We start from the raw sequence: 115343 nt of genomic DNA, 5'->3' as shown, positions 1-115343 counted from the left end.
CGTGGGCGGCCGAGGGCGGGTACGACTTCGTCGCCGAGGCCCTCTTCAGCGAGCTGGCCGTCGACGGCTTCTTCCTGGAGTACGACGACGAGCGCTCGGGCGGCTTCGCCCCGCTGCGTTTCGTCCCGCCGGGGAAGATGGTGGTCCTGGGGCTGGTGACCACCAAGCGCGGCGAGCTGGAGTCGAAGGACACGCTGAAGCGGCGCGTCGAGGAGGCGTCGAAGTACGTACCCCTCGACCAGCTGTGCCTGTCACCCCAGTGCGGCTTCTCCTCGACGGTCGAGGGCAACGTCCTCACGTATGACGAGGAGGTGGCGAAGCTCGCCCTGATCGTCGAGACGGCCGAGGAGATCTGGGGCTGACGGTGAGCCGTGCGTCAGCGCCCTGATTCCGCTCCCGAAGGGGTCTGGCACGCGGCTGTCCCGGTCATTCGGCCATGACCAGGGCGAGGCGGCCGGTGCGGGCCTTCTTGGCGGTGTACATGGCGGCGTCGGCGCGGGCTATCAGGGCATCCGGGTCGGAGAGGCCGCGGGACCAGGCGGCGCCGATGCTGGCGGCGGGCTGGACCCACTCGCCGGCCAGTTCGAGGCCGCCGTTGGCGAGGGCCTCGACCATCGTCTCGCCGATCCGGCGGGCGTGGCCGGCGTCCGGGACGTCGCGGCAGATGACCACGAACTCGTCGCCGCCGAGGCGGCCCACCACGTCGTCGTGGCGTACCGCGGTGCGCAGGCGGCCGGCCACGTGGATCAGCAGCTGGTCGCCGGCGAAGTGGCCGAGGCGGTCGTTGACCTGCTTGAACTCGTTGAGGTCCAGGAAGATGACGGCGACGCCACGGCCGGCGGCGGCGCGGTCCTCCAGCGCCTCAAGAGTGGCCGCGCGGTTGTGGCAGCCGGTCAGCGTGTCGTACGTGGCCTGCTGCCGCAGCTGCTCGCGGAGCCGGACGTCCTCGGTCACGTCGGTGAAGCAGATGATCGCCCCGGTCACCGCGCCGGCGTCGTCGGTGAGCGCGCGCAGGCTCGCGCTGATCCGGCGCAGACCGCGCACCTCGTGGCGGTACCCGTACTCGATGTCGGTGTCGTCGCCGGTGCCGAGCACGGCCGCGAGGGCCTCCTCGACCATCGGGCGGTCGGCGGGCACCACGAGGCGGAGCACGTCGGTGATGCTGTCGCCGCCGGTCTGGCCGGCGGCGTGCGCGTACCGGGTGTTGCGGTAGACCACGTGGCCCGTGGTGTCGATCTGCACCACGCCCAGCGGAAGCGTCTCGGCGAGCCGTCGCAGCAGCTGCTCGCTCGCGCGCAGAGCCTCCTGGGCGGCCATCTCGTCGGTGATGTCGAGCATCTCGGCGAGCACGTGCGGGTCGTCGCCCTCGAGGCGGTTGTGGTTGGTGATCTCGAACCAGATCACCTCGCCGTCGCGGTGCAGATGGCGCAGGCGTACCCGCCGGGCCTCTCCCGCCGGTGCGCCCATCAGGTCCATCCAGCTCTTCACCGCACGGCCGCGGTCGTCGGGGTGGACCAGATCGAGGGTGCTGTTGCCGATGAGGTCCGCCGCCTCCCAGCCCAGCACCAGCCCGATCGCCGGGTCGGCGTCGATGACCTTCGCGACCTGGTCCTTGCGCATGGTGACCATCCGCGGCCGGGGCCGCTCGTAGTCCAGCCCGCCGCCGCTCAGGTGGGCCAGCCCGCTGATCAGGACGGTGACCACGCCGAACCGGTGGGTGGTGTCGACGAAGTGCAGGCCGATCTCCTGGTCCGGCATGGTCAGCGGCCGCACCGTGGTGCTCGCCCAGCCCCGCGTGCTGTGGCCGATCCACGCCTCCGCCACCTTCGTGTGATCGTCCGGGACGATCAGCGAGAGCGCGGACGAGCCGCCCTGGATCGAGCGCAGGCCGAGGCTCAGCATCTCGTCGGGCAGGGGCACGAACAGGCCCAGGGACGTCGTCGCGCCGACGATCGCGCCGGGATGTTCGGCCAGGAGAGCCTCGAGTGCCGCGTCGCGGTCCGCCGGTGTCGCAGAAGTCTGATCAACCACGGATCCCTCATCGGCGGGCCGGCCGGGATCCCCAGGAAAACCATCACCCCGGCGAGAGGCACCGCCTGGGATGTATCGACAAACGTCACTTTCTCGCTACGGTCGGGCGCACCACCCGCCCGTCTCCCCAAGGCAGAAGGGACGTCACGCGTATGCGTACCCCAGCCCGGATCCTCCTGGCCGCCGCCGTCGCGGTCGCCGGCCTGTTCGCGCCGGCCGCCGCCCTGGCCGCGCCGCCCGAGCCGACCCCCGGCACCCTGGTCGTCGGCGGCGAGCAGGCCACCGAGAACTACTCGTTCATGGTCTACGTCTCCGGCTGCACCGGCTCGCTCATCAAGGCGAACTGGGCCGTCACCGCCAAGCACTGCCCGACGCCGTCCTCGGTGCGGGTCGGCAGCATCGACCGCGCCAGCGGCGGCACCGTGGTGTCGGTTCGCCGCGCCGTCAACCACCCGCGGATCGACGTGAAGCTCCTCGAACTGACCTCGTCGGTCTCCCACGCGCCCGCGTCGATCCCCACGGCGTCCGGCGCCGTCGGCACGGCCACCCGGATCATCGGCTGGGGCCAGACCTGCCCCACCCGCGGCTGCGGCTCCACCCCGCGGATCGCCAACCAGCTCGACACCTCGATCGTCGCGGACAGCCGCTGCTCCAGCATCGACGCCGCGTACGAGATCTGCACGAACAACACGAACGGCAACGCGGGCGCCTGCTACGGCGATTCCGGCGGCCCGCAGGTCCGTCAGATCAGCGGCCGCTGGGCCCTGATCGGCGTCACCAGCCGGGCAGGCAACAACAGCTCGGTCTGCGCCACCGCACCGTCCATCTACGGCGACCTGCCGTCGATCCGCAGCTGGGTCAACACCCAGGTCGGCGGCCTGCCCGCCTGACACTCCGGACACCCGGGCGGGCGGAGAGCAGGGATCGCGCCGCCCGCCCGGGGCCGCGGAGAACATCGCTGAGCGCCTATGGTGGCGCGATGCGATTGTTTACCGGTCTGGCGGTTCTGGCCGTGCTTCTCACCGGGTGCAGCGCACCCGCGGAGCCGGTCGCCGCGCCGGTGCCGCAGGTCGCCGCGGAGGAGCCGGTGCTCGAGCCGGTTGCCGCGGCGGCGGCAGCGCCGAAAGCGAAATACGTCTTTCCGGTACGGGGGAAGAACGTCTCGTACCACAAGACACACTCCGGATACCCGGCCACGGACATCTTCGCCGCGTGTGGGAAGTCGTTCGTCGCGACCACCAGTGGTGTGGTGCTCGAGGTCAGCCGGGTCGACAAGTACAAGAAGAACAAGTCCGGTCCGTACAACGGCGGCAAGTTCGTGTCCATCCAGGGCGACGACGGTGTCCGTTACTACGGCTCGCATCTGAGCACGGTGCAGACCGGCATCAAGAAGGGTGTTCGCGTCAAGGCCGGCCAGTTGCTCGGCAAGGTCGGCAAGACGGGCAACTCCAGCGGCGTCTGTCACCTGCATTACGGCATCTCGCCGCCGTGCAAGAAGGCCGGCGACTGGAAGGTCCGGCGGGGTGTCGTGTGGCCCGCCAAGTTCCTCACCTCGTGGCGCAAGGACGGGCAGAAGAGCCCGGCCTCCGCGGTGCGAACCTGGAACAAGAAGCACAACTGCAAGGCCTAACCACCGACAGGGTACGGCGCCGGCCGCTCGAAAAGTCCGATGAGGCGTTCGGCGGCGGCGTCGTCACCGCGTACCTCTGCTGTCTGTGCGTCGAGTGACTCGCCCGCGAAGATCGCCCCCCGCCAGGCCGCGCTCGTCGTCTCGACCGTGACGTCCGCGCCCGGCGCAACCCCGCGCCGGACCGTGATCTCCCCGTCGGCGACCTCGACGATCAGACTGTCCCCGTCGAGCACCAGCTGACAGCGGATCCGCTGGTCCGCGTCGCCGGTGAACGTGGTGCGCATCGCCAGCGCGAGCGCGTCCACGCTGAGCTCCGCCGCCGACGTCACCGGCGTCCGGCTGCCCCAGCGCGCCAGCTGCACCAGCACCGGCTCCAGATCGCGGCCCTGCTCGGTCAGCTCGTAGGCCCACGCGCCCGTCGGCGGGCCCATGAAGCGGCGCCGGATCATGCCGGTCTCCTCCATCTCGCCGAGCCGGCTGGTCAGCATGCTCTGGCTCGCCCCGGGCAGCCCGCGCCGCAGCTGCGCGAAGCGTTTCGGCCCGAGGAGCAGCTCGCGGACCACCAGAAGAGCCCACCGGTCACCGACCACGTCGAGCGCCCGGGCCAGGCCGCACGGGTCGTCATAGGTTCTCGCCACGCTTGAAAGAGTACTAGGTAGTGCTAAATTAGCACCATGACGATTCCGCAGGGAGATCCGGAGCTGCTCCAGCACGAGACCGCACAGCGCCTCCTCGGTTCGACCGAGCTGGCCCGCCTCGCCTACGTGGCCCACGACGGCACGCCGCGCGTCATCCCGATGATGTTCCACTGGAGCGGCGAGGAGTTCGTGATGGCGACGTTCGCCGGCGCCCACAAGATCGCCGCACTGCGCGCCCGCCCGGCCGTTGCCGTCACCGTCGACACCGCCGGGCCGCCGCCGCACATCCTGCTCTTGCGCGGCGATGCTTCGCTCACCGACGTGGACGGAGTGGTGCCGGAGTATGCGTTGTTCCACCGGCGGTACTACGGGGAGGAGCAGGGCGCGGCGAACATCGCGCAGATCGACCACCCGGGGACCCGGATGGTGCGGATCGCGCTACGCCCGTCGTGGGTCGGCTTGCTGGACTTCGAGACGCGGGTTCCGGCGGTCCTGGGAGGCTAGGTCCACCAGTCGCCGACTTTGATCAGCGCGGAGATGACGGCGGCGGTGGTTTCGGCGGGGGAGTGGTCGGCCGGGGTGCCGAGGCGGGCCAGGGTGACGAGTTCTCCGGCCAGGACCGGGCGGGGATGCGCCGCCAGGACTCGGATCGCCCCCGACCAGGCGGAGTGTGCGTCGTCGCCGGCCGGCCAGCCGGGGGCGGCCGCGGCGATCGCTTCGAGCGCCCTGCGGCGGCGATCGGTGGAGTCGATCTGGACGGCCGCCCGCAGGAGGTCGGGAACGCAGCCGGGTGACAGGCCGGCGGACCGTGCGATGGTGAGCACGGCCTCGTCCCGTTCCCGGGGGTCGAGGGCCCACGCGGCGCGCAGTGCCGTGGCGATCACCTCGGGGCGATTCTCCGGCGGTACGATCCGGGAGAACGTCGCGAGCAGACCGACGTCGTTCTCATCGAGCAGGCTGCGAACGCGGTCTATCAGCGGTGGGCCGGGGATGGTGAGCTTCCGGTCGAGTATGCCGAGCAGCCGCGCGCGGCGCTCCTCGGCGGACAGGCTGCCGAGCAGTTCGACGAGCCGCGCCCACAGGCGGGCGTCGGTCGTGCGGTCCGGCCACCGGAGTAGGTCACACAACGCCTCGATCTGCAGCGACGGATCGGGAACCGCAGGGCGAGTTCCTCGAGCCGGCGGCGATGCTTCGGGCCGAGGACCGAGATGATGGAGAGCAGTGCCCCGCTCGGTGCGGCCGGCGATCTCCGAAGCGAGTCGATGATCCGGTCGGCGACCGCAGGCCGCCATGCCCGAGGGCCGTTGTTGTAGATCAGGTGGAGCGCGCCCCACTCGCTGAGGCTCGCGTGGATGAAGTACTGGTAGGGGCTCGCCGTGATGGCCTCGGCGACCCTGTCGATGGCTTCCTCGATCGTCATGCCCGCCCGGAGTGCCAGCGCGTCGGCCAGTGAGTGCAGCGCGAACGCGGTGAGCGGGTGCGCCTGGAGAGCTTCGCGCAACGGTTGCAGAAGCTCGGGCGGATGAATGCCGGCCAATGCACGATAGACGACGAGTTGGCCCTCGGCGTCCGATTTCAGAGCCTGCTCGACGATGATTTGCCGCTGATCCACCGGAACCGCGCGGCCGAGTTCGGCGAGGCGACGCGCATCCGCGGACATGGCGGCCAGTGTGAGCAGGCGACGTTTCGTGTCCGCTCCGAGCGTGCCGAAAACCGCGGCGACGGCGTCGGACAGTTGTACTCTGACGGCCCGTTTCGCGCGGGCGGAGACCCTGCCGGCCGCGTATTCGATCCGGTCCGGCGGGAGCACCCGGATGAGACCGACCCAGTCCCGGGGCGACGAGGGCCGCCGTTCGAACAGGGCCGTGAGATCGAGGGCCGACTGCTCCGGAACGGACCGTGGGAGACGTTCGAGGAAGTCACGCGTCGTCGCACCCGGTTCGTATCTCTCGATGAACATGGCGATCGCTCGGCTCAGTCCCTCGTCGCTGCGAAGGTCGCCGAGAATCATGACGAGACAACGCTGTTGCGCGGCGTCCGGCAGGTCCTCCACCGCCGCGAGCAGGATGCGGTCGAGGTTTGTAGTGAAACGGCGCCGCTCGGTGTGCAGGTAGGCCAGTCGGCGTTCCGGGTCGTCGATCGAGCTGATCAGGGCCAGAGCCTCGTCCTCGCCTTCCCGCCGGCGCGGCCCCGGCAACCTTTCCATGATCGTCAGCAGGGCCTTCAGGCGATTCTCGGGCTCGTCCTCCGAGCGGCACAGCTCGAGCAGGTCATCGACCGCGTCATCGGCCGGCGCGGCCGGCATCTCCCGCAGGATCTTGGCGGCGCCGGTGCCGGGGAACGATTCGCGATACAGCGCCACGTAACGCCGCTGGGCGATGCCGATCTCCTGAGCGCCCAGCAGCCGGATTCGCTCCTCGACGTCGCCGATGGTCTGTGAACTCGCCAGCGCCTCGTCCAGCAGGTCGCGGCGCGGGCGCCCGGTGTGACACGCGGCCAGCACCGTCAGCGCCAGCGCACGGTCGTACGCCACCAGCGACCTGGCCTCCTCGGCCAGCGCCGCGACCTCGCCGGCGGGTGCGCCGGGGCCGTCGACCGCGAGCAGATGCGCGGCGACGTGAAGCCCGGTCACGCGGTTCGGCAGCTGCGCGGCTGCCCTTCGTGCCCGGGTCCGTGCGGCGGCACCGAGCGCACCGGCCCAGCTCGGCAGCAGCCCGTCCGCTCCGGAAACGGCCCGGGTGGCGTCCACCAGGAGTTCCTCGACCGTCTCCCGGTCCGCTGTCCGCCACCACTGTGCTCGGAGCAGGTGAGCGGTCGCCTCCCGTTTCTCCGGCGCCTGCCGCACGGCGTCCAGCGCGCGCGAGCGCACCTCCGGCAGAAGCTCCGCCAGGGGGACCAGGATGCGAGGTGAGCCGGACAGCGCTTCGACCTCACGGACAATCCCGGGCTCGTACCGCGCCAGCGCGACCAGCGCGCGGGCTCGTACCTCGGTGCCGGGCAGTTCGCGGGCGGCCTGTACCGCGGCGGGAACGACGTCCGGCGGCAGGAACTCGGCGATGTAGGCCAGCGCCCGCCCGCGCTCCCGCTCCGCGCGGCCCGCGTTCGCGGCCGTGAGCGCCTCCCCGGCGGCGGCGGTCCGCTCCGGGTCCGGCAGGCGGGAGCCGGTCGCGGCCACCGCCCAGGCGCGCCAGGACGGCGACGATGTCGAGCGGGCGGCCGCCAGCGCGCGCCGCAACGAGGCCCCGTTCAGCAGCGGAGCGAGGTTGGCCAGGGCGAACGCGCGGTGCCGTGGGTCCTTGATCGTGGACGCGATGCCGAGGCACTCGTCCAGCCAGGAGGGTTCCAGCGCGGGCGCCAGGGCTACGACGGCGGCCGAGCGGCGGGACTCCTCCGACATGCGGCGGCAGATCGCCAGGGCCTGCGGCGCGGTGAGCACGTGCTCGCGGGCGGCGTCGGCGAGCAGGCGGGGCGGGACGTTGTCGCTGCGGGCGGCGACACTTCCGCGGGCCAGGGCGCACAGGAAGATCACCTCGGCGGGACCCGCCTCCTGTTCCGCCCGGCGCCAGGCGTGGTCGCAGTCGTTCAGGAAGCCGGCGTCCGTGCCGTCCACGGCGTGCCACGCCGCCAGCCAGCTCCCGTCGAGCAGGGCGTAGAGGTCCGCGCTCGGGGCGTGCGCGTTCTCCAGGTGCGTGCCGTAGTAGTTCAGGACGTAGCGGGAGACGTCGCCGGGTCCCAGCGAACCCGCGGTCAGCCCGGCGATCGTGCGCCGGCCGTACTCGAGGAAGCGGGAAATCCACCGCTGCTGCTCGCGCCGGCCCATCTTCTCGTGGAAGAACATCGCGAAGCGCGGGTGCGACAGGACGAACCCCTGGCGTACGCCGTCGCCGATGACGAACCGCTCGACCTCCTTGAGCAGCCAGGTCAGTTCGAAGCCCGCCGGGGCGTCCGGGTTGACCTCCAGCACGTCGTCGATCGTGAGCGGGCCGAGTGCCGACGCCAGGACGTGCAGGAAGTCCCAGAGCTCGCGGGGGCGGCCGGCGGGTTGTACCCGGGCCAGCTCGCGGCCCCACCGGTCGAAGTAGCCCCGCATGCCCTTCTCGATCGAGGGCAGGTCCTCCGGGGTGAGGCTCGCCGCGTCGCCGCCGGAGTTCAGCGCGTCGACGTAGAGGTGGACGAGCAGCGGGTCGCCCTCGCTGAGACGGTGCAGTTCGTCCACGATGTCGACGCGGGTCACCAGGCTGTCGAGGGGGTTGCCCATGGCCTGCAGGACGTCGCTGACACCGGCGCGGTCCAGCGGCGGCAGCGCGATGCTCTCGGCGCGATCCGGGCTTGTCCAGTTGAGCCGGGTACGCCACCCCGACTCGTCGGTGTCGCCGGCGACGAACCGCGCCGACACGACGACCCGGACACCGGGCGGGGGACCGGCCGGGAACAGGTGCGCGCCCGGCTCCCAGTCGGTCGCCTCGTCCAGCCCGTCGATGATCACCAGTAGCGGCCGGCCGGCGAGGGGGCGGCGGCGCAGGTAGGCGGTGATCTCCGCCTGCCACTGCTCGGCGGAGCGTTCGGCTCCGCTGACGGCCTCGCCGTGCTGGGCGGCGAGACGTCCGGCGAGGGCCGGGAGTGCGACACCGGCCTGCGCGGTGCGGAACCGGAGGCTGATCGGGACGAAGACGACGTGCGCGAGCCCGGCGGCCGCGACCTGTGCGGCCCAGCGGCAGAGCAGCGCCGACTTGCCCCGGCCCGCCTCGGCGGTGAGCAGCGCGTACGGCGGGCCGCCGGTGTCGGCGAGCCAGGCGTCGAGCTGCGCGAGCTGGGCGGTGCGACCGCCGAACGGCACCCGGCGGCCCAGGTACTCGTCGAGGAAGTTCTCGATCCACTCGGCGTAGACGGTGCCGGTGCCGGCCAGGTCGGGCGACGCGGATCGCAGGCCGAACCGGCTGAGGACCTGATCGATCGGCACGGCGTAGAGGACGTTGCTCGCGGTTTCCGACGGGCGGTTCCGGTGGTACGGCACCTGCTCGACGAGGACACCGATGACCCGGCCGCCGGAGAGGACCGCGCTGCCCGAGTAGCCGTCGAAGTCCCCGAAGCGGTCGTCGACGCGGAGTTGGAGCAGGTCCAGTCGCACCCCCTCGGCGTTGACCACGCTGCGGGAGACGTCGGTGACCGTGCCGCTCAGGCCGGGGTCGTTGTCGAACGGCTGCGCGTCGACCCGCCACTGCCCGCCGCGCGCCGGCCGCGCGGGAAGAAGGAAGTCGGTGACATCCGACGCGAGGAAGAGGACGGCCACGTCGTGCTGTTCGTCGCGCGCGACACGGGAGACGGGACGGCCGGCGAACCGGAGATCGTCCGCGTCGCGGTCGCGCACGACGTGGTTCGCGGTGACGACGGCGTTCGCGGTGATCGCGAATCCACAGCCGACGAACCGCCCACCAGCCAGGACCCGGCCATCTGCCACCGACTCAGGCTACTCATCCACGGCGGTGATCAGGGTGATGAGTTGTTCCCGGAAGTGGTGGTAGTCGTCGACCACGCCGAGGAGCTGTTCGGATTTCTGCTCCTCGGCGCGGGCGGTGGACAGTGCGGTGACGCCGGCCGCGGTGATGGTGACGGCGGTGCGGCGCCGGTCGGTGGTGTCCGGTACGCGCCCGACATGCCCCGTCCGGGCGAGGCGCTCGATGGTCCGGCTCATCGTCTGGTCGGTGACGCGGCACAGGTGTGCGAGTTCGCGCTGTGACCGTGGGCCGCTCTCCAGGTGGTGCAGCGCGATCAGGCCGGCGTGGGTGAGGTCCAGTCCGGCCAGGTAGCGGTCGAAACGGCCCTCCACCATCCGGGCGGCCACGGAGAGCAGCCGCCCGGTCGGCCAGGAGTCCACGTCGGAGCGGATCCGTTCGGCATCACCGGTCATCCGGCCATTTTCGCAATCAGGCCTCTTCGATGTCGGTGACCTTCGCCGTGAGCTTCTGCCCGGACGACGAGGTGGACAGGTCGCCCTCCAGGTCGTACCCGACGTAGGAGCCGTCGCCGGAGAGCGTGAACGTGCCGGTCCTCGGGCCGTCCTCGTCGCCGAAGACGTCGAACGTGATGTCGTAGTTCTTGTCCGGGTCGAACGTGACGTCGCTCTTCATCGCCACCTTGATCCGGTAGTCGACGAGGCAGCCGGCCGAGCCGAAGCACTCCTTCGACATCGTCTTCACGGTCAGCGCGAAATGGCTCGGCTTCGGCGTCTTGTAAGAGGGAGCCGGGGTCGTGGGCTCCGGCTCCGGCGTGGGCTCCTCAGTCGTCGGCTCAGGCGACGGAGCCTCAGTGGTCGGGTCCACCACGGGCATTGCGGGCACCGTGGGCACTGTGGAAACCGGGGCGACCGCGGCGGTCCGCGACTCCGCGTTGCTCACCGCGTCGGCGGCGAACGCCACCGCGGCCAGCACGAGCACGTTGATGAGCAGCGCGACCCCGCCCAGCGCCGTACCCAGGATCGACATCCACCGGGTGGACCGCATGATGCCGAGCACGCCGAACACACCGGCGACCACGCCGAGGACCAGCCCGACGCCCGGGATCCACGACAGCAGCAGCGCGGTGCCGCCGACGGCCAGCGCGGTGATCGCCAGACCCCTGCTCGGCTGGGGTGTGAACGGTGGCGTCATCGGGGGCATCGGCGCGTAGTACGGCGGCGGCTGTGCGGTCATTGCTCTGCGGGCCTCTCGGGACGGAGCGGAGGGGGTCCTGAGCTCTATCGGTCGAGGCACGCCAGGGATAAGTGATCAGCCGACCGGCACCGCGTACGGCATGCCGGTCACCGGTTCGCCGCCGGCGGACAGGGCCGCGGCGATCGCGGCGGCGGCCGGCGGGTAGGCCAGCTCGCCGAGGCCGCCGATCGGGGCGTCCGAGTCCACGATGACGACGTCGACGGCCGGGCAGTCGGTGATCCGGGCCCAGGCGTAGTCACGGAACGACGACTGGACCACGGCGCCGTCACGGACGGTGATCTGGGCGCCGAGCACCGTGGACAGCGCGTCCATCACCCCGCCCTCGACCTGGGCGACGACACCGGACGGGTGCACCGGGACGCCGACGTCCACGGCCGCGGTCACCCGCAGCACCCGGCGGGCGGCGGGGTCGGCGCTGACCAGCACCGCGATGGCCGAGCCGTAGTCGAGGTGACAGGCCACGCCCAGCGCCGGGCCGTGGCGGCCGGCCGCGACGTCGAGGACCCGGCGCAGGCGCGAATCCGCGGGCAGCAGCCGCCGCCGGAACTCCACCGGGTCGTGGCCGCCGCGCCGGGCGAGCTCGCTGAGGAAGCACTCCTCGGCGTAGCCGAACTGACCGGCGTAGACGGCCCGCCAGAACCCGGTGCGCAGCGGCGCGGGACGGAGGGTCACGGTCACCTCGCCGGGTACGGCGTACGGAAAGTGATCACCGCTGGCCCGCACCACGGCCGGGTTGCTGAACACCGGCACCACGGTCAGCGGCCACGTCGCCACCTGATGGACGCGCCCGACCGGCATCCCGGACGCGTCGAGACCTGCGGTGAGGCGGTGCACGGACATCGGCCGATACGAGTCGTGCCGGGTGTCGTCGGCGCGCGTCCAGCGTACGGTGACCGGCTCTTCCACCACCCGCGCACATGCCACCGCTTCGAAAACCGCATCCGGCTCGATGCGGCGCCCGAAGCCGCCGCCGGCGAGCGTCGCCTCGATGAGCACCTGAGCCTCCGGCAGCGCCAGCTGCCGGGCCAGCAGCGTACGCAGGCCGCCGGGGTCCTGCACCGGCGCCCAGACCCGGACCCCCGACGCGGTGACGTGCGCGGTCGCGTTCATCGGCTCCATCGCGGCGTGCGCCAGCAGCGGCAGCCGGTAGACCCGCTGATGACCGAATTCGCCCAGCGGCGGCGGTGGTGGCAGCGCGGCCCCGAGATCGTCCAGCCAGGCGCGGCTGTCGGCGGCCGGCGTCCCACCGGTCCAGGTCACCGTGAGCCGGTCCCGTCCGCGCAGCGCCGCAGCGGTGTTCCGCGCTATCACGGCCACGCCGCCCTGCCCTGCGCCCGGCGGCACGAGCGTGACCACGGCGACCACATCCGGCACGGCCCTGGCCGCGGCGTCGTCGACCGTGCCGACCTGCGCTCCGATCCAGGGCGGCCGGGCGACCACGGCGACCAGCGCGCCGGCCGGTGCCGACTCGGCGCCGTAGCGGGCCCGGCCGGTCACGATGTCGCGCGCGTCGGAGCGGCCCGCGCTGGTTCGCCCGATGAGTCGCCACTTCTCCGGTGGCGTGAGTGTCACCGGGACCGACGCGGGGTCGATGGCCGAAGCCGCGCCGACCAGCGCGCGGTAGGGGAGCCGCCGGTGCCGTGGATGCTCGACGTGACCGCTTCGGGCCACACACTCGGATACCGGCACCTGCCACTTCGCGGCCGCGGCGGCGATCAGGAGGCACCGGGCGGCCGCCGCGGCCTGACGCAGCGGCGCCGCGAGCTGACGACTCGACGTCGAGTTCTGCACACCCTGCGGCCCGAACGTCGCCGGATCGCCCGGCGCCTGCTCCAGGGTCACATCCTCGACCTCGACGGCCAGTTCCTCGGCGATCAGGACCGCGGCCATCGTCCGTACCCCCTGGCCGGTGTCCGGTTTCGGGACAGTCGCGATCACCCGGCCACGCGGGTCGACGCGGACGAACACCGTGGGAGCCAGCGGTGACGCGGCCGGGACCGGGACCGGGACGACCAGCGACCCCGCTGCCGCGCCCAGCAGGGTCCGCCGCGTGATCACCGCTCACCTCGCGCGATCTCCGCGGCCCGGTTCACGGCCGCCCGGATCCGCGGGTAGGTCCCGCACCGGCAGATGTTGTCCCGCAGCGCCGCGTCGATCTGCGCGTCGTCCGGGTCGGGATGCTCGGCCAGCAGCGCCACCGTCGCCATGATCTGCCCCGCCTGGCAGTAGCCGCACTGGGCCACGTCCAGCTCCAGCCACGCGCGCTGCACCGGATGATCGCGCAGGCCCTCGATCGTCGTGATCCGCACGCCGGTGGACGCGTCCACACTCCGCACGCAGGGCCGCTCGGCCGCGCCGTCGATCAGTGAGACGCAGGCACCGCACGCTCCGACGCCGCATCCGTAGCGGGGCCCGGTCAGCCCGAGCTCCTCACGCAGCGCCCAGAGCAGCGGCGTGTCACCGGGGACGTCCACCACCCGCCGCCTGCCGTTCACGTGCAACCGGTATCCGCCCACCCGCTGCCCCCATCGATGGTCGCTAATCGCTCAGCATGCTGAATATACTGCTGCCGTGGTCCGAAGCGAGCGTGCTCTACTCCTCGGCGTGCCCGCAGTCGCCTTGCTGACCGGCCTGGTCTGGCTGCTCGGTCAGAGCCTGCACGGCGTCACGCTGCTGCCCGATCAGGGCGCGAGCTGGTACTACTGGAAGCTCCCCGAGCCGACGGCCTGGACCAGGCTTTCTGCATGGCTGGGCTATGCGGCCCACCAGATCCTGTCGTGGGGTTTCATCTGGTACGCGCAAACGCGCGTCAAGCGCTACTCGAGCGGCCTCAAACCGATCAACCTCCTGGCGATCGCGATGAACCTGGCCTTCATCGCCCTGCACGCCGCGCAGACGCGGGTCTTCTACGACGGCCTCGCCCAGGACGTCTCGATCTTCAGCTCGCAGGGCTCCGTGGTCCTGCTGCTCGTGGTCGTCCTGCTGATGGAGAACCGGCGCCGCGGCCTGGCCGCCGGCAAACGAGCACCCATCCCCGCCACGGTGACCGATTTCGCCCGCCGCTATCACGGTTACCTGTTCAGCTGGGCCGCCATCTACACGTTCTGGTACCACCCGATGGAGGCCACCAGCGGGCACCTCATCGGCTTCTTCTACATGTTCCTGCTGCTGTTGCAGAGCAGCCTCTTCCTCACCACCGCCCACACGAACCGCTGGTGGACCGTCACCCTGGAACTGCTCGTCGTCGTCCACGGCACTCTCGTCGCCTGGATGAACTCCGGCCCGCACGGCGCCTGGCCCAAGTTCCTGTTCGGCTTCCTGGCCGTCTTCGTCATCACGCAGATGCACGGGCTGGGCCTGGGCACCCGTACCCGGTGGCTGCTTTTCGGGGTCTATCTGACGGCCCTGATCGCCGTCTTCTCGTGGCACGGCCTCGACCGCGTCCACGAGGTCCTGCGCATCCCGATGGCCGAGTACCTGCTCCTGGCCGTCCTGACCCTGCTGATCTGGCCGTTCACCCTGCTCGCCCGCCGTCGCCACCCGGCCGGCCGGGAACGGAGCCGGAGGCGCTGAAACCGCGCTGAATCCGCGCTGATCCGCCGGGCCGGCAGCCCGCGGGCATGACCTCGGCGATCGAACGGGCGAGCGCTGCGCCACGCCCTGCTCCCCGAGCGTAGGGATCCGTTGACGTGTTACCGCTGGATGGTTACGTTAACATCCCCGAAACGCATCGACTTCTGTCTTTGCGTCACATCCCCGCCAGAAAGGCCGCGCGATGAGAGTTGGACGGATTGGGGCCGGCGCCTTGCTGGTCGCAGCCCCGTTGGTGGTCCCGGGAACCGCGCCCGCGCAAGCGGCGACGAGCAGCTTCCGTGGCGTCAACTGGGCCGACGAACGTGACAACTTTGTGAACGACATCCTGGTGCTGGGCGGGCTCAGCACGTCCGGCAGCTACGCCACCTCCCGCACCAACCAGCAATGGAGTCGGGTGACGTCATGAGAAAAGCGATCTCAGCACTGATCTTGCTTGCGGCCCTCCTGGTGGCGCCGGCGAAAGCGGAAGCCGCCGCCGTGACGATCACCAACGGGACTCAGTTCAGCGACACGAGCGGGAACCCCGTACACGCTCATGGCGGTGGTGTTCTGAAGGTCGGCACGTATTACTACTGGTTCGGCGAGAACCGCAACGCCGACAACACCTTCCGCGCGGTCTCCGTCTATCGCTCGACGGACCTGCGCAACTGGGAGTTCCGCAACAACGTGCTGACCCCGGCGGCCGCGAGCGAGCTGCAGGGCGCCAACATCGAACGGCCCAAGGTCATCTACAACGCCTCCACCGGCCGCTACGTCATGTGGATGCACAAGGAGAACGGCGTCAACTACAGCGAGGCCCGTGCCGCCGTGGCGTCCTCCGCGACCGTTGACGGGACGTACACGTATCACGGCAGTTTCCGGCCGCTCGGCACGCACATGTCGCGGGACATCACGCTCTACAACGACGGTGGCACGGCGTACATGATCTCCGCCGCCGACGAGAACTACGACCTGCACATCTATCGGCTCACCGCCGACTACCTGAACGTGGCCTCGCTGGTCGGCAACTTCTGGAACGACGCGCACCGCGAGGCGCCCGCGATGTTCAAGCGCGGCAGCACGTACTTCCTGCTCACCTCGGGCGCCACCGGCTGGAGCCCGAACCAGGCGAAGTACGCCACCGCGTCGTCGATCTCCGGGCCGTGGACCGGCTGGACGAACGTCGGCGACGGGACCACGTTCCGGTCCCAGCCGACGTACGTGCTGCAGGTCGGCAACAGCTACCTGTACATGGGTGACCGCTGGGCCGGCGCCTGGAGCGGGCCGGTCAACGACTCCCAGTACGTGTGGCTGCCGATCGGCTTCCCGTCGGCCACCAGCATGAGCCTGAGCTGGTACCCGACGATCACGATCGACGCGGCGGCCGGAACGGTCACGGGCAACCCGGTCACGTACTACCGGGTGACGAACCGCAACAGCGGCAAGGTCCTCGACGTGATCAGCTCGTCGGTCGCCGACAACGCCGAGATCAAGCAGTGGACCTGGAACAGCGGCGCCAACCAGCGCTGGGAGTTCCGCGACGTGGGCGGCGGTTACTTCAACATCGTCAACCAGAACAGCGGCAAGTGCCTGGACGTGGCAAGCGCCTCGACCGCTGACGGCGCGAACGTCATCCAGTACAGCTGCTGCTCCGGCACCAACCAGCAGTGGCAGTGGCAGTCCTATAACGGATATTTCCGGATTGTCGCGCGGCACAGCGGTAGGTGCCTCGATGTCGCCGGCTCCGGCACGGCGGACGGCACCGACGTCCAGCAGTACACCTGCTCGTCGGGGAACAATCAGCAGTTCTCCCGTACGTCCTAGAAAGTGACCGTAACCACGGACGGCCCGGCGGCGAACCGCCGGGTCGTTTGCTCATGTCGGCGGAACCGGGGTCGAAGGTAAGGCGGTTAACAAATCGGCGACCGGGGAGACGGATGAGCAGCGAAGTGTCGGCGCGGCCGCGCCCGGTCCGCGGCCCGGTCGGAGTGTGTGGCCTGCTGGCCCTGCTGTCGGCGGTGGTGTTCGTCGTCAACCTGGGCGAACTGCGCACGCCGGTCCTGGCCCTCTGGCTCGCCGCGCCGCTCGCCTCACTCGTCGGCCTGGGCTCGCTGCTGGCCGTCGCCCGGCGCGACGACCTGCCGCGCGCGACCCGCCGCTTCTACCGCCACCTGGCGATCGGCTGCGGCATGGCGTTCGTGGGCACCCTGATCAACACGTTCGACAGCGTGGTCCGGGGCATGCCCGCGTTCTACGTCTCGCCTGCGGCCGGCATCGCCTTCGCCGGCGCCATCGGCATCAACGTGTGGGCCATGGCCCGCCTGCCGCTGCGCCTCTCCGGCCCCGGCGAGGTGCTGCGCGCCGCGCTCGACGGCCTGGTCGTGCTGCTCGCCGCCGGCGCCTTCTCCTGGCACTACGTCACCCGCCCGATGGTCGAGGCGGCCGACTTCAGCGCGATGATGCTCGCCTCCGCCGCTCTGATCATGTGCCTCAACCTGCTGGCGCTGTTCGCCTTCGGCAAGGTCGCCCTGGCCGGCCGCGGTCACCTCGCCCGGGGCGTGCTCCCGACCCTCGCGTCCGCCATGCTGGTGGGCACCGTGCTCTCGTCGGGCCAGCGCCTCGTCATGGACAAGCCGTGGCTGGCCGCCGTCCAGCTCGCCATCCCGGTCGCCATGCTCTGCGCGGTGATCGCCGCCCGCACCCAGGTCCGCGCCGCCGTGTCGAGCCGCCCCGTCCGAGGCAACAGCCGCCGCCTGCCGGTGTGGCTGCCCTACCTGGCCATCGCCGCGGTGGACGCCCTGCTGGTCGGCCTGATCGCGACCGGCGACGCCGACGCGCTGCCGATGGCCGGCGTGGCCGTTGTCCTGACCGCCATCGTGGTGGCCCGCCAGCAGTCCGTGTTCCGGGAGAACGCCGGCCTGGTCGCCCGCCTCGACCACGGTGCCACCCACGACACGCTGACCGGCCTGCCGAACCGGGCCCTGTTCACCGAGCGCCTCGACGAGGCCCTCGCCGCCGACGACGCGGACCGCCCGGTCAGCGTCGCCCTGATCGACCTCGACGACTTCAAGACCGTCAACGACACGCTCGGGCACGGCATCGGCGACGCGCTGCTGGTCGCCGTCGCGGAACGCCTCACCGTCACGATCCGCAAGGAGGACACGGTGGCCCGGCTGGGCGGCGACGAGTTCGTGGTCGTGCTCGACGGCATCGACCCGGAGGCCGCCGAGGCCGCCGCCCACCGCATGATCGCCGCGCTGGCCGAGCCGGTCGTCGCCCAGGGCCACGAACTGCTGGTCCGCGCGAGCATCGGCCTGGCCGACGGCCACGCCGGCGAGGACGCCGCCGACCTGCTGCGCCGCGCCGACATCGCCATGTACGCCGCGAAGCACGGCGGCGGCAGCAACGTCGAGCGCTACACCGAGGGCATGGCCGTCTCGATCGCCGACACCGCCGCCCTGGGCGCTCAACTCCAGCACGCCATCACCGACGGCCAGCTGTTCCTGATGTACCAGCCGATCGTCGCCCTCGACGGCGGACGCCTGCGCGGCGTCGAAGCCCTGGTCCGCTGGGCCCACCCGCTGCAGGGCATCGTCCCGCCCGTCCAGTTCATCCCGGTTGCCGAACGCACCGGCCTCATCGTCCCCCTCGGCGACTGGGTCCTCCGCGAGGCCTGCCATCAGCTCGCCGCCTGGCGCGACGAACTCGGCGAACGCGCACCCGGCGTCCTCAACGTCAACGTCAGCGCCCGCCAGCTGCGCGACCCCGGCTTCGTCGACCGCGTAGCCGCCATCCTCGCCGAGACCGGCCTGCCCCCGCACCGCCTCACCCTGGAGATCACCGAGAGCACGGCGGTAGCCCTCGGCGAAGCGGTCACCCGCCTGGACGACCTGCGCCGCATGGGCATCCGCATCGCTCTCGACGACTTCGGCACCGGCCAGTCGACCCTCACGCTCCTCCACGAACTCCCCGTCGACCAGCTGAAGCTCGACCGCTCCTTCACCCAGGGCACGGACACGAGCCGCCGCGACACGATGCCGGCCGCGGTCATCGCGCTGGCGGACGCGGTGGGCCTCGACCTGGTCGCGGAAGGGGTGGAGAACGAGGACCAGGCGGCCCGCTTGGCGGATCTGGGATATCAGCACGCGCAGGGTTATCACTTCGCGCGGCCGCTGCCGGCGGCGGCGATCGGGGAGATGGTGGTCACGCAGGGCGTTTCGGTCCCGGCCGTTTCCTGATTTTTCCGGTACGCGCTACGCGAACCGCCCTTCCTGGACCGCGACCAGCCTGCCACTCAAGGCCGATGCGCCCCTGCTGGGCTTTCCCGGCGGGTCACCCACCACGCCGCCCACCACCTATCCCAGCGCCCGCCTCGCTTCTCCTCGCGTCCGCCTCGCATTTCCCTGCGTCCGCCTGGCTTCTCCTGGTGTCCGCCTGCTTTCCGGGCGCCCGCGCCGCTTCCTTCCGGCGGTCGCGCAGCCTGCTCCGGGCGGCGGCCGGCGCGGCTCGTCGCGGCGGTGGCCCTGCCGCCCTGTGTCTTGCAGCAGCCACCCACGCCCCAATAGCGATAGTCGCCGCGCCTTCAGTCCCCGCCACATCGTCCCCGGCTTCTGAGGAGGGTGAGGCGCGCGCTGAAGAGTCCCCGGCTGGCGCTGGCTCAGGTTTCGTGGCCGTGGAGACCTGCGTCGTTGCCAGCTGGGGTAGTTCAGCTGGCGGTGCGGCAGGTTCTGCCGGCCGGACTCCACGCGAACCGGATGGCCGCAGATGACTGCCCGGTGTGTGGTGACCGCTCAGCGGGCGGTTGCGAGAGGGCGCAGGCTGAGTGGTCGGTGTTTCCGGAAGCGTCAAGCAGCTAGCGCGAGCTTTTCTGCCGGTTTGTGCTGGTAGGGGGTGCCGGTGCGGAGCATGGCGTGCAGGACGTCGACGCGGCGGCGTGCAAGGCAAATGAGGGCAGCGTTGTGTTTCTTGCCCTCAGCGCGTTTGCGGTCGTAGTAGGCCCGGCTGAGCGGGTCGGACAGGGCCGCGAACGCCGACAGGAAGAACGCGCGTTTGAGCTGCTTGTTGCCGCCCTTGGGTGGATGCTCACCGCGATGCTGGTGCCCGATCGCCGGGTCACGGGGGCCAGGCCGGCATAGGCGGCCAGATGGCCGGAGGTCGGGAACGCAGTGACGTCACCGACTTCGAGCAGGATCCGGGCTGCGGTCCTGACCCCGACGCCAGGCATCGAGATCAGGACCGAGGAGAGAGGGTGCGCATCAAGCATCTCCTCGACCTGGACGGCGACTTGGTCACGTTGTTTGAGCAGCTCCCGCAGGCTGTCGGCCATCCTCGGAGGATGGTCTCGGCCGCGGTGCTGCCAGGAACGACGACGGTCTGAGCGTGGAGGGCGGTGAAGATCTGCTCGACCAGGCGGGCACCCATCCGTGGAGCTCTGCTCTTGACGATCTCGACCAGTTTCGACCGGCCGGCCTTGCGCAACCCGGCCGGGCCGCCGCACCGCGACAGCAGTTCCAACACGGCGGGATGCTGCACTTTTGGGCCCAGCATCTTCTCCAGCGGTGGGTGGATCTGGGTCAGCGGGCCACGGATGCGGTTGGCGATGCGAGTTACCTTGCCGGCGAGGTCGTCGTCGTAGCCGACCAGCATCTCCAACTCGGCGAGAGTGTCGTCACCGGCATCGACCCGGCGCAGCGTGTGCGGCAACGTGCGGGCGGCATCCGCGATCACGTAGGCGTCGCGGGCGTCGGTCTTCGCCGTGCCGTGGTGCAGGTCGGCCAGGCGGCGCATGACCAGGCCGGGCAGGTAAGCGATCTGGTGCCCGCAGGCCCGGGCGACCGCGACAGGCAGGGCACCGATCGAGGCGGGCTGGTCGACCACGGCCAGGATCCGGCCGTGCCGGCCGAGCTTGTCGAACAGTTTCCTCAGCCCAGCCTCGGTATTCGGCAGCGCCGCGTCATGCAGCCGCTTGCCCGCCGGATCGAGCGCGACGGCACGGTGGTCGATCTTGCCGACGTCCAGGCCCAGGAACACGCCGTACTCGTCGGTCACGCTTTCGCCTCCCACGATGTCCATCATGGGCTCGGCCGCCTGTCAGAGCGTCGGACTGCCGGCAGCCACGTTACGGAGAGACCTACCCGAGGGGTGGCCGGGTCCCTATCAGCGGTCCGCCGACGCCACCCGGCCCGGCGACAACACCCCCCGGATCATGCGTACGACAGGGGCGGTAAGTCATACCGGACCGAGCGAACGAGCAATCCCCGGCTGGGGACGATCAAAAAGATAACGGTCGTCGGGTGACGAGGTGGCCGTCGGGAGGGGGGTCGTTGCGGCTCGGGTGAGCCCCTCGCGAGCCGTCACTCAGACCGCTGTCCGGGCCCCGAACGGCTGGCGGGTTCATGGCTGGGGAGCGGTGTGGAAGACCGGTCGGGGCGGGTGGGTGCGGAGCGGCCTGGTGGGGATTTGTGTGGCCGGGTAGCGATGTGGTGAGTGGCCGCGCCCGCCGAGACGAAGAGCGCCCCGAGCACCACCCACCCCGGCGTCCCGTGGGTGATGGCAGTCGCGGTTGTCAGGGCCGGGGCGAGGGCGGTGCCGGCGGCGAAGCCGGTCTGGCTGATGCCCTGGTAGGCGCCGGCTCGGCGGTGGTCGGCGAGTTCGAAGGCGAGTTCCCAGGCGCCGGCTTCGGAGAGGATCTCGCCGGCGGTGTGGGCGACCACGGCCAGGACCAGGAGAGTGACGGCGAGGAGCGCGGCGCCGTGGGCCGCGGCGGCGTAGAGGAGGCAGGACGCCAGCAGGAGGAGGGCGGCGAGCAGGACGGTGCGGCCGGCGGCGGGCACGTCGGGGACCAGGCGGGACGCGGGGATCTGGAAGAGGGTGACCAGGACGGTGTTCAGGACCAGGAGCAGGGCCACGGTGGCGGCGGGTGCGGTGGTGTGTGTGGTGACCCAGAGCGGCATCCCCACGGTGAGCAGGCCGAACTGCACGGTCATGACGCCGTTGAGAGCGGCGACGGTGACATAACGGCGGTCCCGTAGCGGTGAGCGCGGGGACACGGGCGGGGCCGGGTGCGGCGGCGTGGGTGGGATGGCTCGCAGCGGGAGCAGGGAGACGAGGACCAGGGCGGACGCGGCCAGCATCGCGATCGTGTAGGCGCGTGCGGTGCCCACGGTCAGCGCGATCGCGGCCAGGGCCGAGCCGAGGCCGACGAAGATGTTGGTGGCCACGCGGAGGCGGGCTCGGGTGGCCACGCGGTCCGGGCCGGTGAAGTGCTGTGCCAGCAGGGTTGCCTGGGCGGTGCGCTGGGCTGCCTGGGTCATCGCTGCCAGGCACGCTACAAGGCAAAACGCGATCAGCGTACGCGAAAAGCAGTAAACCGCGAGTGAAACGCCCTGGCCGGCCGTCGCCGCGATGAGCACGCCGCGCGCACCGAGAAGGTCACAGAGGCGGCCGGCGCCGAAGGCGGTGGCGATGCCCGCGCCGCCGGCGAGAGTGAGGACCGCGCCGACCGTGGCCGGGCTGAGGCCGATGACGGTGGTGAAGTAGAGCGCGCTGACCGCGAACAACACGCCCTTCGCGGTCGACGCGGCAGCCGTGGACAGGAGCAGGGCCCGGAGGAGAGGTGTCACGCGTCCGTTCTGCCAGGGCGGACCGGATCGCACGATCGATGTAGCGTAACGCTTCATGGTCGTGCGCTACGAGCTCGCCGGACGGGACCTTGCCGGGGTGCGGTTCGCCGTCTCGCCGCTCAACGAGCTCGTCCTGTCCCTGCACGCCTGGCGTGACCCCGGCCGCTACCCCGTGCACCTGCCCTGGATCCGGCGCCTGCGCGAGCAGCAGCACCGCCTCGACACGACCGCGCTGAACGCCCTGGTCAACGACGACCTCTGGACACCCGACTTCCTCACACCCCGGCCGAGGTCCCCGCTGACCCGCCTCGAGGACGAGCTGGCGATCGTGGCCTCCACACCGCCGGGCATCGTGCACCGCGATCTGGAGGTCCTGGGCGGAAGGCGGCAGAAGCCGAAGCTGGGCCGCGTCCTGGAAGCCCTGACCGGTTACTGGGACCTCTGCTTCGCACCGCACTGGCCGCGGATGCGAGCGATCCTCGAGGCCGACGTCACCTTCCGCGGCCGGGAGATCGCCCAGCGCGGCCTGGCCGCCATGTTCACCGGCCTGGCCGGCCGCGTCCGGCTCGACGGCGACGTCGTGGAGGTGCATGTGCGCTCGGACGTGCACTACACCCGGCCGGCGCGGGATGCGCTGACCCTGGTCCCGTCGCTCTGGACCAGCAGCGCCTCCGCGCCGATCCTGCCCGACGAGCCGCCGATGATCATCTACTTGGCGCGGGGGTGCGGAACACTCTGGGAGTCCCCGCCACTGCCCGCGCCGCGGGCGCTGGCCGGGATCCTCGGCTCGCACCGGGCCGGCCTGCTCCACGTTCTGGCCGAACCCGCCTCCTCCACCGAACTCGCCGTACGCCTCGACGTCACCACGACCGCGGTCAACCAGCACCTGCGGGCGCTCCGGGCAGCCGGCCTGCTGGTCAGCGCCCGCCACGGCCGCTCGGTCCTGTACCGGCGGACCGACCTGGGCGACCGCCTATGCGGTGCTGCCCCGGACGACCAGTGACGTGGCCAGCTCGATCCGGGTCGACTCCAGGCGCTCGCCGTTGACCAGGCGCAACAGGGTCCGCGTCGCCGCCACGCCCATCTCGTGCAGCGGCTGGCGAACCGTGGTCAGCGGTGGTGCCATCCACTCCGCGAAGTTCAGCCCGTCGAAGCCGACCACGCTCACGTCGCCCGGGATGCCGAGGCCGGCGCGGCGTACCGCCTCGTAGACCCCGGTCGCCTGCGCGTCGCTGCACGCGAAGATCGCGGTCGGGCGTTCCGGCAGGGCCAGCAGCGCCTGTGCCGAGGCGAGCCCGCCGTCGTGCTGGAAGCTGCTGTAGCGCACCAGGTGGCGGTCGGCGCCCAGGCCGGCCGACTCCAGCGCCGCGCGGTAGCCGGCGATCCGGGCCCGGGTGCACTGGAGCTGCTCGGGGCCGCCGATCACCGCGATCCGCCGGTGTCCCAGCTGGATCAGGTGCTCGGTGGCCGTGTATCCGCCGGCGAAGTTGGTGGCGCCGATCGACGGGATGTCCGGCGGCGGCTGGCTGACCCCGTCGACCACGACGAACGGCAGGTTGCGGCGGTCCAACTCGGCGCGCTGCTGCTCGGTCAGCTCGCTGAGCACCAGGATCGCGCCCTGGGAGCCGCGCGCCAGCAGCGACTCCAGCCATCGGCGGGTCAGTGACTGCCGGTTGTGGACCGAGGAGACGACCAGGCTCAGCCCGGCCTCCTCGACCACCTCCTCGACACCGGCCAGGATCGACAGGCCCCAGACGCTGTCCAGTTCGTTGATCACCAGGTCGATCAGGTCGGTGCGGCGCCCGGTCCGGCGGGCGGTGCGGGGCCGCTGATAACCGCGCTCGGCGAGCAGCCGCTCGATGGCCCGCCGCGTCGACGGTGACACGTCGGTGTGCCCGTTGAGCACCTTGGAGACGGTCGAGACGGCGACGTTGGCCTCCCGGGCGATCGCCGTGAGCGTCGGCTTCATGTTTCTCCCGAGTTTCGAAAAGTATTGCTGCCTGCCGATGCCGTGACGTGTGATCTGGCACGTTACACCGCTCCGAAACCCAGCGAAAGGTTTCGCAAACTCATGCGCATACGAGCTCTGTTCGCCGTCCTTGCCCTCTCCGTAACGGCAGCCTGCGGCACCGGCGGGCCCGGAACCGCCGACGACCCGGCCAAGGTGCAGGTCTGGGCCATCCAGGACGCGGCGGTCAACCCGATCGCCACCGCGAGCATCAAGGACTACAACACCGCCAGCGGCAACGCGGTCGCCCTGACCACCTACGTGAACGACGCCTACAAGCAGAAGCTGCAGGTGGCGATGGGTTCGCCGCAGGCACCGGACGTCTTCTTCAACTGGGGCGGCGGCAACCTCGCCCAGTTCGTCGAGGCCGGTCAGGTCGAGCCGCTCGACGACCTGCTCGCGAAGAACCCCGGCCTGGCCGACAGGTTCCTGCCCAGCGTCCTGGACGTCGGCAAGGTGGACGGCAAGCAGTACGGCCTTCCGATGATCGGTGTGCTGCCGGTCGTGCTGTTCATCAACAAGGACGTCTTCGCCAAGGCCGGTGTCCAACCGCCGAAGACGTACGCCGAGCTGCTCACCCTGATCGACACGTTCAAGGCCGAGGGCGTCACGCCGATCGCCCTCGCCGGTTCGCAGGGCTGGACCGAGCTGATGTGGCTGGAGTACCTGCTCGACCGGATCGGCGGTGCCGCCAAGTTCTCGGCGATCGCGTCCGGTCAGCCGGGCGCCTGGCAGGACCCGGCGGTGCTGAAATCCCTGGAGGAGATCCAGAACCTGGTGAAGCGGGGCGCGTTCGGGTCCAACTTCGCGTCGGTCAACTACGACAACCAGGGCGCGTCGAAGCTGTTCGCCACCGGCAAGGCGGCCATGCACCTGATGGGCACGTGGGACTACTCGGTGCAGAAGGACGCCAACCCCAAGTTCCTCAGCGACGGCAAGCTCGGGTACGTCGCCTTCCCGGCGTACGAGGGTGGAGCCGGTGACCCGAAGTCGGTCGTGGGCAATCCGAGCAACTACTACTCGATCAACGCGGCGTCCGGGAACAAGGGCGTGGCGGCGGACTTCCTCGCGAAGTCGCTGGCGTCGGAGGCGTACATCAACGGGCTGATCGACGCCGGGCAGGTGCCGGCGGTCAAGGGCATCGAGGCAGCGCTCACGAGGAAGCCGAACGCCGAGTTCACCACGTTCACCTACGACCTGGTGGCGCAGGCGCCCAGCTTCACCCAGTCCTGGGACCAGGCGCTCAGCCCGTCGGTCAGCGAGAAGATGCTGACCAACCTGCAGAAGCTGTTCCTCAACAAGATCACGCCGGCCGGCTTCGCCGCCGACATGGCCACCGCCAAGTGATCGCAGCGGCATCAAGGGAGCGGCCCGGGTTCGCCTGGGCCGCGCCCGCGGTGGTGTTCTTCTCCGCGTTCGGCATCCTTCCGGTGCTCGCCGTGGTCGCGCTCAGCTTCACCGAGTGGAACGGCCTCGGCGACCCCGTCTGGATCGGCGGCGCCAACTGGTCCGCGATGGCCGGGGACGCGGAACTGGTCAACGGCGTCACCACCACACTCACCCTGACCGTCGTCTCGTGGCTGGTGCAGACGCCGCTCGCGCTGCTGATCGGCGTGTGGGCGGCCGGGCCGCAGCGCAACCGCGCGGTGCTGTCGACGCTGTTCTTCCTGCCGCTGCTGTTCTCCACCGCGGCCATCTCGGTGACGTTCGTGTCGCTGCTCGACCCGAACTTCGGCCTGGCCGCGTCCGTCGGCGACGGCAACTTCCTCGGCGACCCGGACCGCGCGCTGTACGTGATCGCGTTCGTCATCGCCTGGCAGTTCGTGCCGTTCCACAGCCTGCTCTACCAGTCCGCGACCCGGCAGATCCCGCAGTCGCTGTACGAGGCGGCCTCGATCGACGGCGCGACGGGGGTGCGGCAGTTCTTCGACATCACACTGCCGCAGCTGCGCAACACGATCATCGCCTCGTCGGTGCTGATGCTGGTCGGGTCGCTCACCTACTTCGAGATGATCCTGCTGATGACGAACGGCGGGCCGGGCACCGCCACCCGGGTCCTGCCCCTGCACATGTACGCCAAGGGCTTCGTCGCCTTCGACATGGGTTACGCCAGCGCGCTGGCCGTCCTGCTCGTGGTCGCCGGCACCGCCCTGTCGATCGTCGTCGTCCGGTCCACCGGTTACCACCGGATGGCCAGCGACCGGGAAGGAGCCTGATGCGGCGGCCCTGGAATGTTCCGGCGGGAGTGGCGGCCACGATCTGGCTCGTGATCGTCGCCGTGCCGATCTACTTCGTGGTGATCACCGGGTTCCGGACCCAGGACGCCTATCTCGGACAGGGCCCGCTCGACCTGCCGACCGACCCGACTCTCGAGAACTACACCTCGCTGTTCGGGTTGGGCTTTCCCACGTACCTCATGAACAGCCTGCTCGTGACGGCCGGGACGATCGCACTCGTGCTCGCGGTCGCGCTGCCGGCGGCGTACGCAATCGTCCGCAACCCCGGCCCCGCGCTCAGGGTGAGTTTCGCCGTCTTCCTCCTGGGCCTGGCCGTCCCGGCGCAGGCTGTGATCGTGCCGATCTACCTGATCATCACAAGGCTTCAGATGTACGACAGCCTGGCCGCGATCGTGCTGCCCAGCGCCGCGTTCTCCCTCCCGATCGCGATCGTCGTGCTCACCAGCACGCTGCGCGACATCCCCGGCGAGCTGTACGAGGCGATGACCGTCGACGGCGCCACCACCCGGCGGGTCTTCACGCGTCTCGTCCTGCCGCTCGCCCGGCCCGGCCTGGTCAGCGTCGGCATCTTCGTCGGCCTGGGCGCCTGGAACGGTTTCCTCTTCCCGCTCGTGCTCACCCAGAGCGAGAACCAGCGCGTCCTGCCGCTCGGCCTGTGGAACTTCCAGAGCCAGTACGGCACCAACGTTCCCGGTCTGATGGCCGCCGTCGTGCTCTCCGCGCTGCCGGTCCTCGCCCTCTACCTGTTCGGCCGCCGTCACCTGCTCAGCGGCCTGGCCGCCGGCTTCGGCAAGTGAGGAACACTCAGTGATCATCTCGAACCCGGTGCTCCCCGGCTTCCACCCGGACCCGTCGATCCTGCGGGTCGGCACCGACTACTACCTCGCCACGTCGACGTTCGAGTGGTACCCGGGCGTCCGCCTGCACCACTCGTTGGACCTGGTCCACTGGCGCCCGCTCGGCGGTGTACTCACCGACCAGCTCGACATGACCGGCAACCCGGACTCGGGCGGCGTGTGGGCGCCCTGCCTGTCCTGGGCCGACGGTGTCTTCTACCTGGTCTACACGGATGTGAAGAGCTACTCCGGGTTCTGGGACACCCCGAACTACGTGGTCACCGCCACCTCGATCGACGGGCCGTGGTCGGAGCCGGTGCCGCTGCACGCCCGCGGTTTCGACCCGTCGCTGTTCCACGACGACGACGGCCGCAGCTGGCTGCTGTCCAACCGCACCGACTGGCGCCCCGGCCACCCGTGGGCCAACGGCATCATCGTCCAGGAGTTCTCCCGCGCCACCGGGCGCCTTGTCGGCCCCGTTTTCGACCTCTATTCCGGCACGGCTGCCGGGATGACCGAGGGACCACATCTGTACGCGAAGGACGGCTGGTACTACCTGATCACGGCCGAGGGCGGCACGGAGTGGTTCCATCAGGCGACTGTCGCCCGCTCCCGGTCGCTGCTCGGCCCTTACGAAACGGATCCCGGGACTCCGCTGCTCACGTCGGTGCACCGCCCGGACCTGACCCTGCAGAAGGCCGGACACGGCAGTCTCGTGTCGACCCCGGACGGCGAGTGGTACTTCGCCCACCTCGCCGGCCGGCCGCTCACCCCGCGCGGCCGATGCGTTCTCGGCAGGGAGACCGCCCTCCAACGCGTCGCCTGGACCGCCGACGGGTGGCCGCGCATCGACGGCGGCATCCCGCACGACGAGGTTCCCGGTCCTGACCTGCCGGCCCACCCCTGGCCGGACGAGCCGGAGACCGACGACTTCTCGTCACTCGGCCCGCATTGGAGCACCCTTCGCCGGGCTGCTCACTCCGACTGGATCGCTGTCGGCGGCGGCTCACTGCGGCTGGTCGGGGGACGGTCCGCCGGGGCCCTCTCCGGGGAGAGCCTGGTGGCCCGGCGTATCCAGCACCGCCGCGCGACCTTCGAGGCGACGGTGCTGTTCGAACCGGCCGGCTACCAGCAGATGGCCGGGATCACCGCGTATTACAACAGCCGCAACTGGTACTTCCTCCGTATCGGCTGGAATGAGGAAGCCGGCGCGATCGTCGACGTCCTGGCCTCCGACCGCGGTCGCGTCACGTTGATCGCACCGGCGGTTCCGGTCTCCGGCCCCACCCGCCTCCGCTTCGACCTCGACGGGGACGCGCTGCTCGCCTCCTGCGGCGACGTGGAGTGGGGGCCGTTCGACGCGGGCGTCCTCTCCGACGAACACGCCCGCGAATTCGACGGGAATGGTCCCCGCACGTGGGGGTTCACGGGGGCGTTCTTCGGCCTGTGGTCCCAGGACCTGACGGGTGGGGGCTTGCCGGCCACCTTCAGCGCCGCCACCTACAAACCCCAACCCTGACGCGGCCATGTGTCACCGCCGGGCCCCGGTCGCCGCCCGCCGCACGTCTCGGCACGCGACCGGACAGCCCGGCGGGGCGCATCGGCCTCATGTGGCAGGAACCCGAGCCGCCATTTCGCATAGCTGAACGTCGAATTGATCGGAATGGGTTGCGTTGTCGTTCAATCGACACCCATGGTGCCCCGCCCCCGGATTTAGCATGCGAAAAACACAACTCGGCCGGGACGGTACGCGATGGACACAGGAACTGTCGCCAATCAGTTCACGAAGGATCCAGGAACCGCCTTTCTTGAGATCATCCGAACCTCGCCCGAGCCGGTCTCGGCACGAGAGATCAAAAAGCGGCTGATCGACGCGGGCGCGAAGAAGGCCGACGTGGACCGGCGGTGGCCGGCCTTTCAGCGTGTGGTCAAACTGCACCCGCAGATCACCGCGGCCAACACCAGATACGGCTGGTCCGCCGACCCGCGATCGGCGCAGAGTTCCCTGACTGTGCTGGCCGGCAACCTGCTCGCGAAGCTGCCGCCGTGGCTCGCCCAGCCGCTGGTCCGAAACGTCGCATCCGCCGTCGACGGGGCCGAGTCCACCCATCGGGCCGGCAACGAGTTCGAACAGGCCCGCATGGTCGCCGCTCTCGCTGTCGCTGTCGACGTGCTGCATACACGCGGCGACACGATCGCCGAAGTGAGCAAGCTCTTCGCGGAGGAGACCAGGCGCAAGCGGCTGTGGCCGCTCGGCCGCCGGGGCGAGACCGTCGCGTTCGACCCGGTGTCACACGAGGCCGAAATGGACACGCCGGCACCTGGCGCCACCGTCCGGGTGGCCCGCCCCGGCTACGTCTGGCGCGGCGGCGGCGAGCCGGTCGTGGCCGCCAAAGCGATCGTCACCGTTTAGCGGCTGTCATGGCCCGGAAGAGCAAGAGGTTGGTCACCGCGAAGGATCAGTCGGTCGCCGCGCTGTTCGACAAGAGGTCGTTCATCCTCGACTACTACCAACGCGACTATGTCTGGGAGGAACCGCAGATCACGCGGCTGATGAACGATCTGTCGCGGAAGTTCCTGGCTCAGTGGAGCGATCGTCACTCGCTGCGGGACGTGAGCTCGTACGATCCTTATTTCCTGGGTCCCTACATCGTCTGCACAGCGGATGGCAGGACCTCACTGGTCGACGGCCAGCAACGGATCATCACGCTGTTGCTCCTGCTGATCTTCCTGAAACGGAAGGCGGAGACGACACCGCAAGCGCACAGCAAGGCCGCCCAGCTCTCCACCTTGATCAGGACGGACCGGTTCGGCCTGCAGACGTTCCGCGTGGACGTCGGCGAATACGCGGAATGCTTCAAAGCTCTGCTCGACGGGCGCGGGTACAACGTCGATGACGCGCCGCAGAACATCAAGCGCATTTGGCAGGCCTATGACCTGATCGAGGTGCACTTTCCCGTGGAGCTGGGCGGCGACGTGCTCGTCATGTTCATCGACTGGCTACTCTTCCGCGTGTCGCTAGTGGTGATGGACGCGGGCGACCGTGAGCGCGCGGAGGAGATGTTTCAATCGATCAACGACTGCGGTGTCCGGCTCTCGCCCATGGACCATCTCAAGCGGTTCCTCCTCAGCGACGCCGACCCGGATCCACGTGAGCTGGAGGGCACGTGGACCGCCATGGTGTCGGCTCTGGAGAACGTCGAGAAGGGTGCCGCGTTCGCCTATCTCAGGACGGTCTTCCGAGCCAGATTTCCCGAGGCCGCGCAACGGCCGGGCCCGAGTCTGAACGATGCCACCCACGTGTGGGTGCGGGTGCGTGCGGACGAAATCTGGCCCGATCCGAAGACCGACGGCCCGGCCCGCTTTCTGACGGAGGTGCTCTATCGGTTCCACAGCCTCTACATCACCCTGTTGCGAGCGCGGTCCGAGACGAATCCGTACGTGCCAGCCGTTCGGTACAACGCGTTCCACGGCATCACCGAACAGTTCGACCTGACGTTCGCGGCGCTGCGGCCGGATGACTCGAAGGAGGTGCGGGAGCAGAAGGCGGGCAAGGTCGCCGCCTTCCTCGACCTCTTCTACGTGACGCAGACACTCTATGACGAACGAGTGGACCAGAAGCACGTCGATGAGCTAGTGGCAGAGGTCATGCCGGCGGTGCGGCTCACAGAATCGGTCGAGGAGCTGGGTCGCGCGCTTGGAAAGCACGCCGCCGACTGGCCCGCCCGGCTGGAGCGCATTCCGGAACTCAGCTACGGCGCCAACCGGCGGTTCGTGCACTACGTGCTGACACGCCTCACGGCCTGGGTGGAGCGGGGAGCGACGGGCGGCGAGTACGACCCCACCGATCGATTCCTCCGGCATCGGCCGGGCGAGCGCGACTTCGAGATCGAACATCTCTTCACGAGCACAGCTTCGAGGTATGCGCACAAGGAGCCGAATGCCCGCTACTACGGCCATCTGCGCAATCGAATCGGTGCTCTTCTTCTGCTCGATGGGCTGGACAACGGAAGTTACGGCGGGATGCTTCTCGAAGACAAGCTGATGATGTATCGAAAGGACACCCGGCTGGCCGGGATGATCAATCCGGACTTCTTCTACAGGGGAAACGTCAAGCTTCGCGAGTTTCTCCGTTTCCGGGGACTGCTTCAGATGGTCCCCACCTACGACAGCGGCACCGCGCTCGAACCGTTCATCGACGCGCGCGGGCGCTTCTACCGTGAGATGGCGAAGAGGATCTGGAGCTTGGAGACCCTCGGCCTCGCGCCGGATTCCGTACCCGGACCGGCAGCGACTGCAACGGGGAAACGGACTCACTACGGGGTCCGGTTCCAGGACCTGGTGCAGGCGAGATTCGTCGCGCCGGGCGACCGGCTGGTCGGCCACCGGCGCAACGAGTCGTTTCACGCACGTGTCCGCCCGGACGGCAACCTCGAGACCGCATCCGCCCCCGGCGCTGTCTCGCCCGCTGTCGCTCCCTCGCTCAGCAAGGCGATGGAGAACGCGGGTGCCGGGGGCGGCAACGGCTGGTCCTTCTGGCAGGTCGAGCGCACCGGCGAGCGGCTAGACAGCGTACGGCAGCGTTACCTCAATCAGTCCGGGCAGTAGCGCGGCCGCTTCAGGGGAGAAGCTGGACCATAGTGCGGCCCGCGCGCCGGGCCGGGGTCGTGAAAGCGTCGGGGGCCCCGTCGAGGGTGACGGTCCGGCCGATGAGGCTTCGGAGGCGGCCGGTGCGGACCCGGGTGGCGATTTCGGCCAGCTGGGGCCGGCTCGGCTCGACGACGAAGAAGGCCGTGCGGCCCTGGTCAGGGGATACCGGGACCGGCTCGGCCACGGAGACCAGGATGCCGCCGGGGCGCAGTAGTGCGGCGGAGCGACGGGCGATGTCGCCGCCGAAGACGTCGAACACGACGTCGAACGGGCCGGCCTCCTCGAGGTCGCCGTTGCCGAGGTCGGCGAAGGAGTGCGCGCCGAGTTCGAGGGCGATGTCGCGGTGCGCGGCCCGGCCGGTGCCGATCACGTGGGCGCCGTGTTCGCGGGCGAGCTGGGTGACGAACGAGCCGACACCGCCCGCGGCACCGTGGACGAGGATCGTCTGCCCGGTGCGCAGGCCGGCGTGTTCGAACAGGCCCTGCCAGGCGGTGAGCCCGGAGATCGGCAGGCTCGCCGCGGTGACGTGGTCGATGTCCGCGGGCAGCGGTGCCAGGTTGCGGGCCTCGACGGCGACCAGTTCGGCGAGGGAGCCGTCGCGGGTCCAGTCCGCGAACCCGAAGACCCGCTGGCCGACGGTGAGCCCGGTCGTGCCGTACCCGAGCTCGGTGACGATCCCCGAGAGTTCGTGCCCGGGGATACTGGGGGTACGGTCGCGCCCGGCCCGATCGGTCCACGTCGACGGCCAGGACAACTCGCCCGTGGTGAAGCCGGACGCGTGCACGCGGACGACGACGTCGTTCTCGGCGGCGTGCGGGTCGGGCTGCTCGCTGACGGTCATTCCGGCGGTGCCCGCGTTCCGGTCGGTGACGACGACGGCTCTCACGATCGGTTCCCTTCGGTTGGTGTTGACGGTCGACTGACGACGCCGGGCGGCCGTGTGTGAGGCTGCATGTCGTGCGTCACAACCAGGAGGTCTCCGATGCGCGCCGTCATCTGATGGCGGTCGCCTTCCGGATGCTCGGAACGGTCACGGAGGCGGAGGACGCCGTCCAGGAGGCGTACGCCCGGTGGTATCGGCTCGAACCCGGCGAGCGCGCGGCGATCGAGGTCCCGGCCGCGTGGCTGACACGCGTGACGAGCCGTGTCTGTCTCGACATGCTGGGCTCCGCGCGGGCGCGGCGGGAGACCTATGTCGGCCCGTGGCTGCCCGAGCCGGTGCCCGCCTCGGCGTTTCCGGTGAGCGCGCCGGCGGACCCGCTCGACCGGGTCACTCTCGACGAGACGGTGAGTTCGGCCCTGCTCGTGGTGCTGGAGTCGATGACCCCCGCCGAGCGGGTGGTGTTCGTGTTGCACGACGTCTTCGCGGTCCCGTTCGCGGAGATCGCGGAGACGGTGAGCCGGTCACCGGCGGCGTGCCGGCAGCTGGCCGGTTCGGCCCGTAAGCGGGCGCGCGAGACGGCCGGCCGTTTCGTGACTCCGGGTGAGCACGTGAGGGTCGTCCGTGCCTTCGGTGTGGCCGCCCGTTCCGGGGACCTGGCCGCCCTGATCCGGACCCTGGACCCGGGTGTCGTGCTGCGCTCCGACGGTGGCGGCAACGCGCGGGCCGCGCTGAACCCGGTGTACGGCGCGGACCGGGTGGCCCGGTTCTTCGCGGGGGTCCTCGCCCGGCGGCCCGAACTGCGGCTGGAGGATCATCCGACCAGCGACGGTCCGGGCCTGGCCATGCGGGAGGACGGTCAGGTCGTCGGCATGGCGACGTTCGAGGTCGCGGGCGGCATCACCGCGGTTCGGCTGATGCTGAACCCGCGCAAGCTGACCCTCTGGAACTAGATCTTGCGGGTCCTCTCGTACAGTTCGGCGGCCTTGTCGATCAGTTCGGTGATGTCGCGGGTGGCCGCCGGGAGGGTCACGTAGACGTGGTCGACGCCGAGTTCGGCGAGGGCGGCCACGTCCCCGGCCAGCTGGGCGATGTTGCCGGTGTAGGGGCGGCGCGGGTTCTCGGTGGACTCGGTGAGGTCGCCGGTGCCGATCTGGACGGTGCAGGTCAGTGCGGCGGGATCGCGGCCGTTGTCCTCGGCCGCGCGGCGCAGACCGGCCAGGATGGTGGCCACCTGAGCGGGCGGGATGCCGGTGGCCACCCAGCCGTCGGCGCGGCGGGCCACGCGGGCCAGGGCTCGTTCGCCGCTGCCGCCCAGCAGGACCGGGATGCGGCGGGCCGGCTTGGGGCCGATGGACGACGGCGCGGCGGTGTAGCGCTTCGTCTGGAAGCTCACCGGGTCCGGGCCCCAGACCTCGGCGGCGATGTCGAGGAAGTCGTCCAGGGCCCGGCCGCGTTCGGTGAGCGGGACCGGGCCGACGGCGGCGAACTCGTCGGGGGACCAGCCGGAACCCAGACCGGCGACGACCCGGCCGCCGCTGGCCGCGTCCAGGGTGGCGAGTTCGCGGGCCAGGCGCAGCGGCACGTGCAGCGGGACGACCAGGACGCCGGTGGCCAGTTCGATCCGCGAGGTGACGGCCGCCGCCATGGAGAGCGTGACCAGCGCGTCCGCCACACCCTGATAGACGCCGGGCCAGGGCAGTCCGGGAACGCCGTAGAGACCGTGCGGGCCACTCTGGTCCTCGGGCACCAGGACCCGCTCGAACGCCCACACGCTGTCGAAGCCGATCTCCTCGAACGCCCGGGCGGCCGCGATCACGTCCGCGCCGGGCGTGTAGTGCTGGAACTGGGGCAGGCTCACTCCGAGTTTGACCATGGGGTCACGATTCCACAGAAGACCCCCGGAGCCGGTCAGACGAAGCGGAACCAGTCGAGGTCGAGGACGTCGGCGGTGTCGTTGGCGCGGGGGACCACCGTGATGGAGGTGGTGCCGGCCGGCAGGTTGGAGACGTTGAAGGTGATCTCCTTCCAAGTGGAGGCGGTACCCAGCAGGCCCGGGGCGGCGATCACCGGGCCGGTCGCGGAACCGGCGTGGAACTCGAGGGTGAACGCCTGGTTGGTGGGCCGCGCCGAGGAGTAGCGGAAGGTGACCTGGTTGGGGGTGCGGCTGAAGGCGATCCGGTCAAAACGTGCCCAGTCGCCGTTGTTGAGACTGGTCAGCCGGGTGCCGCTGATCTGTGTGCCGGACTGGGAGTCGCGGGACTCGGCCTCGACGGTCGCGAAGGCGTCCCTGGTATTTCCCGACGGAGGAGGCGTTGTCGGATTTGTTCCGCCGCCCCAGTTCGTGCCGCGGCCGGAGAGCGTGCCGTTCACGAAGATCGAGTTCTGCAGTTCCCGTTTGAAGCCGGCGAGGATGTTTGGATTGTCCTGGATCCGGCTGTTGCCCCAGTAGCCGTCGGTGCAGTTCGGGGCGCCCGCGGAGGCTCCGGGCGGGCAGCTGAACTGGGCGATCGCCTCCCAGTCGCTGTTGATGTAGGAGACGCCGCGCAGGACGTCGGTGTTGCGGTTGACGTACGTGAAGAACTGGTCGTACCAGCTGCCGACCCGGGTCCAGTCGCCGTTCAGGGAGACGCGGTTGTTGCGGTTGACGCAGGAGGCGTCGAGGTTCGCGGTGCGGTACGCCTGCGGTGTCGACTCGGAGATCGTCGCCGGTTTGCCGTGGGCGCGGGCGAAGTTGAGCACCCGGTCGTAGAGAACGGTCGGTGTGCTGGTGGGGGTGTCACAGGCCCATTGGTACTGGCGGTAGGTCGCGTCCCAGTAGAAGGTGCTCAACCCGACGTAATCGACCACGTCATCACCGGGATACCAGTCGGCCAGGTGATTATTATGTGAAAAGTCGTACTTGTACTCGGCGGGGCCGTCCTTCGCGTAGCTGGCGGTCTGCCAGACGGTCTTGACGTTGGCGGCGCCGAGTGCGGAGATCCGCTGCTTCACGACGCGGAACGCCTGCTTGTAGAAGTCGATGTTGTAGCAGTTCCACGGCCCGTCGAACTCGTAGCCGACCCGCAGGTGGACCTGGCGCCCGGTGTTCTTGAAGTACGTGATCAGGTTGTCCAGGTTCTGGCGGTACTGCTGGCCCAGCGAGCCGGCGATGTCGGCGTCCTGACGGCCGATGATCGCGCGAAGCGGCTGGTTGGCGCAGCCCGGGTTGTCGGCCAGGTAGAGGCCGACCGCGACGGCGGCACCGGGGTACTCGGCGAGCGTCTGGTTGAAGTTGAAGACGTTGCCGTTCAGGTTGCAGGTGACGGTGAGGCCGTTGCAGGCGTTCGGGGAGATGTTGGTGTAGAGCGTGACGCCGCCGGGCCGGGGGAAGGACGCGTCGCGGTCGAGCACCTGCTGTTTGAACGCGGTCAGGTCCGGTGTGGTCTGACCGGCGAAGAAGGTGATCCGCCCGGCGGGGATGGCGGCGTCGGCGCGAGTGGCGTGTACTGCGCCGGCCGCGATCAAGGGGATGGCGAGAGCGGCGAGGACTTTTCGGAACACGTGGTTCTCCAGTTTCAGCAGGGGGTGGTGAAACCTCGGGCGAGAAGGCCCTGGCAGAACGAGGTGCGGGCGGTCGAGTACTGGGAGAGGCGGCCGTCGACGAACCATGTCGAGTTCACCGGGAAGTCGAAACTTCCGTCCTGAACGCCGTCCCAGCCGTACCGGAAGTCGAGGTCGATGTAGACGGCGGCCTTGATGACGGTGCTCAGGTCATGGGTGCCGGCCGTGTTCGGCAGCGGGCCGCGGTAGTCCATCAGCCCGAACAGCCGTTTCACCCAGAGGTCGCCGCGGGCCGGCTCCAGGCCCCGGGTGTCCGATCCGCCGGTGAAGTTCATCATCCCGGCCTCCGACAGGATCATCGGTTTGCCGTGGTCCTTGGCGAACTTCATCATCTTCAGGACGTTGCCGTCGTAGTCCCAGTCCTTCCAGACGGCAGCCGGGTTGCCCCAGCTGTCGGTGCCGATGTACGCGTCCCGGCACTGCAGCGTGGTGGTCTGCCCGTTGTAGTGGTAACCGTTGTCGTAGATCGGCAGGCACAGCTCGTGCGCGAAGATCGAGACACCGATCCAGTCGGTCACCGCGTCACCCGGATACATCTGCTGGTACTCACCGCGCACCGGGTGGAAGACGTACACCACGTTGTTCTGCCGCTTCCGCCCGTCGATCAGTGACCGGAGACGAGAAAAAGCGCTTTTGTACGAGGAACACGACGCGTCCGTGCAGTGGTAGAAGCTCGACACCTCGTAGTCGAGCCGCAGGTGGAACCGCGCGTTCGGGTACGCGTTGACGAAGTTGATCAGGTTGTCGAACTGGGCGGCGTACTGCCCGGCCCCGATCTCGGCGGTGACCGCGCGGGACCGTGCCGCCTTCACCTGCTCGTCGCCGCCGTTGAAGCCGGGCGGGTTGTCCTTCCAGGAGATGCCGATCTGGATCGCCCTGCCCTGCCGGGCGAGGAAGGTGGCGTAGTCGCGGTGCCCGGTGCTGACCCAGGTTCCCGACTTCACCTCGTAGTAGACGGAGCCACCGGCGGGCGCGGCGGCGAAGGACGTGTAGTCGTCCCAGGACGTTCTCGTGGACTGCCCGATGAACAGCAACCGGTCCGGGGCGGCCCCGGCCGGTGCCTGTCCGCCGAGCACAGCGGCCACGAGGACGGTGGCGGCCACGGTGAGGATTCTGCGGAACATGCCGGTACGGTAGGGACCGCGTAGATGAACTTCGAAGTGTTTTCGAAACCTCCCGGCCATTTTTCGGCCGCGCGACCTGCGCCCCTTAGTTGCGATTCGATCACGCTGCGGTGTCACATCATGTTGATGTGAACGAAATCGAACATCGACCCTGAAAGCCACGGCCGGATCCGATGTGAGCGTTCCCAATTGCCGCTACTTGCACCGGCTGACGCCACCCGTGCCGTGCGAGTCAAGGAGTTCCGAAACCTGCTCGCAACCTTGACAAACAAACTTTACCGATGCCTAGATGTGTTTGAACATGCGTGAAGACGTTCGTTCTTGAGGAGCCATGTTGATGCCTGCCCAATTTCGCCGCACTGCGGCCATTGCTCTCGGCCTGATGATCACGGTGGCCGGTTGCGCGAAGAGCGAGGAGGACCCGTCCTCCGGCACCGCCGCCGCGCCCGAGGCCACCCAGGTGGTGCAGTCGGCCGCTCCCGGCGCCGCCACCTGCACCATCGACCAGTACGGCGGCACGAAGATCGACCTGAAGACGGCCACCGTCGGCTTCTCCCAGTCGGAGAAGGAGGCCAACCCGTTCCGGATCGCCGAGACTCAGTCGATCGAGGACGAGGCGGCCAAGCTCGGCATCACGAACCTGAAGACCACGAACGCGAACTCACAGTTCAACAAGCAGATCAGCGACGTCGAGCAGCTGCTCGACCAGGGCGCCCAGCTGCTGATCATCGCGCCGCTGAACTCGGACGGCTGGGACTCGGTGTTCGCCAAGGCGGCCGAGAAGAAGGTTCCGATCATCACGATCGACCGGAAGATCAACGCCGCCGCCTGCAAGGACTACCTGACCTTCATCGGCTCCGACTTCGCCGAGCAGGGCAAGCGCGCCGCCGACGAGATGGCCAAGGCGCTCGGCAACAAAGGCGAGGTCGCCATCCTGCTCGGCGCGCCGGGCAACAACGTGACCACGCTGCGGACCAGCGGCTTCAAGGACCAGATCGCGAAGATCGCGCCGGACATCAAGATCACGTTCGAGCAGACCGGCAACTTCTCCCGCGAGGAGGGCCAGAAGGTCACCGAGCAGCTGCTGCAGTCCAACCCGAACATCAACGGCGTCTACGGCGAGAACGACGAGATGGCGCTCGGCGCGATCACGGCGCTCAAGGGTGCGGGCAAGAAGGCCGGCGACGTCAAGATCGTCTCGATCGACGGCACCAAGGGCGCGGTACAGGGCATCGTGGACGGCTGGGTCTCCGCGGTGATCGAGTCCAACCCGCGCTTCGGGCCGCTCGCCTTCCAGACCGCCACGGACTTCTTCGGCGGCCAGGCGGTCGGGCAGGACATCGTCATCCAGGACCGCGCGTACGACGAGAGCAACGCGAAGACCGACATCGCGAGCGCGTACTGAGATGACGTTGCTGGAAGTCGCCGGTGTGTCCAAGGTGTTCCCGGGTGTACGCGCCCTGGACGACGTGAGCTTCACCCTCCGTCCGGGTGAGGTGCACGCGCTGGTCGGGGAGAACGGCGCCGGGAAGTCCACCCTGATCAAGGTGCTCACCGGCGTCTACCAGCCGGACGGCGGGGAAGTGCGGTTCGGCGGCGAACCGGTCCGGTTCGCCACCCCGCTCGACGCGCAGCGCTCCGGGATCTCGACCATCTACCAGGAGGTCAACCTCGTCCCGCTGATGAGCGTGGCGCAGAACCTCTTCCTGGGCCGCGAGCCGCGCAACCGGTTCGGGATGGTCGACAGGTCCAGGATGGAGCGCGAGGCGCGGGCGGTCCTGGCGAACTACGCGGTCACCGCTGACGTCCGCCGCCCGCTCGGCACGCTCCCGCTGGGCGCGCAGCAGATGGTGGCGCTGGCCCGGGCGGTCATGGTGGACGCCCAGGTCGTGATCATGGACGAGCCGACGTCCTCGCTGGAACCTCGGGAGGTGGAGACGCTCTTCGGTGTGATCCGCGACCTGCACGCCCGGGGGATCGGCATCGTCTACGTCTCGCACCGGATGGACGAGCTCTACCGGATCTGCGACGCGGTCACGATCCTGCGCGACGGCCACGTGGTGCACACCGGCCGGCTGGCCGACCTGGAACGCATCCGTCTCGTGTCGCTGATGCTGGGCCGCCAGATGGCCGGGTTCACGGCCTTCGCCGGCGAGCACGACACCGACGACCGGGCCGGCTCCGTCCTCAAGGTCAGCGGCCTGACCAGCCGGAACCGGCTGCGCGGCATCGACTTCGAAGTCCGCCCCGGTGAGGTGGTCGGCCTGGGCGGGCTGCTCGGCGCCGGCCGCAGCGAGACGATCAAGGCGATCGCCGGGGCGTACCCGATCGACGGCGGCGAGATCGAGGTCGACGGCAGGCCGCTACGCAGGCCGACCACGGTCAAGGCGGTCCGGGCGGGCATCGCGGTGCAGCCGGAGGACCGCAAGGCCGAGGGCATCGTGCCGGGCCTTTCGGTACGCGACAACATCGCGCTGGCCGTCCTGCCGCGCATGTCCCGGCTCGGCCTGGTCTCCGACGCGCGGATCGACAGGGTGGTCGACACGTACATGAAGCGGCTGCGGATCAAGGCGTCCGGCCCGGACCAGCGGGTCGGCGACCTCTCCGGCGGCAACCAGCAGAAGGTGCTGCTCGCCCGGCTGCTCGCCACCGGCCCCAAGGTGCTGCTCCTCGACGAGCCGACCCGTGGCATCGACGTCGGCGCCAAGGCCGAGGTGCAGTCGCTCATCGACGAGCTGGCCGCCGAGGGCCTGGGTGTCGTGCTGGTCTCCTCGGACGCCGAGGAGCTTGTCGAGGGCTCCGACCGGGTCGTCGTGCTGCGCGACGGTGCCGTCGTCGGCGTCCTCAGCGGTGACCGGGTGACCACCGAGGAACTTCTCGCCACGATCGCGGCGGCCGCGCCGGAAGAGGACGCATGACGACCGCCAGGAGAAACACCGGCTGGCTTCCCCGATACGGGGTCTATGGCGCCATCGCCCTGCTGCTGGCGTTCAACATCGTGTTCACGCCGAACTTCCTGACCGGCAGCAACCTGCGCATCCAGCTGATCCAGGTCGCGCCGGTCGTCATCGTCGCGCTCGGCATGGCCCTGGTGATCGGCACCGAGGGCATCGACCTCTCCGTCGGTGCCGTCATGGCCCTCGCCGCAGCATTGATACCCCTTTATCTAGGGTACGGAGTAACCGGCGCGATTCTCGTCTCGTTGCTCGCCGGGGTGGTCGTCGGCCTGATCAACGGCACTCTGGTGGCCAAGGTCGGCCTGCAACCGATCGTCGCCACCCTCGCCCTGTTCGTCGGCGGTCGTGGCCTGGCCGTGGTGATCTCCGAGGGCAAGCTGAAGGACGTCCGCAACGAACAGCTGATCCACCTCGGTTCCGGTGACCTGTTCGGCATCCCGGTTCTGGTCTGGATCGCCGCGCTGCTCGTCCTCGTCGTGGCCTTCGTGATCCGCCGCACCGTCTTCGGCCGCCGCCTGCTCGCGGTCGGCGGCAACCGGCCCGCCGCGGAACTGGCCGGCCTCCCGGTGCAGCGGGTCCTGATCACCGTCTACGTCCTGTGTGCCGTGCTCGCCTCGATCGCGGGTCTGCTCTCGGTCGCCCGCATCCAGTCCAGCGACGCCTCCTCGGTGGGCCTGCTCATCGAACTCTCCGCGATCACCGCGGTGGTCGTCGGCGGCACCCCACTCACCGGCGGCAGGGTCCGCGTCCTCGGCACGGTGGCCGGCGCCCTGCTCATGCAACTCGTCCTGGCCACCATGATCAAACACAATCTGCCGCCGTCGACCGCCGAGATGGTGCAGGCCATCATCATCCTCGTCGCCGTCTACGCGGCCCGGGAGAGGAAGACCCGATGACCCCGACGGCGCTTCCCGGCGCGTTTCTCAACCGGCGCGCGGAACGCACCGACCGCCTCGTCGGCGCCGTCCAGCGCCAGGGCGCGCTCGCGGTCCTCGCCCTGGTGGTGTTGATCTCCCTGTTCGCGTTCCCCGACTTCCGCAGCTGGGACAACGCGGCCACGATCCTGGTGGCGGCCGCCCCGCCGATGCTCATCGCCCTCGGCATGACCTTCGTGATCATCACTGGCGGCATCGATCTGTCGGTGGGCTCGCTCTACGTCCTCGGTGGAGTGCTGGCCGCCTGGGCCTCCCAGTACGGCTTCGTCGCGGCGTTCGCCGTCCCGCTGCTCGTCTGTGCCGTGATCGGCCTGGTCAACGGCGTCCTGATCGCGTACACGGCAATGGCGCCCTTCATCGTCACCCTCGCCACACTGCTCGGCGCCCGGGGCTTGATGCGGGCCCTGAGCAACGAGGGCTCGACGACGTATCTCGTGCAGAACGACGCCTTCCGCTCCCTCGGCACCGGCTCCCTGTTCGGCATCGGCTGTCAGGTCTGGCTCGTGGCGGTCGTGGTGCTGATCGGCATGGTGCTGCTGGGGCGCACCCGATTCGGGAACTCGGTCTACGCGGTGGGCGGCAGCGAGGACGCGGCGGGGCTGATGGGCATTCGGGTCCCCCGTACGAAAATCGCTGTTTATCTTTTGTCGGGGTTGCTCGCCGGCCTGGCGGGATCCGTCAACGCGGCAAAGCTGGGCTCGGGGGTCACGGTTCTCGGCGCCGGAATGGAACTGGACGCGATCGCGGCGGTGGTGATCGGCGGGACGCTGCTGACCGGGGGAGCGGGAACGATCGGCGGGACGGTGGCCGGCGTGCTGCTGCTCGGCGTCATCCAGAACCTGATCAACCAGGTCGGAAACGTGAACAGCAACTGGCAGCAGGTGATCAGCGGAACTTTCCTGGCCCTGGTCGTCGTCGCCCAGATCTACCTGGTCCGCATGCGCCGCGGCCCCTCCTAGCTCGGCGTCAGCTCACGTGCCGGGCGATCGTGCGGGCGCAGTCGAGCGACTCGGTGTGCGTGGTGTCGACCTCGACGTCGTAGACGACGCCCCGGTGCACCGCCTCGGCCTGGAGGGCCGCCATGCCCGGCGGCCGGTCGCCCCGGGCGACCTCCCTGGCCGCGGCGGCCCCGGGCGCGCACCGCACACCGACCCACAGCACCTCGAGTCCGTCGAGGTGGCCGCGGAGGCGTTCCTGCGACGGCCGGCCGGCGAGGAAGACGTCGTCGACGATGATCCGTGCGCCCGCCCTGGCCATGGCGGCGATCCCTTTCGTCCAGGCGGTCTCGATGGTTCGCCATTCCTCGCCGAGGACCACCTCGCCGTCCGGACCGTAGGAGATGCCTTCACCGGAATCGAGGAGTCCGGGTGGCAGCCGGGCGATCAGGTCGTCCACACCCATGCTGATCCACGGTTGCGGAAGGATCCTCTGGAGACAGCGGACGATCCCGGACTTGCCGGAGCTGGATCCGCCGTTCACCACGATGACGTCAGTGGTCACTTTCTCGAACCCCTCATGTGAGGCACCTCGTTGCGGGCCAGCCAGGTGGCGAACAGGGCGACCACACAGAGCGCGGCCAGGCTCAGGAATCCGATGCGGAAGGAGCCGGTGGCGTCCTTGGTCGCGCCCAGTGCGTACACGAAGGCGAAACTGCCGAGATTCGCGCAGAAATTGCCGAAACCGCTGATCAGACCGGCGCGCTCAGAGCCAAGGACCTGCAAGGGTACGGCGAACAGCGGCCCGAAATAGACCTGGACGAACACGGAGATGACCGCCACCACGAGCAGCACACCGGCGAGTCCGGGCACATAGGTCAGCGCGGTCAGGCCGGCCGTCAGAGCCGCGAGCGAACCGCCGATGACCAGTAGTGGCCGCCCGATCCGGTCCGAGACGTATCCGCCGAGATAGTTCGCCGGTGCCGTCACCGCCGAGCCCACCGCCGCGACGAGTCCCGCCGTCGTCAGCGACTGACCGCGGTCGACGACCAGGTACGTGGGCAGCCAGAACGTGAAACCCTGCGCGACCGCCAGCCGGCTGAACTGGACGACACCCATGAGCCACATGATCCGGTGACGGAGCAGCGCCGGCAGATCGCCGATCCGCACCGCACCCGGAGCGGCGGTGCCACTGCCCGCCCCGGCTCGCCAGTAGAGCCCCACCGCCAGTAGCCCCGAGGCCGCGAACAGCACGAACAGCAGTTGCCAGCCGAGCGGCCCGACGAGCAGTGGGCCGATCGAACTGAGCAGCACGTTGGAGGAGAAGCCGCCGACGACGTAGAGGCCCATGGCCGTCGCCCGGCGGTCGGAGGGGAACTGCTGGGTCATCAGCAGCAGGCCGGGCGCGAACACGAGCGCCCGGAAGAAGCCGCTCAGCGCCTGGTTGAGAAGCAGCGCCTGATAGGACGACAGCACCGTGAACAGCGCGGCGAGCAGGTTCGTGCCGAGCAGCCCGATCAGGAAGACGCGCCGCGGCGTGAACCGGTCGGCGAGGTAGCCGGAGGGGATCTGCATGAGCGCGTAGACGAGGTTGGTGACCGCCGCGAGTGTCCCGGCCTGGGTGAAACTCAGCCCGAGGTCGGCGCGGATCAGCGGGAGGAACAGCGCGATCCCGCCGTAGATCAGTCCCTGGGTGCTCTGGCACACCACGAGCAGCGTGATGATCAACCGTCGCACCCGACGACCGTACCCCAGACCGGCTATCGGCCCCGACTCGCGGACTTGGCGCGGTACATGGCGGCGTCGGCCTCCCGCAGCAGATGGTCGGAGTCGACCGTGCCGTCGCCGGAGATCGCGACGCCGATGCTCACGCCGACCCGCACCGGGCCGCCCTCGATGGCTACCGGCTCGCCGACCGCCTGGTGGATGGCGTCGCAGACGGACTTGTAGGCGTCCGGCGTCGCCAGCCCGTCGATCAGCACGACGAACTCGTCGCCGCCGAGGCGTGCCACGGTGTCGGTGCGCCGCAGCAGCCCGGTCAGCCGCCGCGCGACCTCGACCAGGAGCAGGTCGCCGGCCGCGTGCCCGTAGGAGTCGTTGACCGCCTTGAACCCGTCCAGGTCGAGGAGCAGTACCGCGTACCGATAGCCCGGCTCCCGCGCGGCGCGCGCCTCCGCCTGTTCGAGGCGGTCCTCGAGGAGGACGCGGTTCGGCAGCCCGGTCAGGTGGTCGCGCAGCGCGGCCGTGCGCAGCCGTTCCTCCTGCTCGCGCAGGGCGGCCATCATCACCTGGTAGTCGAGGGCCTGCGCCAGCAGCGCCCCGGAGTGGTTCATCATCTCGCGGCCGGGCGGCGTGGTCGACTGGATGCGGCCGACCGCGGAGAGCATGCCCCAGTCTCGGGCCCGGCTGCGGATCGGCACCACGAACACGATGTCGTCGGCCTCACCGTCGGCCATGTCGAACAGCGCCTGCGGCGGGAACCGGTCGACCGGCAGCACGGCTCCCGGCGCGCCGACATTGATCTTGTACTGCCCGGTCAGCCGCAACCGGTCCGGCTGGTCCTGATCCCACAGCCCGAGGCAGCCGGCGAGGGCGGGGGTGAGGCCGAGCCACTCGAGGCTGCGAACGTCGCGCTGGCGGGTACCCAGCAGTTCGATGCCCAGCTCGTACTGGATGTTGAGCGTGCTCTGCAGGTACTGCACCTGCCCGAACAGCGACCTGGTGTGCGGCTCGGAGACCGGCAGCCCGGTGCTCGGGCAGCCGCACGAGTTGCGCCGCTGGAAGACCGTCGTCACCTGCCGCACCCGTGGTGACTGTCGCGGATCAGCGCTCAGCTCCCGGAACAGCTCGTAGACGGCGGTGCCCACCTCGTCGAGCGGCTGCCGCACGCTGGACAGCGCCGGTCGCAGGTAGGCGGCGTCGGCGATGTCGTCGAACCCGACCACGGCCAGTTCCGCCGGCACGTCGAACCCGGCGGCGGTCATCCGCCCGATCAGCCCGATCGCGTTGCGGTCGGTGCCGAGCACGATCGCGGTCGCCGGCATCCCGGCGCGGATCAGGGCGTCGGCGACGGCCTCACCGCCGCTCTCGTGGTTGTCGCCGGTGTCGAACAGCAGGTCGGGACGGGGTGTCAGGTCGTTCGCCAGCAGACCCTCGCGGTATCCCTCGTGGCGTTCCCGGAGGTCGAAGTGGGCGAGGTATCCGGCGAAGGCGATCCGGTCGTGGCCGTGCTCGACGAGGTGGCGCACGGCTGCGCGTACCCCTGAACGGTTGTCGGCCAGGACCACCGACGCGCCGGTGTCCGCCGCGTCCTGGGCCACGAAGATCACCGGAAGCCCGGCGCGCCGCGCGGCGGCGGCGTAGCCGGCGGCGACCGCACCCGGCAGCACCACGAGCCCGTCCAGGGTCTCCCACCCGATCGAGCGATGAAAATCGGGCAGGCCGCTGCGATCCGCACTGTGCGCGCCCGGGTCGAGCGTCTGCACCGCCATCACCCGGTCGCCGCCTTTGACGGCCGCGGTGTTGATCCCCTCGATGATCGCGCCGTAGTAGTCGCCACCGACGAAGGGCGAAAGGATCCCGAAGGTGCGGCCACTCACCCTTCCATGATCCCTTGTCGCGGATATCGTGCGACACGAAAGTCCGTTTTCAGCTGTGATCCGTTTCAGTCGTCGGAGGAACGCATGGCCCGCTACGCGGCCCTGCTGCGCGGCATCAATCTCGGCCGGTCACGCCGGGTGGGAATGCCCGAGCTGCGGGATTTCCTGACCGAGCAGGGGTACGCGGAAGTCAGCACACTGCTGCAGAGCGGCAACGTGGTCCTGACGTCCTCGTCGCGCCCTTCATCCCTTTCGTCCTCCCTCTCCGCCGAACTGTCATCCCGCTTCGACATGCCGATCGAGGTGATCATTCGCAGTCGCGCCGAGATCGCCGCCGTCGTGGCGCTGGACCCGCTGGGCTCCGTAGCATCGGACAAGTCACGATATGTCGTAGCCTTCTCGGCGGAGCCGGCGACCGACCCGCTCCCACCCGCCGACTGGGAACCGGAGCGTTACGTCGTGTCCGGCTCGGAGATGTACCTCTGGCTGCCGGACGGCCAGATGAACAGCCCGCTCATGAAGGCCCTCGGCAGGATCAAGGGTGGCCCGCCGGTGACCGTGCGCAACTGGAACACTGTCGAGAAGCTGCTCGCTCTGCTGGACCGTTGCGTGAGGTCATGACCTGCGCAGGTAGCCGTGTTCGGCCAGGTGGCGGGCGCGCTGGTCGTACAGGGCGGGGTCGTCGGGTGTGGTGGTGGCCAGGCCGTCGACGTAGCGGTTGAACATGCAGAAGGCGGCGGCGATCAGGACCGTGTCGTGGATGGTGCGGTCGTCGGCGCCGGCGGCGCGGGCCTCGGCTATGTCGTGGGGTGAGACGGCGCGGCCGTCGACGCGTACCCGGTCGGCGATCGCCAGGAGGGCTCGCATCCTCGGGCCGGCGGCGTCGTCGTCGCCCGCCAGGACTTCGTCGTAGTCGCTGCTCAGCCGACGGGCGACGGCCCCGTGGGTCTCGGCGCAGAAGGTGCAGTCGTTGCGGCGGGACACGTACGCCGCAATGGTCTCCCGCTCGGCGGGTGTGAGCGGCGAAGGTCCACGCAGCAGGGTCTCCGCGAGATTGTTGAGCGCTCCGGCGGTGTCCGGGTGGGCGGCCAGGAGCCCGGCGATCCCGGGCAGGGGCGGCAGGGGAATGTGCGGCACCCTGACAGCGGACCATGCGCATGCGTGGATGTCCACACACGACTATGGTCGAACGGATGCGACGAGCGACCGCTGTACTGATCATGATCCTTGCCGTGACGTTCGGGCTGCCGGGCCCGGCGTTCGCGATCGCCAACGGCGAGCCGGTGCCGGACGGCAAGTACCGCTTCTCGGTCAAGCTCACCATGACCGGTATCCCGACCTCGACCGGCGGCAGACGCAACAGCGCCTGCTCGGGAGCGCTGGTCAGCCCGTGGTGGGTGATCACCGCCGGACACTGCTTCCGCGACGCCAACGGTGTGCGCGTCGAATACCCGGTGGCCGACCTGACCACGGCCACGGTGGGCCGCACCGACCTGTCCGGCACCGGCGGTCACGAGGTCAAGATCGTTGCCGTCCGCCAGTCCACCACGGCGGACGTCTCGCTGGCCCGCCTGGAGCGCCCGATCCGCGACATCCGCCCCATCCGGCTGGCCCGGCACGCCCCCGAGGCCGGCCAGGTTCTGCGCGTGACCGGCTACGGCTCGGTCACCAGCGTCAGCCCGGTCCCGGAGTCGCGCCTGCGCACCGGCCAGATGAAGGTCGTCTCCCTCACCGACTCGGTGGTCGGTCTCTCCGGTCACGCACCGCAGGCTGACACGACGCCGTGCCCCTACGACTCGGGCGGCCCCTTCTTCACCGAGTCCTGGCGGAGCGGCCCGACCCTGACCGCGCTGGTGAGCAACGGGCCCTCCTGCCCGCACACCCTGGTCGAGAACGCCGCCCGCACCGACAACCTGACCTCATGGATCAAAAGTGTGATCCGCTGACCAGGTGTTCGCGGTCGGCTGACACCGATCAGGGCTGTTCTACGGAAGCGACGCGGTACTTGCTCACGTCGGCTCCGAGCAGGGGCGGGGTCTCCAGCTCGGGGCCGCCCGCGTTGCGGAACGTCAAGAGGGCCTCGTCGGACTCCCAGCGTTCGTAGACGTTGACGCGGCCGGCGTCGAGGGGGTCCGCGGCCTGTACGAAGTCGAGGCAGCCGGGTGCCTCGCGAGCCAGGCGGGTCACGTCCCCCACGGCCGCGAGGTATGCGTCGCGGTCGGCGGGGGAGACGTGCAGCGCTCCGGCAATGATGATCACTAGGTTGTCCTCCTCAGGATCTGGGCGGTGGTCACGACCTCGCCGAAACGCGGCAGGACCACGGACAGGGCGTGCTCGTGCTCCTGCGCCGTCACGCCGGTCATCGCGTCGGAGGCGAAGATTACGTCATACCCGTGGTCGGAAGCGGCCCGTGCCGTCGACTCGACGCCCATGGTGGTGGCGATACCGGCCATCACCACGGTGTCGATCTCGCGGGAGCGCAGCGCCGCGTCCAGCCCGGTTCCGTAGAACGCGCCGATCGTCCGCTTCACGATCACCACGTCGCCGTCCCGCGGTTCCATCTCCGGGACGAAGCCGCTGCCCGGCGGCTGGACGTCCACGTTCGGGCGCTCGACCCTGACCAGCACAACGGTCGCGCCCGCCGTGCGCCAGGCGGTCACCAGCCGCGACGACCGTTCCACCACGTCGGCGCCGCGGTGCGGACCGAGGTCCTGCTCCACGAGCCTGGGCATGAGATCCACGACGATGAGCGCGGTACGCGAGACAGCGATGGTCATCCCGCCATCCTCGCCTGCGTGTGCGCCGTCCGGCCGCCCGGCCCGGTGCGATAATCCCCGGATGGCTCAGCCGGACGGCACCGTGCAGTTCACCTGGACCGAGTTCGAGGAGGTCGCCGGTTCCAAGGGACTCTTCGACACCGCCCGCAGAAAGGTGGAGGGTGCCGGGCTGCTCGACACCACCAGGCTCGCCGCCAACCTGCAGAACTTCTGCCGTGACATCGCCGTGGCGGTCGACTCCGCAGCCGTCGCCGTGGGGCAGTACGAACTCGACAGTCTCGAACTGAACGTCGAGGTGACGGCGAAGGGCGAGATACGCCTCATCGGGTCGGCGTCCAGTGAGGTGAAGGGCGGTCTGAAACTGTGCTTCCGGCGCAGGGCCGCCGATGATTGACGCCGCGATCGTCATCGGCTGTTCGGGGTACGAGGATCCCGACATCGCCGACCTGCGCTGGGCGCACCGGGACGCGGAGCGGTTCGCGGCAACGCTGACCGGCATCGGCACGCCGGCGGAGAACATCGCGCTCCTGCACGACGGGCTCGCCCCGGACTCGCTGCCGACCCGCGCGGCGATCGTGCGGCGTCTCGCCACGCTGGAGCGGCGCGGCCCGCGGACGGTGGCGCTGTACTTCAGCGGCCACGGCTTCCGGTCACCCGAGGACGAGACCGATTTCCTGATCCCGGCCGACTGCGTGGCCGGTGCCCTGCCCGACACCTCGATCCGGTTCGACCTCGTGCTGCGGATGCTCCGCAAGTCCGGCGCACAGAACATCCTGCTGTTCCTGGACGCCTGCCGGGCCGCCGTCGAGGGCGGCAAGTCGGCCGGTACCGAGGTGACGCCGATCGACGTGGCGGCCATCCGCCCGCCGGGGATGGTCTCGTTCTGCTCGTGCAAGCCCGGTGAACGGTCCTACGAGTCCGACGATCTGCGGGCGGGCGTCTTCACCGAGGCGCTCTGCCTGGCGCTCGGCGAGAGCGGCAGGTGCACCACGATCTACGAGCTGGACAGATATCTGGTTCGGACACTGCCCGACATCTCGGCGGCCTGCCGCAAGCCGTGGCAGCACAGTTACACGCGGGTGGAGCCGCTCGGCATCCAGTCACTGAGCGTGGTCTCCGATCGCAAGCGCAACGAGTGGTCGTCGTCCGGAAAGGTGGGACAGGAACGGCGGGCTCAGCGGCTGGCCGCCACAGCGGTGCCGCTCTCCGAGGCGCCGATGCTCGCGATCGACTTCGGTACGAGTTACAGCGCCGCGTCGGTCTGCCTTCCGGACGGCACGGTGAAACTCATCCCGTCGCCGCAGGGCCGGACTCTCGTGCCGTCGGTGGTGACGTTCACCGAGGACCTCGACTACTACGCGGGCTGGGCGGCACTGGCGGCGGAACGGGACCATCCGCTGAGTTCGGTACGTGAGGTCAAACGAGTGCTGGGCACCGACGCGGCGGTGGAGATCCAGGGGCGCAGCCTGTCGCCCGAGCTGATCGCCGGCCTGGTGATCCGGCACCTGAAGAACAACGCGGAGGACTTCCTCGGCGTGCCGGTCGGAAAGTGCATCGCGTCCTATCCGGCGAACTTCGGGATCGCCCAGAACAACGTTCTGCAGAAAGCCTTCCAGCTCGCCGGCCTCGAGCTCGACCGGATGCACGGCGAGCCGAACATGGCGGCCCTGACCGTCGAGAACGGGTCCGACTGGGAGGGTACGGTCCTGGTCGTCGATCTGGGCGGCGGGACATTCGACGTCGCCCTGGTGGAGATCGGCGACGACGTCTACGAGATCAAGTCGGTGGCCGGCAACAACGACGTCGGCGGCCTGGACTTCGACACGGCGCTGGCCGAACACGCGATGAAACAGCTCCGGGGACTGCACATCTCCGGTGAACTGCGGCCGCTGCTGCGCCAGGAGGCGGAACGGGCCAAACGCTCGCTGGGCGACCACGAGTCCACCACGATCCGGTTGCCCGACATCGAGGACGGGCACGGTGGTTTCCGCGATCACGAGGTCGTTGTCGACCGGGCGACGTTCCGCGCGGTCACCGAGCATCTGACCACCTTGATCGTCGAGACGATCGGTTTCGCACTGGACGACGCCGCGATCCGTTCCACCGACCTGGATCTGATCCTTCTCGCCGGTCAAGGAGCCAAGATCTTTACGGTACGGGAGGAGCTCGCCAAGCTGTTTCCCCAGGTCGCGGTCGAGTCGACGTACCAGGAGACCGCGGTCGTGCTGGGCCTGGCGCGGCAGTCCCGCATGGTGAGCGGCGTGGAGGGCAGCGCGCTCCTGCTCGATCTGACCCATCGCGGACTGGGTTTCCGGTACACCCCGGCGGGAGAGACGGAACACGGTCTGCGCGCCGCCAAGGACGGGCGCGGCGGTTCCGAACTGGTGACGCTCGTCGAACGATCGTCGACCATCCCGGCGATGCGTTCCGAGGTCGTCAGCTTCGCCGGCCGTGCGGACGAACCGCTGCGAATCGAAGTCGTCGAACGCTCGCGACTCTCCGCCGTGCGGCCGGGCGCCGCACCGGAGCATCTCACGATCGGTGAGTTGGAGGTGCCGGCCGCCGGTTCCGAGGTGGACGTGGCGATCGAGTTCCACCTGGACCACCGGAACGTGTTCAGCGTGCTCGTCGAGGACATGACGAACCGCCACCTTCATGACGTTCAGCTCAGCCACCTCTATCACCGGCGGGGGAGCATGAAATTCGTCCAGCGCGTCAGGCGGGTCCTCGACGGATGGACGGTCCATCCGCTGCGGCAGATCGGCGAACCGCCGGACCCCGCCGCCGCGATGAGCCTGGAGACGGTCGACCTGGACGCCGACATGGAGGCCATCCGGAACGGCACCTACGCGCGTGACGTGTCGCCCGGCGAGGCATTTCTGGCCGGCGGGCACATGGCTGTCCACGCCGGCCGTCCCGAAGAGGCGGCGGAGTTCTACCTGTCCGCGGTTTCCGCCTTCCTCCCCATCCGCCTCAGCCGGGGTGACGCGGAGACCGCCATCGAATGCCTCACCAGGACGGCGTCGTCGTTGCCGAGCCACGCCGAGTTCGCGGCGAGACTCGAACGGGCCGTCGACGTGCCCGTCCAGAAGGCTGAGTCGCTCACGGCCGCCGCGGCGGACGCCGTTCGGCTGCTGAGGGTGGGCACCTACCAGGGCTAGATCCTCGTCCTTCCCTCCTGGAACGTTTCACATTGTTGCCTGTTTCGCTGTTCCTCGAATTTCCATGCGCAACGGTCATCGGCACGTCAACGGTGACATTCAATCGATGAGGGTCATTGACATGAGGCCTTGACAGGTTCCAAGCTGTGACGAATTGGGCGGCCTCCGGAAATCCCCAGCCGGGGTCGCCTCCGTCCCCTCATTTCCGTCCCTTGTTCCCCCACAGGAGACCTTCGATGAAACGTTGGCGTACCTGCCTGCTCGCCGTCTCGACCCTCGCGGTCGCCGGTGGCGGCGTCGCTCTCGGCGTAGGACAGGCGTCGGCCGCGGACTGCGGCGCGCTCAGCTACCAGGCCCAGGCGACACTCAGCGGAAGCACCTGGACGGCACGCAACAGTGCCGGATCCAGCGTCTACAGCGGAACGGACATGCGCGCCGCCGTGCAAGCGGCGATCGGTGCCCTCTCCGCCGGCCGCACCTCGAAACAGAACGTGCTGGTCCGTGGATCGGGCTCGATCAGCGCGGGCTCGCGGATCTCACTGCCGAGCTACACCCTCATCGACGTCTGCGGCACGATCAACGTGACCGGCAGCGGCTCGGGCGACCAGGCGCCCATCTATTCGCGCGGCACCACCGACGTCGAGGTGGCCCACCTCAACGTCACCGGCGCACCGCTGTACGGCATCTTCGCCCGCAGCGTGAACAACCTGACCCTCGGCGTGATCGACATGCGCCTGTCCCGCGGCCTGGGCGTGCGCATCGACAACTACGGCAACACCGCGGTGATGAGCAAGAACATCCGCATCGGCACCGTCTACGTCTCCGGCGCCAGCTCCCACGCGGTCGAGACGTACGGCGTGGACGGCATCACGATCGGCACGGTCACCGCCCGCAGCGTCGGCGAGTCCGGCCTGCTCCTCAACCAGACGATCAACGCAACGGTCGGTACGGTCGACGCGGAGAACGCGGGCACCGGAACCGGCTACGCGGCGTTCCGGATGGCGAACCGCAACGGGCGCATCGGTAGCAGCTACAACACCAACATCCGCGTCGGCACGGTGAAGGCCCGAGGCGGCGGCCGAGGCATCTTCTGCGTCTCCGAGAGCGGCGGCTTCACCATCGACCGCGTCGACATCGCCAACACCGGCAACAACGCCGTCCTGATCGAGAACTGCTACAACGGCGTAATCGCCAACGCCTCCGGCACCATCAACGGAGGCGGCGAGGTCCGAATCTCCTCCCGCACAGAATTCTCCCCGTCCTCCAACATCAGATTCCAGAACCTGACAGTCAGCAACACCAACATCCGCTGGAGCCCCTGCACCGGCTCCGGCAACACGGTAACCAACGTAACCCGAGTCAACTCCACCCTGACCTGGTGCTGAACCCACCCCAGCCCCACCACCAAACTAGATCCCGGCGGCCCCACCACGGGCCGCCGGGCACCGTCCCGGGCCACCCACCGGTCCCGGTCACCCCGCCCACCGTCCCGGCCGCCGTCCCGCTCAGCCCGCCGTCCCGCTCAGCCCGCCCGGTGACCCGGCCGCCGTCCCGCTCAGCCCGCCGTCTCGGTCAGCCCGCCCGGTGACCCGGCCGCCGTCTCGCTCAGCCGCCCGCTGTCTCAGCCGCCGTCTCGGTCAGCCCGCCGTCTCGGTCAGCCCGCCCGGTGTCTCGGCCGCCGTCCCGCTCAGCCCGCAGTCCCGGTCAGCCCGCCCGGTGTCCCGGCCGCCGTCTCGGTCAGCCGCCCGCTGTCTGGGTCAGCCCGCCGTCTCGGTCAGCCCGCAGTCAGGCAACGCCCTCTGCCACCGCCGCCCGCCGACCCGGCGGGGCGGTTGGCTAGTTGGGGCGGTGGGCTCCTGGGGTGACCAGGCCTGTCTCGTAGGCGACGACGACGGCCTGGACGCGGTCGCGCAGGTTGAGTTTGGTGAGGATTCGGGTTACGTGGGTTTTTACGGTTGCCTCGCTCAGTTGCAGGGCGGTGGCCAGCTCCAGATTGCTCAGGCCGCCGGCGAGGAGGGTCAGCACCTCGCGTTCTCGGGGGGTCAGGCCGGCCAGGTCGCGGTGCTGGGCGGCGCGGTCGGGGTCGGCGGTGGTGAAGCGCTCGACGAGGCGGCGGGTGATCGACGGGGCCAGCAGGGCGTCGCCGTCGCGGACCAGGCGGACGGCGTGGATCAGGTGGTCGGGAGTTACGTCCTTGAGGAGGAAGCCGCTGGCGCCGGCGGTCAGTGCCGCATAGACATATTGATCCAGGTCGAAGGTTGTCAGGATTACCACGCGGACCGGGTCGCCGGCTGCGGTGTGCGGGGCGTCGGCGAGGATCCGGCGGGTCGCCTCGAGGCCGTCCATGCCGGGCATGCGAATGTCCATGAGCACCACGTCGGGGCGCAACCGGCGGGTCGCCGCGACAGCCTCCTCGCCGTTGGCGGCGTGACCGATGACCTCGATGCCCTCGGCTGCCAGGATCATCGTGAAGCCGGTCCGGACCAGCGCCTGGTCGTCGGCGATCACCACTCTCATGGGGTGTCCTCCCCGGGCGCCGGCATGGTGGTGTCCGGCGTGGGCAGGGGCATCCTCGCGTACACCTGAAAGCCGCCACCGACCCGCCTGCCGGCCCCCAATTTCCCCCCGTAGACCCGCAGCCGCTCGGTGAGCCCGACCAGCCCGGAGCCGGCGCCGGTGCTCGCCGGTTGCCGCGCCCGCGGCGGCGGCGCCTCGTTGACCACCGACACGACAAGATCCTTTCCGGTCCCGGACGGCTCAACCGTGACCGTCACCTCGGTCTTCGCGCCGGGTGCGTGCCGCAGCGCGTTGGTCAGGCCCTCCTGCACCACCCGGAACGCCGCGAGGTCCAGACCGTGCGGCAACACCACCGGTGTGACGTCGAGAGTGATCGGCTGGCCGGCGTTGCGCACCTTGTCGACGAGCGGCTCCAACTGGTCGAGGCCAGGCTGTGGATGCAGCAGGTCGTCGTCGGGGCCCGGGGCGAGGACACCAAGCAGCTGCCGCAGCTCGGCCATGGTCTCGCGGCCGCTGGACTCGACCGCCGCCAGCGCGTCACGGGCCATCTCCGGGTGGGCGTCGAGCACCTTGCCGGCGGCACCCGCCTGGATCGTCATGACGCTGACGTGATGGCTGACCACGTCGTGCAGCTCCCGCGCGATCCGGGCGCGCTCCTCCACGACGGCCAGTCTGGTGGCGGCCTGCTGCTCCCGCTCGAGGGCCCGGGCGCGCTGCTCGGAGGCCAGGGCACGGCTGCGCGCGGCGCGGATCGCGACACCGAGCAGGCCGATCGGCACCAGCAGCACGAACACGCCGGTCCAGCCGGGCAGGCTCGGCCAGGTGTTCTCGTCCTGGACCGCGACTATCAGGCAGACCGTGAGGAGTGTGCCCATCGAGAGCCAGACGGACCTGCCGTAGACGGCCATGGAGTAGGCGCCGATCAGCAGCGCCGAGAGGTTCGCCAAGTTGCCCTCGATGTCGATCGCCGAGAACGCGAGGAACTGGAAGGCGAAGGCGGCGAGCGGCCACCGCCTGCGCAGCAGCAGCGGGGCGGTGAGCAGAAGATTCTCTGCGAGGAGCGTGGCCTTGGGCTCCGTCGGCTCGGCGGCGAAGAAGATGCCCGCCGGTGCGTCCTGTCCGTCCTGCGGTCCCGGCCAGAGGATCGCCGGGGCGGGGACGTCACCCCGCTCACCGGTCAGCGACACTGCGGCGAGGGTGAGGAAGACGACCAGCAGGACATCGGCCCAGACAGTCAGTCTTCCGGCACGCCACAGCGCGGTGAGGCGGGTGAACGTCGTCCGGAGCACGCGCCCATTCTGCCGCGCGGAGGGCTTGGGGACATCCATCATCCTGCGTACGACCTGGGGATGACGCGGTCGCGGCATTGCCCTCTTTCGGCCGACGACGGCGCGGTGCCGGCGGGCCTAGCGTCCTGCGTCGACGGCAATCGACGGAAGGGGGAACGCCATGAGCGACGTGGTGCGGTTGCGTGGTGTCGGCAAGCAGTACGAGTCGGCCGGACCGCCGGCCCTGGCGGATGTGGGACTGACGGTGGCGAGCGGTGAGGCGCTCGCGGTGATGGGCCCGTCCGGCAGTGGCAAGTCCACTCTGCTCAATCTGATCGCCGGCCTGGACCGGCCGACCAGCGGCGAGGTGGAGGTCGCCGGGACGGTGCTGAACAGGTTGTCGGAGAAGGCGCTCGCCCGGTTCCGGCGGGCCAGCATCGGGATCGTCTTCCAGTTCTTCCATCTTCTCGAGGACCTGACGGCGCGCGACAACGTGCTGGTGCCCGCGCAGCTGGTGGGCGGCAACCGGCGGGCCGCCCAGGCACGGGCGGACGAGCTGCTGGACAGCCTGGGCCTGACGGCGCGCGCCGATGCGTACCCGTCGAGGCTCTCCGGCGGCGAACGGCAGCGGGTGGCGGTGGCCCGGGCGCTGATCAACCAGCCGTCGCTGCTGCTGGCCGACGAGCCCACCGGCGCGGTCGACGCGGCGGCCGGCGAGCAGATCATGCGGATCCTGCAGGATCTGAGCCGCAGCGGCCAGACGATCCTGCTGGTCACGCATGATCCGGACCTTGCACGGCAGTGCGCGACCCGGACGGCCGAGGTCCGCGACGGGCGCCTCACCGAGCAGGTGCCGGCATGACGGCCCGAGCCGCGATGACCGCGCGCGCCGGCATGACGGCCCGCGTCGCCATGTCCGCCCGCGTCGCCATGACCGCGCGCGCCGGCGTGACGGCCCGCGCTGGTACGACGGCCCGCGCCGGCACGACGGCCCGCGCCGGCATGAGGGCCCGAGTCAGGCGGCAGGCGGCGGGCGACCTCGTGAGCACGACGGTGGGCGGCCTGGGCGGCTTTGTGGGAGCGGCGGTGGACGACCGGGCGATCACGGAGGGCGGCATCGAGGGCGCGGGCCGGACCGGAATGTCGAAGGAGGGCGGCGCATGAGATCCGTGGTCAAGGCGGCCTGGGCGGCGGCGCGGCGGCGGAGGCTGCAGAGTCTCGTGGTGTTCGCGGTGGTGCTGTTGTCGAGTGCGACGTCGGTGCTGGCGCTGGGGCTGCTCGTGGCGTCGAGTGAGCCGTTCGACCGGGCCTTCTGGAATCAGAGCGGTGCCCACGCGACGGTGGCGTTCGACGCCACGAAGGTGAACGCTGCTCAGCTGAGCGCCACCACCTCTGCTGAGGGGGTGATCGGGGCAGGTGGCCCGTACGCAATGGTGGAGAACCAACTCGACAAGGGTGGGCCGCGTCGCCCGCCGGGGCCCATCGTCGGTCGCGCGGAGGCCGACACCTCGGTGGACCGGCTGGAGATCAGCGACGGTAAGTGGCTCACCGGGACGGGACAGATCGTGCTGTCCCGAGCCACCGCGGGGCTGACGCAGAACGCGTGGAAGGTGGGCGACGAGGTCACCGTGCTCGTGCCCGGGCGACCGAAACTGACCGTCGTGGGGATCGCCTCGTCGGCGACCGGATCGGCCACCGCCTGGGTGTGGCCGGAGCAGGCCGACGTGCTGCAGGGCGGGTCGTTCCAGATGCTCTACCGGTTTGCCGAGGCGGGCACCGACGCCGAGGTCAAGGATTCGCTCGCCGCCGCGACCGCGGGACTGCCGTCGGGCGCGGTCACCGGGTCGACCAGCTACCTCGCGGTCAAGCTGGAGGCGGAGGGGCGGATCAAGGTGTTCGTGCCGTTCATCGTGGCCTTCGCCGTGCTGGGGCTGGTGATGTCGGTGCTGATCGTGGTCAACGTGGTGGCCGGTGCGGTGGTCACCGGGTTCCGGACCATCGGTGTGCAGAAGGCGCTCGGGTTCACGCCGGGGCAGGTGGTCGGGGCCTATGCCGGGCAAGCACTGCTCGTCGGGGTGCCGGCCTGCCTGATCGGTGTCGTGGTGGGTCGCCTCGCGGCGATGCCGCTGCTCGGGCAGACCGAGACCGCCTTCGCGACCAACGGACGGCCGACGGTCCCGATCTGGGTTGATCTCGCGGTGCTGGCCGGCGCGTTCGTGCTGCTCGTGGCCGCCGCGGCCGGGCCGGCACTGCGGGCCGGGCGGTTCTCGGCCGCACAGGCGATCGCGGTCGGGCGGGCACCCCGCAGCGGGCGCGGATTCCGGATCCGGCGCGCGCTGGCGGCGACCGCGCTGCCTCGGCCGGTGAGCTTCGGGCTGGCCACGCCGTTCGCCCGCCCGGCGCGAGCCGCGGTGACCGTGGTGGCGGTGCTGCTCGGGATCACGACCGTGGTGTTCGCGGTCGGGTTGTCGCTCTCGCTCACCCGGGTCGCGGACGCCGGCAACCGGATCGAGGCGGTGCCGGTGGACGTCAGCATCGGCGGACCGATGATCGCGGGCGCCGGGCCGGGGAAGGCCGGAGCACCTCCCGACGCCGTTCCGGCCACCGGCGGTCCGCCTCCGGCGGCTGACCCGGACGCGGTGAAACAGGTGGTCGAGGCACAGGAGGGAACCGCACACGTGGCGACGCGGATGTCGCAGGACATCAACGTCGCGGGATCCACACAGCCGCTCGAGGTGCGCGCCTACGACGGGGAGGCGTCGTGGACCGGTTATCCACCGATCTCCGGCCGGTGGTACCGGTCGGCGGGCGAGGTGGTGGCCGGTGCGCGCATGCTGAAGCAGACAGGTGCCTCGGTCGGTGACACGGTCACGCTCTCCACGGAGCTGGGGCGCCGCACGGTCACGATCGTCGGGGAGGTGTTCAGCAACGGCTCGGACTCCGTCGTGATCATGGATGTCGCGACGCTGGACGGGCTGGTCAAGGATCCGCGGCCGCAGAGCGTCGAGATCGGGCTGGAGGCGGGGGTCGATCCTTATGCGTACGCCGACAAGCTCACGACCGCACTGGAAACCGCCGGGGTGCCCGGTGGCGTGGCGGTCCGGGCGGACAGCCAGGAGAACGAGGTGATCACCGTGATGCTCGGGCTGATCGCCACGCTGACACTGCTGCTCACGGCGGTGGCGGGGCTGGGAGTGCTCAACACCGTGGTGCTGAACACCCGGGAACGGACACACGAGATAGGCGTGCTGAAGGCGGTCGGTATGACGCCGGGACAGGTACGTGCCATGGTGGTGTGCTCGATGCTGGTGGTGGGTGCGATCGGGGGAGCTCTGGCCGTACCCCTGGGGCTGCTCCTGCACGGCTGGGCACTTCCGGTCATGGCCGGGGCCGCTGGACTCACCCTGCCCGCGTCGATCCTCGACGTGTTCACACCGGTGCGGCTCGCGGCGCTGGGCGCCGCGGGGATAGCGCTTGCCGCGCTGGGGGCACTGCTCCCGGCCGGGTGGGCGGCGCGCAGCCGGGCCGCGACGAGCCTGCGGGCCGAGTGATCAATTTCAGGGGTACGGGGTAAGCACGCTGCCGCCCTGCTGGGGACCGTTGTGACTGGTTTCGATACAGTCGGTCCTCGCGTTTACGGGGGAGGATCGACATGACTGGAACCGGGGAGGAACCGGAGGTCACACGCTCGGGCGTGCCCGAGTCGGAGGGCGGGCGGGGTTCTGAGCCGCCGATCGCGGATGCGCTCTCGGGTGGGGCGGCGGATCCGGCCGGTGCTCCGGTTTCGCCGTGGGCTGCGCCTACGGCGGGGGCTGAGCCCACCGCGCCGGCTCCGCCTGTCGGATCGTCGGTGCCGGGTGCTCCGGGCACCGAGCCGACGGCGCAGTTCGGCGCGGTGCCGGGTCCGTCCGACGCCGCGCCGTTCGGGGCTGGGCCGGGTGCGACCACGCCGTTCGGGGCTGGGCCGGGTTCGTCCGCGACCGCGCCGTTCGGGGCTGGGCCGGGTGCGTCCGGAGCGCCCGCGGTGACGCCGCCGTTTCCGCCGGCCTATCCGTCGGCCGCTCCGGGAGTGAGTGCTCCGCCGCCGTTCCCGGCGCCCTATGGGCCGCCGGCCGGTGGGGCCGGGGTTCCGGGTCAGCCGGGTTACGGCGGTGCCGGTCAGCCCGGTGCCGCTGGGGCCTATGGACCGCCCGGTGCGGCTGGGGCTTATGGACCGCCCGGGGCTTACGGCGCGCCCGGTTCGGGGCAGCCGGCCTACGGGGTGCCCGGCTCGGGACAGCCACCATACGGCGTGCCGGGCGCGGGGCAGCCGCCCTACGGCGCGGGGCAGCCGCCTTATGGGCAGCCGCTCTACGGAGCTCCGTTCGGGCAGCCGGCGGGGAAGCCTCGCAGCCGGGCCGCGGTGATCGCCGCGGTCGTCGTCGGTGTGCTGGTGATCGTGGCCGGGATCGGGGCCGTGGGCAGTATCTTCGCGCTGCGGTCGGACGACACGACGTCGAGCCGGCCGGCCATCGGGCCCGTCACGCCCGAGGCCGGCGGGTTGCCTGATCCGGCGCTCAGTGGTGAGCCGGAGGTCACCGAGGAGGCCGAGCAGGGGCCGGAGGCGAGCGCCTACCCGGCGGAGAAGGTCTTCGACCTCAACCGGGTGTGCGACGAGAACGTCTACTACCCGGATCAGCCCAAGCGCACGGGCAAGGCGCCGCACCCGGTCGTGCTGCTGGTCAACGACGGTGACGGGATCCGGAGCAGCAACGGTACGTACTACTTCGACCAGGGGCTCTCCGACTCGGTCAAGAACACGTGGGCTCCGGAGTCGCCGGCCAAGGTTCAGATGGTCGCCTGCCTGGACCGGGTGAAGGTGGGCGGCAAGATCCGGAGCTGCAAGTACGACGATCCCAAGGGCCTGGTCGTCACGCTCATGAAGGCGAGCTGGCGGCTGCGGGTCTACGAGGCGGCTACCGGAAAGGTGCTGCTCGACAAGGCGATGGCGGGCGATGACAAGGCGTGTCCGTACTTCGTGCTGTACGGCCCGGACAAGAAGATCTATTCGAAGGTGAGTGACCGGGCGGCGGTCGCGGCCCTCCGCAACCTGGTCAAGAAGTAGGCGGGTCGAGTGCCTGTTCGCGCCAGCGGTCGATGGACCAGCGGGTGACCGAGATGTTCGGATGGTCCGGTCCGAGGATGCGAAGCTCGTCCCGGAGCAGCTCCGCGAACGCGTCAGCCGCGCCCGCCGCGTCGCCCGCCTGGCCTCGGAACCAGGCCAGATTGCTCCGGGTGAGCAGGGTGTCGGGGTGGTCGGGGCCGAGGATGCGGATGTGGTCCTGGAGCAGGTCGGCGTACTCGGCGGCCGCACCGGCTGCGTCCTCGTTCGTCCCGCGCGCGTGGGCCAGGTTATTTCGGGTGATCAGCGTGTCGGGGTGGTCGGGGCCGAGAATGCGGATGCGGTCCTTGAGGAGTTCGGCGAGCGCTCCGATCGTGCCGGTGACATCACCCGACTCGGCCTGCCAGGACGCGAGGTTGCTCCGGGTGATCAGCGTGTCGGGGTGGTCGGGGCCGAGGATGCGGATGCGGTCTTGGAGTAGTTCGGCGAACGCTTCGGCCGCGCCGCTACTGTCTCCTGCCTCGGCACGCCAGGACGCGAGGTTGCTGCGGGTGAGCAGGGTGTCGGGGTGGTCGGGGCCGAGGGTGCGGATGCGGTCTTGGAGGAGCTCGGTGAACGCTTCGGCCGCGCCGCCCGGGTCGCCCGCCGCGCCCTTCCAGTAGGCGGCGTTGTTGCGTGTGAGCAGGGTGTGGACGTGCTCCGGCCCGAGGAGGGCGTGTGCGGTTGCCATCAGTCCGGCGAAGTAGTCCCGTGCGGCCGCCACCAGGCCGGACTCTCCCAGACTCCGACCGCCCGGAAAAGCGCGAGATGCGCGCCGTCCTCCTCGCTCCACAGATGGTCGCCCGGATGGGAGGCGAGAACGGCCGTGTTCGACCGCAGGGACTGGGCGTGACTCGAACCGCGTTCCACCTTCGGCCACAGCTCGGTGAGTGCATCGGCGGCCTGCCGCACCAGTTGCCCCTGTGTCGCGGCCGGGCCGGCGTCGCGTGTCACCCGCTGGACCAGGGCGTGCACCCGCGCCGCGCCCGGGCCCAGTTCGTCGGGAGTGTCCTCCACCTCGATCAGGCCGAGGCGGTGCAGGGCTCGCAGCGCGTCCTCGATGTCGTCGGCCGCGACGTCCGAGCCGACATGATCGGCGCAGTACATGCCGGCGGCTTCGGTGGTGAAGATCCCCAGCGGGATTCCGTTCGGGTCCAGAAGGGACCCGATGCGCAGCAGGGGAGTGGCGAGGCCGTCCGTGACGGTGTCGGCTAGTTCCAGGGACAGCGCCCAGGCGTTGGCCACCTGAAGTTCCTGCCCGTCAGGCAGAAGGTGCGGTGCCAGCCGGGGCAGCGGCCGCCTGGCGAGCCTGCGCCGGTAGCCCGCACACGACAGGTTCTGATCCAGCATGTAGGCCGCCGCCTGGGCCAGAGCGAGCGGCAGCCCGCCCAGGTCGCGTGCCAGTTGGGCGTCCTCAGCGAGGCTCTCGGGGCGGGCACCGAGCTTGCCGGACAGGTAGTCGAGTGCCTCGCGCTCGGTGAAGACGCCGACGTTGACCAGCCGTCGCCCGTCCACCAGGGCGGCGTCGCGGCGGCGGGTGGTGACGACGGTCCGCCCGGCTGCCGTCAGCGGCGGCCACAGGCCACGCATCTCGGCCGGGTCGGCCAGGTCGTCGAGCACGATCAGCCAGGAGTGGCCGGTGGTGGCCAGCCAGGCCAGGAAGCGCTCGGCGCCGTGCGCGGGGTCCGGGTCCTCGAAGCCGGTCACATCCGCGGCGGCCTGGGCGAAACGGGCCTGCACTCCGGTACGCGAGACAGCCGTCGCCCAGACGAGCAGATCGACCTTGCGCTCGGCCCACCAGCGGTGTGCCAGGCCGGCGGCCAGCTGGGTCTTGCCCACGCCACCCATGCCGGCGACGACCTGGCAGACGACGGCTGTCGCTTCACCGCCGGCCACCGCGGACTCCAGCGCGGCGTCGGCGGCTCGATCCAGCCGCCCGGAAGCCAGCGGGGGCAGTGGAGCGACGAGGTGCGGGAACGTGACCGGTGCGCGGCCACCGACGAAGACGTTCTGCTGCAGGTTGTGGTCGCCGAACTGGCCACCCCGCGTGCCGGTGGCCGTGTAGGACCGGGCGTCGCCGGGGTCAGAAGGTGTTGTGCTGCGTGTTGTGGTCACCGATCTGCACGCCCTTCGAGTTCCGCACGTCCACTCGGTACTTCGGGGGAGCCGGGGCCGAGGACAGGTCGAGAACCCGCTGGGCGGCGGCGACCACCTCCTCGTCCCGGTCGGCCCCTGCCGTGGAGACCTCCTCGCCCAGGGCGGGCTGCCACACGCCGGGCGACGTCTCGACAGCCTCCAGCGCCTGCCGCGCCGACTCCCGACCGGACAGCCGATCCCGCAACGTCTCCCGCAACACCGCATACGCCTCGGCGACGGCCCGGCTGCCACCGCCCGCACCGGTCGCCAGCGCCTTCAGGATGACCTCGAGATTAGTCATGATCACCTTCCGTAGCCGGGGACATCGATTCTGGCACGCCCAGGCGATCACAGCCGCAGCGAGAGCGGAGGCGCCGGGTGGGAGAAAGAGGCCCCGGGGCGCGGGGAGACGGGCACAGACGCCCTATGGCTGGACGAGCTGATAGTCCGGGACCTGCGGCCGCCGCTCGTCGCGGGGAAGGCGACTGTCCTGAAGGGTGGCACCTGCAGGAATGTCAGTACGAGAGACGCCGAGGCCCTGGAGACAGTAGCCGCACCAGAAGTGCGCGTACCCGATCATCCGATCCGGGTCCCCGGTGAAGACGAGGTTGAGACGGGCATGCCCGCAGTTCGGGCACGCGAGCACCAGCGGGCCAGGAGTGGCGTCATAGGCGGCGCTGTAGGCGTCGAGCCACTGATCGTAGGTCGCCATCATCGGGTTTCCTGGTCGGGGCGGATCGGCTGATTCTCCCACCAGGTGTCCTCGTGAGCGTATGCCCGGTCCTCGAAAGCGCTGAACTCCTCGTCACTACGGGGGAACGGCCTGCCCGCCGCGAGTTCGTCGTGGTGGAAGCGTTCATGGGCAATGGTCCGGGCGAGGTCCTCCTCACTGCGGAAGCCGGTCGGGTAGAGGACGATCGAACCGTCCGGCCGGGTCTGGCCGCAGATGCCGCGGATCGACCTGTTTCCGAGCGAGATGTCGAGGCCGGCGATGTCGATGCCGTACTTGGCGGCCACCCCTCGAACCGAATCCAAGGCGAAGAGCTGGATCGGCCCGGTGCCCCGTCTGCGTACGCGATTCAGAGCGGGCCGCCTCAGAAGGCGCCTGATCTGCTCGATGAGGTCATCGATCCGGGCCGAGAGCGGCACGAGGTTACGAAGGCTCGACAGCAGTCCACGAAGCCAGTTCGCGATCCTGGCCGTCCACGTAGCGATCAGCGTGGTCGCCTGGTGCACGACGAGGGGCGTAGCCAGCCCGAACGTGGCGGCGGCTTCGGCGGCGTAGACGACGAGCCGCGAGACGAGCGCCGCGATGGCGTCGCGGACCAGCAGCCGGACCGCCGCGATGAGGAAGCCGGCGCCCTCGGTGATCGCCGCCATCGTCTCGGAGGCTGTCGCCAGGGCGCCCAATGCATGCCGCTGCTGTTCGGATCGATCGCGGTAGCCGTCGGCCGCCAGTCCGGTCCACTCGGCGAGGTCGAACCGCACCGAGTGCCCGACCTCCTCGGCCTGCCGTTGGATCTCGCCGCCGACGTCGCGCCAGGTCTGCGCGTTCGCGGCGATGGCCGCCGGGTCGCCCGCGAGCCAATCGAGGGACTCGCTGAGCGGCTCGACGTGCTCGATCAGCCAGGCGACACCCGACTGCAGAAGCACCCCGACCGGGTCGACGACCGCGGCGAGACCGTCGAGTCCGGCACCGACGACGCCCAGCGTGCCGTCGACCCAGGAGCCGTCCTCGACGCCGCGACGGATCAGCTCGACGTCCTCGGCGATCCACACGCCGGCGAGAGGGCTCGTCATCGGCCGCCGCCGATCGTGCGGATCGCGACGGCGCTCTCGTCGTCGGCCGACTCGTAGTCGCCGGCGGCCCGGCGGAGTATCGCGGCGGTGTCGCGAAGCGACGCCGTGCCGGAGCCGACCGTCTCGATCATCGAAATGTGCAACTGCTGGAGCAGCACCGGAACGATCGTGCAGAGCCTGCCGTAGGACTCTGCGCCGGGGCGGGTCGTCGCGGCGGAGTGCCGGACGGTGTCGAGGTCGTCGGCTATGTGATCGAGATGGTCCGCGTGACGGCGAACGTCCGAGGGAGGAACGTTCATCGCTCGAACCCTGCGGTCAGTTCGGTGAGCAGAGATGCGTTCTGCCGAGCCAGATCGGCCCGGGCCGCTCCGACGGCTTCGATCACCTGCTCGGCGATCCAGCGTGCGGAGTGCCGGCGCACCTCCTCGTCCAGATGAAGGCTGACGATGGCGCCCGAGCTGTCGACGGCCACCTCGACCAGGCCACCGCCCGTGTGAGCGATCCAGGTGAGCTCGTTGAAGCGGGCCGCGAGCGCTTGTGCCCGCGCGATCCGTTCCTCGATCCGTCCCTGCCAGTCATCGACCCAGCGGTCGGCTTCGTCCAGTGAGCCGTCGTCGAACATCGGCGCTCCCTTCGGCACAGGGATGTACACCGGCGCCGGCCGTGTGGCTCACCGGCAGAATGCGGGGGCATGACGGACCTGAGGACTGTGCCGGACGACCCGGGTGAGGTTTGTGGGCTGATTGCGGGGTTTCTGGAGGACTGGTGCGGCACGGTCGTCGTCGCCGATGGCGAGCGGGAGGAGGAGGTTGCGGCTGCCGAGCGGCGCCTGGGCTTCAGCCTGCCCGTCGCGCTGCGGTGGGTGTTCGTCCATGTCGCCGGCGTCGGTCAGGATCCGCTTGTCCCGCCCGCGCGGTTGGCTGTGGACGGACACGGCGTCCTCACCTACCGTGAGGAGAATCAGGGCTGCGCCAGGTGGGGGATCCGCCCCGGCCGGCCCGACCCGGCCGTTGTCTGGACGGACGGCCGACAGTGGCGGCCCTACCTGGACCGGATCTCCGTGGACCTGCTGGCGTGGTGCCTGAGCGAGGCGATGACGCGGTCCGGCGCGCACGTGCTCTGGTGCCCGTTCGAGGAGCAGCCGGCAAGTCTGACAAGACTCGGCATTCCGGACCACGTGTTCTGGGCGGAGCCGGGCGCCGCGCCGGTCCGGTGGTTCCGCGCCGGCGACTGCCTGGTGCGCAACGACGGCGACATCCAGCTGATTGCCTTGGGGAAGACCAAAGAGGACGTACGCCGGACGAGCGCCGAAATCCGCGGTGAGTGGCGGGAACTCGACGATTAGGGAAGCCGCACGGGGGATTGCCGGGAAGCCGCGCCCGGGTGCACGTTGGCCGTGAGGTGAGGCTGATGACCCACGACCTGATGCTCCGGCTGTCGGAAGACGGTGCCGACGCCGAGCGCGTCGAGATGCTGACCGGCTATCTGCGGCGTGAGCTGGTGCAGCTCGACGTCGACGACGTGCGGCAGCAGCGCGGCGGTGAGGCGCCGCCCGGCACGCGCGGGTTCGATCCGGCGATGGCCGGTGCGCTGCTCGTCTCGCTGGGCTCGAACGCGGAGAGTCTGCGCGCGGTCGTGCAGACGATTCAGAGCTGGCTCGGGCGGGGCCGTGGTGTCACGCGGACCGTGCGGTTGGAACTCGGCGGTGACGTGCTGGAACTGTCTGAGGTGTCCGCCGGTGAGCAGCAGCGGCTCATCGACCTGTTCGTCCGGAAGCACAGCGCTGAAGACGGTGCGTGATGGCCGGGGCCCGCCGGGCGCTGATCGTCGCGAACGACACGTACGAGCATGACGGGCTGCGTCATCTGCAGGCGCCGGCCGCCGACGCCGAGGCGCTCGCCGGTGTGCTCGGTGATCGTGCCGTCGGCGACTTCGGCGTACGGGTGGTCCACAACGAACCGGCGCACGTGGTCCAGTCCGAGATCGAGGAGCTGTTCTCGGAGAGCCGGGCCGACGATCTGCTCCTGCTGCACTTCTCCTGTCACGGGTTGAAGAGCGAGTCGGGCGAGCTGTTCTTCGCGGCCCGCAACACCCGCCCGAACCGGCTCGCCTCCACCGCCACGTCGGCCGATTTCGTTCAGCGGTGCATGCGAACGAGCCGGGCCCGCAGCGTCGTCCTGCTGCTGGACTGCTGTTACGGCGGCGCGTTCAGCGCGGGCGTGACGGTCCGCGCGGCCGGCAACGTCAACGTCCTGGACAGCTTCCCGGCCGAGCGCCCGGGTGGGGGCCGCGGCCGCGCGGTGATCACCGCGTCGAGCGCGATGGAGTACGCGTTCGAGGGCGACCACCTGGCCGACGACCACGCGCCACGACCGTCGGTGTTCACCTCAGCGCTGGTCGAGGGGCTGGCGACCGGCGACGCGGACCGCGACCAGGACGGCTGGGTGTCGCTGAACGAGCTCTACGACTACGTCTTCGACCGGGTCCGCGAGCAGAATCCACTTCAGACACCCAGCCGTGACGTCGAGATGCAGGGCGAGTTGTACCTCGCGAAACGGCGCGGTGCTGTCACCGTACCCTCGCAGTTGCAGCCTGAGTTGCAGGAAGCCGCAGCCAGCCCGCTCGCCGGAGTGCGTGCCGCCGCTGTCGCGGAACTCGCGGTGATCGCGCATGGCACGCACGCTGGTCGCGCACTCGCGGCGAGGCGGGCTTTGGAGACACTCGCGGCCGACGACAGCCGCACGGTTTCCGCGGCGGCGTCAAAAGCATTGGGTACGCCTCCGTCAGCCCCGCCACCTCCGCCGCCTCCTCCTCCCGCACCTTCGCGGCCTGAGCCCGCACCCGCCGCGGCGCCCAGGAAGCACTGGACCGTCCCACGCCTCGCCGGCATCGCCGGACTGGTCGCGCTCCTGCTGTTCGTGGTGATCATGTTCGACCTGCTCGGCAACCGCGACCAGGGGAATCAGGGCTCGACTCCGCCGCCGAGCGCCTCGGCCGGCAACGCCTTCACCGCCACCGCGCCGTGGCGGCTCGTCGTCAAGGACCGGATCGGCCCGGAGGACAAGGGCTGCAAGGTGACCCTCACGAACACCGGCACCGGAGAGAAGGAGATCTACGAGAACTACGGGACGAAGTCCTACCAGATGCGCGAGGCGGGCCAGTACAGCTGGACCGCCAGCCACCCGCTCTGCCTGGTCAGCTACCGGGCCGGCGCGGGTTCGCTGGCACTGCCGGCCACCATCAAACCCGGAACGGGCGACACCGACGCCTTCACGTTCTCCAAGGGCATCACCATCGGCGTGATGAAACTGGTCGACGGCAAGCTGTGCGAGTACGACGTGCGCGACGTCAAGTCCGGCCAGTCGATCGCGTCCTTCGAACCCCAGCCGGTGGGCGGAATGATCTCCTTCGATCCGGAGCGGGACTCGGGGCAGTACTACATCGCTGACGTCAGGTGCGAGCTCAACATCGACACCGCCCCGTGATCCGTCCACGTAGGATCGGGTCATGGACTTCCTGCTGGGCGCGGTGGGTGCGGCAGCCGAGCATCTGGTGAGCAGGGCCATCGACGCGCTGGTGAAGCGGTATAGACCGCAGCGCGGCAAGACCGACCACACGATCGTGGCGAAGCACGCCTCCGGTGGACTGCAGGCGCTGCGGGACACCGAGCTGCGGTCGCTGCCGGACCACGACTGGCAGGCCGCCGTACTGGCGGTCCGTGACTCGCTGCAGGCCGCCGCGCCGGTCGTCGAGCGGCGCGTGCTCGACGGCAGCCTCCGGATCGAGGAGCTGACCCGGCTCGTCGAGACCGAGGGCGCACCGGTGCTCGCGCGGGCCGGGCTGGACGAGGCGGGCCTGAGTGCGTACCGGCGGGTGCTGGCCGACGTGAGTGCCGAGCTGGCGCTCTACATCCGCACCCGCCCGGAGTGGGCGGCCGCGGTCCGCGAGCGCGTCCGGGACCGGGTCGACGCGATCGAGCAGCGGGTCAGCGACCTGCCCGAGCAGCTGCGCCGGGAGCGCGAGGACGCCGGGCGGGCCTTCGAGGACCGGTACGTGGCACAGCTGCTGCGCCGTCTCGACGAGATCGAGCTGTTCGGTGTGGCGATGGGCCGCGGCGGGGAGAAGTACCGGCTCACCGAGGCGTACGTGAACATGAAGGTGGCCCGTGTCCAGGGCCACGACCGGGACTACACCGGTTCCGGCATCGCCGTGGCCGACGCGCTCGCCGACGACCGGCGGGTGCTGCTGCGCGGCGGTGCCGGCGCAGGCAAGACCACATTGCTGCGCTGGCTCGCGGTGACCGAGGCCGGCCGGCGAGGGCCGCGCCGGTACGTGCCGCTCTTCCTGCCGCTGCGCCGCTACCTCGACCGGGCTCTGCCGGAGCCGGACCGGATGGTGCTGGCCGCCGACGACGTCCTGGCCCGGGAGATGCCGTCCGGGTGGGGCAACGCGCTGCTGCGCTCGGGGCGCGCGCTGGTGCTGGTCGACGGGGTCGACGAGGTGCCCGCGGAGCGGCGCGCGGAGGTGCAGACGTGGCTGGGTGAGATGGCCGACGCCTATCCGGACGCGCACTACGTGGTGACGACCCGGCCGTTCGCGGTGGAGAGTGCCTGGCTCGACGGGGACGGGTTCGTGCCGTACGACCTGTTGCCGATGAGCCGGCGGGGGATCGGGGAGTTCCTGGCGTACTGGCACGACGCGGCCGGCCGCCGCAACGGCGCCGACGTGGAGGTTCGCAAGCGGCTGACCGAGACGCGGGAGCAGCTGGACGCGCTCCTGGAGAGCAACACGGAACTGCGGCGGCTCGCGGGGAGTCCACTGCTGTGCGGGCTGATCTGCGCGCTGGCCCAGAAGCCGTACCTGCGGTTGCCGCACGATCGCAAAGGGATCTACGAGGCGGCGCTCGACCTGCTCCTCGAGGGATGGGACGAGCAGAAGAAGCCACACATCGGCGGCCCGCCGCTGTTGCAGAAGGCAGAGCAGCTGGTTCTGTTGCAGCGACTCGCGTACTCGTACGTCAGAAATCAGGATCTTTTGATCGGCACGGATGAGGCCGTCCGGCGCATCGCCGGCCACATGCGCGGGTTGCGGGCCCACGACGCCGACCCGGAGCAGGTGCTGCGCTGGATCCTGGAGCGCACCGGCGTGCTGCGCGAACCCGACGACGGCCAGGTCCAGTTCCTGCACCGCACGTTCCGGGACTACCTGGCCGGACGGGAGATCGCCGACGTCGGCGACTTCGGATACCTGCTGAGCAACGCCCACCACAGCGAGTGGTACGACGTGGTCGTGATGGCGGTGGCGTATGCGTCCCGCAGCGAACGCGACCGCATCCTGTCCGACCTGATCGCCCGCGGCAACCGGGACCCGCGGATCCGCGACCGCCTGCACCTCCTGGCGGCCGCCTGCCTGGAACACGTCGTGGTGACGAACACCGACGACGTACGTGAACAGGTGCACGAGGCGGCGCAGCGGTTGATCCCACCCTCCGGGCCGGACGAGGCGGAACTGCTGGCCCGCGCCGGCTCGTTCGTCCTGGAACTGCTGCCGGGGCCGGACGGCCTCACCGAGGAGCAGGCGGCAGCGGTGATCCGGGCCGCGGCGCTGATCGGCGGCAGCGGCGCCTGGGAGCTGATCAAGGGTTTCACCTCGGTGCCGCAGCAGCGGGTCATCGAGGAACTGCTGCGGGCCTGGCGCGAGTCGGACGACCCCGCCGAGTACGCCCGTGAGGTCCTCGCCGACGTCGACTTCGGCGAGCCCTACCTCGACCGCAACGGCTGGCGCGAGGTCCGCGACCTGCGATACCTGAACCGGCTGACCTCGGTGGCCGTCCGCGGCGACGTCATGCCGCTGAACCCGCTCGCCGCGATCCCGTCCCTGCGCCGCCTGAAGCTGATGCAGAACGATGTCGTCCGGGACCTGTCGCCGCTGGCGGGCCGCAAGTCGCTGCGCACACTCTCCCTGATCCGCTGCAGCGCGCTGCGCGATCTGTCCGGTTTGGCCGGCACGACTGTCACGGGGCTGTCGCTGTTCCAGACCCCGGCCGACCTGTCCACGCTGCGGGTGCCGGGGTTACGGCTGTTGTCTGTCCGCCATCCGGCCCTGCGTGATGGGCTGCACGCGCTGCCGGACGGCCTGCCGATCCGCGCTCTGCGCATCACCAATCGAGCGGAGGACCGGCGCCTCGCCGGCCTCGACCGCCTCCCTCATCTGCTCCGCCTCGGCGTCACGGGTTCGCCGTCCGCGGAGGATCTGGGGGTTCTGGCCGCGTCGACGGTTCGCGTGCTGACGGTTGACGAGCCGCGGTCGCTGGCGGCTCTGACCGGCCTGGCCGACACGCCGGTGCTCGTCCTGTTCCTCACCAACCCGCGCACCGACGAGTCCCCGGCGGAGCTGGCGGCCGCCCTGCCCGGCATCCGCGTGTTCCTCTCCTGAGAACCGTTCCGTCGTCGCCCGGTGGTCAGAGGTCGAAGAGGGCGCGGCCCCAGAAGTCGCCTTCGCCGGTGACGCCCGGGGGGCAGGCGAAGATGCCCGTGGAGACGTGGCGGATGTATTCGTTCATCTCGTCCTGGGCGGCGAGGCTCCGCTGCACCGGGATGAACGACTTGCGGGGGTCGCGCTGGTAGGCCAGGAAGAACAGCCCCGCGTTCAGCCGGCCCAGCCCGTCCGACCCGTCCACGAAGTTGTAGCCGCGGCGCAGCATCCGGGCGCCGTTGTTCGTCTGGGGGTGGGCGAGCCGCACGTGGGCGACCTCGGCCAGCAGCGGGAGGCCGTCGGCGCCGACCGAGTCGAAGTCGACCTCGTCGAACTCGTCGGTGCGGCCGAGCGGGGCGCCGGTGCCCTTGGTCCGGCCGACGATCATCTCCTGTTCGGCCAGCGGTGACCGGTCCCACGTCTCGATCAGCATGCGGACCTTGCGGCTGACCAGGTAGGAGCCGCCGGTCAGCCAGTCCGGCCCGTCGCCCGGCTGCACCCACAGGTGTTCGCGGAGCAGGTCGGTCTCCTCGGCCTTCAGGTTGCGGGTGCCGTCCTTGAAGCCGAACAGGTTGCGCGGTGTGGCCTGCCCGGTGCTGGTCGACGACGTGCGCCCGAACCCGAGCTGTGACCAGCGGACGCTCACCGCGCCCATGCCGATGCGGGCCAGGTTGCGGATCGCGTGCACCGCCACCTGCGGGTCGTTCGCGCAGGCCTGGATCGCGATGTCACCACCCGAGATGGCGTCGTCGATCGTGTCGCCGGTGAACTTCGGCAGTGGTTCCAGTGCGGCCGGCCGCTTGCCGTCCAGCCCGAAGCGGTTGCGGGCGAACAGCCCCGGCCCGAACCCGACGGTGATCGTCAGGTTCGACGGTGGCAGGCCGATCGCCTCGCCGGTGTCGTCCGGCGGCGCCTCGGGGATGCCGCCGACCGCGCCGATCTCACCCGCGTCCTTACCGGCGGTCATCCGGGCGGCCGCCGCGGTCCAGTCCTTCAGGAGCTGGATCAGCCGCGAGCGGTCCTTGGTGATCACGTCGAAGGCGACGAAGTGCAGGCGGTCCTGCGCGGGGGTGACGATCCCGGCCTGGTGCGGTCCGGTGAACGGCACGGCGTCTATAACCGACATTTCCGAAATGTCGGAAGAGGAAGAGCACGCGGCGGCCCCGGCCAGGCCGGCCGCGCCCACCCCGGCAAGGGTGAGCGCGCGCCGGCGGGACAGCGTCATGCCTGCTTGGCGACCACGGCCGCCACCTTGCTGATCGGCTCCGCGAGCGCGTTGATCGCGTCCGACAGCTCCTTGAGATCCGCCTGGGTCAGCGTGTTGTGCAGCTTCCATCCGTCACCGTCCCGGTGCTTGCCGAGGGCCGCGTCCACGTTGGCGAACTCCGTGTCGAGCGTCTTCACCAGTGCCGCGTCCCGCTCCTCGAGGACCGGCCGCAGCGACGCGATCGCGGCCTTCGAGCCGTCGATGTTGGCGTTGAAGTCCCACAGATCGGTGTGCGAGTAGCGGTCCTCCTCGCCGGTGATCTTGCCGGAGGCGACCTCGTCGAGCAGGGCCTTCGCGCCGTTGGCCAGCTGCAGCGGGGAGAGCTTCTCGGCGTTGGCCTTCTGCACGATCTCCTTGACGTCGGTGAGGAGCTGGTCCGCGATCGGGCCGGAGTCCTTGACCGAGCCGGTCACCCACAGGTCCTTCTCGATGCGGTGGAACCCGCCGAACTTCAGGCCCTCCTCGGTGACCTCCTCGCGACCGTCGATCCGCGGGTCCAGGTCACCGAAGATCTCGGCCACCGGCTCGATCCGCTCCCAGTAGGTGCGGGCGATCGGGAACATCGCCTTCGCGCCGGCCACGTCGCCGTCCTTCACGAGCTTCACGAACTCGGTCGTCTTCGTCTCCAGCGCCGCGGTCTGCGACTTCACGTAGCGCTGGTAGCTCTCGGTCGCCGCCAGCAGCGCGGCGTCGTCGGTGAGCGGCGCGGCCGAGCCGGAGACGGTCAGCTGACCGCGGATGCCCTTGCCGATCATGCCGGGCTTGCAGGCGGTCTCGTAGCTGCCGGCGGGCAGTTCCACGTGCAGGTTGCGGGACAGTCCGGGAGCGATGTTCTCGACCTCGGCCATCACCCGGTCACCGGGCGCGTAGACGTAGAACTCGGTGACCTTCTGCCCGCCGTTCGTGATGGCGAAAACGCTGGTCCCGGCGTCCACGGTGGTCCGGGCGACCTCGCAGGAGGAGTCGGTCGCCTTCACCGTGATCGGCCCGCCGGCCGCGGTGGTCTCCGGCTCGTCGGCACCGCAGCCGGCGAGCAGGGCGGCCGTCGCCGCGACGGCGAGGAGGGGAAGGGTGCGCACGGTATCTCCTAGGACTTGGGCACGGGAAGGGGAGCGGGCCTGCGGCTGGGCCGCAGAAAGAGCAACAGCACGGGTACGGCGTAAGCGACCCACGCCACGACCTCGGCGACGCTGGCCGTCGGCGTCACGTTGAACATCCCCGTGAACAGGGCCGTGTACCACGCCGACGGGTCGAGCACGCCGCTGATGTCGTAGGCGAGCGTGTTCAGGCCGGGCAGTACGCCGGCCTCCTGCAGGTCGTGGACGCCGTACTTGAGAATCCCCGCGGCAACGAGGATGAGCAGGGCGCCCGTGACGGTGAAGAAGATCGTCAAGTTGATGCGGACCGCTGTCGCGTACATCAGAAAGCCGATCGCGACGGCCGTGAGAATGCCGCCGATGAGCGCGTAGAGCGGGCCGCCGTCGATCTCGGCGCCCTGCACCGCGGAGTAGAAGATCAGTGACGTCTCCAGGCCCTCGCGGACAACCGCCAGGAACGCCATCACGGCCACCGCGATCGACCCGACCTCGAGCGCGTCGGCGAGTCTGCCGCGCAGATCACCGGCGATCGAGCGGGCCGCCCGCCGCATCCAGAAGATCATCCAGGTGACGAACACGACGGCCAGGATCGACGTGATCGCCTCGAACAGCTCGCGTTGCTCGTACTCTCGCAGCAGGGTTGTCGAGGTGTAGCTCAGCAGCCAGCCGAACAGGACCGAGAGCGCGACGGCGAGTCCGACGCCGGCCCACACCTGGGGAAGCCGGTCCTTGCGATCCGCCTTGACCAGGAACGCGACCAGGATGCTGACCACCAGGGTGGCCTCCAGCCCCTCGCGCAGGCCGATGAGGTAGGTGGCGAGCATGTCGTCTCTTTCCTTAGCCTTACCTAATCTTTCTCCTACAGGCTGTAGATTAGGGATGGCTTGCCTAACTGTCCAGCCGGGGGGTGGCGCAACACCCGTCACGTGCGACACTCCGGTGGTGTTCGACCACTTCATCTGGGAAGTCGTGATCTGCCCGCTGCTGCTGGCGCTGGCCATCCGTCTCCTGGCCGAGCGGTTGCGCCCGGAGCGGGCCGCGCGCCTCCTGGTCGCCTCGCTGGCGGCGGCCGCCGCCGCCTGCCTGATCACGCTCGCCGCGTTCGCGCTCAAGGCGTTCGCCGAGGTGCCGGCGATCGCGGCCCGGCTGAACATCTCCGACGCGTACGTGCGGGCCGACACCGCGCAGGAACCGTGGGTGTCCTGGCTGTCGCTGGCCATGACGATCGCCGCGGTGGCCGGGATCACCCGGGTGTGGCACGTACACCGCCGCGACACCGCGTACGCCCGGCGTTTCACCACCGTGCCCACGGCGGAGGGCCGGGTACTGGTCCTCGACGACGAGCGCGCCGAGGCGTTCGCGGTCCCCGGCGCCGACAGCCGCATCGTGGTCACCACCGGCATGCGCGCCGCTCTCGACGACACCCAGTACGCGGCCCTGCTCGCCCACGAGCGCGCCCACCTGGACGCCGGGCACCACCGCCTGGTCCTGCTCGCCCGCCTCTCGGCCGCCGTGCACCCGGCCTTCCGCCTGCTCACCCGCCAGTTCGACTACCTGGTGGAACGCGCCGCCGACGAGCGTGCCGCGGCGCAGATCGACGACCGGCGCACGGTCGCCAAGGCCATCGCCGCCGCGGCCCTGGTGTCGCAGCGCACGCACCGGGCCGGAACCCTCGGCATCGCGCCGAACAGCGGCGACCTGCGCCGGGCCGGTGCCGTTCCGCGCCGGGTCGCGTCGCTGCTGACTCCCGGGCACCACCGCTCGCTGCTGACCCTCGCGATCCCCGCCGTCGTCGCCGCGTTCTCGCTGGTCTGGACCGTCGAGTGCGTCTGGGACCTGGGCGAGCTGCTCTACGTCGCCGCCAATTAGTCGTCGGCGAGCAGCTGCCTGAGCAGCTCCTCGTCGCCGGGCTGGAGGCCGGCAACGAAGCGGCGCAGCACGGTGGCCCGGTCGGTGCCGGTGCCCAGCGCCGCGCTCATCCGCTCGGCCGCGACCGACGCCTCGTCGGTGAGCGGCGCGTACCGGAACGAACGTCCCTCCCGATAGCGGGCCACCCGCTGCTTGACGTGCATCCGGGTCAGGATCGTCACGACGGTGCTGTACGACAACGGCGACGCCAGCCGGTCGAGCACGTCACGCGGTGTCAGCGGCTCGTCCGCCGCGACCAGGACGCGGAGCACCTCGGACTCGAGCGCGCCGGCCGGGCGGCGCGGCGAGATCTCCTCTGCGGGCGGCACCCCGGCAGCATAGCCGCAAGCATTCGCCCGCATTGTTTCGTGGCGATACCTTGCCGCAACCATGTCTCGGTAGGGTTCCGCAAGATATCCGTCAATCCACTGGGGATGAGCGCGCATGACGGTGCCGCAGCAGCTGCCTCCCGCCGACGAGTTCTACCTTGCCGCGCACGACGGCATCGGGGGCCGCGCCCTCCTGCCACGGCAGGTGCTCGGCGTCGGCCTGGGTGCCGCCCTGCTCGGCGAGCTGATGTTCTGGCGCCGCGTCGAGCTGGCCGGCGACGCGCTGCGCGTGATCGACGACCGGCCCACCGGCGACCAGGCGACCGCCACACTGCTCGGGATGCTGCGCCGCCCGTCCGTGCCGCTCGGGCCCCGCGAGTGGATCACGCACCTGTCCTCGGTGATCGCGCCGTCGCTGATCGAGCAGCGGCTCACCAACGCCGGGGTGCTGCGCCGCGAGACGAAACGGCGGCTGTTCGGCGGCGGTGAGGTGTCCCTGGTCTTCGCCGACCCGCGCACTCCGGGCGAGCCGGCCAACCGGATCCGGACCCATCTGTCGTACAACCAGGATCTGGACACCGCCGACCTGATGCTGGCCGGGCTGATCCTCGCCACCGGCCTCGACGAGATGGTCCTGGACACGATCAACCCGCGCGACCGGGCCCGCCTCAACGACCAGTTCCGCCGGCACCTGCCGCACCCGCTGCACCAGCTGGTCGCTCACGCCCGCGCCTCGACCGCGGTCTCCGCCTAGTCGATCGCCGCGTGGCCGGCGGTCCGGGAGAGGGTGAACCGGTCGATCTCGCTGTAGGGCTGCTTCGTCCCTGGCAGCGCGTCGGCCAGGCTCCGGACGGTCAGCGTGGTCCGTGCGCCCTTCGCGGCCGGCACCACGTCGACGGCGATGAACGCGTACCCGTCGTAGCGCACCTGCGACCAGTCGATCGTCTCCGGGACGCGGGTTCCGGTCTTGTGCCCGGCCGGCTTGGTCTCGATCTTCTCCGCCGACCACACGTAGCTGTTGACGATGTTCTCGGTGTTGTTCTCCTTGGAGTTCTTGCCGCCGGGCGGCTTGTACCCGCGGTAGCGCTCACCCGACGGCAGCTTCTGCGGCCCGGCCGGTTTCACACCCTTGGGAGCGGGGGCCTTCGGGCCGGGCGCCTCCCGGAACGGATAGCGCGGCCGGCCTCCGGAGCCGACACAGATGTACGTGACTCCCTCCTTCGCCGGATGGATCGTCGCCCCGTCCGGCGCGGAGCGCGTCTTGCGCCCGTACCGGATCGGGTCGGTGCGTTCCAGCAGGTGGTTGTGTCCCTGGACCACGAGGTCGACCTGGTACTTGCTGAACAACGGGTCGAGCGCGTCGCGTACCCCGCCGTCGGAGGCGTGGTTGTTGGTGGTCGAGTACGCGCACTGGTGGAAGAACGCCACGATGAAGTCGATCTGCCCCGCCTTCTCGGTACGCCACTCCTTCAACGTCTTCTCCAGCCATTTCACCTGCTTGCCACCGGAGTACCCGGCGTTGGTGCGCAGCTCGGCGGAGAGCTCGTTCGCGTCGGCCGAGACGAAACCGACGTTGCCGTAGATGAAGCGGTACACCGACGGGCAGCCCTTCGGGCCGTTGTCCGGGAAGTCGAGCCGGCTGCGGTGCCCGCCGTACCCGTGATCGCCGTAGATCGGCTCCATGTCGTGGTTGCCGGTGGCGAACATCCACGGCGTGGACGAGGCGAGCGGCTCGATCTGGTTGAGGAACACGTCCCAGACGTACGGGTTGTAGAGGTTCTTGCCCTTCGGCGCGATCCGGGTGAGCGCCGTCGTGTCGTCGGCGGGCAGGCCGGAGCCGGACGGGTTGGCGTAGCAGATGTCCCCGGCGAGCAGCGTGAACACCGGCTGCTGGGTGGCGAGCAGCAGGGTCTGCGTCATGGCGGGCCGCTTGTCGGTGCCGTTCAGGCCGGCGATCGGGTCGTCCGGCAGGTAGGAGTTGTTGTCGAAGACACCGGCCGGCCAGGTGCCCGCGGCGGCCGTCACCGACTTCGGGTTCTGGTTCCAGGCGTACTTCGGGTCGGTGGGTGCCGTGTTCGTGCCGACGTCGGCGAAGGCGGTGAAGGTGAACGGCGCCGGCACCACGGAGGTCCGGGCAGGCGCCGTGGTGAAGTGGGCGTCGCCGGAGACCGTGCCGTCGGACAGCCGGATCCGGTAGTGGTGCACCACGCCGTGCCGCATGTTGCCGACCGTCGCCTTGACGTAGAACTGGCTGCCGATCGGTCCGCCGGGGATCGCGTACCGGCCGACCAGGTGCTGGATCTCGGCCTCGACCTCGGTGCCGTACTGGCCGGGCGCGGTGCCGACGTCGACGAACGCCCGCAGCTTGGCGGGCAGCGTGCCGGTCTTGCTGACCAGCTGGGCGGTCACCGCCATCGCCGCCTTCAGCACGCCGTCGGCCGCCGGCACGAACGAGATGTGCCGGCCGGAGACCACGACGCCGGCCTGCCCGGTGGTCCCGCCACCGGCGGCGAAGGCGGCCTGGGCGGTCTGGAATTGAGCGTACGCGTAACCCGCGGCGACCGTCCTGAGGAGCGACCTCCGGCTGACCCGCTGCCGGGCGAGTTCCGCTTCGTTCCGGTCGCTGTACTCGTCGATCGTGACTGTCCCCACGGCGGTAATCGTGTCCCGGCCACCCGTACCGCGTCTGGCGAATCTCCTACGAAAGCGTGACGTAACCGTCCAGATTCATCCGCGGGCGACCACTTGTGGCCCGGTTGACCAGTTTGATCGTGTGAGTTCCGCTCGCGGTCCAGGTCAGCGTGTAGAACACCTGCCGGTGACGGGTGACGCCGTTGTACTGGCTGATCGTGGCGAACTTCCGGCCGTCCACGTACAGGTCCAGGTCGCCGGCGCCGCGCTCGCGGGTGCCGATCAGCCCGATCGAGCGGGCTGTCGTGGTGAACGTGACCGAGGCGTTGCGCGCGGTGGTGCGGTGCTCGCTGCCGCCGAGAGCGCTGCTGCTCCGGACGGTCGACCACGTGCCGGTGTGCCCGGTGCGGCTGTTGCGGGTGTCCACCCTCGCGGTGGTCCAGGCGCCGGCGACCGTGCCGGCGTGGCCGACGGTGTCGGTGACGGCGAGCTGCCAGGAGGTCGCGGTTCCCGGGCGTACGGTGCCCGCCGTGCCGCGGACGTTCGCGCCGAGCCCGGCGTAGGTGGCCGGGGCGCTCGCCGAGGTCCGCTTGGCGATCCTCTGCGACTGGACGCCGCTCACGTCGGTGAGCCCCCAGGCGACCGTGACCGGCACGGATGTCGTGCTGACGGGCTGACCGGCGGCCACCCGCGCGACCGGTGCGGGGCTGCCGGCCGGGGCGGTGCCGTCCACGGTGACCGTGACCGGTCCGGTGGCGGTGGTGTTGCCGTAGAGGTCGGCCGCGACGGCGGTCAGCGTGTGCCTGCCGTCCGGCACCGGCACCCGCGCGCTCGTGGCGGCCCCGGCGGCGGTGGTCGCGGGGGAGCCGTCCACCAGCACGGTCACCGAGGCGATCCCGCTGTCGTCGGACGGTGGCGTCCAGGTCACGACGGGCGTGGAGGTGATGACCTTCCGGCCGTGCTCCGGCGCGGTGATGGCGAACGCGGCGGGGGCCGTGGTGTCGGTGGTGCGGCTCACGGTGACCGGGAGGCCGGCGGGTGTCGCGGTCTCCGTACGAATGCTGAACGTTCCGTCCGGAGCCGACCAGCCCTCGCCTGGCCGCAGCACCGCGACCGGCTCCTCAGGGTGGAAACTGATCAGCTGGTGCTCCAGTTCGTGACCGGGGAGCGTGGCGTCGCTGAACCGGACCGCCAGGCCGGTGCCGCCCCAGCCCGCGGCCTGCTCGTCGAGGCCGGAGCCGTCCCGGTACTCCAGGAACCAGGTCCGCCCGCCCACCGGGTAGGTGACCTGCCGCAGGCCGTCGCCGGACCCGACCGGTGCCAGGACCACCCGGCCCTCGCCGCTGATCTCGCGCGTCGCCGAGGCGGGGAGCAGCCCGAGCAGATCGAGGTGCGCGGCGGTCAGCTGCCCGTGGATCCGGTTGCCCATGATGTCCCACGGGTCGGCGTAGGCGTCGACGGCGCAATCGCCCGACAGCGGCACCGGGACGCCGCCGTCCTCGCAGGCGTACCCGTTGCTGTGCCGCAGGCCCAGGTTGTGGCCGAGTTCGTGCCCGAGGACCAGCGGCGACGAGTTCCCGTTGAGCCACACCACGCTGTCCCCGGCGGCGGAGCTGCCGAGGTTGCCCAGGCCGGTCCACGGGCAGGCGGTGGTGGCCCGGAAGTAGATCACCAGGTGGTGGTACCGGTCCTTGGCGGTGTCCCCGGCGGCCTGGCGTGCTGCGGCCTCCAGCGCGGTCGTGTCGCACCCGGTGGCCGGCACCCTCGTCCATCCGGTGACCTCGTCGACGGTGTACCGGATCGCTCCACCGGTCGCCCGGTCGTAGTAGTCGTCGACCCGCTCGCCGGCGTGGGCCAGATCGTCCTCGGTGGGGCTGAGCGGCGCGGTGTCCGTCTGCCAGAAGACCGGGACGATCGTGAGGTGGTGCAGCCCGGCCGCCTGCGGGACCACGGTCGTCCCCTGCAGGCCGGTGACCGTGCCGCCCGCGCTCCGGGTGAGCTCGACCCGTGTTCCACCGGCGAGACGCCCGGCCAGCCGCTCCGGCACCGTGATCGGCGCGCGACCGGGAACGGTCACCCGTGTCGTGGTGACGTGCCCACCTTCGAAGGAGTCCGCGACCGTACGCTCCAGCACACCCGTCACGGTCTGCGCGCCCGCTGCGCCGGGCGCGACACCCGGAGCGGCCACCAGCAGCACCGCGAGGAAGGCGTTCACGGGCTCTCCTCACTCGTCGACGGTCAGTCCGACGATGAGCGGGCGGCGCGGCGAAACCCGGAGCGGGACGGTAGCGATCCGGTTGCGGGCTTTCGGAGGATGTGACGCCTACCGGGATAGGCCACTATGGCTGGTGTGACCGCGTCCGACTACTGGGTTCGCCTGCTGCACGGCGACACGGACCTCGGCGGCGGTTTCCTGGTGAACCGCCGCTTCGTGCTCACCGCCAGCCACTGCCTGCGCCTGATGCCGACCGGGGTGAAGGACGTCCGGGTGCTGGTGGCCGACCGGGTCGAGCTGGACGCCGTCGTCGACCAGGTCCTCGACGAGTTCGACCTCGCGCTGATCCGGCTGCTCGGCGCCGACGGCGCGCCCGTGACGCCGGTGCCGACCGACAACGCAGGCAGCAGCGACCGCTGGTTCGCGCCGTTCCGTCCCTCCGACGTCGACCCCCACCTCACCGGCACCGTCTCCGGCAGTGCGGTGACCTACCGCTGTGAGGGCGGCGGCACGATCTCGGCCCTGCAACTGGACACCGAACAGGAGCTCGGCGACTTCCACGGGTACTCCGGCGGCCCGGTCGAGCGCCGCGACACCTTCGACGGCCGCCCGGTCGTCCTGGGCGTGCTCCTGGAGCAGTACCCCGACCGCGAGAACCGCGGTCGCGCCGCCAACGTCCTGTTCGCGGCGGCCATCGGCGACGCACTGCGCCGCTTCGACTACTTCGAGGTCGGCCACCTGCTCAAGGTGCTGCTGGAGGACGGAGCCCTGGACGCGGTACGCGCCCGGCCGGTCAGCGGGCGGCCGGCGCCCGCGGACGAGGAGGCGGCGGCCGAGCGCAAGCTCCGTACCCTGCGGCGCTGGGCCCGGGACGGTCTCATCGACGCGGTGGAACTCCAGGAGCTCCGGGTGCGCCTCGCGCGGTCGTTCGTGGACGGGTTCTGATGGGCGCGTCGATGTCGGAGGCGGTGTCCTGGCTGGAGCGGTCCGTCCGGACGGGCCGCGTCGTCCAGCTTCCCGACGTGCCGGAACTCATCGAGGCGCATCCGCCGCGTACCGTCACGGACGCCGAGGACTACTGCTATCTCGCGCTGATGCTGCACGAGGTGGGCGCCCCCGACACGGCCCGGCAGCTCCTCACCGCCGCGGTGGCGGCGGCCGACGGGAGCGGGGTGAAGGCGCGCCTGCGCAACTTCCAGGGCGTCGTGCGCGAGATGACCGGCGACACCGAGGGCGCCGCCAACGCGATGGTCGACGCCGCCATCGACCTGGGCAAACCCGCCGACGACGCGGACCGCCGCCTGGCGTCGGTCATCATGCTGAACCGGGCCACCCTCAACACCCGGCTCGGCCGCGACCGGCAGGCGCGCCAGGCCGCCACCGCGGTCGGTGCCGAACTGCTGTCCTCGCCCCAGGCCCGGCTGGCCGTCGCCACGCTGCGGCACCGGCTGGCCAACCCCGCCCTGCGCGGCCCGGGCGTCTCGGACGAGCTGATCGCGGTCGGCAGCGCGGCGACGGGCCTGCTCGGCGAACTCTCCGCCGACGACCCGGACGCTCTGCTCACGCTGGTCGTCGCCACCCAGGCGGTCTACGCCGAACTGGCCGCCTCCCGAACGGAGCGCGACCTGCGCCCGGTAGCCGAGGTCCTGCAGATCGCGGCCCAGCTCCTGAACGCCACCGTCGGCATTACCGACCTCCGCGCCGTGCGGGCCTCCTTCGCCGCCGCGGTGGCATCCCTGGAGGCCGACATCCGGGCCGGCTCGACCAGCGGGGCACGAGCCGGTCTCTCCGCCATCGCGGCGACCCTCGACCGGATCGAGCGGACGCTGGGCATCGACTCGCCGATCAGCGTGGTCGCCCGCGCCACGACGATCAGCGCCCGCTTCCTCGTGGCCCGCACCACCGGTGATATCCGGATATATCCGGCGATAGCGGATGAATTCGCTGGTTGCACGGCCGAGTTGGAGCTTCGTGTCGGCGCCGCGCATCCGCAGACGCTGGTGGCGCGGGCCAACTGGGCCTCGGTGGAGATGGAGCTGGCCCGCCTGGAGGGTTCCGCACCCCGGGCACACCGGGCGGCGGGTCTCCTGGAGATCGCTGTGCAGCGGTCCCGCGACGCCGGGGAGGAGAACAGCGCCCTCGCTCGCGAGCTGTTCCGCGAGTCACGCGCCTGCATGACCTTCGCCGCCGGCCTGGAGGCGGAGGGACCCCGGGCCCGCCGCGCCGGCGCCCCGGTGCTCGTCGACACCGGCCGCGACACCCCGCCCGAGCCACCGGACGACGCGGGGCCGCTGGATGCCGGGGATCTCTTCGATGACGACGATGCGGTGGACGACGCCGAGCCGCTGGGTTACGGCGAGCCGCCGTTCCCGGACGACGAGCCTGGGCCGGGTGAGCCGGATCTGATGTGGCCCGCCGACGCCGCGGCATCGCAGCGGAGGCCGCTGGTCGACGTGGCCGCCGAGCAGAGTGTGCTGGGTGCGATGCTGCTGTCGAAGGACGCCATCGCCGACGCGTTCGAGATCGTCAGCAGCCGCGACTTCTCCCGGCCCGGCCACGAATTGATCTTCCACACCATCGCCGACCTCTACGCACGGGGAGAGCCCGCGGACACGATCACGGTGGCGGCGGCGATGGCGGACGCCGGTGAGCTTGCCCAGATCGGCGGTGCCGCTTACCTGAACACGGTCACGATGACCGTGCCCACCGCGGCCAACGTCACGTATTACGCGCGGACCGTCGCCCATCTCGCGATCCGTCGCCGTCTGCGCGAAGCGGGTGACCGGATCGGTGCGCTGGCCGAGCAGCCGGGCGACGTGGAGGCTCTGGCCGAGACCGCCCTGGAGACTCTGTACGAGAACATGACCAGGCCGCTGGAGGCCGCCGCTGTCCGGCTCGACGAGTCGATCCCGGCGACCCTCGACGTGATCGAGGCGGCCGGCGCGGCCGGCGAATCGCGGTCGGCCACCGCCCCGCGCAGCGGTGTCGCCGACCTCGACGTGATCATGGGCCCTCTGCAGCCCGGGGCGCTGACCGTGATCGCCGGGCCGGAGGGCAGTGGCGCACCGGAGCTCGCGCTCACGGTCGCGAGGCATGTGAGTATCGCCCAGGGGATGACGACGGCATACTTCTCCACCGAGGTGCGGCAGACCGATCTGGTCATGCGGGTGCTGTCCGCGGAGACCGGTGTGCCGTTGCTGACCATGCGCGCCGGCGAGCTCGACGACGATCAGTGGACGCGGCTGGCCCGCCGGCTGAGTGAGATCAGCGCCGCCCCGCTCTTCGTCCAGGATTCGCCGGGCTCCGGGCCGCTGGACATCCAGTTGATCTCGCAGTACCTCCGGCGCCGCCACGAGCTCGCGCTGGTGGTCGTGGACAGCGTCGAGCGGCCCGGGGTGCTCGCCGGGCTCAAGCAGGTTGCGGTGCAGATGAACTGCGCTGTGCTCGCCGTGTATCGCCTGAGTGGTGGCAAACGCACGAGGAACCCGTACGCGCTGCCCAAGGACGTCCGGGGGAGTGCCGACGTCGCGATCCGGGTCCTCCGGCAGGCGGACCCGGTGGGCCGCGTCCGCGGTTCGGAGGCGAGCCTGGTCGTCGTCCGGAACCGGTTCGGGCCGGTGGGAACGGCCGTGGCCACAGCGGACCTGGAACGCTGCCGGTTCGTCAACCGGGAGCCGGAGCCCGCCGGTGAGATTGACCCCGGAGCCGGCGCTTCGAGATCATCGTCGGATGGGGATTGATCTTGAGCTGGCCGACTGCGCGGCGGCGGGTTATCGGCTGAGCGCCTGCAAGGAGGCGGGTGTGCCGTGCGGGCACGAGCCGGACTGCCGGGGTGAGTACCGGCGGGCGCTGGCGCAAGCCGCCGCGGATCGGCCCGGTGAGCAGTATCCGCACGAGTTCCGGTACCGGCGATTCGCGGACATCAACGAGAAGATGCAGCTCATCGGGATGGGATACGCGGCCGAGCGGGAGGAGCGGGTGCCCGGTCCGGAGATCGACGCGGATCTGGACTGGGTGTCCGAGACCGTGCCGGGGCGGACCGGCATCCCCGGCTTCAAGCTGCTGTCGAACGACCGGTGGCTGATCACCGTGCGGGAGATCGACGAGGCGCTGGAGGCCTACGCCCGCGCGCCGGAGCACCTGCGAGCCGAGTGGGAGGCCGAGGACAAGTGGGCGGCCTGGCTGGAGTGGCTGGCGGTGGCCCGGCGGCACGGTGGTTTCGAGGCGGAGTGAGCCGCCCGGCCGGGGACGTGCGTGCGGGCCCCGGCCGGGTGGGTGGATCCCTAGAAGTCGTCCGGGGTGCGGATCCGGTCGCGGATCCAGACGCCGGCCTCCTTGAGGCGGCCGGTTCCGGAGTACGCCCCGGCCGCGCACGTGCCCTCGGTGAAGACCGCCCCGGTACGCATGTCGTCCGAGTAGTTCCAGTTCACCCAGCTGACCCTGTTCTGCGCCATCAGGTCGAGGTAGCGCTGCGCCTGCGTGAAGTTGTTGCCACCGTCGCCCGAGGCCTGCTGCGTGCCGAACTCGGTGACGAACATCGGCAGCTTCGCGATGGCGTCGCGGAACGTGTTCAGGTAGTAGTCGTCGTGCGAGGCCGCGTAGAAGTGGAACGTGTACATGATGTTGGTGGCGTTCACCGGGTTCGCCAGGATGCGGGACACGCCCTGACCGTCACCGGAGGCGCCGAGTGAGGACCAGTCCTCGGTGCCGACGAGCACGACGCCGTCCGGGTCCTGGGCGCGGATCACCGGGATGAGCTGGTCGGCGTACGTCTTGATCGAGGACCAGTGCACCTCGCTCGGCTCGTTCGCGATCTCGTAGATGATGTTGTTCTTGTCCCGGTGGCGCGACGCGATCTGCTGGAAGAACGTCTTGGCCCGGGCCAGGTTGTAGTTCGGATCGCCGGGCGAGAGCATGTGCCAGTCCACGATGGCGTACAGGCCGCGGGCGGTGGCCTTCTCGATGTAGTCGTTGACCTTGGCGGTGAAGCCGGCCGGGTCGGTCTCGTAACCACCCTCCTGGATGTACATCGAGATCCGCAGTACGTCGGCGTTCCACTCCCTCGCCAGCACGTTCAGCGAGGCGTCGTTGACGCAGTTGGCGTACCACTGCAGGCCGTGGGTGCTCATGCCGCGCAGCTGGATCGCCTTGCCCGCCGCGTTGCAGAGCTGCCGGCCGCAGACCCGCAGCTGCCCGTTGCGGGCGACCGGGGTGGCGCCGGTGGGCGGTGAGCTGGACGGCGTGCCGGTGGGGGAGCTGGTCGGCTGGGAGTCGCCGGTGCAGGACACGCCGTTCAGCCTGCACCCCGACGGGCTGCCCGAACCGGTGCCGATGAACCCGAAGGTCACCGAGGCGCCGGGGGCGACGGTGCCGTTCCAGGTGCGGTTCGTGAACGTGAAGTGCTGTCCGGACGAGGTGAGCAGCGCGTCCCAGTACGACCCGAGGCCGGTGCCGGCCGGCAGGTCGAACTCGACGCGCCACGAGGTGAGGGCGGACGAGCCGCCGTTGGTGATCGTGTACTGGCCCTGCCAGCCGCCGTTCCACTGGGACACCTTGCTGAAGGTGGCAGTGGTGGCGGCGGCGGAGGCGGGGGAGACAGCGTGCAGAGCCAGGCCGGCGGTGGCGACCGCGGCGGCCACGGCGAGCACCAGGGAACGGGTGCGGCGCATGGACGTCCTCCGAGGGGATCGATGAACGTCCAATTATTAGAAAGGTTTACTGTCAATGTCCAGAGGTTGATCCGGAGGTATCCGCATGCGGCGTGAGACGGCTGCCCACCGGTTCGGTGACTCCGAAGATCGTCAGGAGGCCGGTGATGTCCAGGACCTGGAAGACGTGGGGGTGCACCCGCGGCATCAGCAGCCGCGAGCCGGCCGACGCGGCCATGCTCCGGCAGCTGAGCAGGGCGCGGATGCCGGAGGAGTCGAGGAAGGTGAGGCGGGTGGCGTCCAGCCGGACGGGAGCGGGAGCGCACCGGAGCGCCGCCGTCATCACCGTGTCGTGCAGCGGCTCGGCCTCCTGGCCGTCCAGTTCGCCGCTCAGGACGATCGTGGTGGAACCGTCCGGGTCCGGACCCGAGACGTGGAGGTGCAATCGGGAAGCCGCGTAGTCGCCGAGCTGGGATCGGTCGGAGTTCACGGAGTTCTCCCGTCCGAAGGCGTCAGAGCCTGTCCCCTCACTGCTGAAGGCGTTCGTCCTTCACCGTACGCCCGTGGTGGCGCAGCGTCGCCCAGACGACCTTGCCGTCGGGCGCCGGCAGGCTGCCCCACCGCTGGACCATCGCGTCGACCAGCATCAGACCCCGCGGGCCCCGGGGATCGGCCGGCCTGCCCATCCCCAGGACGGCCCCATTGTTACGCGCTGAGGGCCGGTTCAGCGACGGAGGGAAACGGCCGGTTGTTCGGCCTGCGCGGTGGTGAGCCTCAGCAGACCGGCCAACCCCGCCGCCCGGAGGGTGTCGGCGACCGTCGCCGGCGCGTTCACGACGCGGTAGTCGCATCCGCGCCGCAGTGCCTCCTCGCGCCCGGAGAGCAGGCTCCGCACACCGGCGGCGGCCAGGAACGGTACACGTCCCAGGTCGACCGTCAGGCGCTCGACGCCGTCCTGCGCGGCGGCGTTGACGAGCAGCAGGCTCAGGGCCGCGCTGACGTCTCCGTCGATCTCGCCGCTGACAAGGAGACGTACGGCACCCTCGCCGTCCTGGCGCTTGCTCACCCCGAACGGGCCGGTCATGGTTCTTCCCCTTCGCCGCGCCCGCCGGTGGGCCGGCGCGTCCCTCATTCTCGGGCAATGCCCGGCCCGTTCGGGCCCGGATCACTCGCCCGAGCGGCCCGATTCACCTCGGGGGGCCCGAAAACCGAGGTGAAATCAGTCGCGCACGTCTCTAGTGCGCGGCCGGGACCCGCAGCGCGCCGAACTCGGGCTCCGCCACCGGCCGCCCGTAGTGGTAGCCCTGCAGCAGCCGGTAACCCAGGGCGTACAGGGCCTCGGCCTGCTCGGCGGTCTCCACACCCTCGGCGACGGCGGTCAGGCCCAGCCCCTCGCAGACCTGGATGAGCGCGCGGGCGATCACGACCAGCCGCCCGGCGACGAACGACTTGTCGACCTTGAGGATGTCCACCGGGACGGTGTGCAGAAGTCCCAGTGACGAGTGGCCGGTGCCGAAGTCGTCGAGCGCTATGCGTACCCCCAAAGCCCGCAGATCGTGCAGCGCGGCAACCGCCTGGCCGCCGGCGAAGACCGCGGTCTCGGTCACCTCGACCACCAGGCACTGTGCCGGCAGCCCGGCGGCCGCGAGTGCCGCCGCGACGGTGCTGGGGAACTCCGGCCGGGCCAGCTGGCGTGCGGACACGTTCACACTGACCCGGTCCGGCGCGTTCGCGCCGTGCTGGACGCGCCAGCGGGCCATCTGCTCGCAGGCGGTGCGCAGGACCCACTCGCCGAGTTCGACGATCAGCCCGTTCTGCTCCGCGACCGGGACGAAGTGTGCCGGGCTGACCGTGCCGCGGTCCGGGTGCTGCCAGCGGACCAGCGCCTCCACCGCCACCACGCGACCCTCCGGCACCGCGACGATCGGCTGGTAGGCCACGGTGAACTGGCCGGCGTCGAGCGCGGCCCGGATCTCCGCGCCGAGCCGCGCGTGCTCGCCCGCCTGCTCGTCGAGGACCACCGTCCAGTGCCGGCAGGGCTCCCCGGCGTCCTTCGCGGCGTGCATCGCCGCCTCGGCCCGGCGCAGCGCCTCGACCGGCTCGGGCGCGCCGGCGACGCCGATGTTCGCGCCGACGAGCAGCTGGTGCCCGCCCGCCGCAACGGGCGTGGCCAGGGCCTCGACCAGGGCGGCGGCGTCCGGGCCGGGCAGCAGCAGCGCGAACTCGTCGCCGCCGATGCGGGCCACCACGGCGCCCGGCGGCGCGGCCTCGACGATGCGGGCGGCCACCTGGGTGAGCACCTCGTCGCCGACCGGCCGGCCCAGCTCGTCGTTGATGTTCTTGAAGCCGCTCAGGCCCAGGAAAGCCACGTGCAGCGGCCCGGTACCCGCCCCCGCGCCCAGCGCCTGCTCGAAGTGCCGCCGGTTCGGCAGCCCGGTCAGATCGTCGTGCATCGCGATCTGCTCGAGCTGGGCGGACTGGCCGCGTACCTGGCGCATCAGGCTGGCGACCCGCACCGCGACCAGCCCGATGAGCGTGGCCGAGCCGGCGCCGATCGCCATCCGGTCGATCGTGTCGTCGCCCGCACTGGGGATGAACAGCAGCGCCGGCGACAGCAGCGCGCACCCGCTCAGCAGCCCGAGCTGCCGCATGCCCACGGCCGCCTGGCGAGTGGGCCCGCCGGTGGCCTCCGCGGCCATCGAGGGGTGCAGCGCTGCGGCGGCCCACAGCACATAGGAGAGCAGGAAGGCCGCGGAGAACTCGTCGCCGTCGCTGCCGGAGTAGATCGAGGCCACCGCGAAACCGATGTCGCCGATCAGCAGCCCGACCGTGGCCGTGCCGAGCAGCCGGGTGCTGCCCGAGCCGTTGCGGTTGGTCAGCAGCCGGGCCAGCATCGCCAGCAGCAGCGCGTCCCCGGAGGGGTAGGCCGTGCTGATGATTCGTTCCAACGTCGAGGCCGACGACTCCGCCGCGATCGGATGCAGCACGAAGATCCAGAAGACCAGCCCGAGGCTGATGCCGGCCATGGCGGCGTCGGTCATCGGCGCGCCGGTGCGCCGGCTGCGCAGCAGCAACCAGAGCCCGGTCGCGAGCAGCGGGTAGAAGAGCAGGTAGAAGCCGTCGGCGGCGGACGGGTACGGCTCCTGGTCCAGCACGAACACGTAGTACGTCCACACCAGGTCGCCGCACGCGGACGCCGCCTGCCCGGCCGCGAACCAGTACCACATGGCGCGGTGCGGCGGCCGGTGCAGGCGCACACCCAGCAGGATCGCCGCGGCCGAGGTCAGCCCGACGCCCGCGTAGAACAGGCTCGCCGTGAGACTGCCGGACGGCAGCAGGTAGTAGCCGGCGGAGGCCAGGACCCCCGCCGCCGCCCACCATCGCCACAGCGCCGCACGTTGCATGGCGTTCACATCGGCGGCGATCGCTCACAGTTGAGTGTCACGATCGCCACAGGGCGGAGGGAGAAAGAACGCGCGTTCTGTCTAGCGAGGGAGGGAGAAAGAACGTTCGTTCTGTCTAGCGGGAGCGCGACCACCTCACAGGCTCCGTGGCTCCTCGCGGTGGCCACCGGGCGGGCGATTAGCATGTCCGCGACGTCCTTCAGCTCGTTCACCGCCGAACCCCGCCAGGGCGCACCTGCTGCCGTACACCCTCGGGAGACCGCGTTGACCAGTGCCGACCTCGCCGCCCACCTGCGCCGGGCGGGCGTGACCGACGTCCTCACCGACACGGCACACCGGTCGGCGTACGCGAGTGACGCCTCGCTCTACCGGGTGGTTCCGCAGGCGATCGCCCGGCCGCGCAACGACGACGAGGTGGCGGCGGCGCTGGCGGTGTGCCGGGAGGCCGGGGTGCCGATCACGGCGCGCGGCGCGGGCACCTCGGTGGCGGGCAACGCGATCGGGCCGGGGCTCGTGCTCGACTTCAGCCGGCACATGAACAGGGTGCTCGAGGTGGACGCGGCGTCGCGGACCGCGCGGGTGCAGGCGGGCACCGTGCAGGCGACACTGCAGGCGGCGGCGAAGCCGTTCGGGCTGCGGTTCGGGCCGGATCCGTCGACGCACACCCGCTGCACGATCGGCGGGATGATCGGGAACAACTCGTGCGGGGCGCGGACGCTGGGCTATGGCCGTACCTCTGACAATGTCTTGGCCTTGTCGGCCTTCACGGCCGATAGCGAAAAACTCAAGACATATCCCGAGATCTCGGGCGCGGACAAGATGGTCGAGGAGCTTCGGGAGCTGATCGGTGCCAACCTGGCGACCGGCCGGACCGAGTTCGCCACCTTCGGCCGGCAGGTCTCCGGATACGCCGTCGAGCACCTGCTCCCCGAGAACGGCTTCAACCTGACCGAGTTCCTGGTCGGCAGCGAGGGCACGCTCGCCGTCGTCACCGAGGCCACCGTCAAGCTGGTCGCCGACCCGGCCCACCGCACGCTCGTCGTCCTCGGCTACCCCGACTTCGGCACCGCCGGTGACGTCATCCCGGCGATCCTGGAATTCCAGCCGACCGCCTGCGAGGGCCTCGACCACCGGATCTGCGACGTGGTCCGGTCCCGGCGCGGCCCGGACGCCGTCCCGCCGCTGCCCGCCGGCACCGCCTGGCTGATGATCGAGATCGCCGGCGACGACCTCGGCGAGGTCCGCGACCGGGTCGCCCGCCTCGTCGCGGCCGCCGACGCCGTCGACCACGTGATCGTCGAGGACACCGCGAAGGCCGTGCCGCTCTGGAAGATCCGTGAGGACGGCGCGGGCCTGGCCGGTCGCGCACCGTCCGGGCTGCCCGCGCACGCCGGCTGGGAGGACGCCGCGGTGCCGCCCGCCAGGATCGGCGCCTACCTGCGTGACTTCGACGTGCTGGTGGAGCGGCACGACCTGACCGCCATGCCGTACGGGCACCTCGGCGACGGCTGCGTCCACGTCCGCCTGGACTTCCCGCTCGACAGGCCGGGTGGCCCCGGTAAGTTCCGGGCTTTCCTGGAGGACGCCGCCGACCTGGTGGTCAGCTACGGCGGGTCATTGTCCGGCGAGCACGGCGACGGGCGCGCCCGCAGCGAACTGCTCACCCGGATGTACTCGCCGGACGCGATCAACCTGTTCCGGCAGATCAAGCACACGTTCGACCCGCGGAACCTGCTCAACCCCGGCAACATCGTCGACCCGGACCCGGTGGACGCGAACATCCGCGTGTCCCAGGCGCGCCGGGTCACCACCAAGCTGGCGCTCGCTTACCACCACGACGGCGGCGACTTCAACCAGGCCGTGCACCGCTGCACCGGCGTCGGCAAGTGCCGGGTGGACACGCGCGTGCTCGGCGGCGTCATGTGCCCGTCGTTCCTGGCCACCAAGGACGAGAAGGACTCCACCCGGGGCCGCGCCCGCGTGCTGCAGGAGATGCTCGACGGCGACCTCGCCCCGGACTGGCGTTCCGAGGCGGTGCACGACGCGCTCGACCTCTGCCTGTCCTGCAAGGGCTGCGCCTCGGACTGCCCGACCGGGATCGACATGGCCGCGTACAAATCAGAGGTTCTGCACCAGAGCTTCAAGGGCCGGATGAGGCCGCGCTCGCACTACTCCCTCGGCTGGCTGCCGCGCTGGTCCCGGCTGGCGTCGAAGATGCCGAAGCTCGCCAACCTGGCCACCGCCCTGCCCGGCATCCGCGGCCTGGCCCTCTACCTTGCCGGCGTCGACTCGCGCCGCTCGATCCCCACGTTCGCCGAGAAGACGTTCCGCAGCGGCTTCCGGGCCGTGGAGACCGGGAAGCCGGTGATCCTGTTCGTCGACAGCTTCACCGACCACTTCTCGCCCGAGGTCGCTCAGGCAGCCGTCGACGTCCTGGTCGGCGCCGGTTACGCGCCGCGCATCACCAGCCGCAAGGCGTGCTGCGGCCTCACCTGGATCTCCACCGGTCAGCTCGACGCCGCCCGCCGGATCCTGGGCCGCACCGTCGACGAGCTCCACGAGGCGGTCAAGCAGGGCATTCCCATCGTGGGCCTGGAGCCGTCCTGCACCGGCGTGCTGCGCCAGGACGCGGTCGAGCTGGTCGACAACGACGCGGCACGGGAGGTCGCCAAGGCGACCAGGACGGTGGCTGAGCTGCTTGCCGCCACTCCGGGTTACGAGCCTCCCTCACTTCAGGGGGTACGCGTCATCGCGCAACCGCACTGTCATCACCACGCCGTCATGGGGTGGGAGGCGGACGCCGCTCTCCTGAAGAAGGCGGGCGCCGAGGTGAAGCGCCTCGGTGGCTGTTGCGGCCTGGCCGGCAACTTCGGTGTCGAGCGCGGCCACTACGAGGTCTCGGTGCAGGTCGCCGAGCAGCAGCTCCTGCCCGCGCTGGACGCTGCCGAGGACGGTGACATCCTGCTGGCCGACGGCTTCTCCTGCCGCACCCAGGCGACCGACCTGGCCGGCCGCTCCGGAAAGCACCTGGTCCAGCTGCTGCGGGAGCACTCGCGCTAGATAATCGACCTCTCCGGGGGCGATGGCGATGGTAACGTAACCATCGGCATTGCTCGATGTTTCCGGGTGACTGAGGCGGTATCCAGTGATCAACCGGTTCCGACACGCGGCACTCGCCGCCGTGCTGCTGCTCGGTTTCGTCTCGGGCCCGTCCGCCACTGCCGCGACGTCGGCTGCCGCCTCCACCGGCGGTCCCCAGTCGATCGCGGACGTCTACCGCTACCTCGAGGATCCGCGGATGGTGGCCGAGGGGCAGGAGCCGCACCACGCCGACCTGCGTCCCTACGGCGACACCGCCACCGCGACCCGGGACGCCACCGAGCACCGGGCGGCGTCGCCGTACGTGCGGAGCCTCGGCGGCGAGGGCTGGCGGATGCGGCTGTTCGACCGGCCCGACGACGTGCCCGCCGAGTTCCACACCGCCGGGTTCGACGCGTCGGGGTGGCCGAGGGTGTCGGTGCCGCACACCTGGCAGTCCGACTTCGCCGACCATCCGATGTTCCGCAACATCCCGGAGGAGATCTGGCCGGACAGCCCGCCGTACGTGCCGAAGGACGTCAACCCGACCGGCGCCTACGTGAAGACGGTCGACGTGCCGCGCGACTGGGACGGCGGGCGGGTGTTCCTCCGCTTCGAGGGCGTGACCAGCGGTTACTTCGTCTGGGTCAACGGCGGCTACGCGGGTTACGACCAGGGTGGCTACACGCCGGCCGAGTTCGACGTGACCGGGCTGCTGGTGCCGGGACGCAACACGATCGCTGTGCAGGTGCACCGCTGGGGAGCCGGGGCGTACCTGGAGGACTTCGACCAGTGGCGGTACAGCGGTATCTTCCGCGACGTCACGATGTACCGGACGGAGCGGGTTCGGCTGCGGGACGCGTACATCTCCAATGATCTTGATGAGACGCACCGCGACGCGCGTCTCTCGGCCCGCGTCGACGTGGCCCGCGTCGCGGGCACTCAGGGTGACGGCTACGCGGTGCGCGGTACTCTGCGTGACGCCGCCGGGCAGATCGTGCTCACCGCGACCGAACCCGTGACCTTCGACGGTGACGCGCATACCGCACAGGTGACACTCGGTGCGGATGTGGCGAACCCCGCGAAATGGACCGCCGAGGAACCGAACCTCTACACACTCGGGCTCGAACTCGTGGCGCCCGACGGGCACATTTCGCACATCGCCGCGCAGGCTGTCGGGTTCCGCGAGATCGAGGTACGCGACAGGCAGCTGCTCGTCAACGGCAAGCGCGTCCTGGTCAAGGGCGTCAACCGAGCCGAGACCGATCCTGACACCGGGCGGCACGTGACCCGCGAGGCGCAGCGCGACGACGTGTTCCTGATGAAGCGGCTGCACATCAACGCGGTGCGCACCTCGCACTACCCGTCCGACCCCTACCTCTACGACCTCGCGAACAAACACGGACTCTGGGTCGACGACGAGGTCGACATCGAGACCCACTCGCGGGAGAACTGCCCCAGCGTGTGCCTGGCGTCGAAGCCGGAGTGGCAGGCCGCGTTCGCTGATCGTTTCCAGGCGATGGTTGCGCGCGACAAGAACCATCCGAGCGTCCTCATGTGGGACACCGGCAACGAGGCCGGCCTCGGAACCGCGCACTACGCGATGGCGGACTGGGCGAATGCCAACGAACCGACCCGCCCGCTGTATCACCAGTCGAACTCGCCGGACGGCGACGCGCCGTTCGCCGACGTCAGCGGGCCGCGCTACCCGACGCCGGCGACGGTGGAGAACCGGGCCCGCACCGGCACCAAGCCGATCATCATGGGCGAGTACGCCCACGCGATGGGCAACAGCATGGGCAATTTCGATCAGTTCTGGGCGATCGCCCGCCGCGAACCGTCCATGCAGGGCGGCTTCGTCTGGGACTGGGCCGAGCAGAACCTGCGGCAGCCGCTCCTGCTGACTCCCGACTCGTCCGGCAACAACATTCAGTCCTTCCTGGTCGGCAAGCCGGTGCTGTCCGACGGCCGCCGGGGGAAGGCGATCAGCCTGAGCAGCCTCGACGACTTCGTGGACGTCTTCCGGGACCGCCGGCTCGACGTGCGCGGCGCGGTCACCCTCGACGCCTGGGTCAGGCCGGGGGAGTGGGCGGGCAGCTTCCCGATCGTGACCAAGGGCCGGGCCTACGCGCTGCAGATGCGCGATCAGGACACCCTCGAGTTCGGAGTCGACACCGGATCGTTCGTGACGGTGGCCGCCGATGTGCCCGCTGACTGGTACTCATCATGGCACCGGGTCTCCGGCGTGTTCGACGGGTCGGCGTTGAGCCTGTACATCGACGGGGTGCTCGTCTCCTCCGTACCGCATTCCGGGCAGATCGACCCCGGCCTGTACGAGGTCAATGTCGGGCGTAACGCGGAGACGCAGCAGGACGATCTGCGGGTGCGGACCGGGCGGGGCCTGATCGACGATGTCCGGATTTATGGGGATGCATTGTCCCCCGCTTCGCTCTCCGCCGACCCCTCGGCCTCGGCAATTCTGGCGCTCGACTTCGACCGGGTCGTGCCGCGCGGTGAGTTCCCGAGCCTGGGACTCAGCCTCTCCGGAACCGACGGCATGGTCGGCACTGACCGTTTCCTGCAACCGGAGACCGCCGAGGTGGCCTGGGCGCACTCGCCGCTCCGGTTCACCGCCGTGGACGCCGCCGCCGGGCGGATCCGCGTGCACAACGAACAGCCCGCCGGTGCGCTGCGCCTGCGCCTCAAATGGTCGTTGTCCGAGGTCGATCGCAGACTTCGCGGCGGGACACAGGACCTGAACCTCGCGCCCGGCCAGACTCTCGACCTCGACCTGGGTGCCGCGCCGGCCAACCCGCACGACCGTCAGCGCTGGCTCAACCTCGCTGCCGAGACCGTTACCGATCTGCCCTGGGCGCGGCGCGGCTGGACGTTCGCGGAGGAGCAGTTCGCGGTCGGCGGCCGGGTCGTGCCCGGCATTCTGCCCGGTCCGGCGGGCGGTGCGGCGCCGGCTCTCGTCCGGGACGACGACACCATCACGGTACGTGGTGACGGCTGGCGTTACCGATTCGAGAACGGCAGTCTGACGTCCCTGTCGTCCGCCGGGCGTGAGCTGCTCAAGGCGGGACCGGCGCTGGACGTCTACCGCCCGCCGACGAGCAACGAGACGTACGGCTGGGGCACCGCCGACCGCAACCTGTGGCACGAGGCGGCTCTCGACCGGCTGTCCCACGAGGTCGACTCCGTCACCAGCGCGGCCGACGGCGACGCGGTCGTGGTCACCGTCGCCGCCCGCGCCGTCGGCAACGACCTGACGTTCCGGCACACCATGCGCTACCGCATCGACGCCCGCGGCACGATCACGCTCACCCACGACGTCCAGGGCTCCGGTGCGCGACTCGGCACGCTGCCCTACCTGCCGCGCGTCGGCGTCGCCTTGAAGGTGCCCGCCGCCATGGACGACTTCAGCTGGTACGGCACCGGCCCGCACGAGACCTGGAACGACCGGCAGAGCGCCGCCACCGTCGACGTGCGGCGCAGCACCGTCGACGAGCAGTACGTCCCCTACTCACGCCCGCAGGCCAACGGCAACCACACCGGCACCTCATGGGCGGCACTCAGCGACGGCCGCCGCTCCGGCATCCTCGTCGGCAGCCCCACCGGCTCCACCCTCGACGTGAGCATCTCCCGTCACGACGACCTGGACCGGGCCGAGTACGACCATCAGCTCCCGCTCGTCCGCAACGCCGACTGGGTGACGCTGCACGCGGCGACCGGCGAGACCGGCATGGGCGAGACCCCGAACTCGGTCCTCGCGCCGTTCCGGCTATCACCCACGCGGGCCTACAGCTACGAGATGGTGCTCCGGCCGCTGACCGCGTCCGAGGTCCGGGCCGGTGGCGTCGTCGACTCGGCCGCCCCGGCGCCCTGCCCGCCCGACGTCGCCCTGCAGGCCCCCGCCGAGATGCGGGCCGGCGAGACGTCGCGGGTCACCGTCCAGATCAGCCCGCGCTGCACGGCCGCCCTCCGCGACGTCACCGCGTCGCTGTCGGCGCCGCCCGGCTGGCAGGTCACCCGAGTGCCGGGCACCGGCGTGGCCTTCGACGTCACCGTGCCCGCCGGAACCGACTGGGGAACCCACACGCTTTCGGCGACCGTCACCTCCTCCACACCCGACGGCTTCCCCAGCACCGTCCGCGCCACCGCGACCGTCCGCACCCCACTGCCCGCCGGCTCCCTCTGGGTCAGCGACCTCCCGTTCCTGGACTCCGTCAACGGCTGGGGCCCGGTCGAACGCGACCGCAGCAACGCCGAACAGCCCGCCGGCGACGGCCGCCCGCTGACCATCGGCGGCGTCGTCTACGACAAGGGCCTCGGCGCCCACGCCGTCTCCCGCGTCACCGTCGACCTGACCGGCCGCGGCTGCACAGCCTTCCGTGCCGACGTGGGCGTGGACGACGAGATGGGCTCGTCCGGCTCGGTGACCTTCGAGGTGTGGCTCGACGGAGCCCTGACCGCCCAGTCGGGCCGCCTGACCGGCTCAGCCGCGCCCCACTCCCTCGCCGCCGACGTGACCGGCGCCACCCTGCTGGAACTGCGCGTGACCGACGCCGGCGACGGCAACGGCGCCGACCACGGCGACTGGGCCGCGGCCCGCCTGACCTGCACCCCCTGACCCCGTCCCGGCCGGCAGTCGGGCGGGCGATGGCGCTCGCAAGTTGTGTGCCACCGCCGGCCTGGGTGACGCGGCAGGCAGCCAGCCGGGGGCGGCAGTCCAGGAGCCGCCGGTAGACAGAACGCGCGTTCTGTCTACCGTGCTGGGGGGAGAGGGAACGCGCGTTCTGTCTACCGTGCTGGGGAGAGAGAACGCGCGTTCTGTCTACCGTGCTGGGGGAGAGAGAACGCGCGTTCTGTCTACCGTGCTGGGGGAGAGAGAACGCGCGTTCTGTCTACCGTGCTGAGGGGAGAAAGAACGCGCGTTCTGTCTACCGTCATGCGGTGCCCGGGGGGTCCGTGCCAGTGCCGGCTGGGGTCACCAGGAGCCGGTGAGGTGGGTGGGGGAGAGGGCGTCGAGGAAGTCGGCGGGGTGGAAGCGGGCGCCGAGGGTCGCGACGCCGGTTTTGTCGCCTTCGCCGGATAGGAGGCGGTGGGTGGCTTCGACGACCAGGGGTGCGGTGATGGCGTAGATGTCCTGGCCGCCGGCCCAGGCGCGGCGCTCGGAGGTGCCGGAGCGGGCGACCACCTCGACCACGAAACGTTGGGAGGAGAGGCCCGGGGAGGGTGTGATGGAGGAGCCGTGGAGGTCGGCCACGGCGTTGGCGGTCATGCAGCTGTCGATCTCGGGGACGTCGAGGTGGGTGGGGATGGTGACGCTGTCGGCCATGGTGAACTCGCCGATCACGTCGTGGGTGCCGAACGAGGCCGGGAACGTCCACGAGCCGCGCGGTGCGTCGCCGTCGCGGAAGCGCAGGGTGCCGCCGGTGTGCATGACGCGGCGGCCGTCGCGGCGCTGGGCGGAGACCTGGCCCGTCTTCCGGGTGCCCGAGGTGGGATGCCAGCTGCTCAGACCGTACGCAATGAAGATCTGATCCAGGCTCGGCCACGACGATGCCGCAGCCGTCGCGAGAAGATCGCCCAATCCGCCGTAGAAGGCCGCCGCCGGAACGATCGGGATCGGCGCGTCGGCGAAGCCGGCGAAAGTGTCGCGCACCACCTCGAGTTCCGCGGTGACGTCCAGGTAGGGGATGCCCGCCCGGATCGCCGCCGTGATCGCCGGGGCCGCGGTCGACGCGAACGGCCCGGCGCAGTTGATCACCGCGTCGGCGTCCTGGAAGGCGGCGTCCAGGTCGGTGCCGCGACCGCAGGGGATCGGGGTGAAGCCGCGTCGCCGCAGCTCGGCGACGACGAAGGTGCCGGTGTGACCGGAGGCGCCCAGGACCGCTACTCGCTTGTTCATGGTGATCAGCATTCCGGCCGGGGAGGACGCCGGACAGTGTCCGCAACGACAACTCCCGTACAGTTTCGGACATGACCCGCGTCGCGCTGGCTGTCACCGACGGCACCCCGCTGTATGAGCTCGCCGCCGCCTGCGAGGTCTTCGGCGTCGATCGCGGACTGGCCGAACCGTGGTACGAGTTCACCGTCTGCGGCGAGGACGACGCCCGGGTCGGTGGCTTCCTGCGCGCCGGTGTCGATCACGGCCTCGACGCCCTGGCCGGCGCGGACACCGTGATCGTCCCGTCGGTCGGCGACATCGACACCCCGCAGCCACCCGCGCTGGTCGAGGCCGTCCGAGCCGCCTACGCGAGCGGCGCCCGGGTCGCCTCGCTCTGCACCGGCGCGTTCGTGCTGGCGGAGGCGGGTCTTCTGGACGGGCGCCGCGCCACCACGCACTGGGCGCACACGGATCTGCTGCGAGGCCGGTTCCCCGCGATCGACGTCGACCCGGACGTGCTCTACATCGACGAGGGCCGGGTGCTGACGTCGGCGGGCAAGGCCGCCGGGATGGACCTGTGCCTTCATCTGGTACGCCTCGACCACGGCACCGCCGTCGCCAACTCGCTCGCCCGTACGCTCGTCATCCCGCCGCACCGCGACGGCGGCCAGGCCCAGTTCATCCCGGCCGCGGTGACGCACGGCCGCAACCACGTCCTGGCCGGGCTGCTGCCGTGGGTCCTCGAACGTCTCGACCAGCCGCTGACCGTCACCGATCTGGCCCGGCACGCCGGGATGAGCTCCCGCAACCTGGCCCGGCACTTCGCCGCGGTCACCGGGGTGGCGCCGCTGCGGTGGCTGCTCACCCAGCGGGTCGCCCGCGCCCGCGAGCTCCTGGAGACCTCGGACCTCAGCGTCGAGCAGATCGCCGCGCGGACCGGGATGGGCACCGCGACCACCCTGCGGCGCCACTTCAACCAGCAGGTCGGTGTCCCTCCGGAGGGCTACCGGCGGACGTTCCGGGGTCGCGAAACCCGTAACTGATAGGTTACGCTTCCTGCGTGGACGACGTCGCGGCCGCCATCGCCGACCCGGTGCGGCGCGGCATCCTGGAGATGCTGCGCGAGAGGCCCCTGGCCGCGGGCCTGATCGCCGAGCGGTTCCCGATCAGCCGGCCGGCCGTCAGCCGTCACCTGCGCGTGCTGCGCGAGTGTGGGCTGGTGCGCGACGAGCTGGTCGGGCGTGAGCGGGTCTACCGGGTGGACCCGGAGCGGCTGTCCGAGGTGCGCGACTGGATCGACGGGTTCGCCGTCCGCCGCGCCGCCTATCTGGAGCAGCGGCTCGACGCCCTGCAGCTCGAGGTCCACCGCACCCGCCGCGACCGCCGCCAGGCCGAGGCGGCCACCAGTAAAGAGGCCCGCCGCGGCGGCGCGGCCACCAGCGAAGAGGCCCGCCGCGACGGCGGGGCCATGAGCGAGGAGGAGACAGCGTGACCATCACACCCAGCGGGCGACTCGACGGCACCGACCTGGTCGTGACCCGCACGTTCAGCGCCGGCGTCGAGGACGTCTGGGCCAGCGTGACCGAGCCCGAGCGCACCGCGCGGTGGTACGGGACGTGGGAGGGCGAGGCGGCACCGGGGAGCACCGTCAAGGTCCAGATGGCGTTCGAGGACGGCAAGCCGTGGACCGACATGCTCATCGAGGTCTGCGAGCCGCCGCGCCGGCTGGTGCTGTTCAGCACCGACGAGGTCGGTCAGTGGCGGATCGAGCTGCGGGTGCGCCCGGTGGGCGACAGCACCGAGCTGAGCCTGGTGCACCACGACGCCGTGGACGGCGCGGGCGATTTCGGGCCGGGCTGGGAGTGGTACCTGGACAATCTCGTCGCCGCCCGGGAGGGGACGCCGCAGCCGTCCTTCGACGACTACTACCCGGCGATGAAGGGCTACTACCAGGGACTGGCCGAGAAGCAGGCGTAACGCACCGGTCCCGACTACCCCGGCCACCTGATCGCGTCGAGGAAGTTCTCGACGGCGGTGACGAGACGCGCGAGGACGGCGATCGAATCGGTCAGCGGGCCGGGGACGAGGAGGCCGTGGTCGGCGTTCGGAATCTCCAGGACGTGCGGGGTGAGCCGATGTGCGGTGCCGCCGGACCACCACTCGGTGTCCGCGGTGCCGCCGACGAGCAGGAACGGCGCGGTGGCCCGCTCCAGGGCGTCGACCACCCAGGGCAGGGTCAGCAGTGGGGTCAGCCAGACCGCAGGGAGCGACCGGTCAGCCGCCACCCCGGCCGCGCTGACCCCGAGGGACTTGCCGATCAGCAGTGGCCGGCGGTCCAGCAGCGGCGTGATCTGGGCGGCGGCCCAGTCGGCGGTGCCGGGGGTGAGCGGCCATCCGGGCTTGCCGGTCCACTCGTGGCGATGGATCGTCGCGCCGCGTCGTTCGGCCACCGTGGACGCGTACAGGAGCATGCCGGCGGCGGGGCCGTACCTGCCGCCGGGGAGCACGACTGCGTCGGTCATGTCTTTAAGGTTATTTAAGAGTTCCGGAACCGCCGATCCTTGAGGATCGATGGGGGAGATGTTTTTGTTAAACAGTCTTACCGATTCCCCCGTACGGTAATGAGGTCATCCCCATGCAGAGGCGCACGCTGCTCTCCGTTGCCCTGTCCACCGCCTCCGTCGGCGCCCTCGGCGCCCTCGGGATCTCCCAGGCCTCGGCCGCCACGCTCGACCCCAACCTGCCACCCGGCGGGAATTTCGACCTCGCGGTCTGGTCGCTGCAGCTCCCGGTCGGCTCGCCCGGCAGCCCGGAGACGATCTCCCCGGCCCGGCTCAAGGGCCCGAACGGCTACAGCAACCCGTCGTTCTTCTGGACCGACAAGAACGACGGCTCGATGACGTTCTGGGCGCCGGAGAAGGGCGTGACCACGCCGAACTCCAAGTACGCCCGGTCCGAGCTGCGCGAGATGAACGCCGACGGCAGCGCGGCCAACTGGACCCTCGCGGGCAACCACACGCTCAGCGCCCAGCTGCGGATCGTGTCGGTGACCAAGAACGTCGCGGTCGGGCAGGTCAAGCTCGGCACCGGCGGCACGTCGACGAAGCCTCTCGCCGAGCTGTACTACCGGCCCAACGGCGACATCTACTTCGGTACGCAGAACTCACCGGACGCCAGCGGCCAGACGTTGCACAAGGTGGGGAACGTGGCGCTCGGCGTGAAGTGGACGTATGTCATCAACGTCAACGGGAGCAAGATTAATCTGACGATCAACGGGGTCAAGACGACGTACACGATCCCGTCGGCGTTCAACCCGTACCGGCAGTATTTCAAGGCCGGGTCGTACAACCAGTCGTCGTCGGAGAGCACGACCAACGGAGCGAAGGTGAAGTTCTACAGCCTGACGGTGAGGCACGGCTGAGTTTCAGCGCGTTCGCCAACCACGTGCGGAACCCGGCGCATCCCCATCGGCGCCGGGTGTCCGCGCTGCGCTCGTGCGTGCAGATCTACCGGCCGCTCGGTTTCGAGGCCACGCTCAGCTTCCTCGCCTCGGTGGCCGGGCCGTTCGACCGCGACGAGGCGGCGCTGATGCGAGCGCTCGACCTGCTGGCCGGCAGCCGGGCGCTCTGGCACCTGCACCTCAGGCGGTACACGGCGCTCCGCCGCGCGGCGAAGCGCCGTGGGAACCGGACGCCGCCCGCCGCCGACCTGAACCCGAATCTCGGCCCCGCCGCGTGGTACGGCGCTGAGCGGCGGGCGGCGCTGCACGCACTGGAGTTCTGGCGCCGCAAGCGCCTGCCCGCCCTTGTCGCCGCCGACGACCCCGGCACCCGGGAGATGGCCGACGCGGTCGCCGCCTGTGTGGCCTCCCGCGGCGCCGAACCCGTGCCGGGGCTGCCGGACCTGGTGAGCCTCGTGGAGGACCGGATCCGCGACGGTCTGTACCAGCGGGACAGCGTCGCGTTCGCCCGGGCCCGCGACCTACTGACCCTGGCTCACCTGGTCGCGACCGCGGTCGCGGCCGAGGCCCTGCCCCGGCCGGCCATGAGCCGGCTTTGACGTCGCCCACGCGATCACCGCGGCCCACCCGCAGAGCACCAGGAATCCGGCCCACCAGGGCAGCGGGAAGTAGCCGGTCCAGGGTTCGTAGACCGCCGTGACCTGCGGATATTCGACCATCGTCTGCTTGACCGCGAAACCTGCCGCCGGGGTGAGACGCAGCAGCCATTCGGCGCCGGGCAGTGGGGTCAAGATCGCGATAGCGTACGGGACGACGAGCACACCGATCGCGACCACGACAGCCGCCCAGCCGCGCCGCAGCCGGCCGCCGATCAGGTATGCCATCGCCGCGCAGAGCCCGAGCACGGCCGCGACGCCGACGAGCACCCGGATAACGGTGAGCGGGGGCGGGACCTCGACCGGGAAACCCTTCGAGCCGAGGATCGCGGCGGAGACCGGTGCCGTGACACCGACCGCCAGCAGCCCGGTCACGAACGCCGCCCCGCCCACGACCACCGTTGCCGCGCCGGTGGTTCTCGCCTGCCCGGCGCCGTAGCGCGCCGCCGCGACGACCAGGATGAGAAGTGCGAACGGAAGCCCGGTCAGGATGTCGTCAGGGGTGATCGCACCGTCGTGCGACACCGGGCTGATGTCGCCGAAGCCGGCCAGCCGGAACGTCGAACCGTCCCGCACAGCGCCCGACGGATGGGCCTTCTCCCAGTCGGTGCCGTTCGACTCGCCGATCGGGTCGGCCGCCCAGTCGCCGGTCGTCCCCTCCGCGCTGACGTTGTCGAACACGCCGACAGCCTGGGTGAATCTGGCCTGCCGGGTCGTGCCGCGCACCGTGAGGTCGCCCGGTGACGTCGCGAACAGGCCGATCCGTACGACGTCCGGCAACCCGTCGAGGGTCGCGGTCCCGACGGTGTGCCACTGCTCGCCGTCGACCGACTCGGCTCCCGTGACGGTGTCGCCGGACCGGGTCAGCCGCAACCAGCGCGGCGCGCCGTCGGAGACACCACCGGCGTTCCCGGCCACGTCGTGCTCGTAGTCGTGCTGGAAACGGACGCCGTTGCCGCCGGTCATCATCACCGCGGCGTACCGCGACCCCGGCGTCAGGCCGTCCTTCAGGACGATGCCGGTCTTGGCCCACGGCACCAGGCCGGACACGATCTCGTCGTGGTCCGGCGGCGGATACGTGATCGTCCCGGTCATCGAGGTCAGCCGGGCCGTCACGCTGCCCTCGGGGCCGAGGTCGCGGTGCAGGAACCAGAACTGGTCGGTGACGTACGAGCCGTCGGCGGCCCGCGGGGTCTCCGGGCAGGTGCCGGGGCAGCCCCGCTGCGCGCCCAGGGCGTACAGCAGGCCGAGGGCGAGCACGCTCAGGGCGGCCGCCGCGAGCGCGATCAGGCGGGCGGGCCGCCGGTACGTGATCCACTCCTGGCGGATCGAGGTGACATCCACAGACATGGCACCGGTTCTACGGACCGGGCGGTAACAGCGGCCGAACCGAGGCTGTCACCCCGCTGTTAGGTCCCGCCCGGCATGCTGGTGACCATGCTCGCGTCACACCGCGCACGGTTCACGCTTCTCTACGCCGCAGTCTTCGTCGCGTCCGGTGCCGCCCTGCTGGTCCTGACGTTCCTGCTCTTCGAGGGCAACCGGAGCGAGACCGTCCCGGCCGGCAGTCAGAATCCGCAGAGCGGCCTGGCCGCGGCGCAGCGCCGGATCGCGGTCCTCGAACAGCAGCTCACCGACACGCACCAACAGCAGACCCGGCAACTGCTGGCCGGCGCGGCCGTCGCGCTGGTCGTCATGGCCGGCGTCTCCCTGGTGCTCGGCCGGATGCTGGCCCGCCGGGTGCTGCGCCCGCTGCGGGTCATCACCGGCGCGACCCGGCGGATCTCGGCGGAGAGCCTCGACCGGCGGCTCGCCGTCAGCGGCCCGGACGACGAGGTGAAGGACCTCGCTGACACGATCGACGAGCTCCTGGAACGGCTGGAGGCGTCGTTCACCGCGCAGCGGCGGTTCGTGGCCAACGCGGCGCACGAGTTGCGCACGCCCCTGGCCACGATGCGTGCCTCCGCCGACGTCGCGGTGGCCAAACCCGACCCGGCTCCCGGCACGGTCGCCCTCGCCGACCGGGTCCGGCTGCAGCTGGACCGGGTGGAGCACCTGCTCGACGGGTTCCTCGTGCTGGCCCGCGCCCAGCACGGGCCGCCCGCCGACACCGAACCGGTCGACCTCGGCGAGCTGATCGGCGCCACCCTTGCCGTCCCCGAGGACCTCACCGTCACGACCGATGTCGCCCCGGGCAGCGTCGTGCGGGGCAACCCGGTCCTGCTGGCCCGGCTGGTGGAGAACGTGCTCGACAACGCGGTGACGCACAACCGCCCCGGCGGCTGGATCGCGGTGCGCACCTCGGCCGGGGCGGACCGGGCGACCCTGACCGTCGAGACCGGCGGGCCGGTCCTGGACCAGGGCGAGGTGGATCGCCTCGCGCGGCCGTTCGAACGTCTCGGCGCCGAGCGCGTCGGCTCGTCCGGGCTCGGGCTGTCCATCGTGGCCGCCATCGCGCGGGCCCACGGCGGCCGCCTCGTCCTGACCGCCCGGCCGGAGGGCGGACTGCGCGTCGTGGTGGAGCTGCCGGCATGAGGATCCTCGTGGTGGAGGACGATCACCCGCTCGCCGACGTGGTGGTCGAGGGACTGACCGACGCGGGGATGGCGGTCGATGTCGCGTACGACGGGTTGAACGCGGCGGTCAAGCTGGACCTCACCGAGTACGACGTGGTGGTGCTCGACCGCGACCTGCCGGGCCTGCATGGCGACGCGCTCTGCCAGATGATCACCGACTCGGTCTCGCGGCCCATGGTCCTGATGCTGACCGCGGCCGGCGCGCCCGGCGACCGGGTCAGCGGGCTCACCCTCGGTGCCGACGACTACCTCGGCAAGCCGTTCCACTTCCCCGAGCTCATCCTGCGCGTACGCGCCCTCGCCCGGCGCAAACCCGACGCCCGCCCGCGGGTGCTGCGAGCGGCCGGTATCGAACTCGACCCGGTCCGCCGTACCGTGGTCCGTGACGGCCGCGCGGTGAACCTGTCGGTCAAGGAGTTCGCCGTCCTGGAGGCGCTGCTGCGGGCCAGCCCCGGTTTCCTCAGCGCCGAGTCGCTGCTCGACCAGGTCTGGGACGAGAACGCCGACCGTTTCACCAACACGGTCACCGTCACCGTGGGCCGGCTGCGCCGTAAACTCGGCGACCCGCCGGTCGTCGCCACCACGCCGGGCATCGGTTACCGCATCGCGTGAACCGATCGGGCGGTCGCCTGCTACCTACTTCATCGGGAGGGGTGAGCGGATGGCGGGACGGCCCGAGCCGGGCAGCGACCACGAGTTGCTGCGATCGGTCGCGGCCGGTGACGCGGCCGCGCTCGCCCGGCTCTACGAGCGGTACGCCGGGGCGCTCTTCGGATACCTCCACCGGCTGGCCGGCGACCGGATGACCGCCGAGGAGATTCTGCAGGACACGATGCTCGCGGTCTGGCGGTCGGCCGGCGCGTTCGAGGGCCGGGCCAGGGTGACGACGTGGCTGTTCGGCGTGGCCCGCCGCCAGGCGCACAACCGGCTGCGCGGCCGGGCCGCCCCGGAACCCGCCGGGCCCGGCCTGCCGGACCGCGCCGACCTGAGCACCGGCCCGGAGGACCTGGCGATCGCGGCGGCCGGTGGCACACCGGTGGCCGCCGCCATCGACCTGCTGCCCGAACACCACCGCGACGTGATCGCGCTGGTGTTCGTCGCCGGTCTGCCGCTCGCCGAGGTGGCCGAGGTGCTCGCGATCCCGGTCGGCACGGTGAAGAGCCGGCTCCATCACGCGCGGGCCGCCGTCGCCGCGGCGCTCACCCAGGAGGTGCCCGAATGAAGGACTGGCTGCCGGCGTATGCCGCCGGCTCTCTGCCTGAAGCGGATCGCGAGCGGGTTCGCGCGCATCTCACGGGGTGCGCGCGCTGCCGGGCTGAGCTCGCGGCCTGGGAGGCGATCGCCGGCGTCGCGACACCCCCCGGACCACCGCCGGACCCGGCCCGGACGGTGCGGGCGGCCCTGACCCGCAGCGCACTCGACGGCTCCGCCGGGCCTGCGGATCCCACCGCTTCCCGCGGCCTCTCCGCTTCCGGCGGCCCCGCCGCTTCCGCCGGCCCCGCCGCTTCCGCCGGCTTCGCTGGGCCCGCTGGTTTTGCGAGTTATGCCGGGTTTGCGGGGGCTGCGGCTGGTGATCGGCGGGCGCGGCCGCTGCGGCACCTTCTCGCGCTGGTGCGGGCCGAGGCGCGGCTGATCCGGCTGGTCGTTCCCGTCGCGTCCGCGCTGGTGATGGCGCTCGGCGTGGCGCTCGTCCTGCTGCCGGGACCCGGCCTGCCCGGTGGCGCCGCCGAGCTCGTGCTCGCCCTGGCCGCGCCGGTCGTCGCGGCGGCCGGGGTCGCGGGCACGTACCGATCGGGGACCGACCCGGCGGCCGAGCTGGTCGCCGCGACGCCGGTTTCCGGCCGGCTGCTTCTCCTCGTACGCCTGGCTCTGATCTTTGGTTTTGATCTGCTCCTCGCCCTTGCCGCCTCCGCCGTGCTGGCCCTGGCCGGCACGCCCGGCGCGGCGAACGTGAACGCCCTCGTCGCCGCCTGGCTCGGCCCGATGGCCCTGCTCTCCGCACTCAGCCTGCTGATCGCCGTCCGCTTCGGACCGGACGTCGCACTCGGCGCCGCGGTCGGGCTCTGGGCCGTCCGTGTGCTGGCCGGCGGCACGCTGGTCCGCGACGCCTGGCCGGCCCGGTTCATCGTGGAGGCCTGGTCCACCAGCGCCCCGATCCTGCTGGTCAGCGCCGCCACCGCAGCCGCCGCGGTGATCCTTTCCGGACGCGGTGAACCTCACGGCGGGTGGCGCGCTACCCATCCGATGTGAGACCACTGACCCTCTGGCGGTACGAGGCACGCCGGGCCGGCTGGGCCGCCCTGCTCGGCCCGCCGCTCGCCGTCGCGCTCGGCGTCGTGGCCGCGTGGGCGAACCCGCTGCCGGGCGAGACGACGACGGCCCGGATCCTGCTCGGCGCGCTGGAGATGGCGATCCCGCTCGCCGCCGGTGTCGCCTGCGGCTCGCTGACCGGCCGGGACCCGGCCGTGGAGATCCAGCTGACGGCGGCCACGTCGTACCGGGCCACGCTGCTGCGCCGGATGGCCGTGACCCTGGCGTGGACCGCGGTGATCGCCGTGCTGACCGCGGCCGTCCTGATCGCGACCGGCTGGTGGGCGCGCTGGCCGGAGAACCACGGCCCGGTCGCCGGGCAGCTCACCTGGCTGGCGCCGACCCTCGGGCTGAGCGGGCTGGGCTTCGCGGCGGGCGCCGTGTTCCGCAGCCCGGCCGCGGCCGGCGCGCTGGTCACCACGGTCTGGGCGCTGCAGCAGTTCTTCGGCGACGCGGCCCAGCAGAACGTGGCCGGCCGTCTGCTCTATCTGTTCGCGACGACCCGCGGTGCGGTGCCGGGCGACTGGGCCGCGAACCGGCTCACCCTGCTCGCCGTGGCGGCCGGGTTCGTCGCGCTGGCGCTGGTCGTTCTCGGCCACTCGGAACGCCTGATCGGCGAGGAGGACGAATGAACACGGTCGGCGCGAGCTTCCGGTACGAGTTCCGCATGCAGGTCCGTAAACGATCAGTGTGGATCGTGCCGGCGCTCTCCCTGGTGCTGTTCGTCCTGATCGGCGGCAGCCTGCTGCGCGACCTGTTCGACCCGGCGTCACGGCCGCCCGAGGCCAGGGACGCCGTGGTGGGTCTGGCACTGCAGATCCACGCGCTGCTGACCATCGGCTTCGGGTGCCTGCTCGCCGACCGGCTCATCCGCGACGACCGGTTGCGGGTGGCGCCGATCCTGGACGCCACACCGGCCCGGCCGGGCGCCCGCCTCGCCGGCAAATATCTGGGCGCCACCGCGGCGACGGCACTGCCGATCGTCGTCGCCTATTTCGGCTTCGCCGGAGCGTACGCGGTGCACACCAGCGCGCCGGAGGCATTCGGGTGGGCGCTCGCCGCGCTCGGTGTGGTGATCGTGCCGGGCCTGCTGTTCGTCGCCGCGTTCGCGCTGACCGTGCCGCTGGTCGTGCCGGCGCCGCTGTTCCGCGTGCTGTTCGTCGGCTACTGGCTCTGGGGCAACGCGGTCGCGCCGGACGTGATGCCGACGTTCTCGCGGACCGTGATCCACCCGCTCGGCGGTTACCCGCTCGACGTGCTGCTGGACTTCCACGGCATCGACGGCGAGGACGTCTGGGCCGGCCCGGTGCCCGGCGCCACGCTCAACTTCCTGCGGCCGGACCCGACACCGGCGGCCGCCTGGCTGTCCATCGGCGTGCTGGTGGTGCTCGCGGCCGTCGCGCTCGCGGGCGGCCACGCGGTGCGCGCCCGCCGGATCCGATGAGAGACACGAGAGAGGCAACCCCCATGCGGATCGAGATCACCGGCCTGACGAAGACGTATCGCGGTGGCGTGGCCGCGCTGGACGGTCTCGACCTGGTCGTGCCCACCGGCATGTTCGGCCTGCTCGGGGCGAACGGCGCCGGCAAGACCACGCTGATGCGCATCCTCGCCGGTGTCGCCCGGCCGTCGTCCGGGCGGGTCGTCGTGGGCGGGCACGACCTCGCCACGGCCGCCGGGCGCACCGCCGTGCAGCGCGAGCTCGGATACCTGCCCCAGGACCTGGGCGTCTATCCCGACCTGACGGCACGGCAGTTCCTGGACTACGTGGCACTGCTCAAGGGCATGGACGACCGGGCGATTCGCCGCCGTCGCGTGGGGGAACTGCTCGAAGTGGTCGCGCTGACCTCGCACGCGGACCGCCGCCTGCGCGGGTTCTCCGGCGGGATGCGGCAGCGGGTCGGCATCGCACAGGCGCTGCTCGCCGACCCGCAACTGCTGATAGTCGACGAGCCGACCGCGGGCCTGGACCCGGAGGAGCGGATCCGGTTCCGTACGCTGCTCTCTCAGTTCGCCGGCCGCCGGACCGTCCTGCTGAGCACACACATCGTGGACGACATCGCGCAGACGTGCCGCGAGGTGGCGGTCCTCTCCGGTGGGCGGCTCATCTTCCGCGGCACCGTCGACGAGCTGACCCGCCGCGCCGAGGGCCGTGTCTGGTCGGTCGTCACCGACGGCCCGGCACCGGCCGAGGGCACGGTCGTCTCCGCGCTGCCGCACGAGAACGGCATGCGCTACCGGATCGTCGCGCCCGCCGCGCCGAGCCCCGGCGCCCGCCCGGTGGAGCCCGGCCTGGAGGACGGCTACCTGGCCGCCGTCGCCGGAACGGGCATGGAACGGGATGGAACACCTACCGGGTGACGCCGCTCGCGGGGCGGCGAGAACTCGGGAGGTAACACATGCACGCGACAGTTCGATGGGCGACCGCCGTGGCCGTGGGCGTGGCCTCGGTGACGGTGGTCGCGGCGACACCGGCCGCCGCGCAGCGTTTCGTCATGCGGGACTTCGGCATCGAGCAGGGCTGGGACAGCACCCGGCACGTGCGGGCCGTCGCTGACGTCACCGGCGACGGGCGCGCCGACGTCGTCGGATTCTTCTTCACCGGGGTGCACACGGCGGTCGCCGTCGGCGACGGGACGTTCGCGGCACCCCGGCAGGTCAGCAACGACTTCGCGATCACGACCGGATGGCGGGTGGACGGCCACGACCGCGTGGTCACCGACATCACCGGTGACGGGCGCGCGGACATCGTGGGCATCCGCGAGAACGGCGTCTTCACGGCCGTCTCCACCGGCGGCGGCGCGTTCGGCCCGATCACTCAGGTGTCGACCGCGTTCACCACCTCGGCGTGCGCGATCCGCAAGGTGGCGGACGCCGACGGCGACGGCCGCAGCGACCTGTTCTGCATCCGCGACCGGCGGATCGAGGTCGCGCTCGCCCGCGGTGACGGCCGGTTCGGCACACCGATCTTCGTGTCCGGCGTGTTCCCGGTGCGGGACGGCCTGGGCTTCACGACGGAGTTCACGATCGCGGACTTCTCCGGTGACGGGCGCGCGGACATCCTGGGTGCGATCAGCAGCACACAGGGCTCGCCGAACACGTTCCTCACGCTCCGGGCGTCGGGTGCCGGACTGTACGACGCCGAGGAGTTCGGCGGCGGGATCTGGCCACGGTCGGGCGGCACGGTGGCACCGAGCCTGGTCACGGACGTCAGCGGGGACGGCTTCGCGGACCTGATCTTCTTCAACGACTTCACCTATGTCGCGCGCGGCCGTGGTGACGGTACGTTCGCGAACTACGTGCTCGCACTCAGCGACCTCGGGTTCGTCAACAAGTGGTTCGACGCCCGGCACCTGCGGATGGCGGCGGACCTCAACGGTGACGGCCGCAGCGACCTCGTCGGATTCGGCGACCCGGGCGTGTTCACGCTTCTGGGCCGTACCAACGGCGGGTTCGAGACGATGCGGCTGGCGAGCCCGGAGTTCGGCGCGTCGCGGCAGTGGAAGGTCGTCGAGAACCCCCGCTTCCTCGCGGACATCACGGGGGACGGGCGGCCGGACATCGTGGGCTTCGGTGACCAGGGCATCTGGACCGGGGTCAACCAGAACGGCGTGTTCGTCTAGACACCGTGTTCTGGAGTCGTGGCGGCGGTGGCGGCTTGTACTAGGGCGCGTAGTCGTCGCCGGCGATCAGCAGAGCCGCCGCGCGCTGCCGCCGCCTGCCCTGCCGCTGCCCGCTCTGCCGCCGCCCGCGGGACTCGCCATGGACCCTGGCGCGCGGCCCGCCAACCCCGGAACACGGGATCGCGGAAACTCACTGCGGCGCTGGTGACAGTGAGTTTCCGCGCTGTGGCGAACACCCGTGGCGCTGGGCCGCAAACCGGATCTCGTGGGACCGCCGAGCTGGCGGATGGGGCCTGAAGACGTCTCGGAGGTGGGAACTAGAGGCCGGCGGGCTGGTACCAGCAGCGGGCGCCGGTGTGGACGGCGGCGGAGAGGTGTTCGCCGATGACGGGGTCGGCGCGGCGGATCTGGGCCGTGGCACGACGGATGGCCCGGCCCACGGCCAGGCGCGCGCGTTCCCCGTCGTCGGTGAACGGGCGGCGCCGCCCGGCGAGGCCGGTCGCGGTACCCAGTTCGGTCAGCAGCCACCGCCGCTCGGCTTCCAGGGTGGCGGCGGCCTCGTGGTTGCCGCGCCGTCCGGCCTCGTCGATCTCGGCGGGCAGGGTGGCGAGCCGGGCGCGGTAACGCCGGAGCGCGCTCTCGTCCAGCAGCGGCTGGGCGGAGGTGGGCCGGGGCGGGGCGACGGCGCCCACTCCGGCGACCAGGTCCGTGGCGGGGATCTCGGTGCCGGGGTTGGCGGTGAGGACGGCCAGGTGCAGCAGGCCGACCATGTGGTCGACGAGGACCGCGCGGTGTCCGAGTTCGATCCGCCAGCGGCGGCCCTCGCGGGAGCAGACGGCCCTGCCACCCGCCGCCGAACCCGCGGCACCTGCGGCAGCGGCAGCGCCGGCACCTGCGGCAGCGCCGGCACCTGCGGCAGCGGCAGCGCCGGCACCCGCGGCAGGGCCGGCACTCGCGCCGGCGCCGGGACCCGCGGCAGTGCCGGCACCTACGGGAGCGCCGGCACCTGCGGCAGTGCCGGCACCTGCGGCAGCGCCGGCACCTGCGGCAGCGCCGGCACCTGCGGCGGCTGTGGTGTTGCCCTGGGTGGTTGCGGCGTGCTGGGAGGTGGGGTCAGTCCGGGTGGCCGCGGCGCGCTGGGACAGGGCGGCTGCCGCGTCACCCGGGGCGCCGCGCAGGGTGAGGGCCTCGGCGAGGCGGTGGCGGGACGCGTGGACGGCGGGCCAGTGGGCGAGGGCCAGGTTGCGGTGGACCGCCTCGCGCAGGTGTGTCACGGCGAGATCGGCGTCGCCCATGGTCAGCGCGGCCACGCCGAGGGCGTGTTCGGTGGAACCGAAGCAGGCTACGGCGAGGCTGGCCATCATCGGCAGGTGGGCGAAGGGGCGCAGCAGCTCGTGGGCACGTGCGGCGGCGGGGCGGTTGCCGAGGAGGTTCGCGGCTTCGACGAAGGCGTACATCATGACCAGCCAGCTCGATGAGTGCGGCAGGCGCTCCAGGCCGGGTCCGCGCAGGGCGGCCATGGCGTTCTCGGCCGCGCGGTGGTCGCCGGCCGTTGCCGCGGCGGCCGCGCGGGCGCCGAGGATCGAGTTGTCGATCGGGCTGAGGGTGGGGGAGTTCAGCATCTCGGTGAGCACCGGCAGCAGTTCCGGCAGGCGGCCCTGGTACCAGCGTATCGCCACCAGCTGGGCGGCGTACCAGGCCGGGGCGTCGGCGTCGCCGGCCTTCAGACCGGTTTCGTAGCACTGCTTCGCCAGGTGCTCGGCGTCGGTGAGGCGGCCGGCGCGGACGGCCAGCATGACGTCGACGGCCTCGACCACGAAACCGGCGGCCAGGTGCGGGCACTCGGCCAGCAGCTCGCGCAGTTCGGTCAGGCGCCGGCCGGCGTGCCGGTCGCCGGCCAGGAACAGGTCGACGACCTGCCACAGCAGGCCCATCGTCACGGCGCCGGGGGAGCCGGTGCGGGCCGCCTCCCCGATCAGTTCGCTCGCCAGGCGGCGGCGGGCGGCGTCGTGCTCGGGACCGAGCAGGCAGTGGTGGGCGATGCTCAGGGCCTCGTGCCGGGCGGTGTGGTCGGGGGAGGTGCGTGCCTCGGCGAGCAGCGCCAGGATCGAGTCCGGGCGGCCGGAGCGGTAGGCGGACTCGCCGACTGTGCGGACACGCAACCGCAGCGCCAGGTCGGGGTGGCTGGTGGGGGCGAGCAGGGCGCTCACGTGGGCCAGGCGGGCTTCGAACAGGCCGGCGGCCACGGCGGTACGGTGCTCGTGCACCCAGATGCCGCCCGCGCCGAGCACCGCGCGGGCCATCGCGGGCACATCGCCGTCCCGCTCAGCCCGTGTGTAGGACGCGTCGAACCAGCGGCGCGCGTTCGTCAGGTCGCCCTCGTGCTCCAGGGCCCAGGAGCCGCACTCCCACAGCGACTCCGCCGACTCGTCCTCCGCGGCCACGTCTCCCCCTTCGTGGCTGCCGGCCTCCCGCTCTGTCGATCCTGACCGCTGAGCGGGCGGCCGCCGACCGAACGTCGGCTTCCGGACTCAGCCCGAGCCGGCGAGGGCTCTCACGTGGCGTCCCAGTCCAGGCCGTCGACCACCCATCCGCCGTCGGGCGCGACCAGCCGCAGGGTGAGCATTCCGGAGTCCATCGCGATGCCCACGTCGGTCTGTGTCTCGGTCACCGGGTACAGGCTCGGGCGTCCGGTCACGCGCTCGGCCGGCACGGTGGCCGGATCCACGCCCGTGAGCTGCTCGGTGAGCGCGGCGGTGGCGTTGGGGCTCAACCGGCTCAGCCACTGCTTGGCGGTGATGTCCCGGTGGTTCACCCACGCCGCGGCGAACGCGTAGGCGACGGCCTCCGGCTGCGCACGCCCCGGCGCGGTGCGAAGCGTCGGCGGCACGGTGCTGGGCGGGACGGTGCTGGGCTGGAGGCTGCTGGGCGGGACGCTGCCGGGCGGTGCGGCGCTTGTCCGGGTGCTGGGCGCGGCATGGGGTTGGCCCTGCGAGGCCCACCATTGCGGACCAGCCGTGAACAGCGCCGCAGCAGCCACGACGACCGTCGCCCCCACCGCGACCGCCACGCGCGAACGGCGAGAGGGCGCCCGATCCGGAGCCGGCGCCACGAGGTCCATGGTGGTCTCCGCGTCCGGGGAGCGGTGCCGGCCGGCCGTGGCGTTCTCGCGGCGCAGCTCCAGGGTCACGGTCAGGGCGACGAGCGCGCAGAACGCCAGCGTGAGCCAGACCCGCCAGCCGGGCGTGACGCTGAGCGTGTCGGTCAGCAGGTTGCCGACCAGAGCGGACAGTGCGCCCGACAGCACGAGAACCACCACGTCCGCCCGCGTCCGCACCCGGTCCTCCCACCGACACCCCGCTCGCCCCGCTGGGCAAGGTAGCAGCGGTGCGGTGCCCGGAACGGGTCGGGAAAACGGGTTGGCACAGACTCCACACGGTCGAGACCTGCGGGGACGGTGGACCCTCGATCGGGGGAATCCACTTCGGCGGGCCGCAGGTCAGCGTGGGTGCGCTCCCGGTTGGGACGTCCGCCCGGGTTGCCGGACGGCCTTCCCGGGACAGAATGGCCGTGCTCCCGGCCGAGCGCGACGACCGACTCCGCGAACACACGCCAGCGTGAAGACCGACGCCGCGAACACGCGGCGTGAAGACCGACTCCGCGAACACACGCGGCGTGACGACCGACTCCACGAACACATGCCCGAAGGCAGATGATGTCCAGTTCTCCTCAGGGCGGCCCCGCCGTCCCCACCATCCGGCCGGAGTACTTCCAGAACGCCGTCTCCGGCAACGCCCACGTCGGCGTGCAGATCGGAAAGAACACCGGCACCGTCACCGTCGGAGCACTGCCCGGCGGCGCGGCCGCAACGGAGATCGAGCGGCTCACCGCGGCGATCCGTGAGGCGTTCCAGCGCGGCGAGGTCGACGAGGGCACGCTCATGGACGCCGAGCACGAGATCGGGGTGACGCGGCAGGCGCTGGCGCAGCCCGACGCGGGCCGGGCCG

96 protein-coding genes and 1 pseudogene (2 of these 97 cut by a window edge) are annotated in these 115343 nt (G+C 70.8%); 53 read left to right on the top strand and 44 right to left on the bottom strand.

Annotated features, from left to right (window positions below):
- Nucleotides 1-362: the final stretch of a 5-methyltetrahydropteroyltriglutamate--homocysteine S-methyltransferase gene (locus AB0M02_RS28310; RefSeq protein WP_364232009.1), read on the top strand. It extends 760 nt beyond the left edge of the window; only the last 362 of its 1122 coding nucleotides appear in the window; the start codon falls outside the window, past its left edge; the stop codon is at nucleotides 360-362.
- Between the two features lie 64 nt (nucleotides 363-426).
- On the opposite strand, the gene AB0M02_RS28305 is transcribed toward AB0M02_RS28310, so the two are convergent.
- A complete protein-coding gene (locus AB0M02_RS28305; RefSeq protein ID WP_364232007.1) occupies nucleotides 427-2031 on the bottom strand; it encodes a diguanylate cyclase in 1605 nt (534 codons plus the stop codon).
- A gap of 152 nt (nucleotides 2032-2183) precedes the next feature.
- Between AB0M02_RS28305 and AB0M02_RS28300 the strand changes: the two genes are divergently transcribed.
- Together AB0M02_RS28300 and AB0M02_RS28295 are read left to right on the top strand one after the other, a co-directional pair.
- Complete coding sequence (locus AB0M02_RS28300; protein ID WP_364232004.1) at nucleotides 2184-2921, top strand: trypsin-like serine protease; 738 nt, start codon at nucleotides 2184-2186, stop codon at nucleotides 2919-2921.
- Nucleotides 2922-3010: 89 nt separating this feature from the next.
- On the top strand, nucleotides 3011-3661 hold the full coding sequence (locus tag AB0M02_RS28295) for a M23 family metallopeptidase (protein ID WP_364232002.1): 651 nt from the start codon (nucleotides 3011-3013) through the stop codon (nucleotides 3659-3661).
- Here the strand turns inward: AB0M02_RS28295 and AB0M02_RS28290 are convergent.
- Complete coding sequence (locus AB0M02_RS28290) at nucleotides 3658-4299, bottom strand: helix-turn-helix domain-containing protein (protein ID WP_364231999.1); 642 nt, start codon at nucleotides 4297-4299, stop codon at nucleotides 3658-3660. The two genes, AB0M02_RS28295 and AB0M02_RS28290, sit on opposite strands and share 4 nt — an antisense overlap.
- 36 nt (nucleotides 4300-4335) lie before the next feature.
- On the opposite strand from AB0M02_RS28290, the gene AB0M02_RS28285 reads away from it, so the two are divergent.
- A complete protein-coding gene (locus AB0M02_RS28285) occupies nucleotides 4336-4803 on the top strand; it encodes a pyridoxamine 5'-phosphate oxidase family protein (protein WP_364231996.1) in 468 nt (155 codons plus the stop codon).
- Between the two features lie 469 nt (nucleotides 4804-5272).
- Here the strand turns inward: AB0M02_RS28285 and AB0M02_RS28280 are convergent, their stop codons facing one another.
- The 5 genes from AB0M02_RS28280 to AB0M02_RS28260 form a co-directional block, all read right to left on the bottom strand.
- On the bottom strand, nucleotides 5273-9757 hold the full coding sequence (locus AB0M02_RS28280; RefSeq protein ID WP_364231992.1) for a serine protease: 4485 nt from the start codon (nucleotides 9755-9757) through the stop codon (nucleotides 5273-5275).
- Between the two features lie 9 nt (nucleotides 9758-9766).
- Nucleotides 9767-10207: a MarR family transcriptional regulator gene (locus tag AB0M02_RS28275; RefSeq protein ID WP_364231989.1), complete on the bottom strand. Its 441-nt coding sequence runs from the start codon at nucleotides 10205-10207 to the stop codon at nucleotides 9767-9769.
- A 16-nt stretch (nucleotides 10208-10223) separates the two neighbouring features.
- On the bottom strand, nucleotides 10224-10988 hold the full coding sequence (locus tag AB0M02_RS28270; protein WP_364231986.1) for a hypothetical protein: 765 nt from the start codon (nucleotides 10986-10988) through the stop codon (nucleotides 10224-10226).
- A gap of 75 nt (nucleotides 10989-11063) precedes the next feature.
- Nucleotides 11064-13067: a molybdopterin cofactor-binding domain-containing protein gene (locus AB0M02_RS28265; protein ID WP_364231984.1), complete on the bottom strand. Its 2004-nt coding sequence runs from the start codon at nucleotides 13065-13067 to the stop codon at nucleotides 11064-11066.
- Nucleotides 13064-13504: a (2Fe-2S)-binding protein gene (locus AB0M02_RS28260; RefSeq protein WP_364231981.1), complete on the bottom strand. Its 441-nt coding sequence runs from the start codon at nucleotides 13502-13504 to the stop codon at nucleotides 13064-13066. The genes AB0M02_RS28265 and AB0M02_RS28260 overlap by 4 nt, the downstream gene beginning before the upstream one ends.
- Nucleotides 13505-13580: 76 nt before the next feature.
- Between AB0M02_RS28260 and AB0M02_RS28255 the strand changes: the two genes are divergently transcribed.
- From AB0M02_RS28255 to AB0M02_RS28245, 3 genes are all read left to right on the top strand, one after another.
- Entirely contained in the window at nucleotides 13581-14582 is a 1002-nt protein-coding gene (locus AB0M02_RS28255; RefSeq protein ID WP_364231979.1) for a hypothetical protein, read from the top strand.
- A 423-nt stretch (nucleotides 14583-15005) separates the two neighbouring features.
- Nucleotides 15006-16406 (top strand): RICIN domain-containing protein, encoded by a 1401-nt coding sequence (locus AB0M02_RS28250; protein ID WP_364231977.1) that lies wholly within the window; start codon nucleotides 15006-15008, stop codon nucleotides 16404-16406.
- 113 nt (nucleotides 16407-16519) lie between these two features.
- Nucleotides 16520-18820: a bifunctional diguanylate cyclase/phosphodiesterase gene (locus tag AB0M02_RS28245; protein ID WP_364231974.1), complete on the top strand. Its 2301-nt coding sequence runs from the start codon at nucleotides 16520-16522 to the stop codon at nucleotides 18818-18820.
- A 606-nt stretch (nucleotides 18821-19426) separates the two neighbouring features.
- Here the strand turns inward: AB0M02_RS28245 and AB0M02_RS28240 are convergent.
- Together AB0M02_RS28240 and AB0M02_RS28235 are read right to left on the bottom strand one after the other, a co-directional pair.
- Nucleotides 19427-20654, bottom strand: a pseudogene (locus tag AB0M02_RS28240) (IS110 family transposase).
- Nucleotides 20655-20935: 281 nt separating this feature from the next.
- The gene (locus tag AB0M02_RS28235) at nucleotides 20936-22204 is read right to left on the bottom strand and encodes an MFS transporter (RefSeq protein WP_364231971.1); all 1269 of its coding nucleotides are present in this window, start codon (nucleotides 22202-22204) and stop codon (nucleotides 20936-20938) included.
- A 55-nt stretch (nucleotides 22205-22259) separates the two neighbouring features.
- Between AB0M02_RS28235 and AB0M02_RS28230 the strand changes: the two genes are divergently transcribed.
- On the top strand, nucleotides 22260-23207 hold the full coding sequence (locus AB0M02_RS28230; RefSeq protein WP_364231968.1) for a DUF5937 family protein: 948 nt from the start codon (nucleotides 22260-22262) through the stop codon (nucleotides 23205-23207).
- Here the strand turns inward: AB0M02_RS28230 and AB0M02_RS28225 are convergent.
- Entirely contained in the window at nucleotides 23178-24173 is a 996-nt protein-coding gene (locus tag AB0M02_RS28225) for a LacI family DNA-binding transcriptional regulator (protein ID WP_364231965.1), read from the bottom strand. The two genes, AB0M02_RS28230 and AB0M02_RS28225, sit on opposite strands and share 30 nt — an antisense overlap.
- A gap of 102 nt (nucleotides 24174-24275) precedes the next feature.
- On the opposite strand from AB0M02_RS28225, the gene AB0M02_RS28220 reads away from it, so the two are divergent.
- From AB0M02_RS28220 to AB0M02_RS28195, 6 genes are all read left to right on the top strand, one after another.
- A complete protein-coding gene (locus AB0M02_RS28220) occupies nucleotides 24276-25559 on the top strand; it encodes an extracellular solute-binding protein (RefSeq protein WP_364231963.1) in 1284 nt (427 codons plus the stop codon).
- Nucleotides 25556-26428: a sugar ABC transporter permease gene (locus AB0M02_RS28215; protein ID WP_364231960.1), complete on the top strand. Its 873-nt coding sequence runs from the start codon at nucleotides 25556-25558 to the stop codon at nucleotides 26426-26428. Before AB0M02_RS28220 ends, AB0M02_RS28215 begins: the two co-directional genes overlap by 4 nt.
- Nucleotides 26428-27246, top strand: a complete 819-nt coding sequence (locus tag AB0M02_RS28210) for a carbohydrate ABC transporter permease (RefSeq protein WP_364231958.1) — start codon at nucleotides 26428-26430, stop codon at nucleotides 27244-27246. Before AB0M02_RS28215 ends, AB0M02_RS28210 begins: the two co-directional genes overlap by 1 nt.
- Nucleotides 27247-27256: 10 nt before the next feature.
- A complete protein-coding gene (locus tag AB0M02_RS28205) occupies nucleotides 27257-28804 on the top strand; it encodes a glycoside hydrolase family 43 protein (RefSeq protein WP_364231955.1) in 1548 nt (515 codons plus the stop codon).
- Nucleotides 28805-29038: 234 nt separating this feature from the next.
- Nucleotides 29039-29698, top strand: a complete 660-nt coding sequence (locus AB0M02_RS28200) for a hypothetical protein (protein ID WP_364231953.1) — start codon at nucleotides 29039-29041, stop codon at nucleotides 29696-29698.
- A 29-nt stretch (nucleotides 29699-29727) separates the two neighbouring features.
- Entirely contained in the window at nucleotides 29728-31893 is a 2166-nt protein-coding gene (locus AB0M02_RS28195; protein WP_364231951.1) for a DUF262 domain-containing protein, read from the top strand.
- A gap of 10 nt (nucleotides 31894-31903) precedes the next feature.
- On the opposite strand, the gene AB0M02_RS28190 is transcribed toward AB0M02_RS28195, so the two are convergent.
- The gene (locus tag AB0M02_RS28190; protein WP_364231949.1) at nucleotides 31904-32821 is read right to left on the bottom strand and encodes an NADP-dependent oxidoreductase; all 918 of its coding nucleotides are present in this window, start codon (nucleotides 32819-32821) and stop codon (nucleotides 31904-31906) included.
- A 71-nt stretch (nucleotides 32822-32892) separates the two neighbouring features.
- Between AB0M02_RS28190 and sigJ the strand changes: the two genes are divergently transcribed.
- Nucleotides 32893-33768, top strand: coding sequence for an RNA polymerase sigma factor SigJ (sigJ, locus tag AB0M02_RS28185; protein WP_364231946.1), 876 nt, complete (start codon nucleotides 32893-32895; stop codon nucleotides 33766-33768).
- On the opposite strand, the gene AB0M02_RS28180 is transcribed toward sigJ, so the two are convergent.
- From AB0M02_RS28180 to AB0M02_RS28170, 3 genes are read right to left on the bottom strand one after another with little or no spacing between them, the layout of a single operon-like run.
- On the bottom strand, nucleotides 33765-34691 hold the full coding sequence (locus AB0M02_RS28180; protein WP_364231943.1) for a TIGR03619 family F420-dependent LLM class oxidoreductase: 927 nt from the start codon (nucleotides 34689-34691) through the stop codon (nucleotides 33765-33767). The genes sigJ and AB0M02_RS28180 overlap by 4 nt on opposite strands.
- Nucleotides 34692-34726: 35 nt before the next feature.
- Nucleotides 34727-36358 carry a carbohydrate-binding protein gene (locus AB0M02_RS28175; RefSeq protein ID WP_364231941.1) on the bottom strand — a complete coding sequence of 544 codons (1632 nt, stop codon included), beginning with the start codon at nucleotides 36356-36358 and terminating at the stop codon, nucleotides 34727-34729.
- Nucleotides 36359-36372: 14 nt separating this feature from the next.
- The gene (locus tag AB0M02_RS28170; RefSeq protein WP_364231938.1) at nucleotides 36373-37542 is read right to left on the bottom strand and encodes a hypothetical protein; all 1170 of its coding nucleotides are present in this window, start codon (nucleotides 37540-37542) and stop codon (nucleotides 36373-36375) included.
- A 337-nt stretch (nucleotides 37543-37879) separates the two neighbouring features.
- Between AB0M02_RS28170 and AB0M02_RS28165 the strand changes: the two genes are divergently transcribed.
- From AB0M02_RS28165 to AB0M02_RS28150, 4 genes are read left to right on the top strand one after another with little or no spacing between them, the layout of a single operon-like run.
- Nucleotides 37880-38947, top strand: a complete 1068-nt coding sequence (locus tag AB0M02_RS28165) for an ABC transporter substrate-binding protein (RefSeq protein ID WP_364231935.1) — start codon at nucleotides 37880-37882, stop codon at nucleotides 38945-38947.
- Nucleotide 38948: 1 nt separating this feature from the next.
- Nucleotides 38949-40460, top strand: coding sequence for a sugar ABC transporter ATP-binding protein (locus tag AB0M02_RS28160; protein ID WP_364231932.1), 1512 nt, complete (start codon nucleotides 38949-38951; stop codon nucleotides 40458-40460).
- Nucleotides 40457-41395, top strand: coding sequence for an ABC transporter permease (locus tag AB0M02_RS28155; RefSeq protein ID WP_364231930.1), 939 nt, complete (start codon nucleotides 40457-40459; stop codon nucleotides 41393-41395). Before AB0M02_RS28160 ends, AB0M02_RS28155 begins: the two co-directional genes overlap by 4 nt.
- Nucleotides 41392-42393 carry an ABC transporter permease gene (locus AB0M02_RS28150; RefSeq protein ID WP_364231927.1) on the top strand — a complete coding sequence of 334 codons (1002 nt, stop codon included), beginning with the start codon at nucleotides 41392-41394 and terminating at the stop codon, nucleotides 42391-42393. The genes AB0M02_RS28155 and AB0M02_RS28150 overlap by 4 nt, the downstream gene beginning before the upstream one ends.
- Before the next feature lie 7 nt (nucleotides 42394-42400).
- On the opposite strand, the gene cpt is transcribed toward AB0M02_RS28150, so the two are convergent.
- Genes cpt through AB0M02_RS28135 form a run of 3 tightly spaced genes read right to left on the bottom strand, consistent with a single transcriptional unit; the run spans nucleotide 42401 to nucleotide 45968 of the window.
- The gene (gene cpt, locus AB0M02_RS28145; RefSeq protein WP_364231924.1) at nucleotides 42401-42934 is read right to left on the bottom strand and encodes a chloramphenicol phosphotransferase CPT; all 534 of its coding nucleotides are present in this window, start codon (nucleotides 42932-42934) and stop codon (nucleotides 42401-42403) included.
- On the bottom strand, nucleotides 42931-44106 hold the full coding sequence (locus tag AB0M02_RS28140) for an MFS transporter (RefSeq protein ID WP_364231922.1): 1176 nt from the start codon (nucleotides 44104-44106) through the stop codon (nucleotides 42931-42933). The genes cpt and AB0M02_RS28140 overlap by 4 nt, the downstream gene beginning before the upstream one ends.
- Before the next feature lie 23 nt (nucleotides 44107-44129).
- Nucleotides 44130-45968, bottom strand: coding sequence for a GGDEF domain-containing protein (locus AB0M02_RS28135; RefSeq protein WP_364231920.1), 1839 nt, complete (start codon nucleotides 45966-45968; stop codon nucleotides 44130-44132).
- Nucleotides 45969-46052: 84 nt separating this feature from the next.
- Here AB0M02_RS28135 and AB0M02_RS28130 point away from each other — a divergent pair, with 84 nt between their 5' ends.
- Nucleotides 46053-46589 carry a DUF1697 domain-containing protein gene (locus AB0M02_RS28130; protein WP_364231917.1) on the top strand — a complete coding sequence of 179 codons (537 nt, stop codon included), beginning with the start codon at nucleotides 46053-46055 and terminating at the stop codon, nucleotides 46587-46589.
- On the opposite strand, the gene AB0M02_RS28125 is transcribed toward AB0M02_RS28130, so the two are convergent.
- Nucleotides 46584-47105: a carboxymuconolactone decarboxylase family protein gene (locus AB0M02_RS28125; RefSeq protein WP_364231915.1), complete on the bottom strand. Its 522-nt coding sequence runs from the start codon at nucleotides 47103-47105 to the stop codon at nucleotides 46584-46586. The two genes, AB0M02_RS28130 and AB0M02_RS28125, sit on opposite strands and share 6 nt — an antisense overlap.
- Nucleotides 47106-47161: 56 nt before the next feature.
- Here AB0M02_RS28125 and AB0M02_RS28120 point away from each other — a divergent pair, with 56 nt between their 5' ends.
- A complete protein-coding gene (locus AB0M02_RS28120; RefSeq protein WP_364231913.1) occupies nucleotides 47162-47914 on the top strand; it encodes a trypsin-like serine protease in 753 nt (250 codons plus the stop codon).
- 28 nt (nucleotides 47915-47942) lie between these two features.
- Here AB0M02_RS28120 and AB0M02_RS28115 read toward each other — a convergent pair whose 3' ends face one another.
- Together AB0M02_RS28115 and AB0M02_RS28110 are read right to left on the bottom strand one after the other, a co-directional pair.
- Complete coding sequence (locus tag AB0M02_RS28115) at nucleotides 47943-48227, bottom strand: antibiotic biosynthesis monooxygenase family protein (protein ID WP_364231910.1); 285 nt, start codon at nucleotides 48225-48227, stop codon at nucleotides 47943-47945.
- A complete protein-coding gene (locus AB0M02_RS28110) occupies nucleotides 48227-48745 on the bottom strand; it encodes an isochorismatase family protein (protein ID WP_364231908.1) in 519 nt (172 codons plus the stop codon). The genes AB0M02_RS28115 and AB0M02_RS28110 overlap by 1 nt, the downstream gene beginning before the upstream one ends.
- A 61-nt stretch (nucleotides 48746-48806) precedes the next feature.
- Here AB0M02_RS28110 and AB0M02_RS28105 point away from each other — a divergent pair, with 61 nt between their 5' ends.
- The 3 genes from AB0M02_RS28105 to AB0M02_RS28095 all read left to right on the top strand — a co-directional run bounded on the left by AB0M02_RS28105 (nucleotide 48807) and on the right by AB0M02_RS28095 (nucleotide 53291).
- Nucleotides 48807-49139, top strand: a complete 333-nt coding sequence (locus AB0M02_RS28105) for a hypothetical protein (protein ID WP_364231906.1) — start codon at nucleotides 48807-48809, stop codon at nucleotides 49137-49139.
- On the top strand, nucleotides 49132-51906 hold the full coding sequence (locus tag AB0M02_RS28100) for an Hsp70 family protein (RefSeq protein ID WP_364231905.1): 2775 nt from the start codon (nucleotides 49132-49134) through the stop codon (nucleotides 51904-51906). The genes AB0M02_RS28105 and AB0M02_RS28100 overlap by 8 nt, the downstream gene beginning before the upstream one ends.
- A gap of 236 nt (nucleotides 51907-52142) precedes the next feature.
- Nucleotides 52143-53291, top strand: coding sequence for a hypothetical protein (locus AB0M02_RS28095; protein ID WP_364231903.1), 1149 nt, complete (start codon nucleotides 52143-52145; stop codon nucleotides 53289-53291).
- 451 nt (nucleotides 53292-53742) lie between these two features.
- Here the strand turns inward: AB0M02_RS28095 and AB0M02_RS28090 are convergent, their stop codons facing one another.
- Entirely contained in the window at nucleotides 53743-54423 is a 681-nt protein-coding gene (locus AB0M02_RS28090) for a response regulator transcription factor (protein WP_364231902.1), read from the bottom strand.
- Nucleotides 54420-55712 carry a sensor histidine kinase gene (locus AB0M02_RS28085; protein WP_364231900.1) on the bottom strand — a complete coding sequence of 431 codons (1293 nt, stop codon included), beginning with the start codon at nucleotides 55710-55712 and terminating at the stop codon, nucleotides 54420-54422. The genes AB0M02_RS28090 and AB0M02_RS28085 overlap by 4 nt, the downstream gene beginning before the upstream one ends.
- Before the next feature lie 160 nt (nucleotides 55713-55872).
- On the opposite strand from AB0M02_RS28085, the gene AB0M02_RS28080 reads away from it, so the two are divergent.
- The 4 genes from AB0M02_RS28080 (at nucleotide 55873) to AB0M02_RS28065 (ending at nucleotide 60795) form a co-directional block, all read left to right on the top strand.
- A complete protein-coding gene (locus AB0M02_RS28080; RefSeq protein WP_364231899.1) occupies nucleotides 55873-56553 on the top strand; it encodes an ABC transporter ATP-binding protein in 681 nt (226 codons plus the stop codon).
- The gene (locus AB0M02_RS28075) at nucleotides 56550-56855 is read left to right on the top strand and encodes a hypothetical protein (RefSeq protein ID WP_364231896.1); all 306 of its coding nucleotides are present in this window, start codon (nucleotides 56550-56552) and stop codon (nucleotides 56853-56855) included. Before AB0M02_RS28080 ends, AB0M02_RS28075 begins: the two co-directional genes overlap by 4 nt.
- Nucleotides 56852-59242: an FtsX-like permease family protein gene (locus AB0M02_RS28070; protein WP_364231894.1), complete on the top strand. Its 2391-nt coding sequence runs from the start codon at nucleotides 56852-56854 to the stop codon at nucleotides 59240-59242. Before AB0M02_RS28075 ends, AB0M02_RS28070 begins: the two co-directional genes overlap by 4 nt.
- 299 nt (nucleotides 59243-59541) lie before the next feature.
- Complete coding sequence (locus tag AB0M02_RS28065; RefSeq protein WP_364231892.1) at nucleotides 59542-60795, top strand: hypothetical protein; 1254 nt, start codon at nucleotides 59542-59544, stop codon at nucleotides 60793-60795.
- Here the strand turns inward: AB0M02_RS28065 and AB0M02_RS28060 are convergent.
- The 7 genes from AB0M02_RS28060 to AB0M02_RS28030 form a co-directional block, all read right to left on the bottom strand.
- On the bottom strand, nucleotides 60785-61555 hold the full coding sequence (locus tag AB0M02_RS28060; protein WP_364231890.1) for a tetratricopeptide repeat protein: 771 nt from the start codon (nucleotides 61553-61555) through the stop codon (nucleotides 60785-60787). The two genes, AB0M02_RS28065 and AB0M02_RS28060, sit on opposite strands and share 11 nt — an antisense overlap.
- Entirely contained in the window at nucleotides 61522-62946 is a 1425-nt protein-coding gene (locus tag AB0M02_RS28055) for an NB-ARC domain-containing protein (RefSeq protein ID WP_364231887.1), read from the bottom strand. Before AB0M02_RS28055 ends, AB0M02_RS28060 begins: the two co-directional genes overlap by 34 nt.
- Nucleotides 62915-63268, bottom strand: a complete 354-nt coding sequence (locus AB0M02_RS28050; RefSeq protein ID WP_364231885.1) for an RIP homotypic interaction motif-containing protein — start codon at nucleotides 63266-63268, stop codon at nucleotides 62915-62917. Before AB0M02_RS28050 ends, AB0M02_RS28055 begins: the two co-directional genes overlap by 32 nt.
- A 123-nt stretch (nucleotides 63269-63391) precedes the next feature.
- The gene (locus tag AB0M02_RS28045) at nucleotides 63392-63682 is read right to left on the bottom strand and encodes a hypothetical protein (RefSeq protein WP_364231883.1); all 291 of its coding nucleotides are present in this window, start codon (nucleotides 63680-63682) and stop codon (nucleotides 63392-63394) included.
- Nucleotides 63679-64767 (bottom strand): hypothetical protein, encoded by a 1089-nt coding sequence (locus AB0M02_RS28040; protein ID WP_364231881.1) that lies wholly within the window; start codon nucleotides 64765-64767, stop codon nucleotides 63679-63681. The genes AB0M02_RS28045 and AB0M02_RS28040 overlap by 4 nt, the downstream gene beginning before the upstream one ends.
- The gene (locus tag AB0M02_RS28035; protein WP_364231878.1) at nucleotides 64764-65066 is read right to left on the bottom strand and encodes a type VII secretion target; all 303 of its coding nucleotides are present in this window, start codon (nucleotides 65064-65066) and stop codon (nucleotides 64764-64766) included. The genes AB0M02_RS28040 and AB0M02_RS28035 overlap by 4 nt, the downstream gene beginning before the upstream one ends.
- Nucleotides 65063-65389 carry a YbaB/EbfC family nucleoid-associated protein gene (locus tag AB0M02_RS28030; RefSeq protein ID WP_364231875.1) on the bottom strand — a complete coding sequence of 109 codons (327 nt, stop codon included), beginning with the start codon at nucleotides 65387-65389 and terminating at the stop codon, nucleotides 65063-65065. The genes AB0M02_RS28035 and AB0M02_RS28030 overlap by 4 nt, the downstream gene beginning before the upstream one ends.
- 69 nt (nucleotides 65390-65458) lie before the next feature.
- On the opposite strand from AB0M02_RS28030, the gene AB0M02_RS28025 reads away from it, so the two are divergent.
- The 4 genes from AB0M02_RS28025 (at nucleotide 65459) to AB0M02_RS28010 (ending at nucleotide 71202) form a co-directional block, all read left to right on the top strand.
- Nucleotides 65459-66112 carry a hypothetical protein gene (locus AB0M02_RS28025; RefSeq protein ID WP_364231873.1) on the top strand — a complete coding sequence of 218 codons (654 nt, stop codon included), beginning with the start codon at nucleotides 65459-65461 and terminating at the stop codon, nucleotides 66110-66112.
- 65 nt (nucleotides 66113-66177) lie between these two features.
- Nucleotides 66178-66567 carry a hypothetical protein gene (locus tag AB0M02_RS28020; protein ID WP_364231871.1) on the top strand — a complete coding sequence of 130 codons (390 nt, stop codon included), beginning with the start codon at nucleotides 66178-66180 and terminating at the stop codon, nucleotides 66565-66567.
- Nucleotides 66567-68252: a caspase family protein gene (locus tag AB0M02_RS28015; protein WP_364231869.1), complete on the top strand. Its 1686-nt coding sequence runs from the start codon at nucleotides 66567-66569 to the stop codon at nucleotides 68250-68252. Before AB0M02_RS28020 ends, AB0M02_RS28015 begins: the two co-directional genes overlap by 1 nt.
- Nucleotides 68253-68274: 22 nt before the next feature.
- Complete coding sequence (locus tag AB0M02_RS28010) at nucleotides 68275-71202, top strand: NACHT domain-containing protein (protein ID WP_364231866.1); 2928 nt, start codon at nucleotides 68275-68277, stop codon at nucleotides 71200-71202.
- Between the two features lie 25 nt (nucleotides 71203-71227).
- Here AB0M02_RS28010 and efeB read toward each other — a convergent pair whose 3' ends face one another.
- Genes efeB through efeU form a run of 3 tightly spaced genes read right to left on the bottom strand, consistent with a single transcriptional unit; the run spans nucleotide 71228 to nucleotide 74429 of the window.
- Complete coding sequence (gene efeB / locus AB0M02_RS28005; protein ID WP_364231864.1) at nucleotides 71228-72466, bottom strand: iron uptake transporter deferrochelatase/peroxidase subunit; 1239 nt, start codon at nucleotides 72464-72466, stop codon at nucleotides 71228-71230.
- A complete protein-coding gene (efeO, locus tag AB0M02_RS28000; protein WP_364232234.1) occupies nucleotides 72463-73545 on the bottom strand; it encodes an iron uptake system protein EfeO in 1083 nt (360 codons plus the stop codon). The genes efeB and efeO overlap by 4 nt, the downstream gene beginning before the upstream one ends.
- Nucleotides 73546-73595: 50 nt before the next feature.
- Nucleotides 73596-74429, bottom strand: coding sequence for an iron uptake transporter permease EfeU (efeU, locus tag AB0M02_RS27995; protein WP_364231862.1), 834 nt, complete (start codon nucleotides 74427-74429; stop codon nucleotides 73596-73598).
- Nucleotides 74430-74547: 118 nt separating this feature from the next.
- Here efeU and AB0M02_RS27990 point away from each other — a divergent pair, with 118 nt between their 5' ends.
- Nucleotides 74548-75474 (top strand): M48 family metalloprotease, encoded by a 927-nt coding sequence (locus tag AB0M02_RS27990; protein WP_364231859.1) that lies wholly within the window; start codon nucleotides 74548-74550, stop codon nucleotides 75472-75474.
- Here the strand turns inward: AB0M02_RS27990 and AB0M02_RS27985 are convergent.
- Complete coding sequence (locus tag AB0M02_RS27985) at nucleotides 75471-75842, bottom strand: BlaI/MecI/CopY family transcriptional regulator (protein WP_364231857.1); 372 nt, start codon at nucleotides 75840-75842, stop codon at nucleotides 75471-75473. The genes AB0M02_RS27990 and AB0M02_RS27985 overlap by 4 nt on opposite strands.
- Before the next feature lie 115 nt (nucleotides 75843-75957).
- Here AB0M02_RS27985 and AB0M02_RS27980 point away from each other — a divergent pair, with 115 nt between their 5' ends.
- Entirely contained in the window at nucleotides 75958-76596 is a 639-nt protein-coding gene (locus AB0M02_RS27980; protein WP_364231855.1) for a GPP34 family phosphoprotein, read from the top strand.
- Here the strand turns inward: AB0M02_RS27980 and AB0M02_RS27975 are convergent.
- Together AB0M02_RS27975 and AB0M02_RS27970 are read right to left on the bottom strand one after the other, a co-directional pair.
- Nucleotides 76593-78494 (bottom strand): metallophosphoesterase, encoded by a 1902-nt coding sequence (locus AB0M02_RS27975; protein ID WP_364231853.1) that lies wholly within the window; start codon nucleotides 78492-78494, stop codon nucleotides 76593-76595. The two genes, AB0M02_RS27980 and AB0M02_RS27975, sit on opposite strands and share 4 nt — an antisense overlap.
- 46 nt (nucleotides 78495-78540) lie before the next feature.
- Nucleotides 78541-80688: a hypothetical protein gene (locus AB0M02_RS27970; protein ID WP_364231851.1), complete on the bottom strand. Its 2148-nt coding sequence runs from the start codon at nucleotides 80686-80688 to the stop codon at nucleotides 78541-78543.
- Nucleotides 80689-80823: 135 nt separating this feature from the next.
- Between AB0M02_RS27970 and AB0M02_RS27965 the strand changes: the two genes are divergently transcribed.
- The 3 genes from AB0M02_RS27965 to AB0M02_RS27955 are packed head-to-tail and all read left to right on the top strand — an operon-like array spanning nucleotide 80824 to nucleotide 84921.
- Nucleotides 80824-81633, top strand: a complete 810-nt coding sequence (locus AB0M02_RS27965; protein WP_364231849.1) for a trypsin-like peptidase domain-containing protein — start codon at nucleotides 80824-80826, stop codon at nucleotides 81631-81633.
- The gene (locus AB0M02_RS27960; RefSeq protein WP_364231847.1) at nucleotides 81633-84428 is read left to right on the top strand and encodes a DnaB-like helicase N-terminal domain-containing protein; all 2796 of its coding nucleotides are present in this window, start codon (nucleotides 81633-81635) and stop codon (nucleotides 84426-84428) included. Before AB0M02_RS27965 ends, AB0M02_RS27960 begins: the two co-directional genes overlap by 1 nt.
- Nucleotides 84418-84921, top strand: a complete 504-nt coding sequence (locus AB0M02_RS27955) for a hypothetical protein (RefSeq protein WP_364231844.1) — start codon at nucleotides 84418-84420, stop codon at nucleotides 84919-84921. Before AB0M02_RS27960 ends, AB0M02_RS27955 begins: the two co-directional genes overlap by 11 nt.
- 50 nt (nucleotides 84922-84971) lie before the next feature.
- Here the strand turns inward: AB0M02_RS27955 and AB0M02_RS27950 are convergent, their stop codons facing one another.
- The 4 genes from AB0M02_RS27950 to AB0M02_RS27935 all read right to left on the bottom strand — a co-directional run bounded on the left by AB0M02_RS27950 (nucleotide 84972) and on the right by AB0M02_RS27935 (nucleotide 89740).
- Nucleotides 84972-86357, bottom strand: a complete 1386-nt coding sequence (locus tag AB0M02_RS27950; protein ID WP_364231843.1) for a cellulase family glycosylhydrolase — start codon at nucleotides 86355-86357, stop codon at nucleotides 84972-84974.
- Between the two features lie 52 nt (nucleotides 86358-86409).
- A complete protein-coding gene (locus AB0M02_RS27945; RefSeq protein ID WP_364231841.1) occupies nucleotides 86410-86826 on the bottom strand; it encodes an STAS domain-containing protein in 417 nt (138 codons plus the stop codon).
- A gap of 234 nt (nucleotides 86827-87060) precedes the next feature.
- On the bottom strand, nucleotides 87061-87420 hold the full coding sequence (locus AB0M02_RS27940) for an STAS domain-containing protein (protein WP_364231839.1): 360 nt from the start codon (nucleotides 87418-87420) through the stop codon (nucleotides 87061-87063).
- A gap of 151 nt (nucleotides 87421-87571) precedes the next feature.
- On the bottom strand, nucleotides 87572-89740 hold the full coding sequence (locus AB0M02_RS27935) for a bifunctional diguanylate cyclase/phosphodiesterase (protein ID WP_364231836.1): 2169 nt from the start codon (nucleotides 89738-89740) through the stop codon (nucleotides 87572-87574).
- 183 nt (nucleotides 89741-89923) lie between these two features.
- Between AB0M02_RS27935 and AB0M02_RS27930 the strand changes: the two genes are divergently transcribed.
- Together AB0M02_RS27930 and AB0M02_RS27925 are read left to right on the top strand one after the other, a co-directional pair.
- Nucleotides 89924-92800 (top strand): FAD-linked oxidase C-terminal domain-containing protein, encoded by a 2877-nt coding sequence (locus AB0M02_RS27930; protein ID WP_364231833.1) that lies wholly within the window; start codon nucleotides 89924-89926, stop codon nucleotides 92798-92800.
- Nucleotides 92801-92885: 85 nt separating this feature from the next.
- Nucleotides 92886-97451, top strand: coding sequence for a glycoside hydrolase family 2 TIM barrel-domain containing protein (locus tag AB0M02_RS27925; protein ID WP_364231831.1), 4566 nt, complete (start codon nucleotides 92886-92888; stop codon nucleotides 97449-97451).
- Between the two features lie 357 nt (nucleotides 97452-97808).
- Here AB0M02_RS27925 and AB0M02_RS27920 read toward each other — a convergent pair whose 3' ends face one another.
- Nucleotides 97809-98732: a saccharopine dehydrogenase gene (locus AB0M02_RS27920; RefSeq protein ID WP_364231828.1), complete on the bottom strand. Its 924-nt coding sequence runs from the start codon at nucleotides 98730-98732 to the stop codon at nucleotides 97809-97811.
- A gap of 71 nt (nucleotides 98733-98803) precedes the next feature.
- Here AB0M02_RS27920 and AB0M02_RS27915 point away from each other — a divergent pair, with 71 nt between their 5' ends.
- The 3 genes from AB0M02_RS27915 to AB0M02_RS27905 are packed head-to-tail and all read left to right on the top strand — an operon-like array spanning nucleotide 98804 to nucleotide 100688.
- The gene (locus AB0M02_RS27915) at nucleotides 98804-99754 is read left to right on the top strand and encodes a helix-turn-helix domain-containing protein (RefSeq protein WP_364231826.1); all 951 of its coding nucleotides are present in this window, start codon (nucleotides 98804-98806) and stop codon (nucleotides 99752-99754) included.
- 17 nt (nucleotides 99755-99771) lie between these two features.
- Complete coding sequence (locus AB0M02_RS27910) at nucleotides 99772-100203, top strand: metalloregulator ArsR/SmtB family transcription factor (RefSeq protein WP_364231824.1); 432 nt, start codon at nucleotides 99772-99774, stop codon at nucleotides 100201-100203.
- Complete coding sequence (locus AB0M02_RS27905; protein WP_364231822.1) at nucleotides 100200-100688, top strand: SRPBCC family protein; 489 nt, start codon at nucleotides 100200-100202, stop codon at nucleotides 100686-100688. Before AB0M02_RS27910 ends, AB0M02_RS27905 begins: the two co-directional genes overlap by 4 nt.
- A gap of 14 nt (nucleotides 100689-100702) precedes the next feature.
- Here AB0M02_RS27905 and AB0M02_RS27900 read toward each other — a convergent pair whose 3' ends face one another.
- Nucleotides 100703-101233, bottom strand: coding sequence for an alpha/beta hydrolase (locus AB0M02_RS27900; RefSeq protein WP_364231820.1), 531 nt, complete (start codon nucleotides 101231-101233; stop codon nucleotides 100703-100705).
- 113 nt (nucleotides 101234-101346) lie between these two features.
- On the opposite strand from AB0M02_RS27900, the gene AB0M02_RS27895 reads away from it, so the two are divergent.
- Together AB0M02_RS27895 and AB0M02_RS27890 are read left to right on the top strand one after the other, a co-directional pair.
- On the top strand, nucleotides 101347-102132 hold the full coding sequence (locus tag AB0M02_RS27895) for a polysaccharide lyase family 7 protein (RefSeq protein ID WP_364231818.1): 786 nt from the start codon (nucleotides 101347-101349) through the stop codon (nucleotides 102130-102132).
- A 56-nt stretch (nucleotides 102133-102188) separates the two neighbouring features.
- Nucleotides 102189-102770, top strand: coding sequence for a hypothetical protein (locus tag AB0M02_RS27890; protein ID WP_364231816.1), 582 nt, complete (start codon nucleotides 102189-102191; stop codon nucleotides 102768-102770).
- Here AB0M02_RS27890 and AB0M02_RS27885 read toward each other — a convergent pair.
- Nucleotides 102693-104177: a hypothetical protein gene (locus AB0M02_RS27885; protein WP_364231813.1), complete on the bottom strand. Its 1485-nt coding sequence runs from the start codon at nucleotides 104175-104177 to the stop codon at nucleotides 102693-102695. The two genes, AB0M02_RS27890 and AB0M02_RS27885, sit on opposite strands and share 78 nt — an antisense overlap.
- An 87-nt stretch (nucleotides 104178-104264) precedes the next feature.
- On the opposite strand from AB0M02_RS27885, the gene AB0M02_RS27880 reads away from it, so the two are divergent.
- Genes AB0M02_RS27880 through AB0M02_RS27845 form a run of 8 tightly spaced genes read left to right on the top strand, consistent with a single transcriptional unit; the run spans nucleotide 104265 to nucleotide 111336 of the window.
- Nucleotides 104265-105362 (top strand): HAMP domain-containing sensor histidine kinase, encoded by a 1098-nt coding sequence (locus AB0M02_RS27880; protein WP_364231811.1) that lies wholly within the window; start codon nucleotides 104265-104267, stop codon nucleotides 105360-105362.
- On the top strand, nucleotides 105359-106015 hold the full coding sequence (locus AB0M02_RS27875) for a response regulator transcription factor (RefSeq protein WP_364231809.1): 657 nt from the start codon (nucleotides 105359-105361) through the stop codon (nucleotides 106013-106015). The genes AB0M02_RS27880 and AB0M02_RS27875 overlap by 4 nt, the downstream gene beginning before the upstream one ends.
- 49 nt (nucleotides 106016-106064) lie before the next feature.
- On the top strand, nucleotides 106065-106625 hold the full coding sequence (locus AB0M02_RS27870) for a sigma-70 family RNA polymerase sigma factor (protein ID WP_364231806.1): 561 nt from the start codon (nucleotides 106065-106067) through the stop codon (nucleotides 106623-106625).
- Nucleotides 106622-107653 (top strand): zf-HC2 domain-containing protein, encoded by a 1032-nt coding sequence (locus AB0M02_RS27865; protein ID WP_364231804.1) that lies wholly within the window; start codon nucleotides 106622-106624, stop codon nucleotides 107651-107653. The genes AB0M02_RS27870 and AB0M02_RS27865 overlap by 4 nt, the downstream gene beginning before the upstream one ends.
- Entirely contained in the window at nucleotides 107650-108345 is a 696-nt protein-coding gene (locus AB0M02_RS27860) for a hypothetical protein (RefSeq protein ID WP_364231802.1), read from the top strand. The genes AB0M02_RS27865 and AB0M02_RS27860 overlap by 4 nt, the downstream gene beginning before the upstream one ends.
- Nucleotides 108342-109157 (top strand): hypothetical protein, encoded by an 816-nt coding sequence (locus AB0M02_RS27855; protein WP_364231800.1) that lies wholly within the window; start codon nucleotides 108342-108344, stop codon nucleotides 109155-109157. Before AB0M02_RS27860 ends, AB0M02_RS27855 begins: the two co-directional genes overlap by 4 nt.
- Before the next feature lie 23 nt (nucleotides 109158-109180).
- A complete protein-coding gene (locus tag AB0M02_RS27850) occupies nucleotides 109181-110074 on the top strand; it encodes an ABC transporter ATP-binding protein (RefSeq protein WP_364231798.1) in 894 nt (297 codons plus the stop codon).
- Nucleotides 110075-110112: 38 nt separating this feature from the next.
- Nucleotides 110113-111336, top strand: a complete 1224-nt coding sequence (locus AB0M02_RS27845; RefSeq protein WP_364231795.1) for a VCBS repeat-containing protein — start codon at nucleotides 110113-110115, stop codon at nucleotides 111334-111336.
- 317 nt (nucleotides 111337-111653) lie between these two features.
- Here AB0M02_RS27845 and AB0M02_RS27840 read toward each other — a convergent pair whose 3' ends face one another.
- Both AB0M02_RS27840 and AB0M02_RS27835 read right to left on the bottom strand, forming a co-directional pair.
- Nucleotides 111654-113780, bottom strand: coding sequence for a hypothetical protein (locus tag AB0M02_RS27840; RefSeq protein ID WP_364231793.1), 2127 nt, complete (start codon nucleotides 113778-113780; stop codon nucleotides 111654-111656).
- Nucleotides 113781-113890: 110 nt separating this feature from the next.
- A complete protein-coding gene (locus tag AB0M02_RS27835) occupies nucleotides 113891-114673 on the bottom strand; it encodes a hypothetical protein (RefSeq protein ID WP_364231791.1) in 783 nt (260 codons plus the stop codon).
- Between the two features lie 378 nt (nucleotides 114674-115051).
- Between AB0M02_RS27835 and AB0M02_RS27830 the strand changes: the two genes are divergently transcribed.
- Nucleotides 115052-115343, top strand: the 5' portion of a protein-coding gene (locus AB0M02_RS27830) for a hypothetical protein (protein ID WP_364231788.1). 101 nt of this gene lie beyond the right edge of the window; the window shows 292 of its 393 coding nt (coding positions 1-292); the start codon lies at nucleotides 115052-115054; the stop codon falls past the right edge of the window.

Origin of the sequence: Actinoplanes sp. NPDC051861 (assembly GCF_040681145.1) — a bacterium.
In the GTDB taxonomy this organism is placed as follows: Bacteria; Actinomycetota; Actinomycetes; order Mycobacteriales; family Micromonosporaceae; genus Actinoplanes.
This window is presented reverse-complemented; position numbering and strand designations above follow the sequence as displayed.

Bases quoted from the DNA above. Each gene is read 5' to 3' on its own strand.
- AB0M02_RS27955 (WP_364231844.1), top strand. From the start codon at position 84,418: ATGGGGATTGATCTTGAGCTGGCCGACTGCGCGGCGGCGGGTTATCGG.
- AB0M02_RS28270 (WP_364231986.1), bottom strand. From the start codon at position 10,988: ATGACCGCACAGCCGCCGCCGTACTACGCGCCGATGCCCCCGATGACG.
- AB0M02_RS28250 (WP_364231977.1), top strand. From the start codon at position 15,006: ATGAGAAAAGCGATCTCAGCACTGATCTTGCTTGCGGCCCTCCTGGTG.
- AB0M02_RS28220 (WP_364231963.1), top strand. From the start codon at position 24,276: ATGCGCATACGAGCTCTGTTCGCCGTCCTTGCCCTCTCCGTAACGGCA.
- AB0M02_RS27915 (WP_364231826.1), top strand. From the start codon at position 98,804: ATGACCCGCGTCGCGCTGGCTGTCACCGACGGCACCCCGCTGTATGAG.
- AB0M02_RS28070 (WP_364231894.1), top strand. From the start codon at position 56,852: ATGAGATCCGTGGTCAAGGCGGCCTGGGCGGCGGCGCGGCGGCGGAGG.
- AB0M02_RS28155 (WP_364231930.1), top strand. From the start codon at position 40,457: ATGACGACCGCCAGGAGAAACACCGGCTGGCTTCCCCGATACGGGGTC.
- AB0M02_RS27935 (WP_364231836.1), bottom strand. From the start codon at position 89,740: ATGCAACGTGCGGCGCTGTGGCGATGGTGGGCGGCGGCGGGGGTCCTG.
- AB0M02_RS27900 (WP_364231820.1), bottom strand. From the start codon at position 101,233: ATGACCGACGCAGTCGTGCTCCCCGGCGGCAGGTACGGCCCCGCCGCC.
- AB0M02_RS27960 (WP_364231847.1), top strand. From the start codon at position 81,633: ATGGGCGCGTCGATGTCGGAGGCGGTGTCCTGGCTGGAGCGGTCCGTC.
- AB0M02_RS27930 (WP_364231833.1), top strand. From the start codon at position 89,924: ATGTCCGCGACGTCCTTCAGCTCGTTCACCGCCGAACCCCGCCAGGGC.
- AB0M02_RS28030 (WP_364231875.1), bottom strand. From the start codon at position 65,389: ATGTTCGACGACGGCTCACTGGACGAAGCCGACCGCTGGGTCGATGAC.
- AB0M02_RS28050 (WP_364231885.1), bottom strand. From the start codon at position 63,268: ATGACTAATCTCGAGGTCATCCTGAAGGCGCTGGCGACCGGTGCGGGC.
- AB0M02_RS28165 (WP_364231935.1), top strand. From the start codon at position 37,880: ATGCCTGCCCAATTTCGCCGCACTGCGGCCATTGCTCTCGGCCTGATG.
- efeB (WP_364231864.1), bottom strand. From the start codon at position 72,466: ATGACGCTGTCCCGCCGGCGCGCGCTCACCCTTGCCGGGGTGGGCGCG.
- AB0M02_RS28170 (WP_364231938.1), bottom strand. From the start codon at position 37,542: ATGTTCCGCAGAATCCTCACCGTGGCCGCCACCGTCCTCGTGGCCGCT.
- AB0M02_RS28095 (WP_364231903.1), top strand. From the start codon at position 52,143: ATGAAACGTTGGCGTACCTGCCTGCTCGCCGTCTCGACCCTCGCGGTC.
- AB0M02_RS27850 (WP_364231798.1), top strand. From the start codon at position 109,181: ATGCGGATCGAGATCACCGGCCTGACGAAGACGTATCGCGGTGGCGTG.
- AB0M02_RS28010 (WP_364231866.1), top strand. From the start codon at position 68,275: ATGGACTTCCTGCTGGGCGCGGTGGGTGCGGCAGCCGAGCATCTGGTG.
- AB0M02_RS27855 (WP_364231800.1), top strand. From the start codon at position 108,342: ATGAACACGGTCGGCGCGAGCTTCCGGTACGAGTTCCGCATGCAGGTC.
- AB0M02_RS28230 (WP_364231968.1), top strand. From the start codon at position 22,260: ATGGTCGTGCGCTACGAGCTCGCCGGACGGGACCTTGCCGGGGTGCGG.
- AB0M02_RS27940 (WP_364231839.1), bottom strand. From the start codon at position 87,420: ATGACCGGCCCGTTCGGGGTGAGCAAGCGCCAGGACGGCGAGGGTGCC.
- AB0M02_RS28100 (WP_364231905.1), top strand. From the start codon at position 49,132: ATGATTGACGCCGCGATCGTCATCGGCTGTTCGGGGTACGAGGATCCC.
- efeU (WP_364231862.1), bottom strand. From the start codon at position 74,429: ATGCTCGCCACCTACCTCATCGGCCTGCGCGAGGGGCTGGAGGCCACC.
- AB0M02_RS27845 (WP_364231795.1), top strand. From the start codon at position 110,113: ATGCACGCGACAGTTCGATGGGCGACCGCCGTGGCCGTGGGCGTGGCC.
- AB0M02_RS28120 (WP_364231913.1), top strand. From the start codon at position 47,162: ATGCGACGAGCGACCGCTGTACTGATCATGATCCTTGCCGTGACGTTC.
- AB0M02_RS28285 (WP_364231996.1), top strand. From the start codon at position 4,336: ATGACGATTCCGCAGGGAGATCCGGAGCTGCTCCAGCACGAGACCGCA.
- AB0M02_RS27865 (WP_364231804.1), top strand. From the start codon at position 106,622: ATGAAGGACTGGCTGCCGGCGTATGCCGCCGGCTCTCTGCCTGAAGCG.
- AB0M02_RS27980 (WP_364231855.1), top strand. From the start codon at position 75,958: ATGACGGTGCCGCAGCAGCTGCCTCCCGCCGACGAGTTCTACCTTGCC.
- AB0M02_RS28075 (WP_364231896.1), top strand. From the start codon at position 56,550: ATGACGGCCCGAGCCGCGATGACCGCGCGCGCCGGCATGACGGCCCGC.
- AB0M02_RS28300 (WP_364232004.1), top strand. From the start codon at position 2,184: ATGCGTACCCCAGCCCGGATCCTCCTGGCCGCCGCCGTCGCGGTCGCC.
- AB0M02_RS28200 (WP_364231953.1), top strand. From the start codon at position 29,039: ATGGACACAGGAACTGTCGCCAATCAGTTCACGAAGGATCCAGGAACC.
- AB0M02_RS27895 (WP_364231818.1), top strand. From the start codon at position 101,347: ATGCAGAGGCGCACGCTGCTCTCCGTTGCCCTGTCCACCGCCTCCGTC.
- AB0M02_RS28245 (WP_364231974.1), top strand. From the start codon at position 16,520: ATGAGCAGCGAAGTGTCGGCGCGGCCGCGCCCGGTCCGCGGCCCGGTC.
- AB0M02_RS28210 (WP_364231958.1), top strand. From the start codon at position 26,428: ATGCGGCGGCCCTGGAATGTTCCGGCGGGAGTGGCGGCCACGATCTGG.
- AB0M02_RS28020 (WP_364231871.1), top strand. From the start codon at position 66,178: ATGACCCACGACCTGATGCTCCGGCTGTCGGAAGACGGTGCCGACGCC.
- AB0M02_RS28295 (WP_364232002.1), top strand. From the start codon at position 3,011: ATGCGATTGTTTACCGGTCTGGCGGTTCTGGCCGTGCTTCTCACCGGG.
- AB0M02_RS28110 (WP_364231908.1), bottom strand. From the start codon at position 48,745: ATGACCATCGCTGTCTCGCGTACCGCGCTCATCGTCGTGGATCTCATG.
- AB0M02_RS27875 (WP_364231809.1), top strand. From the start codon at position 105,359: ATGAGGATCCTCGTGGTGGAGGACGATCACCCGCTCGCCGACGTGGTG.
- AB0M02_RS28225 (WP_364231965.1), bottom strand. From the start codon at position 24,173: ATGAAGCCGACGCTCACGGCGATCGCCCGGGAGGCCAACGTCGCCGTC.
- AB0M02_RS28040 (WP_364231881.1), bottom strand. From the start codon at position 64,767: ATGACGAGCCCTCTCGCCGGCGTGTGGATCGCCGAGGACGTCGAGCTG.
- AB0M02_RS28080 (WP_364231899.1), top strand. From the start codon at position 55,873: ATGAGCGACGTGGTGCGGTTGCGTGGTGTCGGCAAGCAGTACGAGTCG.
- AB0M02_RS28015 (WP_364231869.1), top strand. From the start codon at position 66,567: ATGGCCGGGGCCCGCCGGGCGCTGATCGTCGCGAACGACACGTACGAG.
- AB0M02_RS27870 (WP_364231806.1), top strand. From the start codon at position 106,065: ATGGCGGGACGGCCCGAGCCGGGCAGCGACCACGAGTTGCTGCGATCG.
- AB0M02_RS27950 (WP_364231843.1), bottom strand. From the start codon at position 86,357: ATGCGCCGCACCCGTTCCCTGGTGCTCGCCGTGGCCGCCGCGGTCGCC.
- AB0M02_RS28180 (WP_364231943.1), bottom strand. From the start codon at position 34,691: ATGGTCAAACTCGGAGTGAGCCTGCCCCAGTTCCAGCACTACACGCCC.
- AB0M02_RS28160 (WP_364231932.1), top strand. From the start codon at position 38,949: ATGACGTTGCTGGAAGTCGCCGGTGTGTCCAAGGTGTTCCCGGGTGTA.
- AB0M02_RS28025 (WP_364231873.1), top strand. From the start codon at position 65,459: ATGACGGACCTGAGGACTGTGCCGGACGACCCGGGTGAGGTTTGTGGG.
- AB0M02_RS28275 (WP_364231989.1), bottom strand. From the start codon at position 10,207: ATGACCGGTGATGCCGAACGGATCCGCTCCGACGTGGACTCCTGGCCG.
- AB0M02_RS28035 (WP_364231878.1), bottom strand. From the start codon at position 65,066: ATGAACGTTCCTCCCTCGGACGTTCGCCGTCACGCGGACCATCTCGAT.
- AB0M02_RS27920 (WP_364231828.1), bottom strand. From the start codon at position 98,732: ATGAACAAGCGAGTAGCGGTCCTGGGCGCCTCCGGTCACACCGGCACC.
- AB0M02_RS27885 (WP_364231813.1), bottom strand. From the start codon at position 104,177: ATGTCTGTGGATGTCACCTCGATCCGCCAGGAGTGGATCACGTACCGG.
- AB0M02_RS28090 (WP_364231902.1), bottom strand. From the start codon at position 54,423: ATGAGAGTGGTGATCGCCGACGACCAGGCGCTGGTCCGGACCGGCTTC.
- AB0M02_RS28105 (WP_364231906.1), top strand. From the start codon at position 48,807: ATGGCTCAGCCGGACGGCACCGTGCAGTTCACCTGGACCGAGTTCGAG.
- AB0M02_RS28130 (WP_364231917.1), top strand. From the start codon at position 46,053: ATGGCCCGCTACGCGGCCCTGCTGCGCGGCATCAATCTCGGCCGGTCA.
- AB0M02_RS28150 (WP_364231927.1), top strand. From the start codon at position 41,392: ATGACCCCGACGGCGCTTCCCGGCGCGTTTCTCAACCGGCGCGCGGAA.
- AB0M02_RS28045 (WP_364231883.1), bottom strand. From the start codon at position 63,682: ATGATGGCGACCTACGATCAGTGGCTCGACGCCTACAGCGCCGCCTAT.
- AB0M02_RS27880 (WP_364231811.1), top strand. From the start codon at position 104,265: ATGCTCGCGTCACACCGCGCACGGTTCACGCTTCTCTACGCCGCAGTC.